Origin of the sequence: Streptomyces sp. SD31 (assembly GCF_052068475.1) — a bacterium.
Lineage (GTDB): Bacteria > Actinomycetota > Actinomycetes > Streptomycetales > Streptomycetaceae > Streptomyces.
In genome coordinates, this window is the sequence record NZ_JBQHCX010000005.1 from 1 (window position 1) to 114,084 (window position 114,084).

101 protein-coding genes and 5 pseudogenes (1 of these 106 only partly in view) are annotated in these 114,084 nt (G+C 72.0%); 49 read left to right on the forward strand and 57 right to left on the reverse strand.

Annotated elements, in window-relative coordinates:
• The first annotated feature begins 244 nt into the window (after positions 1-244).
• On the forward strand, positions 245-868 hold the full coding sequence (locus tag ACTMVF_RS12055; protein ID WP_441270967.1) for a TetR/AcrR family transcriptional regulator: 624 nt from the start codon (positions 245-247) through the stop codon (positions 866-868).
• 228 nt (positions 869-1,096) lie between these two features.
• Positions 1,097-1,411 carry a hypothetical protein gene (locus ACTMVF_RS12060; RefSeq protein ID WP_441270968.1) on the forward strand — a complete coding sequence of 105 codons (315 nt, stop codon included), beginning with the start codon at positions 1,097-1,099 and terminating at the stop codon, positions 1,409-1,411.
• A gap of 15 nt (positions 1,412-1,426) precedes the next feature.
• Here the strand turns inward: ACTMVF_RS12060 and ACTMVF_RS12065 are convergent.
• The 6 genes and pseudogenes from ACTMVF_RS12065 to ACTMVF_RS12090 form a co-directional block, all read right to left on the reverse strand.
• Positions 1,427-2,359 (reverse strand): annotated as a pseudogene (locus ACTMVF_RS12065) (IS5 family transposase).
• Positions 2,360-2,412: 53 nt separating this feature from the next.
• Complete coding sequence (locus ACTMVF_RS12070; protein WP_441270969.1) at positions 2,413-3,693, reverse strand: HRDC domain-containing protein; 1,281 nt, start codon at positions 3,691-3,693, stop codon at positions 2,413-2,415.
• 267 nt (positions 3,694-3,960) lie between these two features.
• The gene (locus tag ACTMVF_RS12075) at positions 3,961-4,482 is read right to left on the reverse strand and encodes a hypothetical protein (RefSeq protein WP_441270970.1); all 522 of its coding nucleotides are present in this window, start codon (positions 4,480-4,482) and stop codon (positions 3,961-3,963) included.
• A 97-nt stretch (positions 4,483-4,579) separates the two neighbouring features.
• Positions 4,580-5,779 carry a putative T7SS-secreted protein gene (locus tag ACTMVF_RS12080; RefSeq protein WP_441270971.1) on the reverse strand — a complete coding sequence of 400 codons (1,200 nt, stop codon included), beginning with the start codon at positions 5,777-5,779 and terminating at the stop codon, positions 4,580-4,582.
• Between the two features lie 10 nt (positions 5,780-5,789).
• A complete protein-coding gene (locus tag ACTMVF_RS12085) occupies positions 5,790-6,101 on the reverse strand; it encodes a WXG100 family type VII secretion target (protein WP_441270972.1) in 312 nt (103 codons plus the stop codon).
• 178 nt (positions 6,102-6,279) lie between these two features.
• On the reverse strand, positions 6,280-6,987 hold the full coding sequence (locus ACTMVF_RS12090) for a hypothetical protein (RefSeq protein ID WP_441270973.1): 708 nt from the start codon (positions 6,985-6,987) through the stop codon (positions 6,280-6,282).
• Positions 6,988-7,187: 200 nt separating this feature from the next.
• Between ACTMVF_RS12090 and ACTMVF_RS12095 the strand changes: the two genes are divergently transcribed.
• Positions 7,188-7,373, forward strand: coding sequence for a hypothetical protein (locus ACTMVF_RS12095; RefSeq protein ID WP_441270974.1), 186 nt, complete (start codon positions 7,188-7,190; stop codon positions 7,371-7,373).
• Between the two features lie 242 nt (positions 7,374-7,615).
• On the opposite strand, the gene ACTMVF_RS12100 is transcribed toward ACTMVF_RS12095, so the two are convergent.
• Together ACTMVF_RS12100 and ACTMVF_RS12105 are read right to left on the reverse strand one after the other, a co-directional pair.
• Entirely contained in the window at positions 7,616-8,278 is a 663-nt protein-coding gene (locus tag ACTMVF_RS12100; protein WP_003997051.1) for a response regulator transcription factor, read from the reverse strand.
• 244 nt (positions 8,279-8,522) lie between these two features.
• Positions 8,523-9,197, reverse strand: coding sequence for a DUF3000 domain-containing protein (locus ACTMVF_RS12105; RefSeq protein WP_441270975.1), 675 nt, complete (start codon positions 9,195-9,197; stop codon positions 8,523-8,525).
• A 104-nt stretch (positions 9,198-9,301) separates the two neighbouring features.
• Here ACTMVF_RS12105 and hemE point away from each other — a divergent pair, with 104 nt between their 5' ends.
• Entirely contained in the window at positions 9,302-10,369 is a 1,068-nt protein-coding gene (gene hemE / locus ACTMVF_RS12110) for a uroporphyrinogen decarboxylase (protein ID WP_441270976.1), read from the forward strand.
• Positions 10,370-10,375: 6 nt separating this feature from the next.
• Here the strand turns inward: hemE and ACTMVF_RS12115 are convergent, their stop codons facing one another.
• On the reverse strand, positions 10,376-11,197 hold the full coding sequence (locus tag ACTMVF_RS12115) for a rhomboid family intramembrane serine protease (protein ID WP_441270977.1): 822 nt from the start codon (positions 11,195-11,197) through the stop codon (positions 10,376-10,378).
• A gap of 125 nt (positions 11,198-11,322) precedes the next feature.
• Between ACTMVF_RS12115 and ACTMVF_RS12120 the strand changes: the two genes are divergently transcribed.
• Entirely contained in the window at positions 11,323-11,652 is a 330-nt protein-coding gene (locus ACTMVF_RS12120) for a hypothetical protein (protein WP_441270978.1), read from the forward strand.
• 95 nt (positions 11,653-11,747) lie between these two features.
• Here the strand turns inward: ACTMVF_RS12120 and ACTMVF_RS12125 are convergent, their stop codons facing one another.
• Both ACTMVF_RS12125 and ACTMVF_RS12130 read right to left on the reverse strand, forming a co-directional pair.
• On the reverse strand, positions 11,748-13,157 hold the full coding sequence (locus ACTMVF_RS12125; RefSeq protein ID WP_441270979.1) for an FAD-dependent oxidoreductase: 1,410 nt from the start codon (positions 13,155-13,157) through the stop codon (positions 11,748-11,750).
• A gap of 27 nt (positions 13,158-13,184) precedes the next feature.
• Positions 13,185-14,204 carry a DUF4349 domain-containing protein gene (locus ACTMVF_RS12130; protein ID WP_441270980.1) on the reverse strand — a complete coding sequence of 340 codons (1,020 nt, stop codon included), beginning with the start codon at positions 14,202-14,204 and terminating at the stop codon, positions 13,185-13,187.
• Between the two features lie 161 nt (positions 14,205-14,365).
• Between ACTMVF_RS12130 and hemG the strand changes: the two genes are divergently transcribed.
• Together hemG and hemQ are read left to right on the forward strand one after the other, a co-directional pair.
• Positions 14,366-15,826: a protoporphyrinogen oxidase gene (gene hemG, locus ACTMVF_RS12135; RefSeq protein ID WP_441270981.1), complete on the forward strand. Its 1,461-nt coding sequence runs from the start codon at positions 14,366-14,368 to the stop codon at positions 15,824-15,826.
• Between the two features lie 5 nt (positions 15,827-15,831).
• Positions 15,832-16,563 (forward strand): hydrogen peroxide-dependent heme synthase, encoded by a 732-nt coding sequence (gene hemQ, locus ACTMVF_RS12140; protein ID WP_094222354.1) that lies wholly within the window; start codon positions 15,832-15,834, stop codon positions 16,561-16,563.
• 127 nt (positions 16,564-16,690) lie between these two features.
• Here the strand turns inward: hemQ and ACTMVF_RS12145 are convergent, their stop codons facing one another.
• The 6 genes and pseudogenes from ACTMVF_RS12145 to ACTMVF_RS12170 all read right to left on the reverse strand — a co-directional run bounded on the left by ACTMVF_RS12145 (position 16,691) and on the right by ACTMVF_RS12170 (position 24,201).
• Positions 16,691-18,364: an alpha/beta hydrolase gene (locus ACTMVF_RS12145; RefSeq protein WP_441270982.1), complete on the reverse strand. Its 1,674-nt coding sequence runs from the start codon at positions 18,362-18,364 to the stop codon at positions 16,691-16,693.
• A 124-nt stretch (positions 18,365-18,488) separates the two neighbouring features.
• Positions 18,489-19,286, reverse strand: coding sequence for a TIGR04222 domain-containing membrane protein (locus ACTMVF_RS12150; protein WP_441270983.1), 798 nt, complete (start codon positions 19,284-19,286; stop codon positions 18,489-18,491).
• An 88-nt stretch (positions 19,287-19,374) separates the two neighbouring features.
• On the reverse strand, positions 19,375-20,160 hold the full coding sequence (locus tag ACTMVF_RS12155; protein ID WP_441270984.1) for a DUF4142 domain-containing protein: 786 nt from the start codon (positions 20,158-20,160) through the stop codon (positions 19,375-19,377).
• Between the two features lie 1,059 nt (positions 20,161-21,219).
• Positions 21,220-21,642 (reverse strand): annotated as a pseudogene (locus tag ACTMVF_RS12160) (endonuclease); the annotation flags it as partial.
• 771 nt (positions 21,643-22,413) lie between these two features.
• Positions 22,414-23,271: pseudogene (locus ACTMVF_RS12165) on the reverse strand (DUF692 domain-containing protein); the annotation flags it as partial.
• 213 nt (positions 23,272-23,484) lie between these two features.
• Positions 23,485-24,201: a peptidyl-tRNA hydrolase gene (locus ACTMVF_RS12170; protein ID WP_441270985.1), complete on the reverse strand. Its 717-nt coding sequence runs from the start codon at positions 24,199-24,201 to the stop codon at positions 23,485-23,487.
• A 55-nt stretch (positions 24,202-24,256) separates the two neighbouring features.
• Between ACTMVF_RS12170 and ACTMVF_RS12175 the strand changes: the two genes are divergently transcribed.
• Positions 24,257-25,135, forward strand: coding sequence for an ABC transporter ATP-binding protein (locus tag ACTMVF_RS12175; RefSeq protein ID WP_441270986.1), 879 nt, complete (start codon positions 24,257-24,259; stop codon positions 25,133-25,135).
• Between the two features lie 5 nt (positions 25,136-25,140).
• Complete coding sequence (locus ACTMVF_RS12180; protein ID WP_441270987.1) at positions 25,141-25,812, forward strand: ABC transporter; 672 nt, start codon at positions 25,141-25,143, stop codon at positions 25,810-25,812.
• A gap of 24 nt (positions 25,813-25,836) precedes the next feature.
• On the opposite strand, the gene ACTMVF_RS12185 is transcribed toward ACTMVF_RS12180, so the two are convergent.
• From ACTMVF_RS12185 to zapE, 8 genes are all read right to left on the reverse strand, one after another.
• On the reverse strand, positions 25,837-26,028 hold the full coding sequence (locus tag ACTMVF_RS12185) for a hypothetical protein (protein WP_301996062.1): 192 nt from the start codon (positions 26,026-26,028) through the stop codon (positions 25,837-25,839).
• Between the two features lie 18 nt (positions 26,029-26,046).
• Positions 26,047-26,901, reverse strand: a complete 855-nt coding sequence (locus tag ACTMVF_RS12190) for a polysaccharide deacetylase family protein (RefSeq protein ID WP_441270988.1) — start codon at positions 26,899-26,901, stop codon at positions 26,047-26,049.
• 86 nt (positions 26,902-26,987) lie between these two features.
• Positions 26,988-28,496 (reverse strand): serine/threonine-protein kinase, encoded by a 1,509-nt coding sequence (locus ACTMVF_RS12195; RefSeq protein WP_441270989.1) that lies wholly within the window; start codon positions 28,494-28,496, stop codon positions 26,988-26,990.
• Between the two features lie 64 nt (positions 28,497-28,560).
• Positions 28,561-29,949, reverse strand: a complete 1,389-nt coding sequence (locus tag ACTMVF_RS12200; protein WP_441270990.1) for a PhoX family protein — start codon at positions 29,947-29,949, stop codon at positions 28,561-28,563.
• 90 nt (positions 29,950-30,039) lie between these two features.
• On the reverse strand, positions 30,040-31,023 hold the full coding sequence (locus ACTMVF_RS12205; RefSeq protein ID WP_441270991.1) for an SPFH domain-containing protein: 984 nt from the start codon (positions 31,021-31,023) through the stop codon (positions 30,040-30,042).
• 121 nt (positions 31,024-31,144) lie between these two features.
• Positions 31,145-32,602 (reverse strand): SulP family inorganic anion transporter, encoded by a 1,458-nt coding sequence (locus tag ACTMVF_RS12210; protein ID WP_441271346.1) that lies wholly within the window; start codon positions 32,600-32,602, stop codon positions 31,145-31,147.
• Positions 32,603-32,607: 5 nt separating this feature from the next.
• Positions 32,608-33,186 carry a carbonic anhydrase gene (locus ACTMVF_RS12215; protein WP_441270992.1) on the reverse strand — a complete coding sequence of 193 codons (579 nt, stop codon included), beginning with the start codon at positions 33,184-33,186 and terminating at the stop codon, positions 32,608-32,610.
• A 678-nt stretch (positions 33,187-33,864) separates the two neighbouring features.
• The gene (gene zapE, locus ACTMVF_RS12220; RefSeq protein ID WP_441270993.1) at positions 33,865-34,974 is read right to left on the reverse strand and encodes a cell division protein ZapE; all 1,110 of its coding nucleotides are present in this window, start codon (positions 34,972-34,974) and stop codon (positions 33,865-33,867) included.
• A gap of 37 nt (positions 34,975-35,011) precedes the next feature.
• On the opposite strand from zapE, the gene ACTMVF_RS12225 reads away from it, so the two are divergent.
• The 5 genes from ACTMVF_RS12225 (at position 35,012) to ACTMVF_RS12245 (ending at position 39,476) form a co-directional block, all read left to right on the forward strand.
• Complete coding sequence (locus ACTMVF_RS12225) at positions 35,012-35,971, forward strand: pyrimidine reductase family protein (RefSeq protein ID WP_441270994.1); 960 nt, start codon at positions 35,012-35,014, stop codon at positions 35,969-35,971.
• 173 nt (positions 35,972-36,144) lie between these two features.
• Entirely contained in the window at positions 36,145-36,600 is a 456-nt protein-coding gene (locus tag ACTMVF_RS12230; RefSeq protein ID WP_441270995.1) for an indole-3-glycerol phosphate synthase, read from the forward strand.
• A gap of 184 nt (positions 36,601-36,784) precedes the next feature.
• A complete protein-coding gene (gene murC / locus ACTMVF_RS12235; protein ID WP_441270996.1) occupies positions 36,785-38,176 on the forward strand; it encodes a UDP-N-acetylmuramate--L-alanine ligase in 1,392 nt (463 codons plus the stop codon).
• A 13-nt stretch (positions 38,177-38,189) separates the two neighbouring features.
• The gene (gene msrB / locus ACTMVF_RS12240; RefSeq protein WP_301996050.1) at positions 38,190-38,597 is read left to right on the forward strand and encodes a peptide-methionine (R)-S-oxide reductase MsrB; all 408 of its coding nucleotides are present in this window, start codon (positions 38,190-38,192) and stop codon (positions 38,595-38,597) included.
• A gap of 132 nt (positions 38,598-38,729) precedes the next feature.
• Positions 38,730-39,476, forward strand: coding sequence for a PP2C family protein-serine/threonine phosphatase (locus ACTMVF_RS12245; RefSeq protein WP_441270997.1), 747 nt, complete (start codon positions 38,730-38,732; stop codon positions 39,474-39,476).
• 337 nt (positions 39,477-39,813) lie between these two features.
• Here the strand turns inward: ACTMVF_RS12245 and ACTMVF_RS12250 are convergent, their stop codons facing one another.
• From ACTMVF_RS12250 to ACTMVF_RS12265, 4 genes are all read right to left on the reverse strand, one after another.
• Positions 39,814-40,545 carry a siderophore-interacting protein gene (locus tag ACTMVF_RS12250; RefSeq protein ID WP_441270998.1) on the reverse strand — a complete coding sequence of 244 codons (732 nt, stop codon included), beginning with the start codon at positions 40,543-40,545 and terminating at the stop codon, positions 39,814-39,816.
• A gap of 14 nt (positions 40,546-40,559) precedes the next feature.
• On the reverse strand, positions 40,560-41,297 hold the full coding sequence (locus ACTMVF_RS12255) for a TetR/AcrR family transcriptional regulator (RefSeq protein WP_441270999.1): 738 nt from the start codon (positions 41,295-41,297) through the stop codon (positions 40,560-40,562).
• A gap of 84 nt (positions 41,298-41,381) precedes the next feature.
• The gene (locus ACTMVF_RS12260; RefSeq protein WP_441271000.1) at positions 41,382-41,861 is read right to left on the reverse strand and encodes a MaoC family dehydratase; all 480 of its coding nucleotides are present in this window, start codon (positions 41,859-41,861) and stop codon (positions 41,382-41,384) included.
• 32 nt (positions 41,862-41,893) lie between these two features.
• Positions 41,894-43,369 carry a class II 3-deoxy-7-phosphoheptulonate synthase gene (locus ACTMVF_RS12265; RefSeq protein WP_441271347.1) on the reverse strand — a complete coding sequence of 492 codons (1,476 nt, stop codon included), beginning with the start codon at positions 43,367-43,369 and terminating at the stop codon, positions 41,894-41,896.
• A 224-nt stretch (positions 43,370-43,593) separates the two neighbouring features.
• Between ACTMVF_RS12265 and ACTMVF_RS12270 the strand changes: the two genes are divergently transcribed.
• The 8 genes and pseudogenes from ACTMVF_RS12270 (at position 43,594) to ACTMVF_RS12305 (ending at position 51,306) form a co-directional block, all read left to right on the forward strand.
• Positions 43,594-45,165 carry a 4-hydroxyphenylacetate 3-hydroxylase family protein gene (locus tag ACTMVF_RS12270; RefSeq protein ID WP_441271001.1) on the forward strand — a complete coding sequence of 524 codons (1,572 nt, stop codon included), beginning with the start codon at positions 43,594-43,596 and terminating at the stop codon, positions 45,163-45,165.
• Positions 45,162-45,677: a flavin reductase family protein gene (locus ACTMVF_RS12275; protein ID WP_441271002.1), complete on the forward strand. Its 516-nt coding sequence runs from the start codon at positions 45,162-45,164 to the stop codon at positions 45,675-45,677. The genes ACTMVF_RS12270 and ACTMVF_RS12275 overlap by 4 nt, the downstream gene beginning before the upstream one ends.
• Positions 45,678-45,713: 36 nt before the next feature.
• Positions 45,714-46,916: an FAD-dependent monooxygenase gene (locus ACTMVF_RS12280; RefSeq protein WP_441271003.1), complete on the forward strand. Its 1,203-nt coding sequence runs from the start codon at positions 45,714-45,716 to the stop codon at positions 46,914-46,916.
• 73 nt (positions 46,917-46,989) lie between these two features.
• A complete protein-coding gene (locus ACTMVF_RS12285) occupies positions 46,990-47,601 on the forward strand; it encodes an acyltransferase (protein WP_441271004.1) in 612 nt (203 codons plus the stop codon).
• 3 nt (positions 47,602-47,604) lie between these two features.
• Positions 47,605-48,187: pseudogene (locus tag ACTMVF_RS12290) on the forward strand (chorismate synthase); the annotation flags it as partial.
• A 494-nt stretch (positions 48,188-48,681) separates the two neighbouring features.
• Positions 48,682-49,443, forward strand: a complete 762-nt coding sequence (locus tag ACTMVF_RS12295; protein WP_441271005.1) for an AfsA-related hotdog domain-containing protein — start codon at positions 48,682-48,684, stop codon at positions 49,441-49,443.
• Between the two features lie 40 nt (positions 49,444-49,483).
• On the forward strand, positions 49,484-50,704 hold the full coding sequence (locus tag ACTMVF_RS12300) for a chorismate mutase (RefSeq protein ID WP_441271006.1): 1,221 nt from the start codon (positions 49,484-49,486) through the stop codon (positions 50,702-50,704).
• The gene (locus ACTMVF_RS12305; RefSeq protein ID WP_441271007.1) at positions 50,701-51,306 is read left to right on the forward strand and encodes a TetR family transcriptional regulator; all 606 of its coding nucleotides are present in this window, start codon (positions 50,701-50,703) and stop codon (positions 51,304-51,306) included. The genes ACTMVF_RS12300 and ACTMVF_RS12305 overlap by 4 nt, the downstream gene beginning before the upstream one ends.
• Here the strand turns inward: ACTMVF_RS12305 and ACTMVF_RS12310 are convergent.
• The 4 genes from ACTMVF_RS12310 to ACTMVF_RS12325 all read right to left on the reverse strand — a co-directional run bounded on the left by ACTMVF_RS12310 (position 51,247) and on the right by ACTMVF_RS12325 (position 55,255).
• Complete coding sequence (locus ACTMVF_RS12310) at positions 51,247-52,299, reverse strand: LysR family transcriptional regulator (protein ID WP_441271008.1); 1,053 nt, start codon at positions 52,297-52,299, stop codon at positions 51,247-51,249. The two genes, ACTMVF_RS12305 and ACTMVF_RS12310, sit on opposite strands and share 60 nt — an antisense overlap.
• On the reverse strand, positions 52,296-53,858 hold the full coding sequence (locus ACTMVF_RS12315; protein ID WP_441271009.1) for an MFS transporter: 1,563 nt from the start codon (positions 53,856-53,858) through the stop codon (positions 52,296-52,298). Before ACTMVF_RS12315 ends, ACTMVF_RS12310 begins: the two co-directional genes overlap by 4 nt.
• Positions 53,855-54,544, reverse strand: a complete 690-nt coding sequence (locus tag ACTMVF_RS12320) for an O-methyltransferase (RefSeq protein ID WP_441271010.1) — start codon at positions 54,542-54,544, stop codon at positions 53,855-53,857. The genes ACTMVF_RS12315 and ACTMVF_RS12320 overlap by 4 nt, the downstream gene beginning before the upstream one ends.
• 66 nt (positions 54,545-54,610) lie before the next feature.
• On the reverse strand, positions 54,611-55,255 hold the full coding sequence (locus ACTMVF_RS12325) for a YczE/YyaS/YitT family protein (protein WP_441271011.1): 645 nt from the start codon (positions 55,253-55,255) through the stop codon (positions 54,611-54,613).
• 316 nt (positions 55,256-55,571) lie between these two features.
• Here ACTMVF_RS12325 and ACTMVF_RS12330 point away from each other — a divergent pair, with 316 nt between their 5' ends.
• Positions 55,572-55,769 carry a response regulator transcription factor gene (locus ACTMVF_RS12330; protein WP_441271012.1) on the forward strand — a complete coding sequence of 66 codons (198 nt, stop codon included), beginning with the start codon at positions 55,572-55,574 and terminating at the stop codon, positions 55,767-55,769.
• A gap of 62 nt (positions 55,770-55,831) precedes the next feature.
• Here ACTMVF_RS12330 and ACTMVF_RS12335 read toward each other — a convergent pair whose 3' ends face one another.
• The 3 genes from ACTMVF_RS12335 to ACTMVF_RS12345 form a co-directional block, all read right to left on the reverse strand.
• Entirely contained in the window at positions 55,832-56,389 is a 558-nt protein-coding gene (locus tag ACTMVF_RS12335) for a TetR/AcrR family transcriptional regulator (RefSeq protein WP_441271013.1), read from the reverse strand.
• Between the two features lie 175 nt (positions 56,390-56,564).
• Positions 56,565-57,767, reverse strand: coding sequence for an MFS transporter (locus tag ACTMVF_RS12340; RefSeq protein WP_441271014.1), 1,203 nt, complete (start codon positions 57,765-57,767; stop codon positions 56,565-56,567).
• Between the two features lie 190 nt (positions 57,768-57,957).
• Positions 57,958-59,058, reverse strand: coding sequence for a lysylphosphatidylglycerol synthase transmembrane domain-containing protein (locus tag ACTMVF_RS12345; RefSeq protein WP_441271015.1), 1,101 nt, complete (start codon positions 59,056-59,058; stop codon positions 57,958-57,960).
• A 738-nt stretch (positions 59,059-59,796) separates the two neighbouring features.
• Here ACTMVF_RS12345 and ACTMVF_RS12350 point away from each other — a divergent pair.
• Entirely contained in the window at positions 59,797-61,290 is a 1,494-nt protein-coding gene (locus tag ACTMVF_RS12350; RefSeq protein ID WP_441271016.1) for a glycoside hydrolase family 3 N-terminal domain-containing protein, read from the forward strand.
• A gap of 51 nt (positions 61,291-61,341) precedes the next feature.
• On the opposite strand, the gene ACTMVF_RS12355 is transcribed toward ACTMVF_RS12350, so the two are convergent.
• Positions 61,342-62,649, reverse strand: a complete 1,308-nt coding sequence (locus ACTMVF_RS12355; protein WP_441271017.1) for a glycoside hydrolase 5 family protein — start codon at positions 62,647-62,649, stop codon at positions 61,342-61,344.
• An 8-nt stretch (positions 62,650-62,657) separates the two neighbouring features.
• On the opposite strand from ACTMVF_RS12355, the gene ACTMVF_RS12360 reads away from it, so the two are divergent.
• Positions 62,658-63,695 (forward strand): N-acetylglucosamine kinase, encoded by a 1,038-nt coding sequence (locus tag ACTMVF_RS12360; RefSeq protein WP_441271018.1) that lies wholly within the window; start codon positions 62,658-62,660, stop codon positions 63,693-63,695.
• Positions 63,692-65,968, forward strand: a complete 2,277-nt coding sequence (locus ACTMVF_RS12365) for a glycoside hydrolase family 3 N-terminal domain-containing protein (protein WP_441271019.1) — start codon at positions 63,692-63,694, stop codon at positions 65,966-65,968. The genes ACTMVF_RS12360 and ACTMVF_RS12365 overlap by 4 nt, the downstream gene beginning before the upstream one ends.
• Here ACTMVF_RS12365 and ACTMVF_RS12370 read toward each other — a convergent pair.
• The 6 genes from ACTMVF_RS12370 to ACTMVF_RS12395 form a co-directional block, all read right to left on the reverse strand.
• Entirely contained in the window at positions 65,932-66,816 is an 885-nt protein-coding gene (locus tag ACTMVF_RS12370; protein ID WP_441271020.1) for a carbohydrate ABC transporter permease, read from the reverse strand. The genes ACTMVF_RS12365 and ACTMVF_RS12370 overlap by 37 nt on opposite strands.
• Positions 66,813-67,853 carry a carbohydrate ABC transporter permease gene (locus ACTMVF_RS12375; RefSeq protein WP_441271021.1) on the reverse strand — a complete coding sequence of 347 codons (1,041 nt, stop codon included), beginning with the start codon at positions 67,851-67,853 and terminating at the stop codon, positions 66,813-66,815. The genes ACTMVF_RS12370 and ACTMVF_RS12375 overlap by 4 nt, the downstream gene beginning before the upstream one ends.
• A gap of 1 nt (position 67,854) precedes the next feature.
• Positions 67,855-69,225, reverse strand: a complete 1,371-nt coding sequence (locus tag ACTMVF_RS12380; RefSeq protein ID WP_441271022.1) for an extracellular solute-binding protein — start codon at positions 69,223-69,225, stop codon at positions 67,855-67,857.
• A 138-nt stretch (positions 69,226-69,363) separates the two neighbouring features.
• On the reverse strand, positions 69,364-70,080 hold the full coding sequence (locus ACTMVF_RS12385) for a peptidyl-prolyl cis-trans isomerase (RefSeq protein ID WP_441271023.1): 717 nt from the start codon (positions 70,078-70,080) through the stop codon (positions 69,364-69,366).
• Entirely contained in the window at positions 70,077-74,318 is a 4,242-nt protein-coding gene (locus ACTMVF_RS12390) for an NEW3 domain-containing protein (RefSeq protein ID WP_441271024.1), read from the reverse strand. Before ACTMVF_RS12390 ends, ACTMVF_RS12385 begins: the two co-directional genes overlap by 4 nt.
• Positions 74,319-74,430: 112 nt before the next feature.
• Positions 74,431-75,315: a MurR/RpiR family transcriptional regulator gene (locus ACTMVF_RS12395; RefSeq protein WP_441271025.1), complete on the reverse strand. Its 885-nt coding sequence runs from the start codon at positions 75,313-75,315 to the stop codon at positions 74,431-74,433.
• A gap of 178 nt (positions 75,316-75,493) precedes the next feature.
• On the opposite strand from ACTMVF_RS12395, the gene ACTMVF_RS12400 reads away from it, so the two are divergent.
• Both ACTMVF_RS12400 and ACTMVF_RS12405 read left to right on the forward strand, forming a co-directional pair.
• A complete protein-coding gene (locus ACTMVF_RS12400; protein WP_441271026.1) occupies positions 75,494-76,258 on the forward strand; it encodes a sugar isomerase domain-containing protein in 765 nt (254 codons plus the stop codon).
• Between the two features lie 113 nt (positions 76,259-76,371).
• A complete protein-coding gene (locus tag ACTMVF_RS12405; RefSeq protein WP_441271027.1) occupies positions 76,372-76,953 on the forward strand; it encodes an Rv1733c family protein in 582 nt (193 codons plus the stop codon).
• Positions 76,954-77,037: 84 nt separating this feature from the next.
• Here ACTMVF_RS12405 and ACTMVF_RS12410 read toward each other — a convergent pair whose 3' ends face one another.
• Complete coding sequence (locus ACTMVF_RS12410) at positions 77,038-77,787, reverse strand: DUF4142 domain-containing protein (RefSeq protein ID WP_441271028.1); 750 nt, start codon at positions 77,785-77,787, stop codon at positions 77,038-77,040.
• A gap of 295 nt (positions 77,788-78,082) precedes the next feature.
• Here ACTMVF_RS12410 and ACTMVF_RS12415 point away from each other — a divergent pair, with 295 nt between their 5' ends.
• Positions 78,083-81,070, forward strand: a complete 2,988-nt coding sequence (locus ACTMVF_RS12415) for a SpoIIE family protein phosphatase (protein ID WP_441271029.1) — start codon at positions 78,083-78,085, stop codon at positions 81,068-81,070.
• Here the strand turns inward: ACTMVF_RS12415 and ACTMVF_RS12420 are convergent.
• On the reverse strand, positions 81,042-82,547 hold the full coding sequence (locus tag ACTMVF_RS12420; protein ID WP_441271030.1) for an alpha/beta hydrolase: 1,506 nt from the start codon (positions 82,545-82,547) through the stop codon (positions 81,042-81,044). The genes ACTMVF_RS12415 and ACTMVF_RS12420 overlap by 29 nt on opposite strands.
• 146 nt (positions 82,548-82,693) lie before the next feature.
• On the opposite strand from ACTMVF_RS12420, the gene ACTMVF_RS12425 reads away from it, so the two are divergent.
• From ACTMVF_RS12425 to ACTMVF_RS12470, 10 genes are read left to right on the forward strand one after another with little or no spacing between them, the layout of a single operon-like run.
• Entirely contained in the window at positions 82,694-83,950 is a 1,257-nt protein-coding gene (locus ACTMVF_RS12425; protein ID WP_441271031.1) for an ATP-grasp domain-containing protein, read from the forward strand.
• On the forward strand, positions 83,947-84,792 hold the full coding sequence (locus tag ACTMVF_RS12430) for a Rossmann-like domain-containing protein (protein ID WP_441271032.1): 846 nt from the start codon (positions 83,947-83,949) through the stop codon (positions 84,790-84,792). The genes ACTMVF_RS12425 and ACTMVF_RS12430 overlap by 4 nt, the downstream gene beginning before the upstream one ends.
• On the forward strand, positions 84,789-85,865 hold the full coding sequence (locus ACTMVF_RS12435; protein ID WP_441271033.1) for a PLP-dependent cysteine synthase family protein: 1,077 nt from the start codon (positions 84,789-84,791) through the stop codon (positions 85,863-85,865). The genes ACTMVF_RS12430 and ACTMVF_RS12435 overlap by 4 nt, the downstream gene beginning before the upstream one ends.
• Positions 85,862-86,899 carry a dipeptide epimerase gene (locus ACTMVF_RS12440; protein WP_441271034.1) on the forward strand — a complete coding sequence of 346 codons (1,038 nt, stop codon included), beginning with the start codon at positions 85,862-85,864 and terminating at the stop codon, positions 86,897-86,899. The genes ACTMVF_RS12435 and ACTMVF_RS12440 overlap by 4 nt, the downstream gene beginning before the upstream one ends.
• The gene (locus ACTMVF_RS12445; RefSeq protein WP_441271035.1) at positions 86,883-88,148 is read left to right on the forward strand and encodes an MFS transporter; all 1,266 of its coding nucleotides are present in this window, start codon (positions 86,883-86,885) and stop codon (positions 88,146-88,148) included. Before ACTMVF_RS12440 ends, ACTMVF_RS12445 begins: the two co-directional genes overlap by 17 nt.
• On the forward strand, positions 88,145-88,999 hold the full coding sequence (locus ACTMVF_RS12450; protein WP_441271036.1) for a class I SAM-dependent DNA methyltransferase: 855 nt from the start codon (positions 88,145-88,147) through the stop codon (positions 88,997-88,999). Before ACTMVF_RS12445 ends, ACTMVF_RS12450 begins: the two co-directional genes overlap by 4 nt.
• Positions 89,000-89,024: 25 nt before the next feature.
• Positions 89,025-90,587 (forward strand): ABC transporter substrate-binding protein, encoded by a 1,563-nt coding sequence (locus ACTMVF_RS12455; protein WP_441271037.1) that lies wholly within the window; start codon positions 89,025-89,027, stop codon positions 90,585-90,587.
• Positions 90,588-90,589: 2 nt separating this feature from the next.
• On the forward strand, positions 90,590-91,543 hold the full coding sequence (locus tag ACTMVF_RS12460; protein WP_441271348.1) for an ABC transporter permease: 954 nt from the start codon (positions 90,590-90,592) through the stop codon (positions 91,541-91,543).
• Positions 91,540-92,331 (forward strand): ABC transporter permease, encoded by a 792-nt coding sequence (locus ACTMVF_RS12465; RefSeq protein ID WP_441271038.1) that lies wholly within the window; start codon positions 91,540-91,542, stop codon positions 92,329-92,331. The genes ACTMVF_RS12460 and ACTMVF_RS12465 overlap by 4 nt, the downstream gene beginning before the upstream one ends.
• Complete coding sequence (locus ACTMVF_RS12470) at positions 92,328-93,887, forward strand: ABC transporter ATP-binding protein (RefSeq protein ID WP_441271039.1); 1,560 nt, start codon at positions 92,328-92,330, stop codon at positions 93,885-93,887. The genes ACTMVF_RS12465 and ACTMVF_RS12470 overlap by 4 nt, the downstream gene beginning before the upstream one ends.
• 86 nt (positions 93,888-93,973) lie before the next feature.
• On the opposite strand, the gene ACTMVF_RS12475 is transcribed toward ACTMVF_RS12470, so the two are convergent.
• Both ACTMVF_RS12475 and ACTMVF_RS12480 read right to left on the reverse strand, forming a co-directional pair.
• Positions 93,974-94,681, reverse strand: coding sequence for a DUF2470 domain-containing protein (locus tag ACTMVF_RS12475; RefSeq protein WP_441271040.1), 708 nt, complete (start codon positions 94,679-94,681; stop codon positions 93,974-93,976).
• 69 nt (positions 94,682-94,750) lie between these two features.
• On the reverse strand, positions 94,751-96,067 hold the full coding sequence (locus ACTMVF_RS12480) for a hypothetical protein (protein ID WP_441271041.1): 1,317 nt from the start codon (positions 96,065-96,067) through the stop codon (positions 94,751-94,753).
• A 113-nt stretch (positions 96,068-96,180) separates the two neighbouring features.
• Here ACTMVF_RS12480 and ACTMVF_RS12485 point away from each other — a divergent pair, with 113 nt between their 5' ends.
• Positions 96,181-97,425 (forward strand): molybdopterin-dependent oxidoreductase, encoded by a 1,245-nt coding sequence (locus ACTMVF_RS12485; protein WP_441271042.1) that lies wholly within the window; start codon positions 96,181-96,183, stop codon positions 97,423-97,425.
• A gap of 316 nt (positions 97,426-97,741) precedes the next feature.
• Here the strand turns inward: ACTMVF_RS12485 and ACTMVF_RS12490 are convergent, their stop codons facing one another.
• Genes ACTMVF_RS12490 through ACTMVF_RS12500 form a run of 3 tightly spaced genes read right to left on the reverse strand, consistent with a single transcriptional unit; the run spans position 97,742 to position 99,893 of the window.
• Positions 97,742-98,563, reverse strand: a complete 822-nt coding sequence (locus ACTMVF_RS12490; RefSeq protein ID WP_441271043.1) for a methyltransferase domain-containing protein — start codon at positions 98,561-98,563, stop codon at positions 97,742-97,744.
• Positions 98,560-99,171 carry a TIGR04282 family arsenosugar biosynthesis glycosyltransferase gene (locus ACTMVF_RS12495; RefSeq protein ID WP_441271044.1) on the reverse strand — a complete coding sequence of 204 codons (612 nt, stop codon included), beginning with the start codon at positions 99,169-99,171 and terminating at the stop codon, positions 98,560-98,562. The genes ACTMVF_RS12490 and ACTMVF_RS12495 overlap by 4 nt, the downstream gene beginning before the upstream one ends.
• Positions 99,168-99,893 (reverse strand): glycosyltransferase family 2 protein, encoded by a 726-nt coding sequence (locus ACTMVF_RS12500; protein ID WP_441271045.1) that lies wholly within the window; start codon positions 99,891-99,893, stop codon positions 99,168-99,170. The genes ACTMVF_RS12495 and ACTMVF_RS12500 overlap by 4 nt, the downstream gene beginning before the upstream one ends.
• Positions 99,894-100,051: 158 nt before the next feature.
• On the opposite strand from ACTMVF_RS12500, the gene ACTMVF_RS12505 reads away from it, so the two are divergent.
• On the forward strand, positions 100,052-100,789 hold the full coding sequence (locus ACTMVF_RS12505; RefSeq protein WP_441271046.1) for a response regulator transcription factor: 738 nt from the start codon (positions 100,052-100,054) through the stop codon (positions 100,787-100,789).
• A gap of 2 nt (positions 100,790-100,791) precedes the next feature.
• Positions 100,792-101,904 (forward strand): sensor histidine kinase, encoded by a 1,113-nt coding sequence (locus ACTMVF_RS12510; protein ID WP_441271047.1) that lies wholly within the window; start codon positions 100,792-100,794, stop codon positions 101,902-101,904.
• Positions 101,905-101,934: 30 nt separating this feature from the next.
• On the opposite strand, the gene ACTMVF_RS12515 is transcribed toward ACTMVF_RS12510, so the two are convergent.
• The 3 genes from ACTMVF_RS12515 to ACTMVF_RS12525 are packed head-to-tail and all read right to left on the reverse strand — an operon-like array spanning position 101,935 to position 105,135.
• Positions 101,935-102,942 carry an NAD-dependent epimerase/dehydratase family protein gene (locus ACTMVF_RS12515; RefSeq protein ID WP_441271048.1) on the reverse strand — a complete coding sequence of 336 codons (1,008 nt, stop codon included), beginning with the start codon at positions 102,940-102,942 and terminating at the stop codon, positions 101,935-101,937.
• A 52-nt stretch (positions 102,943-102,994) separates the two neighbouring features.
• Positions 102,995-104,449, reverse strand: a complete 1,455-nt coding sequence (locus ACTMVF_RS12520; RefSeq protein WP_441271049.1) for a sensor histidine kinase — start codon at positions 104,447-104,449, stop codon at positions 102,995-102,997.
• On the reverse strand, positions 104,446-105,135 hold the full coding sequence (locus tag ACTMVF_RS12525) for a response regulator transcription factor (protein ID WP_441271050.1): 690 nt from the start codon (positions 105,133-105,135) through the stop codon (positions 104,446-104,448). Before ACTMVF_RS12525 ends, ACTMVF_RS12520 begins: the two co-directional genes overlap by 4 nt.
• 151 nt (positions 105,136-105,286) lie before the next feature.
• On the opposite strand from ACTMVF_RS12525, the gene ACTMVF_RS12530 reads away from it, so the two are divergent.
• The 7 genes from ACTMVF_RS12530 to ACTMVF_RS12560 all read left to right on the forward strand — a co-directional run bounded on the left by ACTMVF_RS12530 (position 105,287) and on the right by ACTMVF_RS12560 (position 111,792).
• Positions 105,287-106,624, forward strand: a complete 1,338-nt coding sequence (locus ACTMVF_RS12530) for a ferredoxin reductase family protein (protein ID WP_441271051.1) — start codon at positions 105,287-105,289, stop codon at positions 106,622-106,624.
• 18 nt (positions 106,625-106,642) lie between these two features.
• Positions 106,643-107,344 carry an FMN-binding protein gene (locus ACTMVF_RS12535; protein WP_441271052.1) on the forward strand — a complete coding sequence of 234 codons (702 nt, stop codon included), beginning with the start codon at positions 106,643-106,645 and terminating at the stop codon, positions 107,342-107,344.
• 2 nt (positions 107,345-107,346) lie between these two features.
• Positions 107,347-108,087, forward strand: coding sequence for an FAD:protein FMN transferase (locus ACTMVF_RS12540; RefSeq protein WP_441271053.1), 741 nt, complete (start codon positions 107,347-107,349; stop codon positions 108,085-108,087).
• Between the two features lie 123 nt (positions 108,088-108,210).
• Positions 108,211-109,158: a hypothetical protein gene (locus ACTMVF_RS12545; protein WP_441271054.1), complete on the forward strand. Its 948-nt coding sequence runs from the start codon at positions 108,211-108,213 to the stop codon at positions 109,156-109,158.
• Positions 109,159-109,268: 110 nt separating this feature from the next.
• Positions 109,269-110,444 carry an ABC transporter ATP-binding protein gene (locus ACTMVF_RS12550; RefSeq protein ID WP_441271055.1) on the forward strand — a complete coding sequence of 392 codons (1,176 nt, stop codon included), beginning with the start codon at positions 109,269-109,271 and terminating at the stop codon, positions 110,442-110,444.
• A complete protein-coding gene (locus ACTMVF_RS12555; protein WP_441271056.1) occupies positions 110,441-111,127 on the forward strand; it encodes an ABC transporter permease in 687 nt (228 codons plus the stop codon). The genes ACTMVF_RS12550 and ACTMVF_RS12555 overlap by 4 nt, the downstream gene beginning before the upstream one ends.
• Positions 111,124-111,792 (forward strand): ABC transporter permease, encoded by a 669-nt coding sequence (locus tag ACTMVF_RS12560; protein ID WP_441271057.1) that lies wholly within the window; start codon positions 111,124-111,126, stop codon positions 111,790-111,792. Before ACTMVF_RS12555 ends, ACTMVF_RS12560 begins: the two co-directional genes overlap by 4 nt.
• Positions 111,793-111,822: 30 nt before the next feature.
• Here the strand turns inward: ACTMVF_RS12560 and ACTMVF_RS12565 are convergent, their stop codons facing one another.
• The 4 genes and pseudogenes from ACTMVF_RS12565 to ACTMVF_RS12580 all read right to left on the reverse strand — a co-directional run.
• The gene (locus ACTMVF_RS12565; protein ID WP_441271058.1) at positions 111,823-112,452 is read right to left on the reverse strand and encodes a GTP-binding protein; all 630 of its coding nucleotides are present in this window, start codon (positions 112,450-112,452) and stop codon (positions 111,823-111,825) included.
• Positions 112,439-112,910: pseudogene (locus tag ACTMVF_RS12570) on the reverse strand (DUF742 domain-containing protein). The gene ACTMVF_RS12565 and the pseudogene ACTMVF_RS12570 overlap by 14 nt, the downstream one beginning before the upstream one ends.
• Before the next feature lie 60 nt (positions 112,911-112,970).
• Positions 112,971-113,447 carry a roadblock/LC7 domain-containing protein gene (locus tag ACTMVF_RS12575; protein ID WP_403335297.1) on the reverse strand — a complete coding sequence of 159 codons (477 nt, stop codon included), beginning with the start codon at positions 113,445-113,447 and terminating at the stop codon, positions 112,971-112,973.
• On the reverse strand, positions 113,444-114,084 hold the 3' end of the coding sequence (locus tag ACTMVF_RS12580; RefSeq protein ID WP_441271059.1) for an ATP-binding protein. 2,143 nt of this gene lie beyond the right edge of the window; 641 of the gene's 2,784 nt are visible here — the last part of the coding sequence; the start codon falls outside the window, past its right edge; the stop codon is at positions 113,444-113,446. The genes ACTMVF_RS12575 and ACTMVF_RS12580 overlap by 4 nt, the downstream gene beginning before the upstream one ends.

Genomic DNA, 114,084 nt, shown 5'->3' on the forward strand with positions numbered 1-114,084 from the left:
CACCCGGACGAGCACGTCGTGCTCCCCCACGGTGGGTTCGGGGACGTCCGCCTCCTGCAGCGGCTCCTTGTACTTGGCGACTACGAACGCTCGCATGGGGCGCCACTCCTTGTCTTCGTCCTATTTATCCAGGCATGAGGCCAGATCGGCCAATTCGGCGTGACACCTAGGGCCTCGCCTCACTCCAACAACCCGAGTACACTCAACTATGAGTCTACTCAGAATTATTGTCAAGGGAGGTCCCATGGGACGCGGCCACATGCCGATCGGGCGCCGCGAGCGGGCCAAACAGGCCAAGCGCGAGCGCATCATGACCGCAGCCCGCGAACTGTTCGCCGAACACGGCGTCAGCGGGGTCACGACACAGCAGATCGCCCACCGGGCCGACGTCGCGATCGGCACTCTTTACCTGTACGCGTCCACGAAGGCCGAGTTGCTGATCATGGTGCAGAACGAGAAGTTCGCCGCCGCCATCGATTCCGGCCTCGCCGCCGCGAACGCCGCCGTCGGTCAGGGCGTACTGGAGCCGGTCGTCGCTCTCCTCCGTCCCGTGGTGGAGTGCCTGAGGGAGCACACCGAGAACGGCCGCACATACCTGCACGAACTCGTCTTCGGCGACCCGGCCGAGCCCTACCGGCAAGCGGGTCTAGCCCTTGCCGGCCGCCTCGAGGACGGCATCACCGGCCTGCTCACCCGCGACGAGTACATCGATGCCGCCGACGCGGCGACGCTGGCGCGGGTGATCACCGCGATCATCCACATCAGCACCACCGCCACCCTGTACCTGCACCGGAGTGACGAAGCCGTCCTCGCCGACATCCGCGACCAGATCGACGCCACCCTGGCGCCCCACCACCGCGCGGCATGACCACTCGCTCCACGAGCCAACCATCGAACACCCTGGCCAGCCGCCGGGCGAGGGGTGGGACGCGACCAGCCAAAGATCACCCGCAGTCCCCGTACGAGAGACCCCTCCTACGGCGACTAGGACTTGTCCGGCCGATCACCGGGTTTGCGTAGTTATAGACGTGCGATGCAGCGGGTGTCATGATCACGCTGTCGTCGGGCGTGGGGCCCGGTACCCAGGGGAGAAACCGTGAAGCTGTACCTCGCCGTGCCCCTTGTCCTGTTGGTGCTGCTCATCGCCGCCTCCGGTGTTGCGGCGGTGACCAGCGGCTGGGTGCTTCCCATGAACCGGCGCCATGTTCGCGCACCGCGGATCTATGGCTGGGGTCAGCTGGTGGTGGCCTTTGCGCTGTGCTGGCAGCTGGTTTTCGGGTTGATGATCAGCGATTCCGGTGCTCGGCCGTCGGGAACGCTGATCGGCGCCGCGATTCTCCTTGCCGGCCTCATCATCATGATGGTGGGTCAGCTCGCCGGTGGTAACCGCAAGGGCGGCGGCACACCGTGAACCCTGTCCGAGCGGTCATGTTCGGAGCCAGATGACAAGGGCAGCTGCTGTGGCGGTGCCAAGGAAGACGTAGCCGCGCTTGTCATAGCGCGTGGCTACGGCCCGGGACTGCTTCAACCTGTTGATCGCTCGTTCGACGGTGTTGCGCTTCTTGTACCGCTCTTCGTCGAAGCCTGGTGGCCGTCCGCCGCGCGAGCCTTTGCGCAGGCGGGCGGCCTGGCTGTCGGACTTCTCCGGGATCGTGTGCTGGATGCCCCGGCACCGCAGGTACTCGCGGCACGGGCCGTTGCTGTATCCCTCATCGGCCGCCACGCTGTCGGGCTTCGTGCGAGGCCGGCCCGGACCGACCCGCGGAACGCGGGCCTTTGCCGGCACCGTCTGGAACTGGGTGCAGTCCGCCCGCTGTCCGCCAGTGACGACCAGGGACAGCGGGCGGCAACGGCCGTCCGCGCTCAGGTGGAGTTTGCTGGTGAACCCGCCCCGCGAGCGGCCCAGGCCCTCACCTCCTGCACCACCTCCACCAGCCGGACGAGCAGGCATTGCCACGGTGTTTCGCCCTGGTGTTCTGCCGCTTCGGCCCCCTTTGACGCGGGCACCGGCGGCGGATCCGTCCTGGCACCGGCCGCGTGCTGATGGGCCCGCACGATGGTGGAGTCCGCCGAGATGGCCCAGTCGACCTCGCCCGCGACGTCGGCAGTGGCTTGGACCTGCTGCAGCAGACGCTCCCACGTCCCGTCGGCCGACCGCAGTCGGTGGCGTTCATAGACGGTCTTCCAGGGGGCCGAACCGCTCGGGGAGATCCCGTCACTGCACTCCGGTTCGCACCCGATGCAAGATCCCATCGATCACCTGTCGGTGATCCCGCCATCGGCCACAACGTCCATTGCTCACCGGCAGGAACGGCCGCAACCGTTCCCACTCGACATCAGTCAGATCGCCCCGCCCCATGCCCACAGGAACGACCCAGGCACGGGGCGGTCACATGATCCCTCGGACAGCGCCTAGGCGGACAAGGCAGCAACCAGAACCGGCGTGACCTGCTCAACCTGCCAAGGCCGGGCCCCATGACCAGCCAGCACCTCCGCAACAGCCTCCGCGTCGACAACCTTCGGCGGCTCCCAACAAACCCGCCGCACCGTATCCGGCGCAATCAAGTTCTCCTGAGGCATGTTGAGCTGCTCGGCCAGCGCAGAAACCGCGGCCCGAGCCGCAGAGAGCCGAGCCGCCGCAGCGGGGTCCTTGTCGGCCCAGGCCCGCGGCGGCGGAGGTCCCGTCACCGGCTGCCCAGGGGCGGGCAACTGCGCGTCGGTCAACGCCTTCGCGCGATCCACCGCAGTCTGCCACTGCTCCAGCTGCCGCCGCCCCATCCGATGCCCGAACCCATTGAGCCCGGCCAGGGCATGCACATTCGCCGGCAAGGAGAGCGCGGCCTCCACAATGGCCGCGTCACTCAGCACCTTGCCCGGCGACACATCCCGCTTCTGAGCGATCCGGTCCCGCGTCTGCCACAGCTCCCGAACGACAGCGAGCTGCCGACGCCTGCGCACCTTGTGCATCCCGGACGTACGCCGCCACGGATCCTTACGCGGCTCGGCAGGCGGCGCAGCCGCAATCGCGTCGAACTCCTGGCGCGCCCATTCCAGCTTCCCCTGCCGGTCCAGCTCCTTCTCCAGCGCGTCGCGCAGATCGACGAGGAGCTCGACGTCGAGCGTCGCGTACCGCAGCCACGGCTCGGGCAGCGGGCGGGTCGACCAGTCGACGGCCGAGTGCCCCTTCTCCAGGACGAACCCGAGCACGCTCTCGACCATCGCGCCGAGGCCGACCCGGGGGAACCCGGCGAGCCGCCCGGCCAGCTCGGTGTCGAAGAGCCGGGTCGGCACCATGCCTATCTCGCGCAGACAGGGCAGGTCCTGGGTGGCCGCGTGCAGCACCCACTCCACGCCGGAGAGCGCCTCGCCGAGCCCGGACAAATCGGGGCATGCCACGGGGTCGATCAGTGCGGAGCCCGCGCCCTCGCGGCGCAGCTGCACGAGATAGGCGCGCTGGCCGTATCGGTAGCCGGACGCGCGTTCGGCGTCGACGGCGACAGGGCCGGAGCCCGCGGTGAAGGCGGCGATCACCTCGACGAGCGCGGCCTCGTCGGCGATCACGGGCGGGATGCCCTCGCGGGGCTCCAGCAAAGGGATCGGCGCCTCCGTAACAGAAGATCCGCCGTCGTCCGGAGGGGCGCCTCCGGTGGTTCGCAGTGAACTGTCTGCTGCGGTCTCTTGGGCGTCGGTCACATGTCAAGGGTATCCGTAACGATGAGCGTCTGACCTGCGGGTTCTGGACACGTTGGCGCTGACCTGCGGAAACACGTCTCGTCGTTTCTCGCGGCTTACCGGTGCTTCTCGGCCACGCGTGCCCTCGATGTGCCCCGCAGATGGCCGTAATCCGCCGAAAGCGGCCCATCTCCACCACCGGGTAGCCGTGGCTCAGGTTCCCGTGACGCTGCGTCCGCGATGCCTCCCCGCCCGCCCTCCGGGCGGACGGGATTGGTCGGACGGCCCCTACCCTTCCGGGTTGGCGGTGGCCGGGCGGAGGGTGGAGAGGAAGGCCTGGAAGTCCTCGAGGACTTCTTGGAGCTGGCTCGTCCTCGCCGTCAGCGCGATCTCGATCTCGGCGCGTTCACTGCGCCGCTGCGCGTTCTCCAGCACCAGGATGAACTGGCTCTGCGCGAGCTCCATCGGCTGCCCGTTGACGGTGGCCTGGATGCGCAGGTTCTGCACGATCCCCGGGGCGTCGATGAGGCCCGGCGCCGGCGAGGTGCCCACCTCGGTGCGCTTGACGATGTCGACGGCGCCGACGTTCTCGCGCAGCCGCCGCACCGACTCCTCGGCGAGGCCGTGCAGGCTCGACGGGCCCTCGAGGGTGTGGCCGGTGACCGTGATGTTCGGCATGAAGCCCTGGCCCCGGGAGGCCATGTGCAGGGCGACGAAGGCGGCGTGCGGGGCGCCGACCTCGTCCGGGGGTGCCGACTGCCAGCCCTGCGGGAGCTCGATGGTGAGCGGGACCGGAAGTGTGCCCGGCATGGTGGATCAACTCCTTGCGGTACGGGTTCTGACGGTACGGGAAGCGGTGGGGGAGAGACGACGGCGGGGAGCCCCGGGCGGGGCTCCCCGGGGCGGGTCAGTCGAACCAGTCCCCGACCGCGTCGACCGCGTCGCCGGCCGCGTCGGTGATCTTGCCCGGGTCGATCTCGATCTGGCCGCCGAGCTTGCCGCCGACGCCGACGGCGACGCCCAGGTCGCCGCCGATGACGAACTTGCCGTCCTTCATGCCGGCGTCGAAGTGGGCCTCGGCACCGGCGCCGGCCCACGCCTCCGCCGTGCCACCGACGCCGACACCGGCGACGGAGGCGTGCGCCTCACTGGCGGCCTTGGCACCGACGAAGGCCTCGCCGCCGACGTGGACGCCGTCCGTGCCGATGGAGCCCTTGACGCCGGCCTCGGCGCCCACGTACGCCTCGCCCTTGCCGGAGGCCTCGAACAGACCGGCCGAGTACTTGCCTTCGGCCGCGGCCTGGGCGAGATAGGCCTTGCCGGATGCCTGTGCGGTGGCGTTCCCGTCCACGAGGCCCACCCCGGCGGAGGCATCGACGCCGAGGAGGTTGACGCCGGCCTTGCCGGAGACCTCGCCGCCCGCGAAATCACCGCGGCCCTTGGCCTCGGCGCCCCAGACCTTGGCGTCGGCGGTGACGGAAGGGCCGGCCACGGTGACGCCCGGTCCCTTGCCCTCGCGCAGCGCTTCCCGCTGCTGCTGCGTCATGTTCTTGTGGTCGCCCCAGGCCCCGATGGTCCGTGGGTCGCGTGCCCGTTCCAGCTCGAAGACCTGCTTGGACGTCGCGCCTGTGTTGTCCTGCGCCGCTTCGGAGGCCCAGAAGAGCCAGTCGGGCGCGTTGTCACCCTCGCCACCCTGCGCCTTGAACTTGTTGGCCGCCGTGTCGCCCTCCGCCTGGACGTGGGCGCGCGCTGCCTCCAGCAGTTGCTCACCGCCGCTCTCGTCGCCCCCTTCGTACAGCCGGATGGCGTCTTCCGCCTGCCCCTGGGCCCACGTGAGGGCCCTGGCGTAGGCCCGCAGTGCCCCGGCGGCCGCGCTGAGGGAATCCGAGCCGCGGTACCACTTCTGCTTCTGGCCCGAGAAGTCCTCCCAGAAGGCGTCGCTGGCCTGTCCATGCCAGCTGGAAATGCGAACGGAGCCGAGCTCGTCCCCGATGCTGTCGAGGGTCTTCGCATGGCCGTCGAGCTTGTCCGCGTCGTCTGTGAGCTTCGACGGGTTTCCCGGGATCAGTTCGCGCGGGTCCTGGGTGGAGCCGAGTTGTGCCGCCATTGCTTCCCCGTCAGTAGCTCTGGCCGGCGACCGCGGGCCCGGCGAAGTGGTTCTGGGACTCCCGCTCGGAGCGCTCGTAGGACGCGGCGTTCTCGTCCAGCTTCTCCGCCGAGTTCTCCCCGTCCTCCTTCATCGGGCTCTTGATGGCCTCCATCCAGGTGGCCATCAGCAGGCCGAACTCCTTGGCCGCGTCGCCGTGGCCGAAGTCGCCGCTGGAGTCCCCGAGTTCGTCGAGCTTCACCTTGTCGCTCTTGCCCACGGAGTCCTTGATCTTCTTGGCAGCCGACCGCAGCTCGGATGGCTCGACATCGAACTGGCCCATCCGCTCCCCCCTCTACGTCCGAGAGGGTGCGAACGCACGTCCGCACCCTGATTGTTGAGAACGTCGACAGGGTCTCTCACCAGCAAGGACGCAGCGTCACCGCCCCTGGCCATCACCATGATCCCTACCGGGAAGCTTCATAGTGCGATCGAATCGTGTGCCTCAGGAGGGGCGGGTGCTACGGCGCCTGCGGAGGCCGGACGGGCGACATGATTCCCAAGTGGCCGACGGCATCGGCGAGATACTCAAGGGGCTCTTCGAACGTCTCACTCCGCAGCGCGGTCCCCTCGCGCCAGGTGATCAGCTGACCGTCGTGGAGGCGGAGCGGCAGCTCCAAGGCGCGAGGGTCGGACGTGAGGAACTCCGCCAGGCCGCCGAGCACAATGGGCCGGGCGCGCTCCTCGTCGCGGGAGACGATGTGGAAGTCCTCGTCGAGCTGCGGGATTCCCACCTTCATGGCCCGTCCCCGCTGGATGGTGTCGAGCCAGCCGTCTCGGTAGACGCGCAGGTCCGGAACCTCCACGCCCAGGTTCAGGGCCCAGACGGAGTGGACGACGACGTTCGTCGTGTTCGTGTCGATGTCGCTGTTGTAGTAGCGGTACTCGAAGGCGCGGAAGCCGAATCCGCGGTGCGTGCCACTGACGACGTTGTCCCCCGGGATGCCGCTGGCCTTGAGCGGGAGCGGCTCGGACCCCTGGTACGCGTCGACGAGGCTCGGTGCCAACTCCTCGAATGTCCACCCGCGGCTCTCGGCGAACGACTGCAGCTGCACGTACGCCTCTTGTTCCTCGCGCTTCTTGCGGGCCTTGCGCCGTTGCAGCCACACGACGAGCGTCGTGAGGGCGCCGCACCACAGGAGGAACAGGACTGCTTCCAATCCACTCATGGTGCCAGCATCCCCCGAGGCCTCTCTCCGGGCTCACCCCCCTGGCGCTCCATCACAATCCGCACCTCGTGATCACACACTTCCCACGCGTCCGCCCAGGTGGCAGCCCCGTGGCGTCCCTAGGCTGAACCGAGCCGGAGCCCCCGGCCCGCAGGTGGCTGTGCGGGTGAGGGGCGCCATATCACCGGAGAGGGGACGTTTTGGCAGAGAAGTGGACGGGCGGGCGCAGCATCGCCGAACACGGGCTGAGTGACAAGAAGTTCACGCTGGTCGTCGGCGACAAGGAATATCCGCGTCGGGTCGCGCTGCCTGTCATGGGCGGGGTGCTGCTGGTAATGGGCGGGTTCTTCGCCGGCGTGCTCTGGCTCGTGTACGGGGGGAAGTAGGAGCCCCCGCTAGTGATCTTCACTTGGAACGGCACCGCATGGACAGCGCCCGCCGACGGAACGTTCCGTCGGCGGGCGCCTGAGGGTCGTAAACCAGTCGGTCGGCTGAAAGGTCCGGTCCACGACAGATGGGGGACGCGGGCGGGATCAGCGGCCGATCCCGTTCACGTCAGGGAATGATCAAGTGTTCGAATGGGGTGCGGCGAGGCTCAGTCGGTGGCGGTGGATGTCGTGGGCGGATGTCAGTGGATGATGCCGGTTCGCAGGGCCACGGCGACCATGCCGGCGCGGTCACCGGTGCCCAGCTTGCGGGCGATCCGGGCGAGGTGGCTCTTGACGGTCAGGGCGGACAGGCCCATCGAGACGCCGATCGCCTTGTTCGACTGGCCCTCCGCCACCAGCCGCAGCACCTCGACCTCGCGACCGGACAGCTCGCGGTAGCCGCCCGGGTGGCTCGGGGCACCCGGGTGGCGACGGTGCATACGGGCGGCGGCGGCGCCGATGGGGGCGGCACCAGGCCGGGTGGGGAGCCCGACGTTGGTGCGGGTGCCGGTGACGACGTAACCCTTCACACCGCCGGCGAGGGCGTTGCGGACGGCTCCGATGTCGTCGGCGGCGGACAGGGCGAGGCCGTTGGGCCAGCCCGCGGCGCGGGTCTCCGACAGGAGGGTGAGGCCGGAGCCGTCGGGCAGGTGGACGTCGGCGACACAGATGTCGCGGGGGTTGCCGATGCGGGGACGAGCCTCCGCGATGGACGAGGCCTCGATGACATCGCGCACACCGAGCGCCCAGAGGTGGCGGGTGACGGTGGAGCGGACGCGTGGATCGGCCACGACCACCATGGCGGTCGGCTTGTTCGGGCGGTAGGCGACCAGGCTTGCGGGCTGCTCGAGGAGAACGGACACCAGGCCTCCTGGGTGCGGGGACGGCTTTCAAGGTCACAGTCGTCTTCGGCACCAAACCCATGGCCCTTTAGGGAAAGATCACGATTTAGTGAGTAACAATCGGGGCAATTCAGACACATGGTCGATCGTTCGGCGATTGAATCGGTTCGATCAAGGTCGATTCCTGACCGAAAGTGGCCGTATCGACAAAGTGATGGTCAAGTGTGTGGCGGTTCGGCCGCCGCACGGTTCGAGCAGGTGGCGGTCAGCGGGACTGCGGATCGCGACGCTGCGGCAGCGTCACCACCGACGCGTCGCCCGGGCCCGCCGGGGGCAGACCCGCGACCTGGGCCAGCAGGTCGCACCAGGACGCCAGGTGGGCCGCGGTGTCCGGAACCCCGCCCAGGCCCTCGCGGGGCGTCCAGGAGGCACGGATCTCGATCTGTGAGGCCGCCGGGCGCTCGGCCAGGCCACCGAAGTAGTGGGAACTCGCGCGCGTGACGGTGCCGCTCGGTTCGCCGTACGACAGCCCGCGCGCCTGGAGCGCACCGGTCAGCCAGGACCAGCACACGTCGGGCAGCAGCGGGTCGGCGGCCATCTCCGGCTCCAGCTCCGCCCGCACCAGGGTCACCAGCCGGAAGGCACCCCGCCAGGCGTCGTGCCCCGCGGGATCGTGCAGCAGCACCAGGCGGCCGTCGGCCAGGTCCTGGTCACCGTCGACGACGGCGGCCTCCAGCGCGTACGCGTACGGAGCCAGGCGCTGGGGCGCCTTCGTCTGCTCGACCTCGATCTGCGGCCGCAGCCGCGCGGCCCTGAGCGCGTCGACGGCGGCCCGGAAGGGCGTCGGAGCCGTACTGCTCCCGTCCAAGTCGCCCTCCTTGGCGTCCTTTGCGTCCATTCCGCCAGCGCCGTCCGACAGTCGTTCCTGAGCCGCAGCCATGCCGGGAAGATTAAGGGGAACGGGGGCTTCGTGCAGGGAGAGACACCCGGACAACACGGCAACCCCGACGCCGGGCCCTGCGCGGCCGTGCGAGACTTGCCCCCGTGAGTGCCAACCAGACGCCGCCGCCAGCCACGCCCGACGCAGTCAAGGATTCAGCCTTCCTCAAGGCGTGCAGGCGTGAACCCGTGCCGCACACGCCCGTGTGGTTCATGCGGCAGGCCGGGCGCTCCCTGCCGGAGTACCGCAAGGTGCGCGAGGGCATCCCGATGCTCGAGTCGTGCATGCGGCCCGAGCTGGTCACCGAGATCACCCTGCAGCCCGTGCGCCGGCACGGCGTGGACGCGGCGATCTACTTCAGCGACATCGTCGTCCCGCTCAAGGCCATCGGTATCGACCTCGACATCAAGCCCGGCGTCGGCCCGGTCGTCGAGAAGCCGATCCGCACCCGCGCCGACCTCGCCCAGCTGCGCGATCTCACCCCCGAGGACGTCTCGTACGTCACCGAGGCCATCGGCCTGCTGACGCGCGAGCTGGGCTCGACCCCCCTCATCGGTTTCGCGGGGGCACCTTTCACCCTTGCGAGCTACCTCGTAGAGGGCGGCCCGTCCCGCACGTACGAGAACGCCAAGGCGATGATGTACGGCGACCCCGAGCTCTGGGCCGACCTGCTCGACCGCCTCGCCGACATCACGGCCGCCTTCCTCAAGGTCCAGATCGAGGCCGGCGCCTCCGCGGTCCAGCTCTTCGACTCCTGGGTCGGCTCCCTCGCCCCCGCCGACTACCGGCGCTCGGTGATGCCCCACTCGGCCAAGGTCTTCCAGGCGGTAGCCGGGTACGGCGTCCCGCGCATCCACTTCGGCGTCGGCACCGGTGAGTTGCTGAAGCTCATGGGCGAGGCCGGCGCGGACGTCGTCGGCGTCGACTGGCGCGTCCCGCTGGACGAGGCCGCCCGCCGGGTCGGCCCCGGCAAGGCGCTCCAGGGCAACCTCGACCCGACCGTCCTGTTCACCACCCCCGAGGCGGTCGAAGCCAAGACCCGCGAGGTCCTCGACGCCGCGGCGGGCCTGGAAGGCCATGTCTTCAACCTCGGCCACGGCGTCATGCCGTCCACCGACCCGGACGCGCTGACCCGGCTCGTCGAGTACGTCCACACGCAGACGGCCCGGTAGCAGCGCTCACCACGTGTGGGGCCGCGCCCTCCTGCCGAACAGCAGACCGCGCGGCTCCGGTGGCGGCGGCGTCCCCGGCTTGAGCGGATAGGCGAGCGCCATGCCGGCCAGGAAGCCCACGATGTGCGCCGCGTACGCCACCGTGCCCGCGTCGGAGACGCCCTCGCCGTTCGAGTACACCGCCTGCAGCACGAACCAGAAGCCCAGCACCAGCCAGGCCGGCAGCCGCAGCGGCAGGAAGATCAGGAACGGGACGAGGACCCACACCCTGGCCTTCGGATACAGCACCAGATAGGCGCCCAGTACGCCCGCGATGGCCCCGGACGCGCCGATCAGCGGGTCGGCGGAGTCGTCGTTGAGGAGCGCGAAGCCGTACGACGCCGCGTAGCCGCAGGCGACGTAGAAGAGCAGGTACCGCACATGGCCCATGCGGTCCTCGATGTTGTTGCCGAAGATCAGCAGGAAGAGCATGTTGCCCAGCAGATGCAGCCAGCTGCCGTGCAGGAACATCGCGGTGAAGACGGACAGCACCGGGGACTTGTCGTACTCCGGCGCGCCGATCACACAGCCGGGGCCCTGGGCGCCCACGGCGACCTCGCCCGTGGGAACCATTCTCGGCAGCTGGTCGTGGATCAATTCCCTCGGCACCGCCGCGTAGTGGTCCAGGAACGCGTGCAGATGGCACAGCTGCGCCAGGCTGCTCTCACCGGCCACGGAGCCGGCGATGCCGGGCGTGGACAGAAACACGTAGACATTGGCGGCGATCAGCGCGTATGTCACCCAGGGCGTGCGGCGCACCGGGTTCACGTCATGGACGGGTATGACCACGAGGGTTTTCTGCCCGGGATACGTCCGGCGAATCGGTGAACGCCGTCGCTCGGGCGCGCGTATCTGTTCTCAACCGCCCGCGGCACGGGGAAGGCGGGTCGCGGGGACTACGTGAGGAACAGGCGATGAACGACCGAGTTACTCCTCCGATGCACGCGTTGCCCGACGGGGAGGCCGAGATCTCCGTGGTGGTGCGGCTGCCTTGGGAAGACGTGGCCCGGCTGGGTCAGGAGGCCGGGCGGCTTGCTTCGCAGATGCAGCGGCCGGTGACCCTCGATGAGGCGGTGAGTCATCGGTTGCGCTCCGTGCGGGGGGCTGCGCATGCGAAGCCGGCGGGGGAGCAGCCCGCTGCCGCGATGCCGCCGAGTGTGAGTGCGTCCGTGTCGTCGTTGCCCTCTCGGCCGCCGACTGAGCAGGCTCGGCAGGCCATTGAGAGGATCAACGGATCCGCCTGAACGCCGTAGGGGTGCGGGTACTTCGGCGACTCCAGGCCGTCTGTGGCTGGTCGCGCGGTTCCCCGCGCCCCTGAGGGCGTTGGCCGCGCCCCTCGTCATGAGTGTCCGGCGTTTACCGCCTTTGTCGCCTTCCTGGCCGCCACCAGCACCGGGTCCCACACCGGCGAGAACGGGGGCGCGTATCCCAGGTCCAGGGACACCATCTGCTCCACCGTCATCCCCGCCGTCAACGCCACCGCCGCGATGTCCACCCTCTTGCCCGCGCCCTCCCTCCCGACGATCTGTACGCCGAGCAGGCGGCCCGTTCGGCGTTCGGCGAGCATCTTGACCGTCATCGCCGACGCGCTCGGGTAGTAGCCGGCGCGGCTCGTGGACTCGATCGTCGCCGTCACGAACTGCAGGCCCGCCCTGCGCGCGTCCTTCTCGCGCAGGCCCGTGCGGGCGATCTCCAGGTCGCAGACCTTGCTGACGGCCGTGCCGACCACGCCGGGGAACGTGGCGTAGCCGCCGGCGGCGTTCGTGCCGATGACCTGGCCGTGTTTGTTGGCGTGGGTGCCGAGGGCGATGTGGCGCTCCTGGCCGGAGACCAGGTCGAGGACCTCCACGCAGTCGCCGCCCGCCCAGATGTTCTCGTGACCGCGCACGCGCATCGCCAGGTCGGTGAGCAGGCCGTCGTGGTTGCCGAGGGGGAGGCCGGCCGCTCGCGCGAGCGTCGTCTCCGGGCGTACGCCGATGCCCAGGACGACCACGTCCGCCGGGTATTCGGCCTCCTCCGTGGCCACTGCGCGGACGCGGCCGTCCTCGCCCGTGAGGATCTTGGTGACCTCGGCGTCGTTGACCATGGTGATGCCCAGGCCCTCCATGGCCTCGTGCACCAGGCGGCCCATGTCCGGGTCGAGCGTGGACATGGGCTCGCTGCCGCGGTTGACGACGGTCACCTCGTAGCCGCGGTTGATGAGGGCCTCGGCCATCTCGACGCCGATGTAGCCGGCGCCGACCACGACCGCGCGTCGGCCACGCGTGCGTGCCAGCGTGTCGATGAGGGCCTGGCCGTCGTCGAGGGTCTGCACACCGTGCACGCCGGGGGCGTCGACGCCCGGCATGTCCGGGCGGATCGGGCGGGCGCCGGTCGCGATGACGAGTTTGTCGTACGACGTCCAGGACTCGGCGCCGGAATCGACGTCACGCGCGCGTACCCGGCCGCCGGCCACGTCGATCTCTACGACCTCCGTCCGCATGCGCAGGTCGATGTCCCGCGCGCGGTGCTCCTCGGGTGCACGGGCGATCAGCTGGTCGCGGTCGGGGACGTCGCCGCCCACCCAGTACGGGATGCCGCAGGCCGAGTAGGAGGTGAAGTGGCCGCGTTCGAACGCCACGATCTCCAGCTCCTCGGCGCTCCTCAGGCGCCGCGCCTGCGATGCCGCGGACATCCCCGCGGCATCGCCTCCGATCACGACCAGTCGCTCTCGTGTACCCCGCACACCCCTCGCAGCGCTCATGTTCATGCGAACACGCTACGAGGGCCGGGCATTTCAGTCCTGCTCGCCGCCCTGTTCGCCGCGCTCGTCCCCCGCGCGCGTGGGCCCGGGTGCCGGGTAGGCCGTCGGCAGCGGGCCCAGGGCCGTCGTCGCGGGCGCCGTGGCCGGGCGGCGCGGCAGCCGGGGCCGCAGGACCTTCAGCCACAGCAGGACGATCAGCGCCGCCACCGCGGCGAAGGGCAGCACGGCGCCGACCGCCACCGCGAGCCAGCGCAGCATCGTCACGAACGCGTTCCAGCCGCCCGCGAGCGCGTCCAGGAAGCCGGGATCGTCGTCCTTCGCGACCTTCTTCACCGGCGTCTCGGACAGCGACAGGGTGATGGTGGCCAGGCTGGTGCGGTCCTTCAGGGACGCCTGCTGGGCGAGCAGCGCCTCCAGGTCGGCCTGGCGGGTGCTCAGCTCGCCCTCCAGCGTCACCACGTCGCTGAGCTTCGTCGCCTGGTCCATCAGCTCACGGATCCGGGCCACGCTGGCGCGCTGCGACTTGATGCGGCTCTCCACGTCGACGACTTGGTCGGTGACGTCCTGCGCCTTGGCGCTGCGCTCGATCAGCTTGCCCGCGCCCTCCAGTTCCGCGAGGACCTCGGCGTACCGGTCGACGGGCACGCGCAGGACGACGCGGGTGTGCTCGTGGCCCTCCTCGTCCCGGGTGGTGGTCTCGTTGCCGACGTAGCCGCCCGCGTTCTCGGTGGTGGTGCGGGCCTCGTCCAGGGCCTTCGGTACGTCCTTGACCTGCACGGTCAGCGAGGCGGTACGGATGATGTGGCTCGCGGTGACCTTGGGCGGCGCGGTGGCCTTGTCGGCGTCGGAGCCGTAGCCGCCCGGGGCGCCCTCCTTGGCGCCCGACTTCGCGTCCCCCTGGGACTCCGCCTGCGCGGCCTCGTCCCCGGCGGCGGTGCTGCCGCCCGAGTCGTCCGAGGCGCTGCAGCCGGTGAGCGCCAGGGCCGTCGCCAGCAAGAGGCCGGCGAGGGCCTGAACGGGTCGTACCGATCGTGTGGATCGTCGTGCGCGCATGTGGGCGTACCCCCGAGGGTCGTCGTGACGACTGACGCTTCTTCGACGCCCGGAGGGGGCGGGACGTTGGCGGGGAACGGTCCCGATGCGGTCACGGTCGGGACTCGTGAAGGACACCGGGGCCGGGACGGACTGTCAGTGGGGTCTGAGAGGCTGTGGACATGCGCGAAGTGGAGACTCGTACGGGTACGGGCCGGGTCGTCGTCATCGGAGGCGGAATCGCCGGGCTCGCCGCAGCCCACCGGCTGCTGGACGCCGGCCGGCAGGTGACCGTCCTGGAGGCGTCGGACCGGGTCGGCGGCAAGCTCCTGCCCGGCGAGATCGCGGGCGTGCGCGTGGACCTCGGTGCCGAGTCGATGCTGGCCCGCCGCCCCGAGGCCGTCGCCCTCGCCCGCGAGGTGGGCCTCGCCGACCGCCTCCAGCCGCCCGCCACCTCAACGGCCTCGATCTGGACCCGCGGCGCCCTGCGCCCCATGCCCAAGGGGCATGTGATGGGCGTCCCCGGCACCGCGTCCGCCCTCTCCGGGGTCCTGTCCGACGAGGGCCTGGCCCGCATCGAGCGCGACGCCGACCTACCGCGCACCGAGGTCGGGGACGACGTGGCGGTCGGTGAGTACGTGGCGGCACGCCTCGGCCGCGAGGTCGTCGACCGCCTGGTCGAACCCCTGCTGGGCGGCGTCTACGCGGGCGACGCGTACCGCATCTCGATGCGCTCGGCGGTCCCGCAGCTCTACCAGGCCGCGCGGACGCACGACTCCCTGACCGAGGCGGTCCGCGAGATCCAGGCCAAGGCCGCGGCCAACCAGCAGACCGGGCCGGTGTTCATGGGCATCGAGGGCGGCGTGGGCCAACTCCCGCTCGCCGTCGCGGAGTCGGTGCGCGCCCGGGGCGGCGAGATCGTGACCGGGGCGCCGGTGACGGAGCTGAGTCGCGAGGCGGCCGCCGGGTGGCGTGTCGTCGCCGGTGACCGGGTGCTGCACGCCGACGCGGTCGTGGTCGCCGTACCCGCTCCGGCCGCCGCCGCCCTCCTGCGCGCCGAGGCCCCCGAGGCCGCCGCCGAGCTGGCCGGCATCGAGTACGCCTCCATGGCCCTGGTCACCCTCGCCTACCGCCGCGCCGACACCGACCTCCCCGCCGGCAGCGGCTTCCTCGTGCCGCCGGTCGACGGGCGCACCATCAAGGCCTCCACGTTCGCCTCCCAGAAGTGGGGCTGGATCGCCGACGAGAACCCGGACGTGGTCGTCCTGCGCACCTCCGTCGGGCGGTACGGCGAGACGGAGATCCTCGAGCGCGACGACGACCGTCTCGTCGACGTCTCGCTCCGCGACCTCGAGGCGGCGACGGGCCTCGCCGCCACCCCCCTCGAAACCCGCGTCACCCGCTGGACCGACGGTCTGCCCCAGTACCCGGTCGGGCACCACGCGCGCGTGGCCCGCATCCGGGAGCACGTCGCCAAGGTGCCGGGCCTCGCCGTGTGCGGCGCGCAGTACGACGGCGTGGGCATCCCGGCGTGCATCGCGAGCGCGTATGCCGCGGTGGACCAGATCCATGGTGACCTGAGCGGTGTGGAGGAGCTCACCGCGAACCCGGTGCAGAGTCTGCACGGCGGAGCGGGAGAATAGGGGACATGAGTGACGACGCCCCCACCACCGAGTCCGGCAGGATCCCGAACAAGGGCAAGCTGGCCAAGGACCTCAACGAGGTCATCCGCTACACCCTCTGGTCCGTCTTCAAGCTGAAGGACGTGCTCCCCGAGGACCGCGCGGGCTACGCCGACGAGGTCCAGGAGCTGTTCGACCAGCTCGCCGCCAAGGACGTGACGATCCGCGGCACCTACGACGTGTCCGGTCTGCGCGCCGACGCCGATCTCATGATCTGGTGGCACGCCGAGACCAGCGACCAGCTGCAGGAGGCGTACAACCTCTTCCGCCGCACCAAGCTGGGCCGCGCCCTGGAGCCGGTCTGGTCGAACATGGCGCTGCACCGTCCCGCCGAGTTCAACCGCTCGCACATCCCGGCGTTCCTCGCCGACGAGACGCCGCGCAACTACGTCAGCGTGTACCCCTTCGTGCGCTCCTACGACTGGTACCTGCTGCCCGACGAGGACCGCCGCCGCATGCTCGCCGACCACGGCAAGATGGCCCGCGGCTACCCGGACGTGCGCGCCAACACGGTCGCCTCGTTCTCGCTGGGCGACTACGAGTGGCTCCTGGCCTTCGAGGCCGACGAGCTCTACCGCATCGTCGACCTCATGCGCCACCTGCGGGCTTCCGAGGCCCGGATGCACGTCCGCGAAGAGGTGCCGTTCTTCACCGGGCGCAGGAAGTCGGTGGCGGAGTTGGTGGCGGGGCTCGCCTGACCTGGTGCGGTGAGGCGGGGGCGGCCGGGGTCCGGCCCGCCGCGCAGCGGCAATCAGACGCCCCCCCCGGAAGATGCAGCACCGGCGCCGGAGGTCGGTGGCGGAGCCGGTGGCCGGACTCGCCTGATCAGTGCGGTAGCCGGGCGGCCGCGGCATGCTGGGGCCGGCCGCCCGGGTTCGTGTCGGTCTGCCGGCGCAGCTTCTTGGCCTCGGGGTCGCCCGGGCGCTCCGGCTTCGGCTCGGGGTGCCCCTCGCACGCCGCCCGTCGAGCCGGGAGGCGGCCCTCCAGCAGGTAGGCGTCGAGGTGGCCGTTGACGCAGGCGTTCGGGCCGTACGCGATGCCGTGCGTGCCGGCGTCCCGTTCGGTCACCAGGACCGAGCCCGCCAGGCGCCGGTGCATCTCCACCGCCCCCTCGTACGGCGTGGCCGCGTCCCGCTCGGCGGCCAGGATCAGAATCGGCGGCACCTCACCCGGCCCGGTCCGCACATCGAGGGGCTCCTGCCGGGGCGCCTGCCAGTAGGCGCACGGCAGGTTCATCCACACGTTGTCCCAGGTCTCGAACGGTGCCACGCGCGCGAGCCGCGTGTTGTCCCGGTCCCAGACCGCCCAGTCCGTCGGCCAAGGCGCGTCGTTGCACTCCACGGCCGTGTACACCGCGCTCGAGTTCTCGTCCTCTGCCGCCGCCTCCGTCACCGGTGCGGCCAGCTCGACCAGCGGCTTCGGGTCGCCCTTCAGATACGCCGACAGCGCCTGCGCCCGCGCGGGCCAGTAGTCGTCGTAGTACCCGGCCTGCAGGAACGCCTCCTGCAACTGTCCCGTCCCGATCTTCCCGCCCGCCGGCTCCACGGCCAGCCGCGCCCGCACCTTGTCGTAATTGCGCATCACCTCCTCGGCGGTGTCACCGAGCCCGTAGACGTCGTGGTGCTTGGCGACCCACTCCCGGAAGTCCTCCCACCGCCCTTCGAACGCGGCCGACTGGGCGAGGTTGTTGCGGTACCAGACCTGCGCGGGGTCGGGGTTCACAGCCGAGTCGAACACCATCCGCCGTACGTGCGACGGGAACAGGGTCGCGTACACCGCGCCGAAGTAGGTGCCGTACGACGCGCCCATGAACGTCAGCTTCTCCTGGCCCAGCGCGGCGCGCAGGACGTCCAGGTCACGGGCGTTGTTGAGGGAGTTGTAGTGCCTGAGTGCGCTGCCCGTGCGCTGGGCGCAGCCGCGGGCGTAGGCCTTCGCGCGGGCGATGCGCTCCTTCTTGTACGCCTCCGAGGGGTACGTCGGCGCCTGCGTGGGCCCCTTGAGGGAGTGCTTGGGGTCCTGGCAGGACAGCGGTGCGGAAGGTCCCACTCCGCGCGGGGCGTAGCCGACGAGGTCGTACGCGCCCGCCAGTCGCTTCCACGCGGGCAGGACGCCGATCAGCGGGAAGTGCAGGCTGGAGGCGCCCGGTCCGCCTGGGTTGTAGACCAGGGCACCCTGGCTCGGCACGCGGCGCTTGCTGTTGTGCGGGTCCTTGTGGGTGGCCCGCACCCGGCTGACGGTGAGCTTGATCTGCTTGCCATCGGGATGCGCGTAGTCGAGCGGGACGGACACCGTGCCGCACTTCACGTGGCCCGGCAGCTCCTGCTTCTTCGGGCAGCTTCCGAAGGTGAGGCCTGCCGCCTTGGCGCGCGCCACGGCCACCGCCGTGCCGCGCCGCTCGTCCGCGCCCGGGACGGCGGCCCCGGTGCTGCCGGCCGGGGCGGCGGAGAGGGCCGTCAGGAGCATGGCCCCGGCGGCCGAGTAGAGGGCGGCAGCTCTCATCGCGTATCCCTTCGCAGCACGGCAGCAACAAAAGGGATATTTCGTTTGTCTGTTGGTGAAGGCAAGCACCACCCTGCCGGTGTCGGCGTCAATGCCCCCTATGCGTCACCGAGGCCGCGAACTGTCAGTCGCTCCAGCGCGATGCCTCATGGTGCGGCTCGCGGTGCGTGAAGGCCGCACGCAGGTCCGGCTCGCCGATCGCACGCACGCCCCGTACGGCGACGGAGGTGAGGAACGTACGGTCGCCCCCGCCCCGGGAGCGCCGGACCAGGCCGCTCAGCAGGCGCTGCCCCGCCGGGGAGGCCCATTGCGCGTAGGGGTGGATCTCGATGCGGGCGATGGCGAGGCAGCTCAGGGTGAGCACGAAGGGGAGCGCGAACCAGAGGGCGACCAGATGCGCCGGCATGTCCGACTGGGCCGGCGCCAGCAGGGCGACCGCCCCCAGCGCCGGCACGACCACCGCGGCGAGCTGCACCTGCCGGATCGCGGCGGCGATCCCGTTGCGCGTCCCGTCCGGCACGGCGAGGCCCGCGCTGACCAGCCGGTCGGCGAGGCTGCCGACCGCGTCGGCGGCGGCCGCGGCGTCCCGCACCGGCTCGATCCGGGACTGGCCCTGAGGCCCGATGGCCCCTATCACCGAGCGTTCCATCTCGTCCCGGCCCCGCGGATCGACGACCGTCGCCCAGCCGGTGCGCGCGAGCAGCAGCCGCCGTTGCCGCGCCATGGAGACGAGGGTCAGATCGGCGACCCGCCGGGGGCCCCCGGACAGGAACGCGGCCTCGTACAGCGTCAGATCGTGTCCCCGACCTGCGGTCGCCTCTTTCGTTTCCGCGGCCGCGGCGTGTACGGCGGCCAGACACAGCCGCGTGCACGCCGTGCCGGCGACGGCCCAGGCCAGCAGCAGGAGAAGGACCCAGAACATGCCGCGTTTCTATGCCAAAGGCTCTGTGGAACGCCATGCCTTGTTCAGAATGCGGACGGAGAGTTGCCGGGATGTGACGTTCCGGATTTCAGGAGCCGGGCGCTCGTGGGCTGGTGGCGGCCGGCGGCAGGGTGTACGTCGGCGACGGGGGCGGGGTCATCGGGACGGCCGGAGCGGGGTCGGCGGTGGGGCCGGGCGGGCCGGGGGAGGGGGTCAGGGGAGGCGTGCTGTCGGCGACCATGTCCCGGACCAGGGCGTCGAAGTCGACGTAACCGGTGGCCTCCAGGACCGTGATGTGGTCCAGCACCGTGGAGTTGGCGTCGTCGGCGAGCTCGCGGACGAGGGAGTTGCGCGTACTGGCCCGCACTTGGGCGACGACGGAGAACACCTTGCCGTGCGCCAGCCGCAGGATGTTGGCGAACTGCCGGTCGTACTCGACGCCTTGGGCCGAGTCCAGGGCAGCCAGCCACTCCCGTTGCTGCTCGGTGGGCTCGTTGGGCAACTGCAGGCTGAGCTTGGCGGCGACGTCACGCACCCGCTCGTCCAGGAACGCGTGCCCCTCGATCAGGTGCTGCCCCGCGGTCCGTACGGCCGGTGTGACGCCCTTCTGCTGGGCCTGCCGGCCGGCCGGCAGCTCCCACAGTCCGGCCAGCCGGACCTTCGTGATGAAGTCGCGGTCGAGGGCGGACAGCGGCCCGTATCCGGTCGAGACGGTCTCGGCGTTGAATACGTCCAGTCCGGTCCCGGACCGGTCCTCGTACGACCAGATCGGGAAGATCATCGCCAGCAGTGTCGCCGTCAGGCCCGTGATGATGAGTCCGGTGCCGCTGAAGATGCCTCGGCCGTTGATGGGGGGTCGCGGTCGCGGTCGCATGGTGCCTCCTGTTGCGGCACCGCACGTTAGTGCGCTTCGGGGATGGGATTGGCATATTACTTCGGGGTACGTCGGGGTCTACGCCAACTGCCGTACCGGAGCGAATGGTTGCAACGGGGGTGGTTACGGGCGAATGGGGGAGGAGAGGGGGGAGGCGTACGGTGGTAAAGCCGGATGAAACGGGTGTGCCGGCCATCTCGCGGGCTGAGGTGTTAACCCCGGCACACTGGGAGGGACGGGGGCGTCCAGCGGGGGAGCGGGAGTTGGCGTAGGCGGGGTCGCCAGGTTGTGGGTGCGGGGCGGATCGCGTGGGGGCCGCTCAGCAACGGGATCCGCTGCGCCGCGCACAGCTCACGCGCCGTGCCGGGCGACCCACTGCGCGCCGTGCCGGGCTCCCTCTGCGCGCCGCTTCGACTCCAACTGCACGCCTTCCGCCGCCCGCTGCGCGCCGCTACGGCGACACCTCCGCGCCGCCGGGTCGCCAGGCTGCCTAAATTTCCCGGCTGCCTCGTCTCCCCCGTCTCGTCGGGCCCCCGCTCGGTGGGTCCCCCAGCCCCGTTTCCCGGCCACCGGGCCGCCTCAATCTCCTGGCTCGTCGGTGGCCCGGCCGCCTCAGTAGCCCGGTCCTGTCGGGCCTCCGCCCCGTCGGGCCCCGGCTCGGTGGTTCCCTCGCCCCGTCGGGCCCCCGGCTCGGTGGTTCCCCGACTCGGTGCGTCCCCAGCCCAGTTTCTCGGCCGCCTCAATTTCCCGGCTGCCCCGAGCTCCTGGCCTCGTCGGTGGCCCGGCCGCCTCAGTTCCCCGATCCCGTCGGGCTCCCGTCGAGCCCCCAGCTCCGTGGATCGCCAGCCCGGCCCTCGGCCCCCGGCCCGGCCCCCGGGCCCCGGCCCCGGTCACGTCCGTCCCGCGCCGGCCGTAGCCCGCTCACCGCCGCAGCAGCACTCGCCGCGTGGCCCGGGCCAGCCGCACCCCCGGCCCTCGGCCCGGCCCCCGCCCTCGGCCCCCGCCCCCGGCCCTCGGCCCCCGGCCCCGGTCACGTCCGTCGCGCCGGCCGTAGCCCGCTCACCGCCGCAACAGCACTCGCCGCGTGGCCCGGGCCAGCCGCACCCCCGGCCGCCGTGACCGTGGCCTCGGTCCCGACCGCTCCAGCCACCACTCCCGTACCTCCGCCCGTACCCGCGGGTCCCCGAGTCGACCCTCGGCCAGCAGATACCCGGCGAAGTCCAGCGCGTCACGCCGATAACCGTCGGTCATCGGGTGCCCGTGGCTGTACGCGAGGAACGCCCGCCGATACCCGGCCCCGAGGATCACCGGCAACTCCGGCGCGACCTTCGCCACGACGTCCGCCCGCTTCCCGGCGAGCGCCCGCGCCTGCACGCCGAGCCGCACCCGGTCGAACCCCTCCGGCACGGGCGTACCGGCGACGAGCGCGGACAGCAGCGCGGCCTGCGCGAGGGCGAGGCGCTGCCGGGCGGGGTCGACGGATGCCCCGGCCGCGGCCCCCGCCGGCTCGCGCACGGCGTCCGCCTTACGTGCCGACTCCTGCTCGCGCGCGGCTTCCTCTGAGGCACCCTCCGTGGGCGCCGAGCCTTCGGCCGTCTTCGTCGCCGACGCCCCGCCCGCGAATTCCCTCTTCCTGGGCGCTCCTTCCGAGCGAGCCGTCTCCTGCTGCCGCGCTGCCTCGGGCGGGGCGCCCTCCGCGGGCGCCGAGCCCTCGGCCGTTTCCGTCGCCGACGCCCCGCCCATGAGTGCCTTCTCCCTGGGCGCTCCTTCCGAGCGAGCCTGCTTCTGCTCCCGCGCCGCCTCCCGCGAGGCCCCCTCTGCAGGCGCCGACCCCCCAAAGGCCTCCGCCGACGACCCCCCGCCCGCGAACGCCCCCTCCCCGGAAGCCTCTCCCGAGCGAACCACCTCCGCGGCTGACCTCCCCCCGGACGGCCCGCCCGCGGTCCGCCCTCCCGCAGTCGACGCTCCGGCTGTCGGCTCACCTGCGGTCGGCCCACCCGCAGTCGACGCTCCCGCAGTCGGCTCACCCGCGGTCGGCTCGCCCGCGGTCGGCTCGCCTGCGGTCGGCTCACCCGCGGTCGGCTCACCCGCGGTCGGTTCGCCCGCAGTCGACGCTCCCGCGGTCGGCTCACCCGCGGTCGACGCTCCCACAGTCGGCTCACCCGCGGTCAGCCCTCCCGCAGTCGGCCCACCCGCAGTCGGCCCACCCCCAATCGCCCCCTCCGCAGACGCCCCGCTCTCGGCGCCCACCCCCGCAGACACCCCCCTCTCAGCGTCCCCCTTCTCCATAGCCCCCCGAATCGCCCCCAACTCCCGCTCCAGCTCGGCCGGTTCGGGGAAGTTCTCGTCGCGTTCCAGCAGGACCCCCGGTGGGGATACGCGGGAGGCGAGGTCGGTCAGGATGTCGAGGACCGGCTGGGGGACCGGGTGGGCGTGGCTGTCGTGCCAGACGCCGTCGCGTTCGAAGCCGCCGGCGACATGGACGTACGCGATGGCTTCCAGTGGCAACTCGGCGAGCGCCTTGGCCGGATCCTCGCCCCGGTTGACGTGGTTGGTGTGCAGGTTGGCCACGTCGATGAGGAGCCGTACCCCGGTGCGGTCGGCGAGCTCGTACAGGAACTGCCCCTCGGTCATCTCCTCGCCCGGCCACGAGATCAGCGCGGCGATGTTCTCCACGGCGAGCGGCACGGGCAGGGCGTCCTGTGCGATACGGACGTTCTCGCACAGTACGTCGAGGGCGTCCCGGGTGCGGGGGACCGGCAGGAGATGCCCCGCCTCCAGGCGCGGGGACGCCGTCAGCGGACCGCCCGCCCGTACGAACGCGATGTGCTCGGTGACCAGCGGCGATCCCAGCGCCTCCACCCGCTCGGCGAGCGCGGCGAGCCGCTCGGCGTCGGGTCGGTCCGCGCCGCCGAGGCCCAGTGAGACGCCGTGCGGGATCACGGTCACCCCGCGCTTCCGCAGCCGTACCAGGGACTCCGGGAGGTGTCCGGGGCAGACGTTCTCGGCGACCGTCTCGACCCAGTCGATGCCCGGCATGCGCTCCACGGCGTCCGCGATCTCCGGACGCCATCCGATTCCCGTGCCCAGTCGCTTGCCCAGTCGCTCCATCGTCCCCTCCTCGGCCGCTTCCGTACCCCGCTGTCCTGTCTCCTCGGACGTGCCGGACGTGCCGGGGGTATGGCCCCGCAGGTCCCGCCCGAACCCCGCGGGCGGCACCTTCAGAGCAACATTTGAGGTTGGGACTCACGCCCCGCGCCCCGCGTACGGTCACTACGAGGTCGTACGCGCGGGCCGCCGGGGATGTTCAAACAAGCCGGAGGCCTACCGCAGCGCCGGATGATCGGCGACGACCGTGCACGACCCGGGCGCGATCTCCGTGAACCCCGCGTCACGCACCAACGGCAGCCCACTGGCCGTCAGTCCGGCCCAGCGCTCCGTCCGCGCGGGCCGTACGGCGAGCGGGAACCCCGCGTCGCGCCAGGCGTCCCGCTCCTCGTCCGACAGCTCCCACCAGGCGAGCTGCGCCGCGTGCCCCGCCTGCGCCATCGCCTTGCCGGCCGACATGTCGAGGTCGGGGTTCAGCCAGAGCACGGGCGCCGACGGGTCGGCGTCCACGGGCGGCTCCGGATCGTCGAGGTCGGTCCCGGACACCTGGAGCTTCGCCAGCTCCTTGGGCCACCCGTCCAACGGCACGGGCGGGAACACCCGCACCTCGGCCGACTTGCCGGTGACCGTGATGCCCGGCAGCCCTTCCGCGCGCCGCCACTCGGCGCCGCGAGCCCGCCGCACCACCTTGCGGATACGGGCGTCCTGCCAGTCCCGCATGGCCTCGGCCCACTCGCCTTCGCCGAGGGACCGCTCGTCGCTCAGCATGACCAGCACCGCGCGGGCGGCGGTCTCCAGGGCGTCCGTGCGCGGCGGGGGAGCGGCCCGCTCGATGCGGACGACGAGGGGCAGGACGAACTGAGGTGCCTCGTCGCGCGTCGAGGGCTCGGTGCGAAAGGGGCTGTCGCCGGGAACGGATGGATCACTGGTCACGTCCTCCAGTCTGCCAGGCGGAAGATCCGTTCTGCGGCGCGAGAGGATGGGCCCCATGCAACGCGATCTTCGTCTGGACAACGTAGGCCGCCGCTACGGCATACGCGGCCCATGGGTCTTACGCGGCGTCCATCTCACGGTGCCCCCCGGCACGCTCATCCGCATCGACGGACCCAACGGCACCGGCAAGTCCACCCTCCTGCGCCTCCTGGCCCGTATGGACGCCCCCTCCGAAGGCCGTGTCACCGGACGCCCGCGCACCGCATACGTCCCCGAACGCTTCCCCACAGCCCTCCCCTTCACCGCCCTCGGCTACCTGACCCACCTCGGCACGGTCCACGGCCTGTCCCGGCCGGCGGCCACCCGTGCCGCCCTGGAGTGGCTCGACCGCTTCGGCGCCGCCGCGTACGCCCGTACGCCGATGGCCCAGCTGTCGAAGGGCAGCAGCCAGAAGGTCGCCGTCGTACAGGCCCTCCTCGCCGAACCGGAGCTGCTCGTCCTGGACGAGGCGTGGACGGGCCTGGACGCCGACGCCCGCGCGGAGCTGGAGCGCGCCGTCGCCGAACGCACGGCGGGCGGCACCGCCGTGGTCTTCGTGGACCACGACCCGCGCCGCCTGGCGGGGGTGCCCGACGCGACCTACACCGTGCGGGACGCGGGCCTGGAGCGCCGTACGGAACAGGTGCCGTCGGAGGGAACCGGCCCGCACGTGATCGTCGTCGTCCAGGGCCCGCGCGGCGGACAACTCCCCACCGACGTGCCCCGCGTCGTCACATCGGTCGAGGAACCCACGCCCGGCACCCACCGCCTCACCGTCCCCGCGTCCCACTCGGACGTCCTCCTGCGCACCCTGCTCACCGCCCGGCCGCCATGGCATGTGGTGAGCGTGAGCCAGGAGAGACCCGCCCACCCCGAGACCGAGAGCCGCCGATGACGTCGATGAACGCCCTCCTCCGCTACCAGGCCGCCCTGCTGGCCCGCTCGCAGCGCTGGCTGCCGCCGTTCATCCTGTACGCCGTGTTCCTCGGCGTCGGTGTGCAGAGCGGGCAGCCCGTGCTCGACTCGCTCGGCTACGCGGCCGCGGCCCTGCTGCCCGTCGCCGCCTGGCTGGTGCGGATCTGCGTCACCAACGAGCCGCCGGCCGCCCGCAGTTGTGTCTCCGCGGCCGTCGGCCCGGGGCGGGCGCACCTCGCCGCGCTGCTGGTGGCGCTGGCCGCGGCGGCGGCCCTCGGTACGGTGGCGACCGTCGTCATCACCCTGATCAGCAACCCGGTCAGCTCCGACCTCCAGACCCGTGTGCCACGGCTGCCCGCCGGCACCGCCGGGCTGCTCGCCGCGCTGGCCTGCGCCCTCCTCGGCACCGCCGTCGGCGCCCTCACCAGTTGGCCCCTGCTGCGCTCGACCGGCCGCGCGGTGCCCACGATGCTGCTCGCGGCCCTGCTGTCGGTGGTGGTGACCGGCTCCCCGGCCCAGGCGGCGGTCAGTGGCCTGGTCACCGGCTCCCGCTCGGGCACGGTCCCGCTGCCCCTGCTGCCGTTGGCCGCGGCGGCCCTGCTCACGGCGGCGGCGACCGCCGTGGCTTGCGCGCTCACCTCCCGCAGATCACCCTGAACGGCAGGTCATCTGCACAACAGGTCATCCCGAACAGGCCGTGCGCTGCGCCTCCTGCCACTCGCACACCGGGCAGAGCGTGATCCCCTTGTACGACTCCGGGTACTCCGTCGGCTCCCGGCACAGCACGCACTCCGCGTAGGGCGGCCCGTCCGCCTTGGGCGGCCTGGTCGCGTCGATCAGGCAGTAGTCGGTCGTGGGCTGGTCCTTGCTCATACGTCCAGCGTACGAGCATCAGCCCCGCCCGCCGGCAGCCCCGATCAGCTCGGACACCTTCACGAACCGGAACCCCTTCCCGCGCAGCTCCGGCACCACGCTGCGGACCACCCGCTCGGTCGTCGGAGCGGCACTGAGCGTGCAGTGCAGGACGACCACGGAGCCGGGCCGCACCCCGTCCAGCACCTCCTGGGCGACCGCGCGGGCGTCCGTCGCGAACGCGTCCCCGCTCACCACGTCCCACTGCACGGCGGTGACACCGACCGGGATCAGCGCCTTCAGAGCACGCCGGTCGTAACAGCCGCCGGGAAACCGGAAGTACGGCATCGGGTCACGGATCCCCACCCTCCGGAACGCGGCGTACGCCCGCTCCACGTCCGCGCGCATCCGCTCCTCGTCGACCCTCGGCAGCCCGTAGCAGTCGTCGGTGAAGGCGTGGTGGCTGTACGAGTGGTTGGCGACTTCGAAGAGCGGGTCCCGCCCGATGGCCCGGGCCTGCCCCGGATACTCCTCGGCCCACCGGCCCGTCATGAACACGGTCGCAGGCACCTTCAGTTCCCGCAGGGCCGCGACAAGCCCCGGATTGTCGAACCGCTCCCCGCTCGCCGCCCGCGGCCCCTGATCGGAGGTCATGTCCGCATCGAAGGTGAGCGCGACGGTCTTGTCCCGGGTGCGGGGGCCGTGCTCGAAGACGGGGGTCAGGCCGGCGGGACCCGGCGCGAGGGTCGGAGGCTTGGCGGCGGGGGAGGAGGCGGCGGTGGCGCTGGGTGCCGGGAGGGGAGCGCGGGTTGCCTCGGGGGCACAGGAGGCGAGCGCGCTGAGCGCCGCGCTCAGGGCGCAGAGGGCGGTGACGCGCCGTACAAGAGTGATCACCGCATGACGATATGAGGATCAAATAGCCATATCGGTACGTCGACAGGTGTGCCGGGACGGTGTCACCCGCCCGGCGGGGCCGGTCTTCAGTCGGTGCGTGTGCAGGTTCCCGTCGGTGCGGTGGCCGGAGGGCGGCACTGGAGGGTGGAGTCGGTCGGGTCTGTGCTCAGGTAGCGGCCGAGGCAGGTGTTCACCGCGGTTCGGCCGTGCTCGGCGCAGAAGGTCAGGGCGGCGCGGCCGTCGGTGAAGGGGCCGGGGGCGTAGATCACCCAGTAGCCGGGGCGCAGGGAGGCGTAGTCGTCGCTGCGCAGGACGGCCGCATCCGGCACGGATAGGCGGACGGTGGCGAGTCGCCGGTCGCGGGCGGCGGTGCCCGAGGCGATGGGTTCGGAGTGGAGTTGGGCGATCCAGCGGCCCTCCGACGCCCCGATGGGGGTGCCGGTGGGAGCGGGGGGCGTCGAGCTGGGAGTCGGTGAGGGGGACCGCTGCTGGGGTGCAGGGCCGGCGGTGGATCTCGTGACCGCCGGGGTCGTGGTGCCACCGGCCTTGTCGTCGGCCTTGGCGCCGCCGTCGGTGCCGTCGGGGCGCAGCGCGAAGACAAGAGCCGTCGCCGCGGCGATCACCAGTGCCGCGCTCGCCGCCACCACGATCGGGGTACGGCGTCGCGGGCCCCCTGACCGCTGCGGTGCCGTCGGGCGTGGGGTGTCCAGCTGGGTGGGGATCGGTGGCGGGGCCGGCGTCGGGTGGTGCGGTGCGCCGGCGGTCAGGGTCGGCCCATCCCAGTGCGGTGTCGCCCCCGCCTCCACCTGCGCCAGCATCGCGTCCAGCCGGGCGGCGTCCGGGCGGGCCGCCGGGTCGCGCACCAGCAGGGCGTCGAGCACCGGCGTCAGCGGGCCCGAGCGGGTCGGTGCCGGGAGCGGGGCGTCGAGTACGGCGGCCAGGGTGGCGAGGGTGGTGGGGCGGCGCAGCGGGCTGACGCCCTCCACGCACACGTACAGGACCACGCCCAGTGACCAGAGGTCGGCAGCGGGGTCGCCGTCGTGGCCCCGGATCCGCTCCGGCGCCATGTACTCGGGCGAACCGACGAGCTCGCCGGTCGCGGTGAGCGATGTCGTGCCCTGCAGGGCGGCGATGCCGAAGTCGGTGAGAACGGCGTCCCCGTCGGGGCGCAGGAGGATGTTGGCGGGTTTGACGTCCCGGTGCTGGATGCCCGCCGCGTGCGCGGCCCGCAGCGCGGCGAGCACCTGACGGCCGAGGCGGGCCGCCTCCAGCGGGGTCAACGGGCCGTCGCCCAGGCGCCGTTGGAGCGAGACGCCCGGCACGAGTTCCATCACGATCCACGGATGCGGGTCGGCGTCGATGATCTGATGGACCGTCACCACATATGGATGGCTGAGCCGGGCCAGCGCCCGCGCCTCCCGCAGCACCCTCTCGCGCACCACGCCGACCGTGTCCGGGTCGGACCGGACCGCCTTGAGCGCGACCTCGCGGTGCAGCACCGTGTCACGAGCCCGCCACACGGTGCCCATACCCCCGCTGCCGAGCCGCTCCACCAGCTCGAACCGGCCATCGACGACATCCCCCGGAACGTTCATGCCGCACAGGCTAGAGGACGTCCCGCAGAGGGGAGCCCTCCCCTCCGGGGGCGTGACGGGGCGGTTACCCGCGCCAGGGCCCCGTCACCGCGAACGTCGTACCCGGCGTGTAGCAGTTGACGTACATCGTCCCGCCGTCGGGCGAGAAGGTCACGCCGGCGAACTCGCCCCACTCCGGCTCTTCGGGAGTCCCGATGTTCTGGGCGTTGCGCGCCATCGCGTACACCTCCCCGCGTCGTGTCACGCCGTAGACGTGCTGGGCGCCGTTGCCGTCCTCGCACACCATGAGGCCGCCGCTGGGAGCGAGGCAGATGTTGTCCGGGGACTCGCCGGGAAGCTGCAGGTTCGTGTCGGGGCCGAAGACGATCACGAGGGTCAGGCGGCGCGCGGAGGGGTCGTAGCGCCAGATCTGGCCGTAGTGGTCCGCCGCCGAGCCCTCCGCTCTGCGGGCGAAGGAGGAGACGAAGTACACACTGCGGCCACCCCAGTAGCAGCCCTCCAGCTTCTGCGCGTGCGTGATGCCCTTCGGGCCGAAGTCCTGGAAGCGGATGGGAGTTCGGGCGGCCAGGGGGTCCGGTACGTCGACCCACTCGATGTTCTCGAAGCTCGCGCCCGTCTCCTGGATCGAGGAGAGGTCGGGTACGCCCGGCACGCGCATCGCCTGGAGGCGGCCGCCTGCGCGCAGGGTGCCCAGGCTGCCGTGCGGCTGGTGGGGCAGGAAGCGGTAGAAGAGGCCGAAGGGTTTCTCAAAGGCGTCCTCGGTCTCGTAGACGATGCCGCGCCGTGGGTCCACCGCGATCGCCTCGTGCTGGAAGCGGCCCATCGCGGTCAGCGGGACCGCGCCGGAGCGGTAAGGGTTCGCCGGGTCGACCTCGAAGATGAAGCCGTGGTCCTTGGTGTAGCCGTTGGTGCCCGCCCTGTCCTCGGTCTCCTCGCAGGTCAGCCAGGTGCCCCAAGGCGTGGGCCCACCCGCGCAGTTGACGGCCGTGCCGGCGATGGCGACCCGCTCGGACAGCACCCGGTTGCGGGAGTCCAGCGTCAGGGCCGTACAGCCGCCCTTGCCGGCGGGGTCGTAGGTGAGGCCCTCGACCGTCGGGACGGGAACCCTGCCGTCGGCGCGGTTCTCGTGGTTGCGGACCAGGTGGACGCGGCCGTGTCGGCCGGGCAGGGCCGTCATGCCGTCGTGGTTGGAGGGGACCGGGCCCTCGCCGGAGCGGAGCTTGTCGCCCTCGCGGGAGAGGACGCGGTAGGAGAAACCTTCCGGCAGATCGAGCAGGCCCTTGGGGTCGGGGACCAGCGGGCCGTATCCGGTGTGGCCGAGGTTCTGCGCGGCGGCGGTGCCCGCGAAGAGTTCGGTGAGGTTTCCGGCGAAGGCGATCGAGACGCCCAACGCGCCGGTACCGGCGAGGAGTTGACGGCGTGACGTACGGTCGGTGGTCGTGTTCTCGGACATGGGGAAACCTTCCTGCTGGCGGACAGGAACTGTGACCCCGCCGTGTCTATCACCTGGTGCGGGTCGCGGGAACCACGCGCGTAGCGTGTGTCACTTCTGAAGGGGCTGACCGGGGGTGCCCGGTGTGGGTTCCTCGATGGGCTCCGGGGCGGAGCCTTGCACGGGATCCGGAACGGACGCCTGGGCGAATTCCGGGATGGCTTGCGGAGCGGACTCCGGGATGGATTCCGGGGCGGGCTCCGCGATGGCTTCCTCGGCGGACTTTGCCACGGCGGCGTGCTCGGAGGCGTGCTCGACCGCGTGGTCCGGCGGTGGTTGCGCGCCCCGCTCCAGGAACCGCAGCAACTCCACCGGGATCGGCAGCACCAGCGTGGAGTTCTTCTCCGCCGCCACCGCCATCACCGTCTGCAGCAGCCGCAGTTGGAGGGCGGAGGGCGCGTCGGCCATCTGGTGCGCGGCCTCGGCCAGCTTCTTGGAGGCCTGGAGTTCGGCGTCGGCGTTGATGACCCGGGCCCGCCGCTCACGGTCGGCCTCGGCCTGCCGGGCCATGGAGCGCTTCATCGACTCCGGCAGGGACACGTCCTTGATCTCGACGCGATCGATCTGGACGCCCCAGCCGATCGCCGGACTGTCGATCATCAGCTCCAGTCCCTGGTTGAGCTTCTCGCGGTTGGACAGCAGATCGTCCAGATCGCTCTTGCCGATGATCGAGCGCAGCGACGTCTGCGCCATCTGGGAGACGGCGAAGCGGTAGTCCTCGACGTTGATGATCGCGGATGCCGCGTCCACGACCTTGAAGTACACGACCGCGTCGACCCGCACGGTCACGTTGTCACGGGTGATGCCCTCCTGGGCGGGCACGGGCATCGTCACGATCTGCATGTTGACCTTGTGGAGCCGGTCAACGGCGGGGACGATCAGCGTGAATCCCGGCTGGCGTACGGTGCCCCGCAGGCGTCCGAGCCGCAGGATCACCCCGCGTTCGTACTGCTTGACGACCCGCGCGGCTGCCGCGAGATACACGATTCCCGCCACGCCGACGCCCACAGCCGCGCCCAGCAGCTCCTCGACCATGACGACCTCCTCGCCGAGAGGCCTGTTCCGTGTGCTCCTGTAACGATATGCCCGGTGTCTGGTCCGGGGCCATGGACGGCCCCGGACCAGGGGTCATATCGCGCCAGGGGTCATACGCCGGTCAGGGCGAGGTGACCCGCACCGGTTCCGTGCCCACCGCGCTGTGTCGCTCGGCCCAGGACTCCAGGGCCGTACGGCAGGCGTGGTCGAGATGGTGCAGTCCGGACAGGTCCAGCTCCACCGGACGGTCCTGCGGCAGGGCCTCCAGGCTGTCGAGTATCTTCGGCAGCCTGAGGAAGGTCGCGTTGCCCGACAGGTACGCCTGGATCGGTCCGGCGCCCTTGTCTATGACCTCCATCTTCAGATGCGAGGCCTCCCAGGCGGTCTTGGCGACGGACAGGGCCAGACCGATCAGCACGCCCTCGAACATGTTGACCGCGACGATCGACACGGCGGTGACGACGAGGATCAGCGCCTCTCCCTTGTGGCCCCGCCACAGCGCCGCGACCTGGCGGAACGGGATCAGCTTCCAGCCGGCATGGACCAGGATGCCGGCCAGGGCGGGAATCGGGATGAGCGCCAGGGCGGACGGCAGCGCGGCGGCGAACAGCAGGAGCCACACGCCGTGCAGCACACGCGAGGCCTTGGTCTTCGCACCCGCCTGGACGTTCGCGGAGCTGCGCACGATCACCGCGGTCATCGGCAGCGCGCCGAGCAGACCGCACACCGTGTTGCCCGCGCCCTGGGCGATCATTTCCTTGTTGTACTCGGTGCGCGGACCGTCGTGCAGCCGGTCCACGGCCGCCGCGCTGAACAGCGACTCGGCCGACGCGATCAGCGCGAAGGCGACGATCGTGCCCCAGATGGCCGGGTTGGCCAGCTCACCGAAGGCCCCGGAGCCGGGCGGCTGGATGGCGCCGAGCAGACCCTTCACCTCGACCGTGGCGACCGGCAGGCTGAAGGCGAGGGTGGCGACCGTGGCCAGCATCACCGCCGCGAGGGCGCCGGGCACGGCCTGCGCCGCCTTGGGCAGCTTCTTCCACAGCACGATGACGGCGATGGTGCCCGCGCCGATCAGGAGCGAGGTCAGGGCCTCGGTGTCGCTGACGGCATCGACGAACGCCCCGGGCAGTCCCGCGATCTTGCCGATCCCGGTCTCGGGGGCCTTCAGGCCCGCCGCCGCGTAGATCTGGCCGGCGATGATCACCAGCCCGATGCCGCAGAGCATGCCCTCGACGACGGAGACGGATATGGCCCTGAACCAGCGGCCGATCTTGAGGAAGCCCATGGCGAGCTGGAGCAGTCCGGCCATCAGCACGATCACGCCGAGCGTGGCCACACCGAACTCGCTGACGGCCTCGAAGACCAGCACGGTCAGGCCGGCGGCGGGCCCGGACACCTGCAGGCTACTGCCGCGCATGAGCCCGGTGACGAGGCCGCCCACGATGCCGGTGACAAGGCCCAGTTCCGCGGGAACGCCGGAGGCGACCGCCACACCGACGCACAGCGGCACGGCGACGAGGAAGACGACGATGGATGCGGCGAAGTCCTGCCGCAGATGGGGGAACTTGGTCAGCATGGTCATCACAGCGCCTCGAACGCGTCGGTCTCGGCGTTGTGGGCGCGCACGGCGCCCTTGTGTACCTCGTAGTACCAGCCGTGCAGGGTCAGTTGACGCTCCTTCAGCTTCTTCTCGATGAACGGGTACGAGCGCAGCCGCAGCAGCTGCGTCAGCACATGGGACTGGACGCCCTCGGCGACCTCCGGGTCCTCGACGGCACCGGACGGGCGCGGGGTAGCGTGCGTGAGCCAGTCGCGCACGGCCGGTACGGCGTCCAGGTCGTCGCCGCGCACCAGCGCGCCGACGGCACCGCAGTGGGAGTGGCCGCAGACCACGATGTCGCTGACGCCGAGGACCTCCACGGCGTACTCGATGGTGGCCGCCTCGCTGGTGGGGTGCTCGGAGACGTACGGCGGGACGATGTTGCCCGCGGTGCGCAGCTCGAAGAGCTCGCCGGGGCGGGCGCCCGTGATGAGGGCGGGTACGACGCGGGAGTCGGAGCAGGTGATGAAGAGGACCTGCGGGGACTGCCCTTCGGCCAGCTTGGCGAACTCCTCAGGGCGCTGTCCGAACGTACGGGCGTTGTCGATGAGGGGCTGCATATGTGGTGACTCCTCCTGGCGCGCTGCACTAGCGCGTCGGTGTGGTTTACATGACAGAGGTGGGGGGACTGCTCTGCTTCTCAGCAGCGGAAGACCTGAAGTCCCGCCGGAGTGTGGGATGTCGAGGATCTCGACGTGCGCTGGTGCGCGGCGCCGGCTCTGGCCGGCTGGTGCGCGGACGCGGGGTCCCGGGTGAGCAACGGTCGGTCGGGCGCCTGGGACCCGGATTCGGCGAAGCGCAGATGGTCACGAGTGCGCAGCGGGCCGGTCGGGTCCCCATCACCCGACGGCAAGCAGTGGCGGGACGTGAGGGTTTCGTCGCGCAGCGCCTTCCCGGAGAGCTTGATTCCGGGCTGGGCTTTGGCCTTTGCTTGACTGACTGTGTGCGCGTGTGCGAAGGATGCCGCGGGTGCGAAGAACTGGAGGGCGAGCAGGATGGCGGCGAGGAGCGAAATCGCGGTCCGAGCCGTCGTACCTCGAAACATGAGCCCCCCTCTACTCTCTCCACACCTCTTGACCGCGCCAACACTTGGTCAACCGTTGGTCAAGAAACACATTAGCCCGGCAAAGTTGTTTGCAGGGTTAACTTAACGTTTCGAGCTGAAGAGAGCCTGAAATGCGAGGGTGGCATGGCTGAAACTCCCCCTTGACGTGGGGGAGTTGGCCGGTTAGAAGGCGTCAGGCGGTGACGAGGCCCTGCGCGTCGCGCGCCAGGGCGGTGAGGCGCGAGATGGCGCGGAAGTACTTCTTGCGGTAGCCGCCCTTGAGCATGTCCTCGCTGAACAGCTGGTCGAACGGCAGCCCGGAGGCCAGGACCGGGACCTCACGGTCGTAGAGCCGGTCCGCGAGCACGACGAGCCGCAGCGCGGTGGACTGGTCCGGGATCGGCTGGACGTCGGTGAGACACACGGCCTTCAGGCCATCGGTCAACGCGCCGTAACGGCTGGGGTGGACGCGGGCGAGGTGCTCCAGTAGATGCGGGAAGTCGTCGAGCGAGGCGCCCTCGGTGGCGTACGCCGCCTTCGTCACCTGCTCCTCGGAATACGGCGCCGGCGCCTCGGGCAGACCGCGGTGACGGTAGTCCTCGCCGTCGATGCGCAGCGCGCGGAAGTGGGCCGACAGACCCTGGATCTCCCGCAGGAAGTCGGCCGCCGCGAAGCGGCCCTCGCCGAGCTTGCCGGGAAGGGTGTTGGAGGTGGCGGCGAGGGCGACACCCGCGTCGACGAGCTTGCCGAGCAGGGTGGAGACGAGGACGGTGTCGCCGGGGTCGTCGAGCTCGAACTCGTCGATGCACAGCAGGCGGTGGCCGGAGAGGGTCTGGACCGTCTGCTGGAAGCCGAGGGCGCCGACGAGGTTCGTCAGCTCCACGAAGGTGCCGAAGGCCTTGAGGGACGGCTCGGCCGGGGTGGCGTGCCAGAGGGAGGCGAGCAGGTGGGTCTTGCCGACGCCGTAGCCGCCGTCGAGGTAGACGCCGCGTGGGCCTGCTGGGGCCTTGGGTGCCTTGGGCCTGCCGAACCCGAGGAAGCCGCGCCTGGCCTTGCCGGCGCCGCTGGCGTGCGCACCGCCGAGCCCGGCCGCGAAGTTCTCCAGGATGCCGACCGCCTCGGTCTGGCTGGGCTGGTTCGGGTCCGGTATGTACGTGCTGAACCGGACCGAGTCGAAGCGCGGCGGCGGCACCATCTCGGCGACCAGCCGGTCCGCGGGGACGTGCGGCTCACGGGCGCACAGGGACAGCGGGCTCGCTTCGGCTATCGGGCGCGGACCGGAGGCGGCGGAGGAGGACGACACGGTTCACCATGCTAGTCGCCGTGCCACACTCCTTGACATGCGACGCCTGTTCCCTGTGACCGATGAAACAGCAGCGAGGGCCTCCGGCGGTCCGGCCGGGGAGGAGGGGGCTGGTGCCGTCGGCGAGGCCGGTGATGAACGTGCGGGTGGTGAGGGGAGCGCGGGCGGGCGCCCTGCCGGCGGTGGTGCCCATGAGGTCGGTGGTGCGGAACGTGGCGCTCGGCGTGGGGGTGGTGCCGGGGGTGGCCTTCCCGGGGACTTGATCGAGCGCGAGTGGAGTCTCGCCGAGATCGCCGCCGCCTATGCCTATCCCGAGCCGGGGCCCGGCGAGGCACAGCCCTGGTTGCGGGCCAACATGGTGTCCACGTTGGACGGGGCAGCCCAGCACGACGGGCGCTCGCAGCCCATCTCCACCGCCACCGACATGCGGATCTTCGGCACGCTGCGGGCGCTGGCGGACGTCGTGATCGTCGGCGCCGAAACGGTACGTCTGGAGGGGTACCGTCCGGCACGCGCGCGTGCGGAGTTCGCGGCGGTGCGCGAGGCGGCCGGGCAAGGGCCCGCGCCGGCCATCGCGGTGGTGAGCGCGAGCCTCGACCTCGACTACGACCTGCCGCTCTTCACCTCGCCCCTGGTGCCGACCCTCGTCCTCACCGGTGCCGCCGCGGCCCCGGACCGGATCGCGGCCGCGGAGAAGGCCGGCGCCCAGGTGGTGATCGCCGGTGACGGCGTCGGCGTCGACCCCGTACGTGCCGTCCAGGCCCTCGCCGAGCTCGGCCACACCCGGCTGCTGACCGAGGGCGGCCCACGGCTGCTCGGGCAACTGGTGGCCGCCGGGGTGCTCGACGAGCTCTGTCTGACGATCTCCCCGATGCTCACCGCCGGTGACGCGCAGCGCATCGCCGGAGGGCCCTCGGTGGCGGTGCCCAAACGGTTCGAGCTGGTGTCGCTGCTGGAGGAGGAGGGTTTCCTGTTCAGCCGGTACCGGCGGACGTGAGGACGGTTTGAGTGGCTCGGAAAAGGGTTCTATCGGTGTCGTGGTCCTGAAAACGGCGGAATCTACCGTTCCGTTTAGCTTCCGCCGGGCACACTGAAAGTCGCAGTCCCCGTGCGAGCGCGGGGCAGGATGGTTTCCGCAGAATGGGGCGCCCGGTGTTCACAAGCGTTTTGATGATCGAGAAGGCCCTGACGTCCGCCGACGTGGAGTTCGTCACCACCTTGCACGGAGACGAGCAGGTCGCCTTCCACGTTCTGCTCCAGCCGCGTGGTGAGCAGGCCGACAGATTGTTGCGCGCCATCGACGACATCGCGCTCGGCGAGCTGGACGAGGCGGTCCGGGAGGGGAAGACCCCGGAGGGCCAGGAGGCGCTGAGCACGGGGGAGCGGGCGCTGGAGGTGTCGCTCACGGCGCTGCGCGGTACCGGGGCGGAGGCCGAGGGGCGGCTTTTGGAGGACCATCCGCTCGACGCGCTCAAGGCGGTGGTGGACGAGGTCGGCGCGGACGAGGTGATCGTGTTGACCGATCCCCACTACGTGGAGGAGTTCTTCCATCGGGACTGGGCTTCTCGGGCTCGGCACAAGGTGGGGGTGCCGGTGCTGAAGCTGTTCTCGCACAGCAAGGTTTAGGGGTCTGACGGGGAGCGCCCGGGGGGTTGCGGGAGGTCTCCGGCCGCGGGTCCTGGGTGGCTTGTCGCGCAGTTCCCCGCGCCCCTTGGGCAGGCACAGCTCCCGGCGTCCCAGGCGCGAGGTCTGCCTCCTCACCCAATAGGCTGGGGCGTCACCGTCGTATCGCAAGCTTGGGAGAACACGCATGGCACCCGGTATTCCCACCGCCATGGACCGACCGCACTTCATCGGTATCGGTGGGGCCGGAATGTCGGGGATCGCGAAGATTCTCGCGCAGCGTGGGGCCAAGGTGGCGGGCAGTGATGCCAAGGAGTCCGGAACCGCCGAGGCGCTGCGGGCCCTCGGGGCGACCGTGCACATCGGGCATGCGGCGGAGCATCTCGCCGACGACGCCAGCTGTGTCGTCGTGTCGTCGGCGATCCGGCAGGACAACCCCGAACTGGCCCGCGCCGCCGAGCTGGGCATTCCCGTGGTGCACCGCTCCGACGCGCTCGCGTCGCTGATGGACGGGCTGCGGCCGATCGCCGTCGCCGGTACGCACGGCAAGACGACCACGACGTCGATGCTGGCCGTCTCGCTGAGCGAGCTGGGCCTGAAGCCGTCGTACGCCATCGGCGGCGACCTGGACGCCCCCGGCTCGAACGCCCTGCACGGCGACGGCGACATCTTCGTCGCCGAGGCGGATGAATCGGACCGCAGCTTCCACAAGTACGCGCCCGACGTCGCGATCGTCCTGAACGTCGAGCTCGACCACCACGCCAACTACGCGTCGATGGACGAGATCTACGAGTCCTTCGAGACGTTCGCGGACCGCATCACCGACGGCGGCACGCTGGTGATCTCGGCGGACCAGGACGGGGCGCGGGAGCTGACCCGGCGGGTCGCGGCGCGCGAGGTGCGGGTGGTGACGTACGGCGAGGCGCAGGACGCCGACGTACGGGTCCTGTCGGTGGTGGCGCAGGGGCTGAAGAGCCAGGTCACTGTCCTCCTCGACGGCCAGGAGCTCACCTTCACGGTGTCGGTCCCCGGCCGCCACTACGCGCTCAACGCGGTGGCCGCCCTCGCGGCGGGCGCGGCTCTCGGTGTCCCGGCCGCCGAGCTGGCTCCGGCGCTGGCGGCCTACACGGGCGTGAAGCGGCGTCTTCAGCTGAAGGGCGAGGCCGCCGGCGTCCAGGTCATCGACTCCTACGCCCATCACCCGACCGAGATGACGGCCGACCTGGAGGCCATGCGTTCGGCCGCCGGTGACGCCCGGATCCTGGTCGTCTACCAGCCCCACCTCTTCTCTCGCACGCAGGAGCTCGGCAAGGAGATGGGCGATGCCCTCGCCCTCGCCGACTCCTCGCTGGTCCTGGACATCTATCCGGCCCGCGAGGACCCCATCCCCGGCGTCACCAGCGACCTGATCATCGAGGCGGCCCGGGCGGCGGGCGCCGAGGTGACCGCGGTGCACGACAAGGGCGAGGTGCCCGCGCTGATCGCGGGAATGGCGAAGCCCGGCGATCTCGTTCTCACCATGGGCGCGGGCGATGTCACAGACCTCGGCCCGCTCATCCTGGATCGCCTGTCGAAGTGAGGGGCACGGACTCATGTCGTACGACGTCGAAAAGCCGGACGAGCAGTGGCGCGCGGAGCTGACGCCGGCCGAGTACGCCGTCCTCCGCCAGGCCGGCACGGAGCCCGCCTTCACGGGTGAGTACACCAACACCAAGACGACGGGCGTCTACTCCTGCCGCGCCTGCGGCGCCGAACTGTTCACCTCGACCACGAAGTTCGAGTCGCACTGCGGCTGGCCGTCCTTCTACGACCCGAAGGACACCGACGCGGTGGAGCTCATCGAGGACCGTTCGCACGGGATGGTGCGGACCGAGGTCCGGTGCGCCCGGTGCGGGTCGCATCTCGGGCATGTCTTCGAGGGCGAGGGGTATCCGACCCCGACCGACCAGCGGTACTGCATCAACAGCATCTCGCTGCGGCTGACGCCGGACGAGGGCTGACGCGGGAGCCGATGCGGGAGGGGTGCCGCTTCCGGCTGCGCTGGCACGCCGGAAGCCGGTGTTCCTAGACTCGTAAGGGACGTCGACATCCGGCCCGGTGACCAGTCCGGTGCGGGAAGGCGGTGGCGCTGCATGCCGTACATCGCTGTGAGTGCGATCAGCCACCCCGGACTGCTGCGCGAGCGGAACGAGGACAGCCTGGTCGTCGGGCCGTGGACGCTGTGCGCGACGGTGACCGAGAATCCGCAGACCCTGGTCTTCCCACTCGGGACGCCCCTGGTCGTGGCCGTCGCCGACGGGCTCGGCGGGCATCCCGGCGGCGATGTGGCCAGCGCCCTGGTCGTCCGCCGGATCGCCTCTCTCGGTCCCGCCCTGAGCAGCGAGGTCGCCGTCCGTGACGCCCTGAACGCCTGCAACCGCGCCGTGTACCAGGCAGCCGGGGGCGACGCGGGAGGCGCGCTGGCCGCCATGGGGACGACGGTCGCCGGAGTGGTCGTACAGCCCGGCTCGCTGCTGGCGTTCAACGTGGGCGACAGCCGGGTCTTCGCGTTCTCCCGCGACGGGCTGCGCCAGGTGAGCGTCGACGACAGCCCACCGCACCCGGCCGGGAGCACCACCTCCCTCGTCACCCAGTGCCTGGGCGGCTCGCCCACGTACCGTGCCGTCCAGCCCCATGTCATGGCCGAGTCCCTCGAGCCCGGCGTTCGCTACCTCGTCTGCTCGGACGGGCTGACGGACCCGGTGAAGGAGGACGTACTGGACGAGGTCCTGCGGGAGCACGGCGACGGCCGGGCGGCCTTCGAGCTGTGGAAGGCCGCGATCGAGGCGGGCGGGCCCGACAACATCACGGTGGCGGTGGTACGCGTCATCGACGAGTGACCCGTTGCCCCTCAAGCGGCCTGTCTCCCATGGGAGTTCGTCTTCTTCCTACGGAGATCCATGACGTCCGTGCAGCCGCACGCCCGGGCCGACCGGCCGCACCAGGCGGCCGGACCGGCGTACCTGCGTGACCAGTGGGGCGGGCACCTTCGGGGAACGCGGCGGACACGACGACCGCGTCGCCCGGCGCCCGTCCGGCACGCCGCGGTGGGTGTCGGCGATCCGAGCGGCCGGTGCGAACCGTGCCTCGGCGTTGTCCGTACGGCTCCGAGCAGCTGCTCGTCCGGATCCCGGTGGCCTTGAAACGGCCCCGTCCGTGCGGACGGGCGGTGTGGGGTCAGTCCGAGGCCAGTGGGTCGCGGTGGTCCGCCTCGTCCAGCTTCCAGTAACCCTTCGCATAGGCGTGCTGACGGTCCAGGCCGAGACGATCCGCGAGGTGGCGGCGGATGTCCCTCACCGAGCCGGACTCGCCGGCCACCCACGCGGCGACGTCCTGCGGGGGAACGGTGGCCTTCAGCACGGCGTCCCGCAGTGCCTCACCCTTGGGCCGGCCGGCGGTCCGGTGGACCCAGACGACGTCCAGATCCGGTCGCCGGTCCACGGCGACCTCGGCCTCGGGGCCCGCGACCTCCAGGTAGACGGTGCCGCACACTCCGGACGGCAGGCTCTCGGCGATGGTGAGGACCGCGGGCTGGGCGCTCTCGTCGCCCGCCAGGAGGTAGAAGCCGGCGTCCGGGACGGGGCGGAAGGACCCCTTGGGGCCGCCGAAGGAGACCTCCTGGCCGGGGCGCGCGGACTCGGCCCAGCGTGCGGCCGGGCCCTTCCCGTGCAGAACGACGTCGACGTCGATGCTGGGCTTCGACGGTGAGTGGCGGCGGACCGTGTAGGCGCGGCCGACCGTCCGGCCGTCGAGCGGGTCGGTCACGAACAGCTTCACCCACTGCGTGGGTTCGTCGCACCGGAAGGCCGACATGCCGGGCCCTCCCAGGGTGATGCGCGCCATCCGCGGGGCGATCAGGGAGACCGCCTCCACCGTGGCGGTGTAACGGGGTCGGCGTGCGCGGAACATGCGGGAACAGCCTTTCAGGGGGTGGGGTCGGCGGTCGGTGCCGGGTCGGGCGGGGTGCCCTGCCGGCAGGTCAGGACGGTGGAGACCAGGCGCCTGGCGAACCGTGGATCCGTCGGCCGTCCCGTCATGAAGGCCCGGTAGAACACCGGGCCCGCCAGCAGGTCGAGGAGCTGGTCGGCCTCCTGCCGGGGCAGGGCGCCGAGCGAGTCGGAGGCCAGGGCGTCGCGCAGCCGTGCGCGGTCCTGGCCGCGCTGCGGGTCCAGCACGTGCTTTCGGAGTGCGGCCGCGGTCATGGCGTCCTGCAGGGCGTGGCCGATGAGCACGAACAGGACACGGCCCGTGGAGGACCGGGTGAAGACCCCGCTCAGCCGGGTCACATGCTCCTCCAGGGCGGCCGGTGCGGACTCCGTCCGGGCCGGCCAGGACGCCGTGTCCCGCAGGTCCTCCTCCAGGACGTCGAGCAGGATGTCGATCTTCGATCTCCACCAGCGGTAGATCGTCTGTTTGGAGACACCCGCCCGGTCGGCGATCGAACCGACCGTCAGGGCCTGGAACCCGGTGTCGACCAGCAGGTCGTCGGCGGCTCGCAGAACGGCGACGCGTGCGGCCTCGCTGCGCCTCGGTCCGTTTCTGATGCGTCGCCCTTGTGTCGCGCCGGCCGGCTGCGGGGTGTCGTGCGGTGCGTCTATGGCGGCCCTCCTCGATCGTCGATCGATGCCAGCTAGACTAGACGCAACGGTGCGTGTAGTCAAAGGGTCGGCAGGGAACGGGAACCCGTTCCTCCTCGGGCAGGGGGAGGCCCGAGGAGGAACGGGGAGTCTGCCGACGGGTGGACCTCAGCGCCGTACGGCCGCGGCCTCGTGACCGGTGCCGGCCGGCTGTGCGCAGGCGAACAGCAGCCGGGTGCGCATCCGGTACACCGTCGTGCCCTCCTGGTTGACTGCCTCGACGACGAAGCGGACCGTGCCCGTACCCGGCCGCCGGGGATGCGGTGAGGCCTCCTCCACGATGGCCCGGCCGCGCAGTTCGTCGCCGGGGCGCACCGGACTGAGGAACCGGACCTCGTCCATGCCGTAGGAGCCCTGGCAGGCGGAGTCCGCGAGCAGGGTGCGCACGAACTGCCCCATCACCACGGCACCGGTGTGCCAGCCGCTGGCCACCAGACCCCCGAAAGGAGAGCGGCGGGCCGCCTCGGGATCCAGGTGGAAGGGCATGGGGTCCCAGGCGCGCGCGTAGCCGATGATGTCCTCGCTGGTCAGCCGCGTGACCCCCAGCTCGTAGGTGCTGCCGGCGGGGAAGTGCTCGAAGTGCCGCACAGTGACTGTCCTCCGTGGTCGCGGATCCGGGCTCAGCCGAGGGATGCCGCGTAGTCGGCGTGCAGGGACATGCCCGACGGGCGGGCGGGGACGGGCTCCGGGCGGGGGCGGCCGAGGCGGCGCTTCTCGGCGCAGTACCACTCGGCGATCCGGAAGGCGAGATCCATCGACTGCGCACGGTTCAGCCGCGGATCGCACGCCGTCTCGTACCGCAGATGCAGGTCGTCGGAGAGGACCGCGCTGCTGCCTCCCAGGCACTCGGTGACGTCCTCGCCCGTCAACTCCACATGGACACCGCCGGGATGCGTGCCCAGCGCCCGGTGGACCTCGAAGAAACCGGTGACCTCGTCCAGGACGTCGTCGAAGCGACGCGTCTTGTGGCCGCTCGGCGCGGTGTAGGTGTTGCCGTGCATGGGGTCGCACGCCCAGACCACCCGGGCGCCCTCCGCGCGTACCGCCTCGACCAGCGCGGGCAGCCGGTCGCGCACCAGAGCCCGCCCCATCCGGGCGACGAACGTCAGCCGGCCGGGCGTGCGGTGCGGATCCAGCCGGTCCAGCAGCCGCAGTACGTCGTCGGCGCCGGCGTCCGGACCCAGCTTGACGCCGAGGGGGTTGCCGACGCCGGCGGCGAACGCCACGTGCGCGCCGTCGAGTTGGCGGGTGCGCTCCCCGATCCACAGCATGTGCCCCGAAAGGGCGTAGCGCCGCCCCGTGTCGGGGTCCGTGCGCACGAGGGCGGACTCGTAGTCGAGGAGCAGCGCCTCGTGGCTGGCGAACACTTCCGTGGTGCGCAGCGTCGAGGTGCTCATGCCGCACGCCCGGATGAAGGCGAGTGCCCCGTCGATCTCGTCCGCCAGCCGCTCGTAACGGCGTCCCGCGGCGGACAGGGCCACGAAGTCACGGTTCCACTCGTGCACCCGGTCGAGATCCGCGTGCCCACCGGCGGTCAGGGCGCGCAAGAGATTCAGCGTCGCGGCAGACGCGTCGTACACGCGCCGCAGCCGGGCCGGATCGGGGGTGCGGGCCTCGGCGGTGAACGCCGGCCCGTTGACGGCATCGCCCCGGTACGAGGGCAGCGTCACGCCGTCCCGGGTCTCGGTCGGCTGCGAACGCGGCTTGGCGTACTGGCCGGCGATGCGACCGACCTTCACCACGGGCACACCGGCCGCGTACGTCAGCACGGCGGCCATCTGGAGCAGGACCTCCAGCTTGCCCCGCACGGACTCCGCGCTCACCGAGTCAAGGGTCTCCGCGCAGTCACCGCCCTGCAGCAGAAAGGCCCTGCCGCGGGCCACCTCGCCGAGACGGTCGAGCAGGGCGTCGCATTCTCGCGCGAACACCAGGGGCGGCGCGGCGGAAAGGGACGACACGGTGGCGTGCAGCACGGCGGGATCGGGCCAGTCGGGCTGCTGGGCGGCGGGGAGGGCACGCCACGCTTCGGAGGCGGGCTCGGGATGTGAATTCTCTGCGTCGGCTGAATTCTGTACGCGATTCTCTATGGCTTCCACGGATTTCACGGCGACAACCTCAACGCCTTCTGCTGACGACGGCATGGTGGGGCAGGTGGTGGGCGCAGCCTGTCACGCGCCCACCGGGGATGTGCAGTGCGTCGTTGTGGCTAGAAGGGCGGATCTACTACGCGAGTACTAGCCCCAGTGGCCGACTGTCGGGGCCAGTCGCACTCCTGGAGCATTTCGGCAGGCGCAAAAGTCCGCTCGAAAGGTGATCCCGCATGAGCAACACCGTCAACCCGTCCGGATCCGTCTCCCGCCCGCAGACCGGGGACGAATACCTCGAGAGCCTCCGTGACGGCCGCGAGGTGCGGATCTACGGCGAGCGGGTGGAGGACGTCACCAGCCACCCGGCCTTCCGCAACAACTCCCGCATGGTGGCCCGGCTGTACGACGCGCTGCACGACCCCGAGCGCAACAGCAAACTGGTCGTCCCCACCGACACCGGCAACGGCGGTTTCACCCACCCCTACTTCAAGGCCCCGTACACCACCGGCGACCTGCGCGCGGCGGCGCGGGCCATGGAGGAGTGGGCCCGCATGACCTACGGCTGGCTGGGCCGCACCCCGGACTTCAAGGCCGCCTTCCTGTCCACCCTGGGGTCGAACCGGGAGCACTACGCGCCGTTCGAGGACAACGCCGCCGCGTGGTACCGCAAGGCCCAGGAGAACGTGCTGTTCATCGGCCACGGCATCGTCAACCCGCCGATCGACCGCAACCGGGGGCTCACCGAGCTCAAGGACGTGATGCTGACGGTGGACAAGGAGACCGACGCCGGCCTGGTCGTCTCCGGCGCCAAGGTGGTCGGCACCGGCGCCGCGCTCACCCAGCACATCTTCATCGGCAACTACGGCGTCATCCCGAAGGGCGCAAAGGAATTCTCGACGTTTTTCGTCATGCCCACCAACAGCCCGGGCCTGAAGATAATCTCGCGGCCGTCGTACGAATTCTCCGCGGCGACCGTCTCCAGCCCGTTCGACCAGCCGCTGAGCAGCCGGCTGGACGAGAACGACGGAATCCTCGTCTTCGACAAGGTGCTCATTCCGTGGGAGAACGTCTTCTGCTACGACGTCGACAAGGCGAACAACTTCTTCTACGGCTCCGGCTTCTTCTACCGGGCCATGTTCCACGCCTGCGTCCGCTTCGCGGTGAAGATGGACTTCCTGACCGGGCTCCTCGCCAAGTGCCTGGAGACCACGGGCACTTCGGAGTTCCGTGGGGTGCAGAGCCGCCTCGGTGAGGTCCTCGCCTACCGCAACATGTTCTGGGCCCTGGTCGACTCCATGGTGGAGAACCCGGTCAAGTGGCCCGACGGCACGGTCACGCCCAACGGCGAGTCCGCCATGGCCTTCCGCGTCCTGTCCTCCTCGATCTTCCCCAAGGTCCGCGAGATCTTCCTGCGCGACCTGGGCAGCGCCCTGATCTACAACAACTCCCACGCCGCCGACTGGTCCAACCCCGAGGTCCGGCCCTACCTGGACAAGTACGTCCGCGGCCTGGGCGTGGAGGCCGTCGACCGGGTGAAGCTCATGAAGCTGGCCTGGGACGCCGTGGGCACCGAGTTCGGCGCCCGCTGGGAGCTGTACGAGATGAACTACGCGGGCAACCACGAGCAGATCCGCTACGAGGTGCTGCACAACCAGCAGGCCTCCGGGAAGTTCGACGACTACAAGCAGTTCGTCGAGCAGTGCCTGTCGGAGTACGACGAGAACGGCTGGAAGGCCCCCGACCTCGTCAACCCCAAGGACACGACCGTCATCGGCGGCGGAGCCCTCACCGAGGCCGCGCGGTGAACAGCCGCGCCCTGCCGGACGAGGATCAACTCCGCGGCGTCCTCGGGCGGTTCGTGACCGGCGTATGCGCGGTGTCGACCCGGTTCGACACCCCGTCCGGGGTCCGGCACGACGCCATCGCGGTGAACTCGTTCACCTCGGTCTCCCTCGACCCCCCGCTGGTGTCCATGTACCTGCGCGCCGACTCCACCTTCCTCCAGCGCGTGCGCACCTCCGGGCAGTGGGCCGTGTCGTTCCTCGGCAACCGGGCGCGCTCCCTGGTCGGTGTCCTCACCACGCCCGCCGAGCAGCGCCCCGCCGTGGAGGACGCCGCGGACTGGGCCGTCGGGCCGCACACCGGCTGTCTGGTCCTGCCGGACGGTCCCGGAACGCTCGAATGCGCCCTGCACCTCACCCAGCCCCTCGGCGACCACGTGCTCGTCGTCGGGCGGGTGCTGGGCGCCGTCGGCCGCGACCACGAGCCCCTGGTCTTCCACCGGGGCGCCTTCACCGGGCTCTCGCCGGCGCGCTGACCGCACGGGCCCCACACAGAACAGGAGGAGACAGCCATGGCGCGCAAACGCCCGTACGTGGCCGTCGTCGGCGGCGGTATCGGCGGCCTCGCCGTCGCCATCGGACTACGACGGCAGGGCGTCGAGGTCGTCGTTCACGAACAGGCCCGCGAACTGGCCCACCAGGGCGCCGGCATCGCCGTCGGCGCCAACGGCCACCGCGCCCTGCGAGACCTCGGTGTCGCAGGGCGCCTGACGGGAACGGCCGTCGAGCCCGTGCGCGCCGACTTCCGGCACTGGCGCACCGGCCGGTCGATGGTGACGCACACCCTGACCGGCATGTACCAGGAGAGGTTCAAGGCCCCCTTCTGGACCGTGGAGCGGGCGGCCGTGCAGCAGGCCCTGCTCGCCGAGCTGGGGACCGGCCGGGTCCGGCTCGGCGCGCGCTGCACGGAGGTGGAGCAGACCGGCTCCGGCGCCGTGCTCCGCTTCGCCGACGGCACCGAGACGGAGGCCGACGCGGTCATCGGGGCCGACGGCATCCACTCCGCCGTACGCCACAGCGTCTTCGGCCCGGACGAGGCCGTGTTCTCCGGTACCAGCGGCTACCGCGCCCTGGTCCCCATGGGCCGGCTCGGGCACCTCCCCGAACTCGCCGAGCAGGTGCTGTGGCTGTGGCTGGGCCCCGGCCGGCACTTCATCGCCTACCCGGTGGCCGGCGGCGGCGCGCTGAACTTCCTCGCCGTCGTCCCCGATGCCGAGTGGACGATCGAGTCCTGGTCCACCGAGGGCGACGGCGCCGAACTGCTCGCCGCCTTCGACGGCTGGCACCCGTTCGTCACCGAGATCCTCGCCGCGTGCGAACGGCCCGGCCGCTGGGCGCTGTACGACCGCGAACCGCAGCGGACCTGGAGCGCGGGCCGGGTCACGCTGCTCGGCGACGCGGCCCACGCGATGCTGCCGCACCACGGGCAGGGCGCGAACCAGTCGCTGGAGGACGCGGTGGTGCTGGCCCACCTCCTCGCCGGCGCCGGCGCCGACGAGGTCGCGGCGGCCCTGCGCGCCTACGAGCAGCTGCGCCGGCCGCGCACCCGACTGCTCCAGGCGGGCTCCCGCAAGAACGCCGCCTGCTTCCAACTGCCGGACGGCCCGGAGGCGGAGGCCCGCAACGTGCGGCTGGCCGGCCTGCCCGACGACCTCGCCTGGATCCACGGACATGACGCCCTCGGCCCGCTGCGTTCGGCGACGGCGCCGGTGTGACCCCGCCGACCGTGCCACCCGACCCGGCTCGACCCGACCCGGCCCTCGACATCGACGAACGGTGAGAGAAACCATGGCAAGGATCTACTCCTTCGAAGGCAGTGTGCCCGTTGTGCACCCCACGGCGTTCGTGCACCCCGACGCCGTACTGATCGGCTCGGTCGACGTCGGACCCGGGTGCTACGTCGGCCCCCTCGCCAGCCTGCGCGGCGACTTCGGGCACATAGAACTGCGCGCGGGCTCCAATGTGCAGGACGGCTGCGTCCTGCACTGCTTCCCCGGAGCCGACACGGTCGTCGAGGAGGACGGCCACGTCGGCCACGGCAGTGTGCTGCACGGCTGCCGGGTCGGCCGCGACAGCCTCATCGGCATGAAGTCCGTCCTGATGGACGGCGTGGTCGTGGGGCGGCAGGCGTTCGTCGGCGCCGGCAGCTTCGTCAAGTCCCGCTTCCACGTGCCGGAACGGCACCTGGTGGCAGGCAGCCCGGCGAAGGTCGTGCGTGAGCTGACGGCCGACGAGATCGCCTGGAAGGGCAACGGGACCCTGCAGTACCAGAAGCTGGCCCAGCGCTGCCTCACCGCCCTCCACCCGGCCGAGCCCGCCACCGAGCGGGCCCACGGCACGGCCCCCGCGCACTCCGACGAACCCGAGCACGTCACCCTGCACGAGTTCCGGGCCCGCTGAAGGCTCTCGATGGGGGCTCCGATCACCACGGAGATGGCGGCGGGCCATCTGGGCAGGCGGCGGCTCGGCCATGGGCGTGGTGCCCGGGTGAAGTTCGAGCGCGACGAGGTGGCCTTCGTCGGCGGGGTCCGACACGGGCCGACCCCGCCGAAGTGGGTGCGGGCCATGGCGGCCGACCCGTCGACCCGGAGGTGCCGCCGGGCCTGGCGCGCGACGCGCGGCTGACCCGGTCGCGTCCCGGCCATGCTGACCTGGCCGGCCTGCGGAAGTACGGTTTCGACGAGGCCCCCGCCCGATCCTGGAGCGGGCCTCGGCCCGTGAGACCCGTGAGACCGCCGCCCCTGTCGCTCTGGGGGCGGTGGCCCGGTCGTACCTGAAGGAGACGGCCGGGATCGAGACCGTCAGCCCTGTCGTCGAACTGGCGTCGCCGAAGACACCGGGCCCGGCCGGCGGCCGCGCTGATGGGCGGCCAGGCCATCAAGGGCGTCGAGGTCGGTACGGCTTCGCGCGGGGGCAGGGCTCGAAGGCGCACGACGCGATCGTCGACACGCCCGAGGGCATCAGCCGATCGCCATGCCGTCCCGGCCGGGGGGGGGCGTCGCGGCGGCGACTCAGTGGCCGAGACCCGCCGCAACGTGACCTCGTGCCTGTGCGACCTCATCATCCGCTGAGGCCGGTGGCGGATCCGGCGACTCGAGCCGCCGGGTGGGCCCCGGACGAGACGACCCTCTCCTGATCCGGCGCGCCGCCCGGTGCCCCGTCGATCAGGACACCGCGACCAGGACCCCGGAATGCGATGCGCCTTGTGGGCGAGGGCCGGGGACCGGGCCTGTCACCAGGATTCGTGACGGGGCGAGGGAACGGCAGTCGGCCGATACGGCTAGTACCTCCGCTCTAACCCTCGCGTCCGGCGGCTCCCGGCGCCGGGCGCGAACGCGGGATCCGACCGGGCTAACACCCTGGAACTAGACGCCCGGGCCTACGCCCAACAGGCGACTACCGGCGGCTTTTCGGGGACTTCACGCTGAATGCACTCCCGCGGCTCACCGATCGCGGTTTCCCCAGCCAGGAGGCATGCCCATGAGCAGCACCCCCACTTCCCGTCTCGTCGTCGGCGACCGCTTCCGCGACTTCGCCGAGGCCGTCGGAGCCGAGACGCTCTCGGCCCTGGCCCGCTCTCTCGACGCCGGTGACCTGGACACCGTGGAGGGGCCGGTGCATGTGGTCACCGGCCAGGGGATCGGCGAGTTCGAGATCTCCTACCTCAAGGACGCGATCACCCGTCGGCAGCTGGACGACCGGATCGTCCTGGTGCACTCCGCCGAGCGGCCGGCCCGCCGCCAGGAACTGCACAAGGCCCGCGAGGACAACGTGCTGGTCGCCGGCCTCACTCAGGTCGACGACAGCACGTACGAGGCCGGGCTGCGGCTGCACGACCACAACGAGCTCCTCGTCGATGTGCAGGACCGGGTCCACGTACAGGGCATGGTGGCGATCGAGGCGGCCCGCCAGATGTTCCTCTCGGTGGTCGAGCACTACTTCACTTCGCGCTGGCCGCAGCAGCGCTACTACATCGTCCTCAACTCCATGAACACCACGTTCTCCAACTTCCTCTTCCCGGTGGGCGCCACGCTGCGTCTGACGGTGGACGAGTCCGACCTGTCGGAGCCCAGCAGGCTCATGCTCCGTACGACGGTGGAGGTGGAGCAGGCCGGACGGGTCGCCGCCGGTGTGACCATCGACGCCGCCGCCTTCGCTCCGGGGCTGCTGGAGGAGAAGGAGCTGCGGCGCGCCAAGAGCGCGGTGGCGAGCACGATGGACGCGGCTCTGGCGGCCGTGTGACATGAAGCCGCCGGTACAGGACACACGAGCGCGTCGCGCCGTGGACCGACTCCTGCGCCCGGGGCGGCGGTTCGCCTATCTGGGACCGGAGGGAACCTTCACCGAGCGGGCGCTGCGCTCGGTCCCCGAGGCCGCGGGCTCCCTGCTGACGCCGGCCGCAACGGCGCGGGAGGCCCTGGCGCTGGTGTGCCGCGCAGACGTCGACGCCGCCATGCTCCCCGTGCACAACACGGTGGCCGGGACGGTCCCGGACACGCTGCGCGCGATCGCGGAGTCACCCGCGCTGACCGTGCTGCGGGAAGTCGTGCTCGGCATCGAGTTCGCCCTGCTGGTGCGCCCCGGCACGCGACTCGCCCGCATCCGTACCGTGAGCGGGCATCCGCATGCGCGGCGGCAGGTCGGCGGCTGGCTCGACCGCCATGTGCCACAGGCGCGTTGGGCGTCCGCGTCTTCCAACGCCGAGGCCGCGCGCCGGGTTCGGGACGGGGAGTGCGACGCCGCCGTGGCCGGTGAGTTCACCGCCGCCCACTACGGCCTGCAGCCCGCCGCCACGGGGATACAGGACACCGCGGGCGCCACCACCCGGTTCCTGCTGTGCGCCCGCTCCGGCAGGCAGAGCGGGCCCGCCCCCGGCCCCGCCGACCGCACTTCGCTGATCGGGCGGCTCGACGCGCGGCCGGAGGACATCGACGAACTGCTGGACGGCCTGCGGCGGCACCCCATTCTGCGGGCCGTGTCCCCGCACGTCGTGCCCGACGGCAGGAGCGGCTCGCTCCTCCTCGCCGACTGCCCGGGCCGCCTGGACCAGCCGCCCACGGCACGCGCCGTCGGCCTGCTGCGACTGCGCGTACCGGGGCTGAGATCCCTGGGGTCGTACCCCTCGGCGGCCGACCCCTACGACCGGTACGCCCCGCCCGACCCGTTCAGCCCGTACGACTTGTGCCACTTGTACGAACGGAGCAAGACGATGGACACCATGGCCACCACCGGGGCGACCGGCCCCGCGGAACCCGCGCCCGAGGACATCGCGCGGCTGCGAGAGCAGATCGACGACCTGGACCGCTCCCTCATCGGCACCCTGAAGCAACGGTTGCGGACGTCACGGGAGATTCAGCGCCTGCGAACGGGCCGCGGTGGCTCGCACGTGGACTCCGGGCGGGAGCACACCATACGCGGCCGGTACGCCGAGGAGTTGGGGGAGGGCGGAGCCGGGCTCGCCGAGGCCCTGCTCGAGTTGTGCCGGGGGCAGTCGTCGCGGTGAGCGCGCCTGCGAGGACGGCACCGCCCTCGTCCCGTCCGCGTCGCGGTCGTGAGCTCGTCCTCACGGCCGCGACAGCTCTGTTCCACGAGCGCGGCTACGACGCTACGAGCATGAGCGACATCGCCGACCGCCTCGGCGTCACCAAGGCCGCGCTGTACCGCCATGTGACGAGCAAGGCGGAGTTGCTGCACGCGGTGACGGCACCGGTACGCACGACCGTGCTGGCGCTGCTCCCGGCGAGCGTGACGACGGACGGCCGGCACGTCGACACCCTCGCCGCACTGCTGCGCGGGCTGGCCGGCGCGGCGGCAGAAGACCCGCCCCGACACGCCCTCTTCTGGGGAGCGCACGGCATGCGGAGCCAGGACGGTCCGGACGCCGTCTGCCGTGAGGCGGTGGTGCGGCGACTGGTGGAACTGCTGGAGCGCGCGATCGCCCAGGGCGACGTCCGGGCCGACGTCGAACCCCGGCTCGCGGCCCGGCTGCTCCTCGGCGCCGTCGTCGCCGGCGGCCTCCCGGACGGACCGAGGGTGCCGCCGGACTCAGTCGTCGGCCTGCTGCTCGACGGGCCGGTCCGGGGCCGGCTCGCCGGGCTCTCCTGAGGGGCGCCGGACGGGGTCGCCCTGGGGCGGCCGCCGGGTGAGCGCGGACCGTACGGCGTGCCGCAGCCACACATGCACCGGCTCGGTGTCATGCCGCGGATGCCACGCCTGGCAGATGCTGATGGGGGCCGTCTCGACCGGGAGGTCGAACACCTCGATGTCCACGGCCCGGCACGCGCTGTCGGCGAGCGAGCCGGGCATCGCGGTCACGAAGTCGCCGGCGGGGATCATCAGCAGCGCCTCGCCGTAGTTCGGCACGGAGGCGATGACGTCCCGGCGCAGACCGCGGGTGTGCAGTGCCACATCGATCGGACCCGTCATACGGCCCTTGCGGGAGACGCTGATGTGCCGTTCCGAGGCGAACGCCTCCGCGGTGACCTCGGTGCCGAGGAGCGGATGACCGGCTCGCGCCACTCCCACGAACCGGTCCTCGAAGAGCGGCTCGATCCGCAGCTCGGGGCTGGGTTCGTCGATGATGCCGACCTCGATGTCCACGGCGCCCTCCCGCAGCGGCGCGCTGCCGTGGGAGTTCTCCACGGTGAAGGTGAACCGGGCGAGCGGCACCTCCTTGCTTGCCCGGTTCAGCAGCACCGGCGCCAGGACTGCCGCGTAGGCCTCGTCCGCGACGATGGTCAGCGTCCGGTCGACCTGGGTGAGATCCTCCTGCCTGCTCGGCGTGAGGAGGGACTCCGCCTCCCGCATCAAGGCCCGTACCTTCGGCTGGAGTTCCAGCGCCCTCGGAGTGGGCACCAGACCGCGTCCGGCGCGGACCAGGACGGGGTCGCCGAGGGCGCGGCGGATCTTGGACAGGGCGCGGCTCATGGCGGGCGGAGACAGCGCCAGACGCTCCGCGGCTCCGGTGACGCTCCCCTCCTGCAGCAGGGCGTCCAGGGCCGGCAGCAGACGCATGTCCACGTGCGGCACACAGGGGCCTGACAGCCCGTCGGTCCAGTCGTGGTGGTGACCGGGGTCTTCGACATCAGTTCCGCTCAAGGCGTCTCCCGAGAAGTGTTCCGCTCCGCGTCGTGCGGGCGAAGCCACGTGATGACCAGGAGTGCCGCCATGAGCACGGCGATACCGATCACCCGCAACGACTCGGCCATACCGGTGGTGAACGCCTCCCGCACCTGCGCGGCGAGCCGTACGGCCGTGTCGGAGCCGAGGTCCTGCGCACCGCGCAGGGCGGTCCCCAGGGCCTGCCCGCCTGCCGAACCGTCCTTCAGATGCCGCGACTCGGCCGGAAGGGCGTCGGTGAACCGGGCGTTGAGCAGCGTGCCGAACACGGCGAAACCGAGCGCCCCGCCGATCTCACGACTGAAGCTGTTGACGCCCGAGCCGACCCCCGCCCGGTGCGCGGGTACGGAGGTCACCAGGGCGTTGGACAGCGGCGGGTTGGACAGCCCCGACCCGATGCCGACCACGACGATGCACCCGGCGTAGAGAAGGTAGGCGGTCCCGGGCCCGCACAGGGAGAACAGCCCCAGACCGGCGACCACCAGCAGCAGTCCGCAGGCGACGACGGGGCGGGAGCCGTAGCGGTCGGCGAGCCGGGCGGCACGCGGCGAGACGAGGAAGATCACCACGGCCAGGGGTGCCGTCCCCAGTCCGGCCAGCACGGCCGGGTAGTCCTTGACGTTCATCAGGTACTGGCCGTTGAGGTAGAACACCGAGTACATCGCGACGAACGAGACGACGATGCCGAGGGCGCCGGCGCGCATACCGGGACGGAGGAACAGCCGGGGGTCCAACAGTGGCTCCTCCCGGCGTAGTTCGTAGCGGCAGAAGGCCGCCAGGAACAGCGCGCCGGTGGCGAAGGCCAGCAGTACGGCGGGCGAGGTCCAGCCGAGCTCGGATCCCTCGATGATGCCGAACAGCACACAGAACACCAGGGCGACCAGGAGCAGGACTCCGCCCGTGTCGACGGTGTGGTGATGGCGCTCGACGCGGGGCAGGGACCTCGCGGCCGCCACGAGACCGAGCGCGGCCAGGGGAGCGGCGACCGCGAACAGGGCCTGCCAGTCGAAGAACTGCAGAACGGCACCGCCCACGACGTTGCCCGCCACGCCGCCGCCTCCGCTCAGCGCGGTCCACTGCGCGACGGCATGGCCACGCTTGTCGGCCGGATAGCAACTGATCATCAACGGAAGGCTGTTGGGCAGGATCAGGGCGGCGCCGGCACCGGTCACCGCCCGTGCCGCGAGCAGGAGGGGCACGGTGGGGGAGACGGCGGATCCGAGGGACCCCACGATCATCAGGGCCAGGCCGACGAGCAGGGCTCCCTTGCGGCCGTAGCGGTCTCCCAGGGCGCCACTGGGGATCAGCAGACAGCCGAAGACGATGAGATAGCTGTCGACGATCCACAGGACCTGGGTCGGGGTCGGATGGAGCGTGCTGGTGGCCAGTCGGCCGACCGCCAGGTTCACACCGGCGCCCAAGCCGAACACCAGCATGACGCACATCCCGAGCGCGGCGGTGGCGGTGCGCGAGCCGGAACGGGCACCGCCCCGCGCGGCTGTGCGCCGCGCGGGGCCGGCCGACGGGGTGGCGGTCACGACACGACCCGTTCGGACCGTCCGGTGTACGTGGAGAGTTCGAGGCCCTGCCCGTCGGTGATGCCGAGGGAGACATAGCCGTTGGCGGGATCGCGGACGTAGTCGAGATAGGGGCGGGCACCGGCCGCGAACTTCTCGGTGTCGTCCGCGTGCACGAACGCACCCGAGCGAAGCCGGGGTTCGGCGGCCCGGAGGACGTCGAGATAGAAATCCACCCAGCCGTCCAGATAGAGGAAATCGATCGGCGGGGAGAACGAGGACACCACGTCCACCGCCTCACCGGTGACGACTTCGGCGTATTCGTCGAGTCCGGCCGATTTCAGATTGTCCCGGGCTGCGGCGCATTTTCCGCCGTGCAGGTCCACCGTGCAGAGCTTTCCGGAGCCGTTGTCTCGCAGGGCCGCCGCGATATGGATGGCGGTGAATCCGTACGAGGTGCCGAACTCGAAGACCGTGCGCGGGCGTATGGCGCGGACACACATGTACAGCATCCGGCCGATGGCCGCCGGAGCCGCGTAGTAGCCGCCGGCGCACGCCGAAACGAGTTCCTCCGGGGTCCACGGATCCTTGCGCTGCCTGATCTTCTCGAGCAGTTTCGGCTGCTCTTTCTCGTCCACTCGCCGTTGCTCGGACGCGATGTGGTCCAGTACGTCACGTACCTTGGGGGAGAAAAGCGAGGAGGTCATTTCCGTACTTCCTTGGGTGGCTTTTTGGTGGCTTCCGGGTGCCTCATGGTGGGCTGCTTCGGATGTTCAGCGGGCAGGGTGGACGGAGCGTTCGGGGAGCCCGAGATTCGGAATCCGAAAAACCCTGGAATTCGCCCTGATAAGCGGCTGGATCAGCAGGTCGACGCCCACGAGAAAACAGATCGTGCCGATTCCGAGTGGTCCGCCCATAAGGAATCCGAAGGTCATGAGAGAGGCCTCGATGATTCCTTTGGACGCCCAGAACGGCCAACGCCATTTGCTGGTCATCGTGAGGGCGAGCAGATCGATGGCCCTGATGCCGAAGCCGCTCATGATGATGAGGGCCGAACCGTACGCGCACATCAGGACCGCGCACACGAGGATTCCGGGGGAGGGAATCGGAAGGCCGCGGGCCGGGTCGGACCAGCGGAGAAGGTCGATCAGGCTGCCGCAGAAGAAGAAGGTGAAAAAGGGTGACAGCAGGGGCCTTGTCCGGGTCCAGGCGGCCACCACGGCCAGGCAGATCGCGGCCACCGTGGCCTGGGATACGCCCACGGTGACGGGCACGTGTTCCAGCAGGCCGAGCGCGAACACGTCGAGAGGGTCGGTTCCCAGATCCGAGTGAATGAAGAGATAGGCGCCACCGGAGAAGACGAGGCAGCCCGCCAGATAGAGTAAGAGATTGTTGCGCCGTTCGTGGTCAATGAGCATCGGCTCACCTCCGAGCTTCACTCTATTGACCCTCGGTTAATTAATCCAGTGCGTTGTGTGCAACCTACACTTTCCCTGAAAGGAATTGCCGCGGACTGGGAACCTTCACAGATGACGCACAGTGGAATCGTAAGAATTTTAAGCTGCAACTTAAACTTGTGAGGTAACCCACGTTTAATGGCGGGATTGAATCTTGGCCATATAATTATTGCGCAGCGCGTAATCGTTGCGAGTGGTGACCATTGCATGACAGGGGGAACACATGTCTCGCGTATCCCGTCCGGCACCAGAGGAGTTAGCGCCGAGGTCGGCTTCGATGCTCACGCCACGCGAGTGCCAGGTCCTCAACGGCATCAAGGAGGGATACTCCAACAGGATGGTAGGGAGGGCGCTGGGAATTTCCGAGCGTACCGTGAAGGTGCATCTGCACTCGATCTTCATCAAGCTGGGTGCCGCTTCGCGTACCGAGGCAGTCATCGAGGGAATCAGGAGCGGTTGCATCAGCCTGCACTGACCGTTGGTATGTGAGTGGCCCCCGGCAAGAGCGTCGGGGGCCACTCATATGCCAACGGTCCGTCAGGAGGCCCGGGGCGACGACTCGCGGGCGAGCGTGAGCACCAGCCGGGTCGTGGACTCCACGAGCTCCTCGTCGATGGGCGCACCGAACACGAGCACCCGGTAGTACAGCGGGCCGAGCAGGAGATCCACGAGGTGGTCGAGGGTCCGCTCGTCCACGGTGATCTCGGCGTCGCGGCCGAGGAGTTCGCGCAGGCCGGCCATGTCGCGTTCGCGCTGTTCCCGCAGGAACCCCTCGCGCAGGGATGCGGCCGTGTCGCTCTCCAGCTGGGCGTGGCCGAGCAGTGCCTGCAGCACCTGGCCGGCCGGCTCCGCGAAGAAGTCGGCCACCCGCCGCAGATGGGACGCGAGGTTCTCCTCAGCACCCGCGGCCTCGTCCGTCCGCCACTCCAGGGCCTCACGCGCGTCGTCGATGAGGGTGTCCAGGAGGATGTCGACCTTCGACTTCCACCAGCGGTAGATCGTCTGCTTGGCCACACCCGCGCGCTGGGCGATGCCCTCGATGGTCAGGCCGGTGAACCCCCGCTCGACGAGGAGATCGTCCGCGGCGTGCAGCACCGCCAGCCGGACACTCTCGCTGCGGCGTGGGCCGGTTCGGCTGATGACCGTGCTCTGTTCGCAGTCCGGTCGTGGCTTCCGCGTGGCGCTGATGGTCCCGTCAACCTTTCACATCGTGCGTTTCTGAGATTCTGGCACAGGGGATCGCCGCGAACCGATGTGCGGCGGACCGGAATCAGGCGGACTTCCTGCCGGTTCGCACCAGGCTGAGCAATACGCCGAGGGAGAGCGCGGCGACCACCGCACTGAACGTCTCGCCGGCGGGGCGCAGGCTGGTCTCGCGGATCAGGACGCCCACGCCGATCGCGGGCACCGCGAGCATCGAGTAGAGGATCGCGAAGAAGGTGGACACCGAAGCGCCGCGGTGCTGGGGAGCGCTGCGCGTGGTGATGCTGCCGATGCCGTGCCCCACGGCGATGCCGGTCGCCAGGCCGTTGACGGCGGCGCCGATGAGCAGCGGTGCCAGGGTGCTCGTGGCCATCGATGTGGCGATCAGGCCGGCGGCGACGATCAGCCCCACGCAGGCCGCGGGCAGGGCGGTGGCGGGCTTGAGGGTGCGGACCAGGAGCTGGCCGAAGGCGGTGCAGGCGAAGGCGATGAAGACCACGAGGCCGGTCAGCGCATGGCTGGACTCGTTCAGCACCGTGCCCAGGAACAGACCGGTCACGGCGGTCAGCACGCCGAGCACCGCGAAGCCCGAACCCGCCGCCATGGCGGAGCGCAGGAAGTCCGACCGGATCTCGCTCGGCACGTGCAGCGGTTGGAACTGCAGCGAGAAGCCGGACCGGTGCGCGGAGCTCTCCCCGTTCACCATGACGCCGAGCGCGCCGATGGCGGCCAGGGCGAGCATGACGACCCAGGGTGTGCGCAGCGGGGAGGGGGCGACGTCGGCCAGGATGCCGGCCAGCAGCGTGCCGCACGCCAGGCCGCCCATGTTCGCGAACAGCGCGACGGTGGCGGGCTTCACGCGGGCGTTCGGTCCGAGTCGTTCGGCGAGGGAGGCGGTGGCCGCGCCGGTCACCAGAGCCGCCGAGAAGCCGGAGATGACGCGGGCGACGAGCATGGCCCCGACGTTCTGGGCGAACAGGAAGACGACCGCGGCGCCCACGGACAGCAGCGTGGCCGCGATCAGTACCGGGCGGCGGCCCACTTGGTCCGAGAGCCGGCCGAAGGCCAGCAGCCCGAGGACGACGCCGAGCGCGTAGACGGCGAAGACCACGGTCACGGTGAAGGGTGTGAAGCCGAACTCCTCGCCGTAGAGCGGATAGAGCGGCGTCGGCGCCGTGGTGCCCGCCATGGTGATCCATAAGGCGAAGGCGACGCTGAACACGGCGAGCCCGCCGCTCTTCACCTTCTCTGGTGCGCTGGTCCGGTCCATGGCGCGGACGGTCGGGTTCCCCACGGGTGTGGCCTCTCATGAGCGGTTGCGGACACAGGACGCACGATCAGATCGAGACTTACCGTTGCGTCTAATCAAGAGACTAGACTAGTCGTCGCGTCTATTCAATGCGGTGTGTGTGCGGTCAGCCGTGAAGCGTGACCGGGGAGAGGCGGGGGCCGCCGTCGGGTCAGAGGACCTTCCGCTGGACGAGGATCGACAGCACGAGCGCGCCCGGCAGCAGGGGGAGCCAGACCGTCAGGACGCGATAGCCGATGACGGTGGCCGCGGCGAGGCCCATGGGTGCGCCGAAGGTGACCATCGTGAACACCAGTGCCGCGTCCACGGGGCCGATGCCGCCCGGCGCGGGCACCGCCCCTGCCGCCGTGCTGGCGAGGAGGAGGGCGAGGGTCACCTGGGTCCAGGACAGCGGCAGACCGAGCGCGAAGCCGACCGAGGCGATCACGCTCGCCTGGAGCAGCGGAGTGGCGGCGGCCCCGCCCCAGAGGGCGAGGACGCGGGCGGGCATGGCGTGCAGCCGGCGTACGTCGGTCAGGGCGGTGCGTACGAAGCCGACGAGGGGCCGGCGCACGGGCCGTACGGCTGCCGCGAGGATGCCCGCCGCGGCGAGGGCGGTCGCCGCCCCTCCGGCCATGAGAAGCAACGTCCGCCCGTCCGGGGCCAGTTCGCGCAGGTGCAGCAGCTCGGGAAAGGCCACGAGGAAGCCGAGGAGGACCGCCGTCTTCGCGATCGGTTTGACCAGCGAGTACAGGGCGAGTGAGGCCGTGGCCCGGGCCAGGGGGATGCCGCGGCCCTGCAGGAAGCGAAGGGTGACGGCATGGGCACCGAGACTCGCCGGCAGTACCTGGTTCGCGGCGCCGGCCGCGAACTGCGACGCGAGCAACAGGCCCGGCGGAAGCCGCTCCGGTACGGCCCCTTGGCGGACGCAGGCGGCGGCCACCCAGCCCATGCAGGTGAAGAAGAGACCGGCCAGCAGCCACCAGGGGTCGGCGGCGGTGAGCCGCGTGACTCCGTCCCGGAAGGCACGCCAGTCGGCCGCCGCCCACACTCCGACCAGCACGAGCGGGAGCAGGGTCAGCGCATGACGGGCCAGGCTTGCGGGGGAGAAGGGGGAGAAGGGGGAGCGGTCGGGGGTGGGGGGAGGCGCGATCGCAGGGGTGGCGGCGGACGGAGCCGGGGAGGGCTCCGAGGTCGTCGCGGACGGAACGGGGAAAGGTGCGGGAGCGGCGGGGAGCGGTCCGGGGAGACCGCCGAGCGGGAGCAGGGACACGGCGGGGGTCGTCCTTCCACGTCACGCCCGCGCGGCACGGGGCGGACGGACACAGGGCGAGGCAGGAGGGGACGACGAAAACGTGCCCGCCCGGCGTGACGTCCCGGTGTCCGGCACCCGAAGGATCGTCGGCGAGCGGGCGACGCGACCGGCGTGCCGCCGTGGTGGGACGGGCCGAAGGGGCGGACGGGGAGGTTGCGCGCGCTGACGGGGCGGTGCCTTGCGGGGCGAACCTTCGGGCGCTGATCGGGCGCGGGCGGAGGTGTGGCCGGGTGCCGAGGGGCAGCCGTGGGGCGAGCTGTGCTTCGCGGCCCCGGCCGGGCGACAGCGGAGAGGGCGCCGCCGGGGTGGGCGTGGATCGAGGTCCGCTCGGTGGGCGTCGGGGCGAGGCGGCCCGCCGTCCGGCGGGGCGCCCCGGCTGCGCCTGCGACTGGCACGGGCGCCTGCGAGGGGCCCGCCCACGTCGGTGGCGGTGCCGGCTACGTCGGTGGCGGTGACCCCCGCGAATGCCCCGGCTACGGCGTTGCCGCCCCGCTCACCCCATCGCCCGCGCCGCCTCCGGGTCCCCCCGCATCCATCCCGGTGCTCTGCTACTGAGCTGCACGCCGAGGGAGGTCGACGTCAGGCGCCGGGATGAGCGCCGTACAACCGCGTTTTCCGGGGGACCCTGCCGTGCTGTTGAATCAGCCAGCCACCGGCAGGTTGACTTTCGGCTGATCGAGCCAGAGCATTGCCGGGGTGAGCCACTTCGAGCACATATCGTCCAGGTCGAGCGCGCTCCCCGCCGATCTGGACGAAGCCGCCCACCGCTGTCTCGTCGCCGGGTTCGACGGGGCCACGAGCGTGCCGGGCACGCTCAAGGAGCTCATCGACCGGGGCCTCGGCGGGGTCATCCTCTTCACCCGCAACATCCGCGACGCGCAGCAGGTGCGCCGCCTCACGGACGAGCTGCGGGCCATCCGCCCCGACCTCCTCGTCGCCATCGACAACGAGGGCGGCGGCATCGGCCACCTGGTGAGCGCCGGCGCCCCCGACGTCCCCGGCTCCTACGCCCTCGGCGTCGCCGACGACCCGAACCTCACCGCCCGCTGCGCCGACGCGCTGGCCGGACACCTGGCCACCCTCGGCATCACCGCCTCCTATGCCCCCGTCGCCGACCTCCAGCACCGGCCGGACAACCCGATCGTGCGCACCCGCTCCTTCGGCGCCGACCCCGAGCTCGCCGCCCGCCACCTGCGCGCCTGGATCACCGCCACCGAGGCGCGCGGCATAGCCTCCTGCGCCAAGCACTTCCCCGGCCACGGCGGCACCGTCACCGACAGCCACCACGGCATGGCGGTGGACCCGCGGCCGTACGACGAACTCCGCGCCGACCTCGAACCGTTCCGCGCGGCCGTCGCCGCGGGCGTGCCGATGCTGATGAGTGCCCATGTCGTCTTCCCGGCGCTGGACCCCAACCGCCCCGCCACGCTCAGCCGCCGCATCCTGGGCGATCTGCTCCGCCACGACCTCGGCTTCGACGGCGTCCTCGTCAGCGACGCCCTGGAGATGAAGGCGATCGCCGACGCGTACGGCGAGGCGGCCGGCGCGCGCATCGCGCTCGCGGCGGGTGCGGACCAGGTCATCGTCGCCGTGGGCGACCTGGATGTCACCCTGGCCTGCCGGGACGCCGTGCTCGACGCGCTGCGCACCGGTGTGCTGGCCCAGGAGCGCGTCGAGGAGGCCGCGGGGCGGGTACGGCGCCTCGCCGCGCGCTATGCGACCCCGCCCCTGGAGGTCGCCCGCTGGGACGCGGAGGCCGGTCTCGTGGCCGCACGCCGGGCCGTACGCGGCCGGGGCGTACCGCCCGCCGTGTGCGGGGCCCATGTCGTCGACCTCTTCCCGCCGCCGCACCCCGCCCTCAACTGGGGCGGCGAGGACCTGCTGACCGAGATGCTCGCCGCCGACCCCACGGCGACGGGCACCTCCGTCACCGGCGAACCGGCGGATCCGGCCGAGCTCGTCGACGGGATGCTGCGCTGCTGCGGGGGCGCGCCCCTCGTCGTCGCCACGTGCGACGCCCGGCTGCATCCCTGGCAACTGCACTTGCGGGACGCCCTGTTGGCCCGGCGGCCGGATGCGGTACGGGTGGACACGGGGCTGCCGGAGGGCGGCGCGCTGTGCTCGTACGGGCGCGGGCGGGCGAATCTGAGGGCGGTCGCGGAGGTGCTGGCGGGCGTCGCCGACGACTAGGGCCCTTCTGATCGGAAGGGCCCTGAGGCGCGCCCGCCGGTCATACGCCGCTCAGGACGGCCGTACGACCTCCTTGATCCCCCGCGCCGCCAGGTAGTCGGCGTCCTGCGCCCGCGCGGCCAGGACCACCGCCGGGCGAACGCCTTCCGTCCGCATCCGCATCCACGCCTCGAAGTACGCGCCGCCCGGCCCGGACACCGACCGCGTGCCCGGCGTGCAGTCCAGGACGAGGGCGGTGGCACGTGGCTGTGCGGGGTGGGGGTCCTCGCGCAGTGCGGTGATGGTCTCGGCGAGTGCCTCGGCGATCGGCTTGGGGCGGCCGGAGGAGTCGAACAGGCCCAGGGTGTACTCCAGTTCCGGGAAGTCGGCCAGTGAGCGGTCGACGTCGTGGGAGCACCACCAGGTCACCCCCCACAGCCCCGCGCACCCGGCCGCGTTCCGTACGGTCGCCCGCGCGAACTCCGGGGCGTCGGCGGCCGGGATGTGCGGTTCGGGCGCGCCCGTCTCCTGCACCCAGACGGGGCGCGCGGGGTCGGTGGCGTACGCCTTGGCCAGTTCGGTGCCGTACTCGGCGAGGTGCCGGACCTGTGGGGAGCGGGGGCCGTAGCGGCGGGCGCAGTCGCCGGAGAACACCCAGGGGTGGACGGTGGTCAGGTCGCCCTTGCGGGCGGAGGCCTCCGGGGTGAAGGGGTGGTCGTCGCCGTACCAGGCGGCGTCGTACGCGGAGTGCGTGACCAGGCCGCCGCTCGCGCCGAGCCCGTCCCGGGCGGCGGCCAGCAGGGTGTCGAGGTAGTGGTCGACCTCGTCCGCCGTCACCGGGTTGTGCTCGACCAGGTTGTTGAGCTCGTTGCCGAGCTGGAGGCCGATGAGGTGCGGGCGGCCGGCGAGCGCGCGGCCGAGGGTGCGCAGGAGGGTGGCCTGGGCGTCGATGGCCTCCGGGTCCGTGAACACGTTGCGGTGGTGCCAGCTGCGCGTCCACTCCGGGTAGAAGTCGAAGCTCGACAGATGGCCCTGGACGCCGTCCACCATGACGTCGAGACCGGCCTCGCCGGCCAGGTCGACGAGGTGCGCGAGCTGGTCCACGGCGGCGGTGCGGACGAGGGTGCGGTTGGGCTGGAGCAGCGGCCAGAGGTGGAAGACGCGGACGTGGTCGAGGCCGAGACCGGCGATCCGGTCCAGGTCGTCACGCGCGCGTGCCGGGTCGAAGTCGTGCCAGGAGTGGAACCAGCCGTGGCGGGGCGTGTAGTTGACGCCGAAGCGGAGCGTGTGGATGGGATCCTCCTCGGGTCCGGGCCCGGTCTGAGCCTGCCTCTTGCCCGAGGCTCGGCTCTTGCTCGTGGCGAATGTATCAACCACCATGGTCGGCAATGAATAGTGATTTGAACCAAACCTCGGCCGGTTCGGCACCCACGGCGTACGTCGTCGGCCTGGACGCCGGAGGCACCCGTACCCGTGCCGTCCTGGCACCCCTGCGTGCCGGCGCCCCCGAGGGCGAGGGCGTCGGCGGGCCGGGCAACGCCCTGACCGTCCCCGGTGCGCAGCTCACCGAGCATCTCGCCGAGGCCCTCGCGCACGCCGTGCCGGAGGGGCTGCGCGGCCGTGTCGTGGCCGTGGCGGGCGGGTTCGCGGGCGCCTCGCGCACCGCCCCGGACGAGCCGGGCCGGGTCAAGGCGCACGCCGCTCTCACCGTCGCGCTGAGCCGGCTGGGCTTCGGTGACGCCTCGGTCGAGGTCCACAGCGACATCGAGGCCGCGTTCGCCTCCGCGCCCGGCAACCCCGCCGACGGCCTCGCCCTGGTGGCCGGCACCGGCGCGGTCGCGGCGCGCATCACCTCACGCGCGTGCACGACCACCGCCGGGGGCGACGGCTGGCTGCTCGGCGACGACGGCGGCGGCTTCTGGATCGGACGCGAGGCGGTACGGGTGGCGCTGCGCATGGCGGACGGGAGAGGCGGGCCGACTGCGCTGGCCGCGTCGGTCGGGCGGGCGCTGGGGGTGCCGGAGGACGTGCTGCCGGGTGAGACTCCGGGTCCGTACGACGCCGGAGCCTGGACTCGGGCCCGGCGCGAGGCGTACCGCATGCACCTGCTGCCCGCCGTGATGGACCGGCCGCCGGTCCGGCTGGCCCGGCTCGCCCCGCTCGTCACGGAGGCCGCCGCCCGGCACAAGGACGTCGTTGCCACCGGAATCCTCGAAACGGCCGCCGAGCACCTCACCGGCACCGTCCGCGCCCTCGAACCCCGGCCGGGCGAGCGGATCGTCGCGACCGGCGGTCTGCTCGGTCCGGACGGACCGCTGACCGCGCCCCTCACCGCACGGCTGCACCCCCTCGGCCTCACCCTCGACTGGGTGGCCGACGGCTCTCAGGGCGCCGTCGCCCTCGCCCGACTGGGGTACGCCGGATGAGCGGCCTCACCGCCCGGCGGCACCCCGCAGACCTCCCGCCCACCCCGCTCTACCGCGACCCCAGCGCCCCCGTGGACGCCCGGGTCGGCGACCTTCTCGCCCGTATGACCCTGCGCGAGAAGGTGGGCCAGCTCAACCAGCGGATGTACGGCTGGAACGCCTACCGCCGCGCCCCCGACGGCGGCTTCGAACTCACCGAGGCCCTGTACGCCGAGACCGACCGCTTCGAGGGACTCGGCGCCCTGTACGGACTCCAGCGCGCCGACGCCTGGTCCGGCGTCGACCACACCGACGGGCCCGGCGCCGAGGACGGCGCGGCCCTCGCCGAGCTGGTGCAGCGGCATGTCGTCGAGCGCAGCCGGCTCGGCATACCGGCGCTGTTCGTCGAGGAGGTGCCGCACGGCCACATGGCGCTGGACGGCACGGTCCTGCCGGTCAATCTGGCGGTCGGTGCCACCTGGGACCCCGAGCTGTACGAACGCGCCGCCGCCCACGCCGCCGCCGAACTGCGGGCCCGCGGCGGTCATGTCGCCCTCGTCTCCGCCCTCGACATCGCCCGCGACCCACGCTGGGGCCGCACCGAGGAGTGCTTCGGAGAGGACCCGTACCTCGCCGCCCGCTTTACGGAGGCCGTCGTACGCGGCATGCAGGGCGAGCCCGCCGAGTACTTCGCCGCCGACAAGGCCCCCGTCGTCCTCAAGCACTTCGCCGGCCAGGGCACCACCGTCGGCGGCCGCAACTCCGCCGAGTCCGAGCTCGGGCTCCGCGAACTGCACGAGATCCATCTGCCCGCCGCCCGGGCCGGCGTCCGGGCCGGCGCCGCCGCCGTCATGGCCGCCTACAACGAGGTCGACGGGACGCCCTGCTCCGGCAACAGGGCCCTGCTCACCGAGCTGCTCAGGGGCCGCTGGGGCTTCGAGGGCCTCGTCATGGCCGACGGCCTCGCCGTGGACCGGCTGGCCCGTATCACCGGCGACAAGGTGACCGCGGGCGCTCTCGCGCTCGACGCCGGCGTCGATCTGAGCCTGTGGGACGAGGGCTTCACCCACCTGGAGGAGGCGGTCGAGCGGGGGCTGGTGGCCGAGGAGGCTCTCGACACCGCCGTGGCCCGGGTCCTGCGGCTGAAGTTCCGGCTGGGGCTGTTCGACCGGCAGGGCGCGCCGCCGCCGCCCTTCCCGGCCGGGGGCAGGAAGCTGAGCAGCCGCGTCGCCCGGGGGGCGGTCACCCTGCTCCACAACGACGGCGGTGTCCTGCCCGTACAGGCGGCCGTCTCCCGTGTCGCCGTCCTCGGGCCCCAGTCCGCCACCACCGCCCACCAGTTGGGCGACTACACGGCCCCGCAGCGCCCCGGCATGGGGACGAGCGTGCTCGACGGGCTACGGCGCCTCGCCCCGCCCGGTGTCGACATCCGGCACGCTCGCGGCTGCGCGCTCACCGGCGAGGACCTCTCCGGCATCCCCGAGGCGGTCGCCGTGGCCGCCGCGTCCGACCTGGCGGTGCTCGTGCTGGGCGGATCCAGCGCCCGTACGCACGACACGGAGTTCGACGCCAACGGGGCCGCGCGGACCGCCGTTTCGCACATGACCTGCGGCGAGGGCGCCGACCTGGCCGGACTGCGGCTCGGCAGGGCCCAGTACGCCCTGCTGGACGCCGTCACCGCGACCGGCACGCCCACGGCGGTCGTCCTGATCCAGGGCCGCCCGCACGCCGTCCCCGAGGCCGCGGACCGCGCGGGCGCGCTGCTCACCGCCTGGTACCCGGGGCCCTGGGGCGGCGAGGCCATCGCCGAGGTCCTCCTCGGGCACACCGAGCCGACCGGCCGCCTCCCCGTCTCCATCCCCCGCTCGGCGGACCGACTCCCGGTGTACTACAACCACAAGGAGACCGAGTACGGCGGCTATGTCGACGGCAGCGCCGAGCCGCTGTACGGATTCGGGCACGGGCTGTCGTACACGAGCTTCACGTACGGACCGCCGCGGCTGGACGGGGACACCGTCCGCGTCGACGTCACCAACACCGGGCAGCGGTACGGCCGGACCGTCGCGCAGCTGTACATCCGGCGGTTGCGGACCCCCGTCTGGCCCCGCGCCCTGGAACTGAGGGGGTTCCGGGCCGTCGAGCTCGCGCCGGGCGAGACCCGCACGGTCGTCTTCCCCCGGCCCGCCACCGACGCCGGGACCACGGTGGAGGCCCGCGTCGCCGAGTCGGCGCGGGCCGCACTGACCGCCGTACCGACTCAGAGCTTCACGGCACCGGACGAGACGCCCTTGTAGAACCACCGCTGCGTGATCACGAACAGCACCAGCACCGGAATCACCGAGATCACCGACCCCGCCATCACCAGCCGCTGGTCGTACCCGAACGACGACGTCTGCAGCCGGGCCAGACCCAGCGTCAGCGTGAAGTGCTCCTCGGAGCGCAGCACGATCAGCGGCCACAGGAAGTCGTCCCAGGCGCTGATGAAGGTGTTGATGGTGACGACCAGGATCGCGCCGTACGCGGAGGGCAGATACAGGTGGCGGAACCGCTTCCACTCGCCCGCCCCGTCCAGCATCGCCGCGTCCTCGATCTCGCGCGGGACGGCGAGGAACGCGGCCCGCATGATGAGGACGTTGATCGCGGCGACGAAGCCGGGCAGCCAGACGCCGACGAGGTGGTCGACCAGGCCCATGTCCCGGATGCTGAGGAACAGCGACACCATGATCGATTCGAAGGGGAACATCATGGACGCCATCAGCAGCACCCAGACCAGCCCCCGGCCCTTCCAGCCGGGCTTGGAGAGCATGTATCCGGCCATGGTGGAGAAGACGAGCTGGCTGGCGATCGAGATGACCGCGACGAACAGGCTGTTCCTGATGTACGTCCACACCGGGACCTGGTCGAAGACCTGCTCGTAGGCGCGCAGCGTCGGGTGGTGCGGGATCAGGGAGGCGCCCGCGCCGAAGACGTCCTCGCCCGTGCCCTTGAGCGACGACAGCACCTGCCAGACCAGGGGGCCGACGGTGATGAAGAGGACGAAGACCAACAGCAGGTAGCGCAGGGCCAGTTCGCGGGGGCGGCCGTAGTCGCGCCAGCGGGGCAGCAGGCGTCGGCGCTTGGCGTCGAGCGGCGCGGTCGTCATGCCTCGTCCTCCTTCGTCAGGCGCTGGGCGAGCAGCGTGAGGCCCAGGGTGAGTGCGAACAGGGCCACGCTGACCGCCGCGCCGTAACCGGCGTTGCCGGTGAGCGGGTCGAGTCCGACGTCCCGGATGTAGAAGGGGAGCGTGCGGTCGGCGCCGCCGGGGCCGCCGGTGGAGCCGCCCAGCATGTAGATCTCCGTGAAGACGCGGAGCGAGCCGATGCCCGTCAGGGTGCCGACCAGCATCATCGACGTGCGGACGCCGGGCACGGTGACGTGCCAGAAGCGGCGGACCGCACCGGCGCCGTCCACGGCTGCCGCCTCGTGCAGTTCCCTGGGCACGTTCCCGAGCGCGGCCAGGTAGAAGATCATGTACCAGCCGAGGCCCTTCCACAGCGTCAGGCCCATCGCCGACAGCAGGATCAGCCAGGAGTCGGACAGGAACGGGATGGCCTCGCGGATGAGATGCGCCTTCTGCAGCCAGGTGTTGACCAGGCCCTGGTCGCTCAGCAGCCACTGCCAGCTCAGGCCCACGACCACGCTGGAGGCGAGGACGGGGGTGTAGAAGGCGGAGCGGAAGAAGCCGATGCCGGGGAGGTTCTTCTCCACCAGGATGGCGAGCAGCAGGGGCAGCAGCACCATCAGCGGGACCACGATCAGCGCGTACAGCAGGCTGTTGCGGGTGGCCAGCCAGAAGTCGGAGTCGGACAGCATCCGCCGGTAGTTGTCCAGGCCGACCAGGTTGTACGCGCCGCCCAGCGGCTTGGCGTCGGTGAAGGACACCAGGATCGTGTTGAGGAACGGGAACACCCCGAACACGGTCGTGCCGACGATCGCCGGGAGCATCCACAGCCACGGCAGCCACCAGCGGCGGTAGAGCGCCGCGCCCCCGGCGTCCGCCGTCGGGCCGGGCCTGAGGGAGCGCAGGAGGCGGCGCGGCAGCCCCGGCGCAGCGGGCGCGGGGGAGGCGCCGGGGCGCTGGGCGCCCGCCCCCGGGGGAGCGGGGACGGGCGCCTTGTCCAGTGCGGTGCGGCGAGTCACGTCAGCCGGCCTGCTCGATCAGCGCGTTGGCCTTGGACTGGGCCTCGTCGAGGGCATCCTGCGCGCTCTTCTTGCCCTGCATGGCCAGCTGGATCTGGGCCGAGATGGCGTTCAGCTCGCCCGGTGTGAGGGCGATCTCGTCGGCCGTGGCGGTCTGCCGGTCACTCGCGACGATCTTGCGGGCCTCGGCGAACGGGTCGGTGCCCTCGACCTTCTGGAAGAACGGGTCCTTCAGCGACTCGGTCGTGGAGGGGAAGATGACGACGTTCGGGTCCTTCGCCCACTGGAGCTGGTTCTTCGCGTTGGTCAGGAACCGCGCGAAGGCCAGCGCGGTCACCGCGTTCTTGCTGGTGGACGCCACACCGATGTACTGCGGGGCACCGACGGTGTGACCGAGGTCGTCCAGCGGGTAGCGGGCGACGCCGGTCTTCTTGTAGACGCTCGGGTTGTTCTGCTGGATGAAGCGCAGGAAGTTGGGGTTGGTCGGGCCGTAGGCCAGTTTGCCCTGCCCGTAGACGTTGGACGGATCCTGGGTGGAGGAGAGGGAGTCCTTCGGCATCGCCCCCGCCTTGTAGAGCTTGGTCATGCCCTCGACCCACTGCACGGTCCTCGGGTCGTCGGCGAAGGTGAACTTCTTGCCGTCCGCCGAGAGCACCTCGATGCCCATCTGCTGCCAGTCGGCGGGGATGCGCAGCTGCGGGTTGGCGAGGAAGGCGAAGTACTTGCCGTCGGAGGCCTTGGCTATCTTCTCGGCGTCGGCGAACAGACCGAGGATGGACGTCGGAGGTTTGGCCGGGTCCAGGCCCGCCTTCTTCAGCAGGTCGTCGTTGAAGGTCTGCACGATGCCGCCGGAGTACCAGGGCAGCACGCTGTGCACCTCGGTGCCGTCGGCCGCGGCGTAGGTGCTCGACTTCCACATCGACTCGGTGAACGGCTCGCCGGCGTCCGGCGCCTTCTCGTCGAGGTTGAGCAGGTAGCCGTTCTTGGTCAGCGCCACCGCCGTGTTGACGTTGATGTTCACCACGTCCGGCAGGGTGCAGCCCTGTGCGTCGGCGACCAGGCGCTGGGTGAAGGTGGCGTCGCCGGGGTCGTCGATCCACTTGACCTTCGTGCCCGGGTGCTCCTTCTCGAAGGCGGAGATGACGCCGTTGAAGTAGTCGCCGAAGTCTTTCTTCAGGTTGGTCGTCTGGAAGGTGATGTCGCCCTTGACGTCCCCGGAGAGCGCCCCGGATCCGACGTTCGCCTTGTCGACCTTGCAGCCGCCGGCCGTGGCCTCACCGTCGTCGGAGCCGCCGGAGAGGCCGCAGCCTGCGGCCGCGAGTGCCAGGGCGAGGAAACATGCCAGGGATCCGGGAAGTCTGCTTGCGCGCATGGGTGCCCTCCTGCGGCCGACCGAGACGGCTGGGTTTCGCTGGTTCAAATCACCAACTTGGACGCTGATTGATGAAAAGGTGGACCAGAATTCATCGGAGGTCAATGGGTTGCCGGGTTGCTTTTACGTTCCGGTCGCTCAGTGGCGGTGCTCGTGGTCCGGGTGGGAGGGGTCGCCCGGGTGCTCGTGGCCCGGGGCGTACTCCACGCCGGTGCGCGCCTGGTCCAGCCAGTCGAAGAAGGCTCGCCGCCCGGCCGCCCGCCGCAGTTCGTGTGCGATGCCCTCGCGGGCGTGCTCGTACGGCAGGAAGTCCGCGGGGGTGGTGGTGCCGAAGGGGTCCACGCCGCGCCTGAGCGCGGCTGGGGTGAGGAAGCGGTCGGGGTTGCGGTCGTAGTAGTCGCGTACGGCTGCTTCCGGGACGTGTTGCTCGCTCTCCAGCTCGGCGAGCAGGGTGCGTGCGGCGGGGGAGTGGGCCAGCGCTGCCGCGACGATGCTGCCGAGGTTCGCGACGTCGGCTTCGGCCACGGTGAGCATGGCGGCCGGTGACACTTCCGCCGAGGCCGGCAGGCCGCGCTCCACGCAGGTTCGTCGGGCCAGTTCGTCTATCAGGACTACTTGGGTGGCCCAGCGGCGCCGTTGGCGTTCGGCCCTGGCGGCGCGCTCCGAGGGCAGTGGCGGGATGTGTCGTCGTTCGTCCGCGGGTCCGTTGTGGTTGGTCGCGCCCCGCGGCGGAGCCGCATATCGATGCAGCCCCGCGCCCCTGAGGGGCGCGGTCGAACCGGCGTTCAGGAAGGCGTCCACGCGTTCCGTGCGGACCGCTTCACCATGCACGTGAGCCGCGTATTCCCGCGTCATGGCGTCACCTCCAGCTCCACGGCCTCCGTATAGGCGACGCAGCCGTGCCGGCCCACCTTCGCCATCAGCCAGTACGACCCCGGCGGCATCGCCCCTCCGTCCACCTCGATCGCGCACTCCAGTTGCTCCCCGCCCGCCACCGTGAAGCCCTGGCAACCGGGGGTCACGGCCGCCCAGGTTCCCCACGAGGAGACGGCCCACAGGGTGCCGCTGATCGGCCCCCGGGTTCTGTTGCGCAGGGTCACGGGGACCCGGACCCGTTCACCCCGGCGCACGCTGACCCGGTCGACTCCCAGGCCCGTCACCAGCGTTGGCCCCATGTGCCCGTCCGGCACATCCAGCGCCACGACGTCCTCGTACGTCTGCCCGCCGTACGACAGCCGGGCGGCGAGCCAGTGCCGCCCCGGCTCGGCGGTGGGCGGTGGTGTCACCGTGACCTCGGCGATCGTGAACCCGCCGGGGCCCAGGGCGTACGGCAGCTCGGCCGGCTCGACGGACCAGCCGGGCGGGGCGTGCAGGCTCGCCGTGCCCGACACCGGCGCGTCGGTCAGCTCCGAGCTCACCCGGACCGTCGCCGTGACCGGACCGTCGGCGACGGTGAGGGTGGTCGGGGAGACGTACACCGCGACCGGCATGTTGCCGCGTGGGGCGGGGCCGGAGTTGTGCAGCCAGTACCGGGTGGGGACGGGCTGGGCCGGTTCGTGGGCGGCGATGCCGGGGCCGGAGGAACTCTCCGCGTCGGCGGTGGCGAGAACCGTGGCCACCTCGAAGCCGGTCAGGCCGACCGCGAGCGCCCCCTGACCGTCGGGCGTCAGCGGCTCCCCCCGCCTCTCCAGCACGTCCGCCCGCGCACCGTCCGTCCACTCCCGCGGCCCGCGCACCCGCGCCCGCACCGGCCGCCCGTTCACCTCATGCACCCGCACGACGACCCCGCGCCCCGGATCGGCCGGCGCCGCGCTGCCCCGCGCGAGCGGCGACCCGGCCGCCTTGAGCGCGTCGAGCAGCACCTCCCCGGCCGGTTCGAGCCCCAGCAGCACAGCCTTCCTGGGGAGTGCCGCATCCTCGGCGGCCGTCCGCCGTACCCGTCCCGTCAGCGGATGGTTGAACGCATGCCCGGCCTGCGGCAGCCGCAGCTCCCGCCAGTCGCCCGCGCCGGCGACGACGGCGTACTCGAACGTGTGGGACCAGCGCTGGAGTTGGAAGGCCGAGCCGTCGGGCGCCGTGCGCCGGGGCGGGTCCACCCAGATGCCGGAGGGCCAGCCCGTGCAGGAGCGCATCAGCGACATGTAGAGGTCGCCCGACGAGGTCACCACACAGCCCGGCGTGCCGCGGTTCAGGACCGCGAAGCTGCGGCCGTCCCACGCGTCCCCCGGTGGCAGGGCCTCCCCGCCGCCCGCCGCCGTGGCCCGCAGGACCGCGTCCTCCAGGTCGGCGATCAGCGCGTCGACGGCCTTGGCGTCGTCCTCGGGGCGGACGCCCGCCACCACGAGCAGCGGCAGCCGCTCCAGGTCGCGCAGGTCGGCGCCGGGCACCCACTCCTCCCGCAGCGAGGCGCGCGGCGCGACCCAGATGGCCGCCACCCCTCGTTCGGCGAGCTGTCGGCGCAGTTCGCGGCCGGCCGCCGGGTCCCAGCCGAGGGCCTCGGCGACCACGGAGTTGCGCTCGGGGGTGCCGACCGCGATCCGGATGTCGGGCAGGTTGGAGTCGACCTCCAGGTCGCCGTAGCGCGGGCCCCCGGCGATCGTCGAGGTCGCCGTCACGCCCACCCGCACCAAGGCCGCCGCGAGCGTGGTGCCCAGTTCACCGGCGTCGTCCCAGGAGGGGTACACCAACTCGGCGACTCCGATGGACCGTTCGCCGAGGGGACGTCCGGAGTCGTCGGCCACCGCGATCCGCGCGGTGGACCCCAGCCCGAACCACGTGTTGGCCGGATTGTCCAGCGTCCACGGGAACCGCTCGCTGTCCACCTCCACGAACCCGAACCCGCGCCCGATCACCGCGTCGGCCACCTCGTGCACCGGCAGCCCGCCCCGCACGTCGGACGGCCAGCGGACCCGGATGAGGCGGTCGGCACCGTCGTAGCCGTCGAGGGTGGTGGTGAGGTCGAGGCGGTCGACGCCCTTCCAGAGCGTGAGCCGCTGCGTGTAGCGGAAGAGGCCGAGGTCGGCGCGGACGGTGATGCGTGATCCGGCGGGGGAGTGCTCGACATCGATGTCGGCCGTGACGTCCCGGCTGCGGGCGGCCGTGGTGCCGGTCGGGGTGAGGTGCCAGGGGCCCTCGCCGAAGCGCGGGTGTCTGGAGTACTCCTCCTGTACGACCAGCTCGTTGCCGATGTCGCCGGGGCGCAGCAGTTCCCGGCCGGCCTCCGTCAGCGCCCGCAGGCTGCTGACGGCGCCGCCGCGCGCGGGATCGACCGTCACTTCGTAGAACTCGTTGCGGATGGTGGTGCCGTCGCCGGGCGTCCACTCGGGGACGGTGCCCTCGGCGAGCGCGAGCGCCTTGAGGCCCATGCCCGGCACCTCCGGTACGACGACGCGGAGTGCGCCGTCCTCCCGTACGGCGGGCAGGGGCAGGCCGGTGTCGTCCAGCGGGACGAGTCCGGGGTCCTCGACCTCCAGTACGTCCCGTCGCTCCCAGGTCGCCGCGTTGAAGACGACCAAGTCCGGGGTGCCGCCCGGTAGTCGGGCGACCCTTCTCGCCAGGGCGTCGGTCGCGTCGGCGTGGACGGTCTCGGCCAGGTCGTACAGCTCCCGCCAGCCGGTGAGCAGGTCGATGTAGACCTGGTCGGACTCGGAACCGGTGATGGCGTCGTGGTGGGCGCCGTAGATCAGCTGCCGCCAGGCCTTGTCGAGGGCCGCGTCCGGATAGGGGTGCCCGGTCACCAGCGAGGCGAGCGTCGCCCAGGCCTCCGCGTCGGCGAGCAGCGTCTCGCCGTACCGCTGGGCCTGCTTGGTGTCGATGTAGGAGACGTCCTTGCCGGTGTAGATCGGGTTCATGTCCCGCGTCTGCGGGGAGGCCTTGCGGCCCTGCGACTCCAGCTCCGCGCGGACGGCCGCGAAGAAGTCCCGCGGGATGCCGCTGACGAAACGCGGCCAGACGTAGCGGGCGTTCCAGTCCCGGTGGATGTCCATCACCCAGCGGCACGGCGGCGCGTAGTCACCGCCGACCGGGAGCAGCACGTTGCGGGTGAGCGCGACCTTCTTCAGCCCCTTGAACAGCTTGAGCGCGGCCGCCTCCGCCTCCGGCAGGGTGGGCGCGTTGTCGATCGCCCAGCCGGCGCCGTAGTGGTTGACCATGTACGCGGTGAGGATGCCGCGCCCCGAGGGGGCGATCCAGTCGAACTCCGCCGGGAACTGCATCCGCTGCGGATCCCGCGGCTCCTCGCCGAAGACGGACAGGGTGGGGCCCCACTGGTGGAAGGGGCCGCGCGCCCACGAACTCGACGTGACGCCCGCGTCCGCCATCAGCCCGGGGAACTGCGGGTCGTGCCCGAACGCGTCCAGCTGCCAGGCCGTCTCCGGCGAGGCCCCGATGATCCCGCGCTGGAAGCCATCGCCGTACAGGGCGTTGCGTACGGTCGCCTCGGCGCCGGTGAGGTTGGTGTTCGGCTCGTTGTAGGTGCCGCCCATGATCTCGACGCGGCCGGTGCGGATCAGCTGGCGCAGGAAGGCGCGCTCCTCCGGGAAGGCGTCCCAGTAGGGCTTGAGGTAGTCGACCTCGGCGAGCACGAAGGTGTAGGCCGGGTCGCGGCGCGCCAGATCGCAGTGGGCGCGGACGAGGCTCATGCCGGACTGGCCGCGCGAGTCGAAGGTGCGGGCGGGCAGGCCGGTGGTGGCGGGGTCGTCGGCGACGTCCCAGGTCTCGGTGTAGGCGCCCTGGGTGTTCCACCAGACGGGGTCGTAGTGGAAGTGGCTGACCATGAACATGGTCCAGCCGGGCTCGGTGGCCGTGAACGCGGCGGAGTGCTCCGCGCTGCGGGCCGGGTCGTCGGCGTCCTCGGCCGTGACCCTGATGTGCGTACGGTCGCCGGGGGCCAGGTCGGTCGTCACCGGTATCTCGGCCCGTACGGTGCCGTCGTCCCCCGCGGTCGCCTCGGCGGTGCCGTGGACACCCGGCCCCTCGACGGTGAGGCGGACCCTCCGGCCGGGGAGGTGCCCGATCTCGACGGCCAGTACCTGCTGCGGGTGGTCCTCGGTGCCGACGAAGAGCTCGGTCGACTCGACAGAGATGACGCGCATGGGGCTCCTACGAGTGCTCGTGGGGAGCCACATCCTGGCACCGAGGGGTTGGTTCAAACAACCATGCGGATGCCTTTTCGGTGGTTCATCCATGCAGTCCTGGACGCGAGGGTCAGCGTGCCCGGCGTGACTTCACCGCGTGCTGCGGGGTGATGTGGTCGGTCAGCGCCAGTGAGGCGCTCGCGCGCTGGTAGGTGAGCTGGGCGACCCGGACGTACAGGCAGTCGACGAGCATCAGGACGGAGTGGCGGCTGCTGATGCTCTCGGCGCGGAAGCTGGTCTCCGAGGACGACGAGATGAGCCGGATGTCGGCGGCCCGGGACAGCGGTGAGCGCGGGTCGGTGGTGAGGGCGACGGTGGTGGCGCCGCGCTCCTTGGCCATCTCGAACGGTTCGAGGGTCTCGCGGGTCGCCCCGGAGTGCGAGATGCCGATGGCCACGTCGGCCGGGGTGAGCAGGGCCGCGGAGGTGGCCGCCGCGTGCACCTCCGTCCAGCCGCGGACCGAGCAGCCGATGCGGAACAGGCGCGTCTCCGTCTCCTGCGTCACGGCGCCGCTGCCGCCGACGCCGTACACGTCGATGCGCCGGGCGCGGGCCAGGGCCTGGGCGGCGCGCTCGATCGCGTCGAGGTCGATCCGGTCGATGGTCTGCTGGATGGCCCGCAGATCCGCGGTCCCGACGACCTGCACGACCCGTTCGAGGCTGTCGTCGGGGGAGATGTCGGGCCCGATCTCGGCGGTGCCCCAGTCGGAGACCTCGCCGCGGCCGCGCTCCTGGGCCAGCTCGATCAGCAGATGCTGGTAGGAGTCGAGGCCGATGGCCCGGCAGAAGCGGGTCACCGTCGCCTGGGAGGTGCCGGTGCGGCGGCCCAGCTCGGCGGCCGAGCAGTGGGTGACGGCGGCCGGATCCTCCAGGATCAGCTCGCCGACCTTCCGCAGGGAACCGGCCAGCCGCGGCAGCTCGGTGCGGATCAGTGTGGTGACGTCCGTCGGGGGCATGGGGAGAAGGTACCAGCCACCGTTTGCTCCGCAGGTTGAATACCAGGACCGAGACAGGGGCGTGCGGCTCGTCGGCTCCTGCCCCGTGCGCTCATTGCTCCTGCCATCCAGTGTGTGATTTATTGATTCACCAATGGAGTCGTATGGGGTGGTTCAATCCACCGGTGGGGAGTGACGCGTGTCCGACGAGTCCCTGAGCGCCCGGCGCTTCGCGCGCGAGAGCATGGCCGTCCTCGACCGCATCGCCGATTCCGCCCGCGACGACGTGGTGCGCGCCGCCCGGCTGATCGCCGACTGCGTCCGCGCGGACGGCGTGATCCAGGCCTTCGGCACCGGCCACTCCCAGGCCATCGTCCTGGAACTCGCCGGACGCGCGGGCGGGTTGGTGCCGACGAACCGGCTGAGCATCGCCGACCTCGTCCTGTACGGCGGCGACTCGCCGAGCGTCCTCGACGACCCGCTCCTGGAGCGTCAGGCCGGGGTGGCGGGCCGGATCTACGACCTCGCCGCACCGCACCCCCAGGACCTCTTCGTCGTGATCTCCAACTCCGGCGTCAACAACGTCATCGTGGAGATGGCCCTGCGGGCCAAGGAGCGCGGCCATCGCGTCCTCGCCCTCACCTCCCTCACCCACACCCGCGCCGTCCCCGCCGGCCACCCCAGCGGCAAGAAGCTCGCCGACCTCGCCGATGTGGTCCTGGACAACGCGGCCCCGCGCGGCGACGCGCTGCTGGACCTCCCGGGCGGCGGCGCGGTGTGCGCCCTGTCCACGCTGACCGGCGTGATGCTCGTCCAGATGGCCGTGGCCGAGGCCTCCGCCCAGCTCCTGGCCGCCGGGGAGCGCCCGCCGGTGTACGTCTCGGCCAATGTGCCGGGCGGCTTCGAGGGCAACCTGGAGCTGGAGAGGCGTTATGCCGGACGGATCCGGCGCACCGCGAGCTGAGCCGACGGGGACGGGGGCGTGGGCCGAGCCAGGGACATTGACACGAAACGTACGGGCCGCCGCGGATGGGCGCACACTGGAAGAGTGCTGTCGGTGCTCAAGGGGGTGTCGGCATGGCTGCGTCGGAGTGCACGAGGGTGCGGCTGTGGCGGTGGCGGCGCAGTCCGCTGCGGCGGCGCAGTGACGTCATCGAGGCCTGGGTCGTGCTGTGCGGATGGGTGCTCGCGCTGGTCGGGGCCCTGTTCGTGGGCCTGGCGGCGGCGGACGCGGTCGTGCAGTCGGCGCAGACGCAACGGGCCGAGAGTCGCAAGGTGACGGCCGTACTCGTGAAGGACGCCGCGGATCCGGGGCCCTCGCGGGTCACCACCGACCATCTGGTGTGGGCCACCGTCCGCTGGACCGAACCGGACGGCTCGACCCGCACGGACGAGGCGCGGGTACCGCCGAAGGCGCAGGCGGGCAGCAAGGTCGAGGTGTGGACCGACCGCAACGGCGCCATCGCCCACGAGCCGCTGTCCGAGAGCGAGCTGGTCCTGCACTCGATCGCCGGCGGCGTCCTGGCCGGAGCGGGCACCGCCGGCATCGTGCTGGGGTCCACCTGGGTGGTACGGCTGGCGCTGGAGCGGCGGCGGCTGGAGGAGTGGGCCGCGGAGTGGGAGCGGATGGACACGCCGTGGGGGTGGAAGACGGGCTGACACGGCGTGGGGTGGAAGACCGGCTGACACGGCGTGGCACGACGAGTCGCAGCGCCCCGGAGGGCATCCGGGGCGCTGCTGCTGTCACTTGACGTCCGCGCTCGGCAGCGCCGACGGCGACGCGGTGTTCAGGTCCTCGAGCCCCTTGGGGATGGCGAGCGTGAGGACCGGGGCGCCCGGCTGGGGCGCGGGCGGGGTGAGCTGGTCCTTGGGGAGCTTCGGCGGGGTGGTCTGCTGGAAGTTGTTCGCGTCGAAGTTCACCATGCCGGTCTTCTCCAGGACCGTCATGTGGTCGAGCACGGTGTCGTTGGCCAGGTCGGCCAGCTGACGGACCATGCTGTTCTGCGTGGTGCCCCGGATCTTCGCGATGACCGGGAAGATCTGCCCGTGTGTCACCCGCATGATGGCGACACCGGTGGCGTCGAACTCCTTGCCCGTCTTGGAGTCCACGGTCGCCACGAACTGCTGCTGCTGCGGGCTGGCCTGGTTGGGCAGCGTGATGTTCAGTTCGGACGCGATCTTGCGGCAGGCGAGGTCGAGCCGGGCGTGTCCGACGACCAGGTGCTCGCCGGCCTCCTTCATCTCCGGGGTCGTGCCCCGCTCCATCGCCATCAGGCCCAGCGGGTGCTCCCACAGTCCGGCCGCGCGGACCTTGACCACGAAGTCCCGGTCCGCCTCGGTCAGCGGCCCGTACTGCGTGTTGGCGATGATCCGGTCCTGCGAGGCGGAGGTGGTCTCCACGCCCAGCATGGCGGGGTACGCGAGGGCGGAGAGGGTCAGGACGAGGGCGCCTCCCACGAAGACGGTTCCTACCATGCGGCGCGAGATGGGCATCGTGCCTAGCCTCCTGAGGTGAGCTGCTCGGTCCCCAGGAAGTACGTAGGGCGATCGAGAAACAATCACCGCCGCAGGCAAAAAATTTGGGCCGCTTGTGCGTCGTACGTCACATCGAGGGTCTCGGCGCAGGTGGCGCCGCGTGCTCCGCCGACTGCCCCTTCAGGGCGCGCTCCACCCAAGGGCTCCGTTGTGATGCACGTCACAAAAGGACTAGGGTGATTATCGCCTGGAGAAGCCGACTGGGCCGCGGGTCGAGCGGCGGCGCGTGACCGGGCGGCTTCAGGTGAGGGAAGTGATCCCTTTGACCGTCGCCTGGGACGACATCGGCGGACTCGTCGATGCCCACGAACGTTTCCTCGCCGGCTCACTGGTCGAGTCGGATGTCCGGGACTCGGTGCTCGATTCGTGGAAGCGGTGCCGCTCCGTCGGGCTCGAGCCGCACCGGCTGCTGGTCCGCTACACCGAGGACGTGGCGCTGGACGACCGGTTGCTGCGCGCTGCCGACCCGGTTCTGAAGGGCCTGGCCGCCTCGCTCGTCGACGTGGGGATGACCATCGCCGTGTGCGACGGGCAGGGCCGGATGGTCCAGCGGCTCGGCGGTGGCCGGCAGTTGTGCGAGCGTCTCGACGAGGTGCAGTTCGCGCCCGGGTTCGACGCCTCGGAGGCGGCCGTGGGCACCAACGGCGTCGGCACCGCCCTCGCCGAGCGCGGCCCGGTCTATGTCGCCGGCCGGGAGCACTTCGCCGACTGCCTGCAGCCCTTCGCCTGTGCGGGCGCGCCCGTCCGGGACCCGCTCAGCGGGCGCATCGAGGCCGTCCTGGACCTCACCTGCCTGCGCGACCAGGGCGACCCCGCGATGGTGCGGCTGGTGCGCGATGCCGCCCGGGACATCGAGGGCCGGCTGCTGGAACAGGCCTCCCAGCGCGAACGCGCCCTCCTCGCCGCGTACCGGCGCGCCGACGGTCACGCGCGCGGCTGGCCGAGGCAGCCCGAGGAACTGCGGTACGGCCACGCCGCCGATGCTCTCGGCCGGATCGACCTGGCGATGCTGCGCGAGAGGGCCGAGGAACTCATCGCCTCACCGCACCGCACCTTCGCCGAGGTCACCCTGCCCAGCGGCCGGACCGCCACCCTGTTGCGCCGACAGGTCCGGGGAGCGGCGGGGGAGACCGGTGTCGCCGTCGAGGCCCGCGTCCTCGGCGGCCCACGGCTGCGTCACCTCCGCCCGGCACCGTCGGCCGCGCAGGCTCTGGCCGCATCGGCCGTGCAGACCACGCTCGGGCCGGCCGCCCGGGCCGTCCAGGCGTTCCACGCAGTGCCGGTCGCGCCGGTCGCGCCGCCCACCTCCGACGGGCCCGCCCCGCCCCGCCGCCGGCACGGGCCGGAGTCCACCAAGGCACCGCCCGTGCCGGAGCCGGCCATCGCACCGCCCGCCACGACGCGCACCGTCCTCCCCACCCCCGCCGGACAGTCTCCGCGCGCCCCCACCGTCGTCCCCACGCCGCCACCGCCCACCCGGTCCGCGCCGGACGGCGAGAGTGACGGCGGCGGCGCCGAAGGGTGGCTGCTTCTCGTCGGGGAGCCCGGGGTCGGCCGGCTGGCCGTGCTGGCGCGGCGGCGGCTGGAGCTGCTGCACGACGCGAGCGTCCGGATCGGCACCACCCTGGATGTCAGTCGCACCGCGGAGGAACTCGCCGAGGTGACCGTCCCCCGGTTCGCCGACTTCGTCGCCGTGGACCTCCCCGACTCCGTGCTGCGCGGCGAGGAACCGGAAGCCCTCGGCGGCGCCACCGCGCTGCGCCGGGTGGCCATCCGCGCCGTACGCAAGGATCCCCACAACCTGTACGACGTCGGCGACCTGGTCGAGTACGTCCCGTCCACGCCGCAGGCCCGCTGCCTGGAGACCAGGCAGTCCGTGCTCGAACCCGTCCTGGCGGACGCGGGCGGCTGGATCGCGCAGGACCCGGCACGGCTGGCACGGGTGCTGGCGGCCGGCATCCACTCGCTGATCACCGTGCCTTTGCGGGCGCGGGGCACGACCCTCGGCGTGGTCAGCTTCTACCGCTCCGTGCAGCCCGCCCCCTTCGAGGACGACGACCTGTCCCTGGCCCAGGAGCTCTCCGGGCGCGCGGCGATCTGCATCGACAACGCCCGCCGCTACACCCGCGAGCACAACACCGCCCTCACCCTGCAGCGCAGCCTGCTGCCCCGCGGGCGTTCCGAGCAGAGCGCCGTCGAGGTGGCCTACCGCTACCTGCCCGCGCAGGCCGGCGTGGGCGGCGACTGGTTCGACGTCATCCCGCTGTCCGGCGCCCGCGTAGCCCTGGTCGTCGGCGACGTCGTCGGCCACGGTCTGCACGCCGCCGCCACGATGGGCCGCCTGCGCACGGCGGTGCACAACTTCTGCGCCCTCGACATGCCGCCCGACGACCTCCTCACCCACCTCGACGACCTGGTCGGCCGGCTCGACCGCGGCGAGGGCTGGGCGGCGGAGAACACGCCCGACTCCGGCATCGTCGGCGCCACCTGTCTGTACGCCGTCTACGACCCGGTGTCCCGGCGCTGCACCCTCACCCGCGCCGGGCACCCCCTGCCCGCGGTCGTCTCCCCGGACGGCACGGTCGAGTTCGTCGACCTGCCCTCCTGCCCGCCCCTGGGCCTCGGTGGCATGCCCTTCGAGACGGTCGAACTGGAGCTGGCCGAGGGCAGTCAACTCGTGCTCTACACCGACGGTCTCGTCGAGGACCGGCATCGCGACATCGACGCCGGCCTGGCCAAGCTGCGTACCGTCCTGGCCGACGTGGGCCGCCCGCCGGAGGAGACCTGCGAGGCCGTTCTCGACGCCCTGCTCCCGGCCCGCCCCGGCGACGACGTCGCCCTGCTCATCGCCCGCACCCACACGCTGGGCGCCGACCGGGTGGCCCAGTGGGAGCTGCCCAGTGACCCGGCGGTCGTCTCCCGCGCGCGTGTCGCGGTCACCGACCGGCTCGCCGCCTGGGGCCTGGACGACCTGGCCTTCACCACCGAACTGATCGCCAGCGAACTGGTCACCAACGCCATCCGCCACGCCCACGGCTCCGTCCAGCTCCGCCTGCTCCGCGACCGCGCCCTGATCTGCGAGGTCTCCGACGGCAGCAGCACCTCGCCGCGGCTGCGCCGGGCCCGCAGTACGGACGAGGGCGGGCGCGGCCTGTTCCTCGTCGCCCAGCTCACCGAGCGCTGGGGGACGCGGTACACCCCCAACGGCAAGATCATTTGGACGGAGCAGCCGTTGCCGTGACCGGTAGTCCGGGACCTGAGCAGCGCACATCTTCCGCGGGTACCGTCCCGTCGACGAGATAGGCGGCGACCGTCCCGTCCACGCACGCGTTGCCGCGGCTGGCGAACACGCCGTGCGAGTAGTCGTCGTCGAGGGTGACCAGGCGGGAGCCGGGCAGCACCTCCCGCAGCCTGCGGGCGCCTTCGATCGGGGTCACCGGGTCGTGCGCGGACGCGACCAACACCACCGGCGGAGCGGCCGGACTGCCGAGCGGCGTGCGGTGGTGCGGGCGGTGCTGCCAGTACGCGCAGGCCGACGCCTCCAGTCCGGTCAGGACCGGCTGCGGGTCGAGCCGGCGTATGCGCCGGATGTCCGCCACGACCTCCCGGGGCGTCGGTCCCGGGCCGTCCGCGCACTTCACGATCCGGTTGGCCGCCTCGTAGTTGCGCGATTCCGGGCTGTCGAAGGCGGACGCGGGGCGCAGGCCGTCCGGGCTGCCGTCGGTCAGATAGGCGCGCAGCCCGTCGGCCAGGCCCGCCCAGCGCTCGGTGCGGCCGAGGGCGCGGTAGACGGCGCGGTCGAACTCCGCCGGGCCGAAGCCGTTCACCGGGTGGGCGGCGAGTCCGTGGCGTACACGCAGATACGACCGCCGTACGGCATCCGCGCCGGAGCCCAGCCCGAAGCGCACCGGGTGTTCGGCGGTCCAGGCGAAGAAGGTGTCACGGGCGCGCAGCATCGCCCGGCCCTGGATCACGTCGAAGTCGTGCCAGTCCCAGGGCCCGACCACGCTGTCCAGGACCATGCGGCCGACCCGGTGCGGAAAGCGCGCGGCGTAGGCGGCGCCCAGGTAACTGCCGTACGAGACACCGAGAAAGCTCGTGCGCGGCTCGCCCAGCGCGGCGCGGATCGCGTCCATGTCGTGCGCCGTCTGCTCGGTGGACAGATACGGCATCACCTCCTTGCCCGCGCCCGCCGCGCAGTCGTCGGCCAGGTGCCGCTGTGACGCGAGGTACGTCCGCTCGGCGCGCGGAGTCGTGGGCACCGGGTCCGCTCCCGGCGCGGCGAACAGGCCGCCCATCGCACCGCAGTACACCGGCGTGCTGCGGCCGACGCCCCGCGGGTCGAAGCCGATGACGTCGTGCGAACGCCGTACGTCCGCGGGGAGTTTGGCGCGCTTGGTCACCGCGTAGGGGAGCCCGGAGCCACCCGGCCCGCCCGGGTTCACCAGCAGGATGCCGCGCCGCTCGGCCGGGGTGCCGGAGGCGGGGACGCGGGAGACGGCGATCTCGATGTGCCGGCCGGACGGGTGCTTCCAGTCGAGCGGGACGGTCAGGCGCCCGCATTCCACCCGCTCGGGTGCGGGCGGGGCCGGTACGGAGTCCGGGCAGGCGCCGAAGGTGAGGGAGGCCGACGCCCGGGCGGGGGCGGCGGTGGGGAGCAGGGCGGTCGCGGCCACGAGGGCGCACAGCAGGGCGGCGGGGCGGGGTGGGACGGACAAGGTCTCTCCCGAGAAGCGGAGTAAGGACGGGGTAGTAATTGAAAATGATTATCGCTAACGTGTGGGCGTCAAGTCCGTCACCCCTCCGACCGAGGGGTGCACGGGGCTGCCTTGACGTCTGAACTCACGGCACGAAAAGGGGAGTTGTGGCTCATCTGCTGGTGGTAGAGAGCTGGGTCGGGTCGATGAGCAGGCTGCTGCCACGGGCGATCCGGGAGGGCGGACACGAGTTCACCTTCCTCACCCGGGACCTGCATCACTACCTGCGCTCGGCGCCCGAGGGGACGGCACACCCGCTGCTCGGCGCCCGCAATGTGATCACGACAGAGACCAATGACCTCGACGCGCTGCTGCCCGAGGTGGAGCGGCTGCACTCCGTGCTGGGCTTCGACGGGGTGGTCACCTCCTGCGACTACTACCTGCCGACGGTGGCCCGGATCGCCGGGCACCTCGGCCTGCCCGGCCCCGGCCCCGAGGCGGTGGAGAACGCCTGCCGCAAGGACACCACCCGCCGCGTCCTCGCCGACGCGGGCCTGCCCGGACCGCGCTTCGCCGTCCACGAGGAGTGGGCCGACCTCGCGCGGGCCGCGAAGGAGATCGGCTACCCGCTGGTCGTCAAGCCGGTCGACCTGTGCGCGGGCATGTATGTGCGACGCGTCGATGACGAGTCCCAACTCGCCGATGCCTTCAGGGCCCTGGCCGACTTCCCGGTCAACGCCCGTGGCCAGCGGCGCACCTCCGCCGTGCTCCTGGAGGAGCTTCTCGACGGCCCTGAAGTGAGCGTCGAGACCGTGTCGTACGGGGGTGCGGTGCACCTGATCGGCGTCACCGACAAGAGCATCGGCGGAGCGCCCGCCTTCATCGAGACCGGCCACATGTTCCCCGCCGCCCTGCCGCTCGCCGACATCGACGCCGCCGAGCAGACCACGCTCGGCGCGCTCAAGGCGCTCGGGCTGACGGACGGCGTCGTGGCGCACACCGAGATCAAGCTGACCTCCGCCGGGCCGCGCGTCGTCGAGGTCAATCCCCGGCCCGCCGGCAACCGCATCACCGAACTCGTCCGCCATGTCACCGGCATCGACCTCGCCGCCGCCTGCGTGGACGTCGCCCTCGGCCGCGAGCCCGACCTCCGGCGCACGGACACGGGGCTGCGCAGCGCCGCCATCGGCTTCCTCGTGCCGGACCGCGCCGGGACGCTCGAAGCACTCGACGGCCGCCAACTGGCCGACCATCCCGACGTGTTGGAGGTGCAACTCGCCGAGCCCGGCAAGGCCGTGAAGGCGGCGGGCAGCAACAACGAGTACCTGGGCCACGTCATGGCGGGCGACGCGGAAGGCCTCGGCGCCCGTGACCGCGTGGCGGACCTGCTGGCCGGACTGCGCGCGGGGCTGGTGATCCGATGACCGCCGTCAGCGCGACGCCGACGGCGCCCTGTCGGACGTACGACGACCTGGTCGCCCGCGTCCGCGCCGGCGCCCTCGGCCCCGACCCGAGCACCCAGCGCATCGCCGTCGCCTTCACCACCCGGCAGGCCGTACGGCACGACGGTCGCGGCACCGGCTACCGCAACGAGGTCCTCAGCCTGCGCCTCGCCGAGGCCGTCGGGTCCTGCGCGGTCGAGCCCGGCGAACTGCCCGACAGCGCGCTCGACGACTGCGTGGGCGCCGACGTGGCACGGCTGCTGGAGCATCCGCTGCCGGCGGTGCGGGTGGCCGCCCTCGACGCCTACCTGATGCACGTCACCCCGCACACGCCGGACCACGGGGCACTGCCCGTCGACCTGCCCGCCGGGTCGTCGCTGGAGAAGTCCAAGACCAGGGCGAGGGCGGTCGTCGAGCTGCTGGACCTTCCGGCCGGGGGCACGGTGCTGGTCGTCGGCGTCGTCAACTCCCTGCTGGAAGCGCTGCGTTCGCGCGGGATCGGCTACGTGCCGTGCGACCTCAAGGGTGGCGTGACCGAGTGGGACGAGCCGGTTGTCACCGACGCGCTCACCGCCGCCCGGCGCTGTGACGCCCTGCTGGTGTCCGGGATGACCCTGGGCAACGGCACCTTCGAGCCGCTGCGCGAGCACGCGCTGCGGCACGGCAAGCAGCTGGTGATGTTCGCGCAGACCGGCAGCGCGGTCCTGCCCCGTTTCCTCGGGCACGGAGTGAGCGCGGTGTGCGCGGAGCCCTACCCCTTCTTCTGGCTCGACGGCGGGCCCGGCGTCGTCCACCGATACCGCTGTCCCGGGGATGTGCGATGACCACGACCGCCGTACTTCCCACCGCGCGCCCGGAGTTGCTCGCCCTGCTCGGCCGTACCCCCGTCGTCCGTATCACCACCGACCTGCCCCACGCCCACCCCGGTTTCTGGGCCAAACTCGAAGGCCTCGCGGCGGGCGGGATGAAGGCGCGGGCCGCCGTGTCGATGCTGCTCGGTGCGCGCGAGCGCGGTGAACTGCAACCCGGCGCCCCGGTGGTGGAATCCACCTCCGGCACGCTCGGCATCGGGCTCGCCTTCGCCGGGCAGGCGCTCGGCCACCCCGTCGTGCTGGTCGGCGACAGCGAACTGGAGCCGTCCATGCGCCAGTTGCTGCGCGCGCACGGCGTCCGACTGGAGCTAGTCGACCGCCCGGCACCCCAGGGCGGCTGGCAGGCGGCCCGCCTGGGCCGACTGCGTGAGCTGCTCGCCGAACTGCCCGGCGCCTACTGGCCCGACCAGTACAACAACCCCGACAACACGGCCGGCTATGCCTCCCTGGCCGCCGAACTCGGCGCCCAGCTCGACCACTTGGACATCCTGGTGTGCAGCGTCGGCACCGGCGGTCACAGCGCCGGCGTCATCGCCCCGCTGCGCCGGCACTGGCCCGCGCTCCGGCTCATCGGCGTCGACGCCACCGGCTCCACGATCTTCGGCCAGCCCGCCCGCCCCCGCCTGATGCGCGGCCTCGGCAGCAGCATCCACCCGCGCAACGTCGCCTACGACGCCTTCGACGAGGTCCACTGGATCGGCCCCGCCGAGGCCGTGGACAGCTGCCGACGACTCGCCCGGGGCAGCTTCGTCAGCGGCGGCTGGAGCACGGGCGCGGTCGGGCGGGTCGCCGCCTGGGCGGCCTGCGTGCACCCGGGGGCGGTCGTCGCCACCGTGTTCCCCGACGGGCCGCACCGCTACCTCGGCACCGTCTACGACGACGACTTCCTCGCCGCCCACGGCCTCGACCTCGCCGGCGCCGCCACCCGGCCCGTGGAGATACCGCATCCGTATGCCGCCGAGGCGAGCGGGTGGGCGCGGTGCGCCCGGGTCGCCGATCCGCTCTCTTCCGGAAGGACGCGATGAAGGCCCGCCTGCGCACCGTACGTCTCGAACTCGCCGAGCCGCTGCGCATCTCCCGCTCCACCATGACCGCCCGCGACGCCGTGTGGCTGGCCGTCGAGCATGACGGAGCGACCGGATACGGCGAGGCCGTCAGCAGCGTGTACTACGGGCTGGACGCCGACACGCTCGTACGGCTGATCTCGTCGGTCGGTCTGGAACGGTTCGCCGATCCCGAGAGCGCCCTGGAGGCCCTGCCCTCGGATGCCGTTCCGCCCGCCGTCATCGCCGCCGTCGAGTCCGCGCTGCTGGACCTCGTCGGCAAGCGGGACGGTGTGCCCGTCCACCGGCTCCTGGGAACCGATACACCGCTCGGCGTCGCCACCGCACGCACCATCGGCATCACCTCGCTCGCGCACGCGGCCGCCGAGGCCCGGCGCCTGGCTGCCAACGGCTTCCAGGTCATCAAGGTGAAGGCGGGCACCCCCGACCCCGAGGACGACATCGAGCGCACCCGGGTCATCCGTGACGCGGCCCCTCGGGTGCGGCTGCTGCTGGACCCGAACGGCGCCTGGAGCGTGGCGGAGGCCGAGCGGCTGCTGCCGCGGTTCGCCGCGCTCGGGGTCGAGGCCGTCGAACAGCCGCTGCCGCCCGGCGACCCGGACGCGCTGGGCGCCCTCGCCGAGAAGTCACCGCTGCCTGTCATCGCCGACGAGGACGCGGTGAGCGTCGAGGACGTACGGCGGCTGGCCGGGCGCGTCCACGGCGTCAACGTCAAGCTCGCCAAGTGCGGGGGAGTCCGAGCGGCCCTGAGGATCGCGGAGTTGATCGAGGGCAGCGGGACCGAGCTGATGCTCGGCTGCCTCACCGCCAGCACCCTCGGCCTGGCACCCGCCGTCCACCTGGCCGACCGTGCCCGCTGGGCCGATCTGGACGGGCATCTGCTGCTCGCGCACGACCCGTGGACGGGGATCGGCGGCGCGGACGGCACCGTACGCACAAGTGGCCTGCCGGGACTGGGAGTCGAGGAGGTGACGGCGCATGAAGACGTGGCGTGAGATGCGCGGATTCCCGCTCGCCGTCCAACTGCTCCTCGTCAACCAGCTCGGCGTCAACACCGGCTTCTACCTCCTCATCCCGTACCTCGCCACCCACCTCGGCGAGAACCTGGGCATGTCGGCGGCGGTCGTCGGGATCGTCCTCGGCGTGCGGAATCTGAGCCAGCAGGGCCTGTTCATCATCGGCGGCTCGGCGTCCGACCGACTCGGGGCGCGCGGCGTCATCATCGCCGGGTGCGCGCTGCGGACCGTCGGCTTCGGGTTGTTCGCACTCGGCGACGGGCTGCCGGTGCTGCTCGCCGCGTCCGTGCTCAGCGGACTCGCCGGGGCGTTGTTCAACCCGGCCGTGCGGGCGTACCTCGCGCAGGAGTCGGGGGAGCGCAAGGCGGAGGCGTTCGCGCTGTTCAACGTGTTCGCCACGACCGGCGCGCTGATCGGGCCGCTGCTGGGCAGCGCGCTGCTCCTCGTCGACTTCCGTACCTCCGCGCTGACCGCCGCCGGGATCTTCGCGGTGCTCACCGTGGCGCAGGCCCTCGTCCTGCCCGCGCGGAAGGTCGAGCCCAGCGGCAACAGCGGTGTCCTCGGGGACTGGCGGGAGGTGCTCGGCAACCGGGCCTTCCTGGCCTTCGCGCTCGCCATGGTCGGCATGTTCACCCTGGAGAACCAGCTGTACCTGCTGCTGCCCGCCGGGGCCCGCGAGGCCACCGGCTGGGACGGGGCGGCGGGGATCGTCTTCCTCGTCGGTACGGTGGCCAACCTGGCGCTTCAGCTGAGAATCACGAGGAGTCTCAAGGCCCGTGGTGACAGGGCGCGGTGGATCGCCGTCGGCCTGGCGGTGATGGGGCTGGCCTTCCTGCCGCCGGCCCTGGTGGCGGGGGCGGGGTCTCCCGGGTGGCTCGACGCCGGGCCCGTGCTGCTCGGCGCGCTGCTGCTCTACCTCGGCGTCATGGCCGCCTCGCCGTTCGTGATGGAGCTGATCCCGCGCTTCGGGCGACCCGAGCTGACCGGCACCTACTTCGGGATCTTCTACGTCGTCTCCGGAGTCGCCGCGGCCGTGGGCAACACCGTCGTCGGGTGGGCCATGGACGCGGGCGAGAGCGGAGGCCATGCGTGGCTGCCGTGGGTGTGCTGCGCCGTGTTCGGGCTGGCGTCGGCGGGCGGAGTGGCCTGGCTGCACCGGCAAGGGGCGCTGCCCGCGGATCCGGTCCCGGCAGCGGCACAGGCCTCTCAGCAGAGGAGCAACGCATGACCGGTACCCGGGTGGATGCGAGCCCTGACACCGATGAGCACCGCAAAGCCGATGAGCGGCGCAATCTCCTCACCGACAACCCCGCCCTCTACGAGGCCCGGTTCCCCGACCCGGACCGGCTCGCCGGACGCTGGGCCGAAGACTGCCTGCGCCGTCACGACGCCGGCCCGCGGGTCCTCGACATGGGCTGCGGCACCGGCCGCGACGCCGCCCACCTGCACTCCGTCGGCCGTACGGTGACCGGCGCCGACCTCTCCGAGGCGATGCTGGCGCACGCCCGCGTCCATCACCCGGGACCGGCGTACGTCCGGGCCGACCTGCACGGCTTCGACCTGCGGGACCGGGGCGGGGCCGCCTTCGACGCGGTCGTCTGCCTGGACAGCTCCCTGCTGTACTGCCACACCAACGACCAGCTCGACGGCTTCCTCGCCTCCTGCCGGCACGCCCTCTCACCGGGCGGCCTGCTGGTCGCGGAGATGCGCAACGGGGCGTACTTCCTGGGCCGTACGGACCTCCTCGACACCCCGTCCGCCAACGCGTTCACCTGGCAGGGCACCGCCTATCGGTCCACCACCACGCTGACCGTCGACCGCACCGCCCAACTCCTGCGCCGTACCCGCGTATGGACGGCCGACGACGGCTCGGCGCCCGTCGAACAGCGCTCCGCCTGGCGGCTGCTGTTCCCGCAGGAGCTACGGCACTTCCTCGCCGCCCACGGCTTCGAGGTGCTCGAACTGCACGACGGCCCCGGCCCGCGCACCGAGCCCGTCTGGTCCGAGGGCGACCTCCCGGGCCGTACGACCGACGCGGACCGGCTGCACGTCGTCGCCCGCCGCACCTCTTCCCACTGACACACCAAGATCTCAAGGGACAGTCATGAACGAACGCTTCCCCGGCCTGCGCCGCCGCGGCTTCCTCGCCGCCACCTCGGGCGCCGCCGCCCTCGCCCTCGTCGGCTGCGGCAGCGGCACGGACGACAAGGCGGACAGCGCGTCCGGCACCCCCAAGCGCGGCGGCCGGCTGCGCGCCGCCTTCGCCGGCGGCGGCGCGAGCGAGACCCTCGATCCGCATCTGGCGAACCTCTTCGCCGACGTCGCCCGCGCCAAGGCGCTCTTCGACAAGCTCGCCGACTACGGAGCCGACCTCTCCGCCCAGCCCCGCCTCGCCGAGAAGTGGGAGTCCAACAAGGCGCTGGACCGCTGGCAGGTGACGCTGCGTCAGGCCACCTTCCACGACGGGAAGCCGGTCACCGCCAAGGACGTCCTCTACAGCTACCGCCGTATCGCCGACCCCAAGCAGGCGTTCCGGGCCAAGGCGTCCCTGGAACCCCTCGACCTCGACGCCAGCCGCGCCACCGGCGAGCGGAGCATCGAGTTCGTGCTGAAGCGGCCGACCGCCGAATTCCCCAACATCCTGGCCGCGTTCGGCGCGTACATCGTCCCCGAGAACGCCACCGAGTTCGACAAGAAGCCCATCGGCTCCGGCCCCTTCCGCTTCGTGTCGTTCGCCCCCGGCCGCTCCGCCGTCTTCCGCCGCTACGACGACCACTGGGACGGCGCCCCGCTCCTCGACGAGATCGAGTTCGTCGTCGCCAACGAGGAGTCCGCCCGCGTCAACGCCCTCCTCGGCGGCCAGGTCGAGTACGCGCACGAGCTCAACCCGACCACGGCACGGGCCCACGAGAGCGGGGGCCAGATCGAGATCGTGCGGCTGCGCAACAGCGCCATGCAGGCCTTCTGCATGAAGACCGACCGGGCCCCCTTCGACGACAAGCGGGTCCGCGAGGCCTTCTTCCTCATCGCCGATCGGCAGGAACTCGTCGACGGCGCCCTCTCCGGCGCGGGCGAGGTCGGCAACGATCTGTTCGGCAAGGGCTACGAGTACTACGCCGCCGACCTGCCCCAGCGCGAGCAGGACCTCGACAAGGCGCGTGCCCTGCTGAAGCAGGCCGGTGCCGAGAAGCTCAAGGTCACCCTGGACACGTCGGCCGTCGCCGCCGGGTTCACCGAGGCGGCCGGCATCTTCCGCGACCAGGCCGCCAAGGCGGGCGTCACGATCGACGTCAAGATGGGCAGCAAGGACTCCTACTGGAGCGACATCCTCGACGGCGGCACCCTGTGCTGCTACCGCTCCGGCGCCATGCCGATCGAGGCCCACATCTCCCAGCGCCTGCTCACCGACTCCACCACCAACGCCACCAAGTGGCAGCACAAGGACTTCGACGCCCTCTACCAGCAGGCCCAGTCCACCCGCGACAAGACCGAACGGGCCGCCGTCTACGAGCGCATGCAGCGCCGCCTGTACGCCGAGGGCGGCTTCCTCATCTGGGGCTTCGCCGACTGGATCATCGGAACGGCCCGCACGGTGAAGGGGGTTGAGACCAAGGCACCCGCCAACACCCTCGACTGGGCCCGCTTCGACAAGGTCTGGCTCGCGTGAGAGTGAGCCCCATGCGCTCGTTCACGGCCCGGCGGCTGTGCCTCGGTGTCGCGCAGACCATGGCCGTCGTGCTGCTGGTCTTCGCGCTCACCGAGGCGCTGCCCGGCGACGCCGCCGTGGCCCTCGCGGGCGACCAGCCGGACCCCGCGCGCATCGCCGCGATCCGCGAGGCGATGGACCTGGACCGGCCGGCGTACGAGCGGCTGGCCGACTGGGCGGTGGGCCTGCTGCACGGTGACTTCGGCACCTCCCTGGCCTCCGGCCGCCCGGTCACCCAGTACATCGCCGACGGTTTCGGACCGACCCTGCTGCTGGCCACGCTCACGCTGGCGCTCCTCGTCCCCCTCGGCTTCGGCCTCGGCGTGCTCGCCGCCCGTCACGAGGGAGGCCTCGCCGACCGGCTGGTCAGCTCGGTGACGCTGGCCGTGTACGCCGTCCCCGAGTTCGCCCTCGGGGTGCTGCTGGTGACGGTCCTCGCCCTGAAGCTGGCCTGGCTGCCGCCGACCGCGGTCGGCTACGGCACCGATCTGCTCTCCCATCCGGCGGCGCTGGTCCTGCCGGTGCTGGTCCTGCTGTCCCGCCCGGTCTGCTCCCTGTCCCGCCTGGTGCGGGCCGGCATGGTCGACGCCCTCGCCTCCCCCTACGCGGCCCACGCCCGCCGCTACGGCGTCCCCGGCGCCCGGGTCCGCTACACCCACGCCCTGCCGAACGCCCTCGCCCCGGCCGCGCAGCAACTCGCCCGTACCGTCGACTGGTTGCTGTGCGGGGTGATCGTGGTCGAGGCCCTCTTCGTGATCCCGGGCCTGGGCACGGTCCTCCTCAACGCCGTGGCCGAACGTGACGTACCCGTGGTGCAGGGGCTGGCCGTGGTGTTCGGCGTGCTGACGGTCGTACTCAACCTCGGGGCCGATCTGGTCGCCCACCGGCTCACTCCCCGAGCGGGGGTGGCCGCATGACGCGTCGCCGTTTCGCGCTCGGCGCCGCCGTCGTCGCCGTGCCTCTCGCCCTCGCCCTCCTCGGACCGCTGTTCACCGGTGACCCCGGACCCCGGGCGACGTCCTTCACCCTCGGCGGCGACCACTGGCTCGGCACCGACTTCGTGGGCCGCGACGTCTGGCAGCAAGTCCTCCTGGGCGGCCGTACGGTCGTCCTCACCGCCCTGGCCGCGACCGCGCTCGCCTACCTCGTCGCCGTCCCGGTCGCGCTCATCAGCGCGCTGACCCGCCTGCGGTGGCTGGAGGAGCTGCTGATGCGGCCGTTGGATGTGCTGCTCGCCGTACCGTCGCTGCTGCTGATCCTGCTCGTGGCCTCCGTGCTGTCGCCGGGCGCCGCCGGGCTCGCGCTGCTGGTGGCGCTGGTGAACGTGCCCGACGCGGCCCGGATCGTGCGGGCGGCGGCGGGGGAGGCCGCCGCCCGCCCCGCCGTCGAGGCGCTGCGCATGCAGGGCGAGAGCTGGTGGCGGATCGCCGTCGGCTACGTCGGACGGTCGGCGCTGCGCACCCTCGCCGCCGACGCCGGTATCCGGCTGACCGGCGTGCTGTACCTGGTGTCGACGGCCGCGTTCCTGGGCGTCGGTGTCGCGCCGGACGCCGCCGACTGGGCGGTCATGGTGGACCGCAACCGCACCGGCCTGTTCGTGCAGCCCTGGGCCGTGGTGGTGCCCGCGCTGTTGATCGTGGCGCTGACGATGGGCACCAACCTGCTCTTCGACGCCGCGCTGGAGAAGAAGGGACGACGTTCGTGAGCGGGGCAACGGACGAGGCCGTCGCCGAGATCCGCGGCCTGCGCGTGGAGATCGACGGTCGTGCGATCGTGGACGGAGTGGACCTGCGGGTGCTGCCGGGCAAGGTGACCGCGCTGGTGGGTGCGTCCGGCAGCGGAAAGACCACCACCGGCCTGGCGCTGCTGGGGGAGTACCCGCCGGGCGCCCGGGTCACGGGCGAGGTGAGCCCGCCCGCCGACCGTCTGGTGGGCTATGTGCCCCAGCATCCGGCGGCCGTCCTCAACCCGGCTCGCCGCGTCAGTGCCCTCCTCGACGACATCGCCCGCCCCCAGGTCCGCCACCTGCCCCGCGCCGAACGCCGTACGGCGGCCCGCGAGCTGGTCCTGCGCGCGCTGTCCGACGCCCAACTCCCGGACGGCGAGGTCCTGTTGCGTCGCCATCCCCACCAGCTCTCCGGCGGTCAGCAGCAACGCGTCGTCCTCGCCCAGGCCCTGCTGCTCGGGGCCCGCGTCATCGTCGCCGACGAACCGACCACCGGCCAGGACGCGTTGACCAAGAGCCGTATCGTCGAGCAGTTGGCGGCCGTGGCGGCACGCGGCATCGCGGTCGTGCTGCTCAGTCACGACCTGGACGTGGTACGCGCCCTCGCCGACGAGGTCCTCGTCATGCGCGCGGGCCGGGTCGTCGAGTCGGGCCCGGTGGAGCGGCTGTGGTCGGCGCCCCGGCACGAGTGGACGCGCCGACTCCTCGACGAACAGCGCGCGGTACCGCAGGGCACGGAGAGTGCGAGCTCGGGCCAACCGGTCCTCGAAGTACGGGACCTGACCGCCGTACACGATCGCCGGACCACCGTCCTGCGCGTTGCGCGTCTCGCTCTCCGCCCCGGCGAGTGCCTGGCCGTGGTCGGCCGCTCCGGTAGCGGGAAGACCACGCTCGCCCGCTGCCTCGCGGGCCTGCACCGTGACCACGACGGTGAGATCCTGCTCGACGGCACACCGCTCCCGCGCAGCCTGCGCCACCGTAACCGCGACCGACTGGCCGCCGTGCAGTACGTCTTCCAGGACGCCCGCGCCGCCTTCGACGAGCACCGGCCCGTGCTGCAGCAGGTGGCCCGTACGGCGGTACGTCTGCGCGGCACCGGTGAACGGGCGGCCACGGACGAGGCGTCGGCCACTCTCGATCGCCTGGGCCTGGCAGCGGACCTGACCCGCCGCCCCGGCGAACTCTCCGGCGGCGAACTCCAGCGCGCCGCCCTCGCCCGGGCCCTGCTCGCCCGCCCCCGGGTGCTGATCTGCGACGAGGTCACCTCCGGTCTGGACACGGTCACCCGGCGCGGCATCCTCGACGTCCTCGCGGGGCTGGTGGGCGAGGGCGACGACCTGTCCCTCGTGCTCATCACCCACGACCTGGACACGGCACGTCTGGCCCACCGCATCGCCGTACTGGAAGCGGGCGAACTGGTCGAACAGGGGGCGGCGCGGCGGATCCTGACGCAACCCCGGCATCCGTTCACGATCTCGCTCATGGAGACGACGCAGCGCCTGGAGACGGGGACCGGGGCGGGGATCAGCGGATGAGCCGACCTCCGGGCGCCTTCGCGGAGGAGACGGGAAGGCCTCCGCGAGTGGCCCGGAGGCCGGCGGCTCGTGGTCGTGCGCCTCGCCTACGGCGTGGTCGGCAGGCGCCGGCGGCGCGGACGGGCGGTGGCCTCGGCGAGCAGGGCGTGGATCCCCCGCACCGCGGCTCCCGGGTGGGTGGCCGGGGCGGCGAAGGGCAGGCGGGTGTCGTGGTGGGAGTCCGCTGTCTCCACGCGCAGCACCAGGCCGTGGCGGTCGAGGCGCAGCGGCCGTACGGCGGTTGCGCCGAGTTGCTCCCGGGTCGACAGCAGGCGGGCGAGCGGGGTGACGGTTTCGGCGTGGGCCGCGTCCAGCCGGGCCAGCATCTCCGCCTCGTGGGTGGCCAACGGGTCGGGGGAGGCGAGGCTCAGCTCGTCGAGGCCGACGACGGTCGTCCCGTCGTCCTCGGTGAGCACGGCCCGGGTCGGGTGGAACACCAGGGTCTTCGGGCCGAGGGCGCTGAGCCGGCCGCCCAGCGTCAGCCGGGCGCGCACCCGCTCGCGTACGGCGACGGGGGCGATGTCGGTGAACTCCACGAGGGCGGTCAGCTCGCCGTGCGGTGCCACGGTCAACTCGGCGGCCAGGTGGCCGTCCGGCGGGTTGTGCAGGAGCAGCCGTGCGGCGGCGTCGACGGTGTGCAGGCCGATCAGTTCGATGCGATGGCCGTGCGTGGTGACGGTCAGCGAGCCGGCCGCCGCCAGCACCGAGCGTGCGCGCTCGGCGGGCGTCGGCTCGGGGCGGGTGGCAGCAGACATGGGAACCTTTCGATCCTGCGAGGTCGACTTAGGTAAGCCTAACCTACGTTGACGTGTTCTGTGGTCACGTCACCAACCCGTCCACAGCAGGTGATTGACGAGCAGCGCGAGCACCGCCTGCGCCACGAGCCAGCCCCGCGCCCCCGTCAGCAAGGCGCACGCGGGCAGCAGCCACAGCGCGAACGGCAGCCAGATCCGCTCCGTCTCCGCCTTGCTCATCCCGGACAGGTCGGCGACCAGCACCGCGACCAGCGCGCCGCACACGAGGAGTGCCAGCCGGACCTGGGTTCCTTCCGTACGCCGGATCAGCGCCGCGCCTGCCCGCCGCAGCCCCGCCGCCGTCGCCGGACCCACGACGACCACCGTGCACGCCAAGTTGGCCCACACCCAGTAGCCGTACGGCCGCAGACCACCGACGCCCTGGTAGTAGCGGGTGACCAGCAGGCGGTACGCCTCCCACCAGTGGAAGCCCGCGATCGTGAAGGCGACGGGGGCGACCAGGAATCCGGCCAGCAGGAAGGGCAGGGGGCGGACGCGGCGTGTGCCCAACAGCAGGACGACGGCCGCGATCGCGGCGAAGAGGGTCAGGCCGTAGGAGAGGTAGGCCGTCCAGCCGAAGAGGAGGCCCGAGGCCAGACCCGTCCACCCCGGCCGGTGACCCGTCACCGCCAGCGCCAGGAACGCGACCGCCCACGCGGCGACCGCCGCGAAGTACCCGTCGGCCGAGGTGCCCACCCAGACCGCGGCCGGGACGAGGACGAGGAAGGGTGCGGCGCGGCGGGCGAGCCGTTCGTCGGCCAGAGCGCGTACGGCGACGAGGACCGCGACCGCCGCCGTCGTCCCCACGGTGATGCACCAGGCTCCCGCCCAGCCGCCACCGCCCAGGCCGATCCGGTCGAGGAGGACGAAGGTGAGGGTGGCGCCCGGGGGATGCCCGGCGACATGGGCGGGCCAGTGGTCCGGCGACTGGAGCAGGATGTGGTCGGAGAAGCCCCGCAGGGTGGCGGGGATGTCCTGGAAGCGGTCGACGGCCCGGAGGTACTCGTGCGCGGTCGTCAGCTGCTCCGCGACGCCCCGGTGCCAGCCGTCGACCAGGGCGAGCGACCAGGTCCAGGCCATGCCGGTGACCCAGGTGGCCAGGAGCAGGACCTGCCAGCGCAGTCGGGCCGCCACCGCGGGGCCGTACGCAACGACCGCCGCCGCGACGGCGAGCGCGGCCGGGGTGCCGGGACCGGCATGGGGACCCCAGTCGGCCAACAGCGGCGGCCAGTTGACCCGGAGTGTGCCGTCCCGGTGCTGGATCACGGTGCCGACGACGGCGGCGGTCACGACGAGGAGCGCGGCGGCCGCTGCGGCGGACAGGTCAGGGCGGAGGTCGCGGTTCACGCCAGAACGCTAGGACGGACACCTTCCTCCGGACGGCTGACAGGCGCGGACGTCAGAGATTCGTCATGGTTCGCGCACGCTTTCCCGGGGTGGACCGGACGTACCGTCGGGGCATGGCACGGACTCCCTCCTCCCCTCTGTCTCCTTTCTCTCCCGCCTTCTGGCGCAGTCCGCTGCGCGGCCCCTGGCTGACCTCGGTGCTCGGTGTCGTACTGCTCGGCGGCATCACGGTGCTGTTCGTGACGGGACTGGTGTCCTACGCCGCCTACAACCCGAACCTGGCGCCGGTGAACGACAAGACCCCGGACAAGGGGATCCTGGGCTTCTACCTCTTCTCCTGGCCGACCGACCCGCACTGGCTGTACCGGCTCAACCAGGGCGTCCACGTCACGCTCGGCATCACGCTGATCCCCGTGCTCCTGGCCAAGCTGTGGTCGGTCGTACCGAAGCTCTTCACGCTGCCGCCGGCGCGGTCGCTCGCGCACGCCCTGGAGCGGATCTCGCTGCTGCTCCTGGTCGGGGGCGCCCTGTTCGAGTTCGTGACGGGCGTGCTCAACGTCCAGCTGGACTACGTCTTCCCCGGCTCCTTCTACACCCTGCACTTCTACGGGGCGTGGGTCTTCTTCGCCGCGTTCGTCGTGCACGCGGTGCTGAAGACACCCATGGCGCTGCGGAACCTGCGTCGACTGAACGAAGAAGACAGCGAGTTGACCTCTCCGGCTCCCGCCGAGCCGACCGTCTCCCGGCGCGGTGCGCTGTGGTTCGTCGGTGGCGGCTCGCTGCTGCTCTTCGGCACGACCGTCGGGCAGAACTTCGACGGGGTCCTGCGCCGGACCGCCCTCCTCGCCCCGCACGGCGGCGCCGAACCGGGCAGCGGGCCGGGCGGTTTCCAGATCAACAAGACGGCCGCGTACGCGGGGATCCGCGCCGCCGACACGAACGAGGAGGCCTGGCGGCTCGTCGTCGAGGGGCGCAACGGCCGGACCGTCCGCCTCGGCCGGGCCGACCTGCTCGACCTTCCGTTGCACAGCGCGGCGTTGCCCATCGCCTGCGTGGAGGGCTGGTCGACCTCCGACCAGTGGTGGCGCGGGGTGCGGCTGCGGGACCTCGCGGCGCTCGCCGGCCACGACGGCGACCCACCCGACGTCCTCGTGGAGTCGCTCCAACGGCGCGGCGCCTTCCGGCGGGCCGCCCTGCGCGCCAACCAGGTCGCCGATCCCCGTTCCCTGCTCGCCCTGTTCGTCAACGGCGAGGACCTGACCCCCGACCACGGCTACCCGGCGCGGATCATCGTGCCCGCCGCGCCCGGTGTGCTGAACACCAAGTGGGTGGCGCGGATGACGTTCGGAGACCTGTGATGCGACGACTGCGGCCCGCTCTGGGCAGCCCTCTCCAACTCCTCCTGCTCGTCAGCTCGTTCGCGCTCACCGGATATGCGGGGGTGCGGCTGCTGGAGCGGGACTGGTTCGAGGTCGCGCTGTGGTTCGTGGCGGCGGCGGTCCTCCACGACCTCGTGTTGCTGCCGCTGTACGGGGCGGCGGACCAGGTGCTGCTACGAGGGTTCCAGGCGGCCGGACACCGACGGTGGGCGGCGTACGTCCGCGTCCCCGCCGCGCTGTCCCTGCTGCTCCTGCTGGTCTGGTTCCCGCTGATCAGCGGCCGGGTCGCGGACCGCTACGCCTCCGGCACCGGCCTGTCCGCCGACGGCTTCCCGGCCCGTTGGCTGCTGATCACCGCCGTGCTCTTCGGCGGCTCCGCGGTGCTGCTCGTGCTGCGGCGGCGACGGCTGCGCAGGGCGGCGAAGGAACGCCCGCCGGCCGTCCACTGATCGACGGCACGCCAGCCGGCGCGCTCCGCATGCCGCAGCAGGGCGGGCGTGCCGAGCCGGGCCCACGGGAAGGCGGTGCCGGTGGCGCCCCGGGCGTCGGTGACGCGGACCCGGACCCGTTCGTCGAGGTCCATCTCCGGCACGGTCTCGGCGACCAACAGGCCGCCCGGGGCGAGGAGTTGTGCCATCCGGTCGAGCAGGGCGGCCGGGTCTCCGCCGATGCCGACGTTGCCGTCGACGAGGAGGGCGGTGCCCCAGCGGCCCTCGCCCGGGAGCGGGTCGAAGACGGAGCGGCGCAACGCCGGGCCCCCGAGCCGTACGGTGCGGGAGACGGCGGCCTCGCTGACGTCGATGCCGAGCACGCGGCGCCCCTGCCGGGCCAACGCCGCCACCAGCCTCCCCGGCCCGCACCCCACGTCCAGCACCGCACCCTCACAGCGCCGCAGCACCTCCAGATCCGCCGCGTCGGCGTCCGCGCACCACCGCTCCACTTCGAGCGGCAGCAGCCAGCCGTCGGGGCGGCGCAGGAAGAGGGGGCCCCGGCCGGTGCGGAGGGCGTGCGAGTACGGGTCGGCGGACCAGGGAGCGTTGTCCACCGGACTGCCGAGCGCGCCGGGGCTCGCCTGGCGTGTGATGCGCCCCGCGGTCATGTCCCGTGCGCCGCTCATCGGTCCGCCGCCGGGGCGAGGCGCGCCAGCGTCGTCGCGAACCGGCTGCCCGGCGCCGCCTCGGCGACCAGATCGGCGTCGTACGCCGTGTCGACGTCCCGTATGCACGGCAGGTCGCGCACCCGCAGGTCCGCGAGGCGGGCGCGCTGTACGGCGCCGGTCCGCGGCGTCGACATCGGTACGCCCCGCAGCCGCGCCGGGTCCGGTGCGGCCAGGCCCAGTGCCCAGAAGCCGCCGTCCTCGGCGGGGCCGAAGTACGCCTCGCAGTCGGCCCAGTCCACCGTCAGCAGCTCCGGCGTCACCTGTGGGGTGTCCATGCCGATGAGCAGCGTCGGGCCGTCGCAGCCCGCGAAGGCGGCGGCCAGCCGTTCGTCGAGACCGCCCGCGCACTGCCGTACGACCTCGAAGCCGGGCGGCAGCCAGGGGCCCGGCGCCCCGTCCAGGACCAGCACCCGGCGCCGGGCGGGCGTGCGCGCCACGGCGTCCAGCGTGTCCGCCAGGGCCGCCTCGGCGAGCACGGCCGCCTCCTCGGGCGTGAAGGGCGGCGTCAGCCTGGTCTTCACCCGGCCCGGCCGGGGCTCCTTGGCGATGACGAGGAGCGTGGTCACGGGCGGGTTCCCTTCTGTACGGGGGCGGGCTCTGCGTGCGCGGCCGGCTCGGCGCCGGCCCCGGCACGCCCTCCGTCGTCCTCCGCCAGCACCCGGCTCATGTCCCGCACCGCCTGCCATGTCCCCCGCCAGGTCCCCGTCACCTTCGACGCACCCGTACGCGGCAGGTACGGCACGTCGTACTCGGTGATCCGCCAGCCCGCGTCGGCGGCGCGGACGACCATCTGGAGCGGGTAGCCGCTGCGCCGGTCCGTCAGTTCGAGGGAGAGCAACCGCTCGCGGCGGGCGGCGCGCAGGGGTCCCAGGTCGTGCAGGCGCAGGCCGGTGCGGCGGCGGAGCAGGCGGGTGAGCGCGAGGTTGCCGACGCGGGCGTGCGGCGGCCAGGCCCCGCGGGCCCGGGGGCGGCGCCGCCCCAGGACGAGGTCGGCCTCGCCCGCCGCGATCCGCCGTACGAGGGGCACCAGGTCGCCCGGGTCGAGGGAGGCGTCGCAGTCGCAGAAGCAGACGATGTCGGCCGTGGCGGCGGTCAGCCCGGCGTGGCAGGCGGCGCCGAAACCGCGGCGCTCCTCGTGCACGACGGTCGCGCCGAGCTCGCGGGCGACGCGGGCCGAGCCGTCGGTGGAGCCGTTGTCCACGACCAGGGCCCGCCAGCCGGGCGGGATGCGCTCCAGGACCCAGGGCAGCGCCTCGGCCTCGTCGAGACAGGGGAGCACGACGTCCACGGACGCCGGATGAGGGCCACTCGCTCGTGGTGATGAAGTCGTCACGGCTTTCACCCTACGAGCGCAAAAGGTGCATATCGGACTACTGCTCCTTACGAAACACGGACGTCGGAGCCGGCCCGGCTCCGCCCGCGCGCATCGGGTGCGACGCTGGCGGCATGGAGCAGCAACAACCGAACGCGCAGGCCGGGGCCAGGGTTCTCGTGGTCGACGACGACCCCACCGTCGCCGAGATCGTCTCCGGATACCTCGACCGCGCCGGCTACGTCGTGGACCGCGCCGGCGACGGCCCCGACGCCCTCGCCCGGGCCGCCGCGCACTGGCCCGACCTCGTCGTCCTCGACCTGATGCTGCCGGGCATGGACGGCCTGGAGGTGTGCCGCCGGATGCGCGGCCAGGGGCCCGTGCCGGTCATCATGCTCACCGCACGCGGCGACGAGGACGACCGCATCCTCGGCCTGGAGGTCGGCGCCGACGACTACGTCACCAAGCCCTTCAGCCCCCGCGAACTCGTCCTGCGCGTCGAGTCCGTGCTCCGCCGCACCCGGCCCGCCGAGGCGTCCGTGGCCTTGCGCGCCGCGGGCCTCTCGGTCGACCCGGCGGCCCGCCGCGCCGTCAAGGACGGCAGCGAACTCGCCCTCACCATCCGCGAGTTCGACCTCCTCGCCTTCTTCCTGCGCCACCCCGGCCGGGTCTACAGCCGTGAGGACCTGATGCGCGAGGTGTGGGGCTGGGACTTCGGAGACCTGTCGACCGTCACCGTCCACGTCCGCCGCCTGCGCGGCAAGGTGGAGGACGATCCGGCCAGGCCCCGGCTCATCCAGACCGTGTGGGGCGTCGGCTACCGCTTCGACGCGACCGGCACCACCGAATCCTCTCCCGACGGGGAGGCGTGACCGTGCGCGACACCCTGCTCATCGCCCTCTTCGCCTTCCTCGGCGCCGCCGCGGCCGGCCTGCTCGGCGCCTGCGTACTCCTGCTGATCCGGCGCCGCTCGCTCATCGCCCACCTCGCCGTGGTCGCCGGCGTCGGTATCACCGCCATGCTGGCCGGCACGCTCGCCGTCGCGCAGGCGATGTTCCTGTCCCCGCACGACCTGAGCGTCGTCACGACCGTCGTCGCCATGGCCGCCGTGGTCTCCCTGGCCACCGCCCTGCTGCTCGGCCGCTGGGTCGCCGCCCGCAGCCACGCCCTCACGCTCGCCGCCCGCTCCTTCGGCGACGGCGGCGACTTCACCTCGCCCGACGGCCCCGCCACCGCCGAACTCGCCGCGCTGAGCCGCGAGCTGGAGGCGACCAGCGCGAAACTCGCCGAGTCCCGCGAGCGCGAGCGGGCCCTGGAGTCCTCCCGGCGCGAACTCGTCGCCTGGATCTCCCACGACCTGCGCACCCCGCTGGCCGGCCTGCGCGCGATGGCGGAGGCCCTGGAGGACGGGGTGGCCGCCGACCCCGACCGCTACCTCAAGCAGATCCGTATGGAGGTCGAGCGCCTCAACGGCATGGTGGGCGACCTCTTCGAGCTGTCCCGTATCCACGCCGGCGCCCTGACGCTCTCGCTCGCCCGGATGTCCCTGTACGACCTCGTCGGCGACGCCCTCTCGGGCGCGGACGCGCTGGCCCGCGAACACGGGGTCCGGCTCGTCGGCAAGCGGGTCGAACCGGTGCCGGTGCGGGTGGACGGCAAGGAGATGAGCCGCGTCCTGGGCAACCTGCTGGTCAACGCCATCCGGCGCACCCCGGCCGACGGCACGGTCGCCGTCGCCGCCGAGCGCGTCCCCGAGGGCGTGGTGCTGTCCGTCACCGACAGCTGCGGCGGGATCCCCGAGGAGGACCTGCCCCGCGTCTTCGACACCGGCTGGCGCGGCACCCACGCCCGCACACCCCCGGCCGGCGCGGGGCTCGGCCTCGCCATCGTGCGGGGCATCGTGGAGGCGCACGACGGTCGGGCCACGGTACGCAACGTCCCCGGCGGCTGCCGCTTCGAGGTGGTGCTGCCCGCTGCCGCTTCCTGAAGGCGGGCAGCACCACCGGTCCGAGTGAGGCTACGCCCCCCGCATCCCGGCTGCCGCGAACTCCCGCATCCCCTGCGCGAACCCCACCTCGGCCTGCCAGCCCAGCTCCGCCCGCAGCCGCGAGGAGTCCGCCGTGATGTGCCGGACATCGCCCAGCCGGTACTCCCCGGTCACCACCGGTTCGGGCCCGCCGTACGCCGCCGCGAGCGCCCGGGCCATCTCGCCGACGGTGTGCGGGTCGCCGCTGCCGGTGTTGTACGCCGTGAGCGCGCCCTGCGGAAGCACCGAACTCGCCTCCAGCGCGGCCACGTTGGCGGCGGTCACGTCCCGTACATGGACGAAGTCCCGGCGCTGGCGGCCGTCCTCGAACACCCGCGGCGCCTCACCCCGTGCGAGCGCCGAGCGGAAGAAGGAGGCGACCCCGGCGTAGGGGGTGTCGCGGGGCATGCCCGGGCCGTAGACGTTGTGGTAGCGCAGCGACACCGCCGTACCGCCCGTCGCGCGCGCCCACGCCGCCGCCAGGTGTTCCTGGGCGAGCTTCGTCGTCGCGTACACGTTGCGCGGATCGACCGGGGCGTCCTCCGCGACCAGGCCGGGCGCGAGGTCGGCGCCGCACACCGGGCAGGGCGGCTCGAAGCGCCCCGCGTCCAGGTCGGCGACGGCACGCGGGCCCGGGCGTACGACCCCGTGCCGTGCGCACGCGTACCGCCCCTCCCCGTACACCACCATCGACCCCGCCAGCACCAGCCGCCGCACATCCGCGTCGGCCATGGCGGTGAGCAGTACGGCCGTGCCGAGGTCGTTGCGGGAGACGTACTCCGCGGCATCCGAGAACCCGGCGCCGAGGCCGACCATCGCGGCCTGGTGGCACACCGCGTCGACGCCGGTCAGGGCGGCGCGGACGGTGTACGGGTTCCGTACGTCCGCTTCCGGGTCGGCGCGGACGTCGTACACCACGGGCTCGTGCCCGTGCTCGGTGAGCGCCTCGACGACATGGGACCCGATGAACCCGGCACCGCCGGTGACCAGTACACGCATGCGCTCACGCTAGGGGCGCGACGGGCGTCTCGGCCGGTCGGCGCCGGTCATGTCACGGGTCCGTAAGACGTCCGGGCGTAAGCGGGATCGTCACCGTGAACACCGTCGCCCCCGGCTCGCTGGTCAGGTCGATCCGGCCGCCGTGCGCGCGCACCAGTGACTGCGCGACCGCCAGACCCAGCCCGCTGCCTCCCCGGTCACGGCTGCGGGCCTTGTCGACCCGGTAGAAGCGGTCGAAGACGCGTTCCCGGTCGGCGGGCGGGATGCCGGGGCCGGCGTCGGCGATCCGGACCTGCGCCGAGCCGTTCGCCATCGACACCGCCACGGAGACCTGCGTGCCGGGCGGGGTGTGCATCGCCGCGTTGGTGAGCAGGTTGTCCAGGACCTGGCGGACGCGCTGGGGGTCCAGGCGGAGCTTCAGGGAACCGGGGCCGGGCGCCACCGCCAGCGGGTGGTCGGCGTGGGTGACCCGGAACGCGTCCGCCGCATGCTCGACCAGCTCCACCAGGTCCGCCTCCTGCGGGCGCAGTGGCGTCTCGACCTCAGCGGCGTCCAGGCGGGCGAGCAGCAGCAGGTCGTCGAGGAGGAAGCCCATGCGGGCGGCCTCCGCGCGCAGCCGGGCCAGGTGCCTGTCCCGTTCCTCGGGGGCGTTGGCGGCCGCGTACTGGAAGAGGTCGGCATAGCCCCGCACCGACATCAGCGGCGTGCGCAGCTCGTGCGAGGCGTCCGCCACGAAGCGCCGCAGGCGCTGCTCCGCCTCCGCCCGCACCGCGAGGGAGTCGTCGATGTGCTCCAGCATCGTGTTGAACGCGGTGCGCAGTTCCTCGACCTCGGGCCCGCCACTGCGCCCGTCGTGCCGCACCGGCAGCCGTGCCGAGTCCGTCAGGTCGTGCGAGGTGATGCCGCGGGCGGTGTGCGCCATGTCGCTCAGCGGCTTCAGGCCCCGCCGCAGCATCCCCCGCCCCAGGACGACCAGGGCCAGCAGCGCCAGCCCGAAGGTGACCACCTGGATGGTGATCAGCTGGCCCACGGTGTCCTCGATGTCCTCCATGGGCGCGGCGCTGACCAGCACCACCCCGGGCTCGACCTCACAGGCGCGCAGCCGGTACTCGCCCTCGCCCCGCAGGTGCTCGGTGCGCAGCAGCTCCGTGTGAGCGGCGGTCTGCGCCCGGGCGAGGGAGGTGAAGTCGTCGACATCCTTCGGCACGTCGGCGGGATCCTCGGGCTTGCGCAGCTCCGGAGTGCCGTCCGCCACGTCGTACACGGCGTAGAACCAGCTGTAGTACTTCTTGCCCGACAGCGTGCCGTAGTCCGCGATGCTCTTGGACTGGGCGATCTGCCCCTGCGCCAGCTGCGTGTCCAACTGGGCCGACAGGTAGTCCCGCATGTACGTCGTCAGGGCCGTGCCGACGACGCCGAACACCACCAGGGACAGCACGCCGAGGCCCAGTGCCAGCCGGGTCCCGAGCCGCATCCTGCGGTACGCCCGCCGCAGCCGCCCGATCACTCGGCTGCCTGCCGGATCACGTACCCGAAGCCCCGCACGGTGTGGATCAGCGGCGTGCCGGTGTCGTCGAGCTTGCGGCGCAGCCGGCTGACGACCAGCTCGACGACGTTCGAGCGGCCGCCGAAGCCGTACTCCCACACATGATCGAGGATCTGCGCCTTGGTCAGCACGGTCGGTGACTTGCGCATCAGATAGCGCAGCACCTCGTACTCGGTCGGCGTGAGCGTGAGCAGCTTGTCGCCGCGGCGCACCTCGCGGGTGTCCTCGTCCATCATCAGGTCCGCCACCCGAAGGACGGAACGCTGGAAGCCGGGTCCCGCGCTGCGCCGCAGCACGGTCCGCAGCCGGGCCATCAGCTCCTCCACCGCGAACGGTTTGACCAGGTAGTCGTCGCCGCCCCGGGTCAGCCCGGCCACCCGGTCGGCGACCCCGTCGCGGGCGGTGAGGAACACCACGGGCACCATCGTCCCGGCGCCGCGCAGCCGGTCCAGGACGCCGAAGCCGTCCAGGTCGGGCAGCATCAGGTCCAGCACCACGATGTCCGGGTGGAACTCGGCGGCCAGCCGCAGCGCCTCCTCACCGGAGTTCGCGGTGACCGCCTGCCAGCCCTCGTAGCGGGCGACCGTCGCGACGAGGTCGGCGATGGGCGGGTCGTCGTCCACGACCAGAAGGCGTACTTTTTCCACCCGTTCATAGTGCGGCACCCGGCGGCGATTCCCGGGGGCGGGGTGGGACCGCGACCACATCGATAACCAGTTGAAAGAAGTACGACAGCTTTTGGACAGCACCCGCCGGACAAGCTCGATATCCACAGACGAGATCAAGGAGCTGTCGCCCGTGACGACCGTCCAATCGCCCCCTGCGCCCCCCACGGCGATACGCCCCAGGGTGGTCGCCCGCACGGGCCTGTACGCCCTGCTGGCCGCGAACGTGGCCGTGGTGCTCTACTTCTTCTTCGCCGCAGGGTTCGCCTCGAACACGCTCATCGTGCTCGGCCGGCTGACCGGTCTGCTCGGCGCCCTGCTCATGGCGTTCCAGTTGCTGCTGGTGGCCCGGCTGCCCTGGCTCGACCGCCGGATCGGCATGGACCGGCTGACGTCCTGGCACCGCTGGAACGGCTTCAGCGTGCTGTGGGCCCTCCTCGCGCACGCCGTGTTCATCACCTTCGGCTACGCCGAGTCGTCCTCCCTGGACCCGGTGAACCAGCTGATCGACCTCGCCGAGACGGTCGAGGGCGTGCTGCGCGCCGTCGTCGCGCTGGGCATCATCATCGTGATCGGCGTGGTGTCGGCCCGGTTCGCGCGCCGCAGGCTGGCGTACGAGACGTGGCACTTCATCCACCTGTACACCTACGTCGCCGTCGTCCTGGCGTTCACGCACCAGGTCGCGGTCGGTACGTCCTTCACCTCGTCCTCCGCCGCCACGACGTACTGGTACGCGGTGTGGGGCGTCGCCCTCGCCTCGGTGTTCGTGGGCCGGCTGGTCCTGCCGCTGTGGCGGAACTGGCGCCACCAACTGCGCGTCTCCGCGGTCGTCGCCGAGTCCGACAACGTGGTCTCCGTCTACGTCACCGGTCGCGACCTGGACAAGCTCCCGGCCCGCGCCGGCCAGTTCTTCCTGTGGCGCTTCCTGACCAAGGACCGCTGGTGGCAGGCCAACCCGTTCTCCCTGTCCGCCGCCCCCGACGGCCGCACGCTGCGCCTGACCGCCAAGGCGGCCGGCGACGGCTCGGCGGGCCTCAGGCACCTCAAGGTCGGCACGCGTGTCTTCGCCGAGGGCCCCTACGGCGCCTTCACCACGATGCACCGCACCCGGCCGGAGGCCGTCCTCATCGCGGGCGGCGTCGGCGTCACCCCCATCCGGGCGCTGCTGGAGGAGCTGCACGGCCACGCGGTCGTGATCTACCGGGTCGCCACGGACCGGGACGCGGTCCTGTACGGCGAGCTGGTCGAGCTCGCCCACGCCAAGGGCGCCGAGCTGCACTTGGTGACCGGCCCGCCCGTCCCCGACAAGCTGGCCCCCGCCGAGCTGACGCGACTGGTTCCGGACATCACCGACCGGGACGTCTTCCTGTGCGGCCCGCCGCCCATGATGAACGCGGTGATCGGCAGCCTGCGCGAGCTGGGCGTGCCCAAGCAGCAGGTCCACTTCGAGCGTTTCAGCCTGGCCGGCTGAGAAGGACGGGAAAGACACGTGAAGCGAGCAATACCTGTCCTGGTCCTGAGCGTCGCGGGCCTGGTCCCGGTCTGGCTCTACGAGCCGTCCCTCGGCACCGCCTCCACGGAAGCCTCGACGCCCTCGGTGTCGTCCTCCGCCGCGTCGGGTTCGGGCTCCGGCGGCACGGTCGTCAAGGGCTCGACCCTGCAGACCGAAAAGGGCCCCGTGCAGGTCCAGGTGACCTTCCAGGGCACCAGGATCACGGCCGTGAGGATGCTCCAGCAGCCGAACCATCCGCAGACCACGGCGGCGGTGCCGAAGCTGATCGCGGAGACGTTGGAGGCGCAGAGCGCGGACATCGACACGGTGTCCGGCGCCACGATCACCAGCGGCGGCTACAAGGAGTCGCTGCAGGCCGCCATCGACGCGAACGCGGAGTCGGCGTCCTCGTCCTCCGCCTCGCCCTCGGCGGCCGCCGCCTCGCAGACGGTCGACGGCCCGACCCTGCAGACCGTCAAGGGCCCCGTGCAGGTCCAGGTGACCTTCGAGGGCGAGAAGATCACGGCTGTGAAGATGCTCCAGCAGCCGAATCACCCGCAGACGACGGCGGCGGTGCCGAAGCTGATCGCGGAGACGTTGGAGGCGCAGAGCGCGGACATCGACACGGTGTCCGGCGCCACGATCACCAGCGGCGGCTACATGGAGTCCCTCCAGGCCGCGATCGACGCGAAGGGCTGATCATGCACCGAGTCGAACACGTCATGGGGTTCCCGGTCTCGCTGCGGGTCGACGACGAGCACGTCGCCGAGGAGGCGGCCGACGCCGTGTTCGCCTGGCTGCGCGAGGTCGACGCCCGGTTCAGCCCGTTCAAGACCGACAGTGAGGTGTGCCGCCTGGACCGGGACGAGATCGCGCGGAGTGACGTCAGCGCGGACCTCGACGAGGTGCTGGCGCTGTGCGAGGAGTACCGGCTCGCCACCGGCGGCGCCTTCGACGTACGGCTGCCGGGGCGCGGTCTCGACCCGTGCGCGGTGGTGAAGGGCTGGTCCGTGCAGCGGGCCGCCGAGCTGCTGAAGGCGGCGGGAGCGCGGCGCTTCGTCCTCAACGCCGGTGGTGACGTGGTCGCCTCCGGCGGGCCCTGGCGGGTGGGGGTACGCCACCCCGAGCAGGCCGACAAGGTGTGCACGGTGGCCGAACTCACCGACGGGGCGATCGCGACGTCCGCCCGCTACGAGCGCGGCGACCACATCATCGACGGCCGCACCGGACGTCCGGCGACGGGGCTGCTGTCCCTCACCGTCGCCGCGTCCTCCCTGACCGTGGCGGACACGGTGGCCACGGCGGCCTTCGCCATGGGCGCGGACGGCGTCGAGTGGGCCGCCTCGCGGGAGGGCTGCGAGGTGTTCGCGGTGGACGCCGAGCGGCGGGTCTTCCGCACCGAGGGCTTTCCGGTGGCTCGGGCGGAGGCACGGGCGGCGTAAAACGGCGTAAAAGGGGCCGGTTCACCGGCTGACGAGGCTCGAGCGGCGACGGCATCATGTCCAAGGGACATGCGAGTGCCGTCGCCGGCCTCATGTGGGGCCGCGCAGCTGGGGGAGCGGTACATGAAGTGGTTCGGGCGGGGGCGGCGCGTACCCGAGTGGTACGCGGAGTTGGGCAGCATGACCAGCGAGGAGTTCCAACTCGGCGTCCGCTGTCTGGAACGGGTGCTGCGGGAGTACGGCCGCGGCGAGTACGCCCTCTGGCACCGCAGCGGCCGCATCCCGGTGACCGGGACCTTCACCCGGCCTCGGATCGACATCCACATCGGCCCCTTGCTGCGTGACACCTGCACCTGGGAGTACAAGACCTGGGTCAAGGGCATCAGGCGGGAATTCGAGTTCCAGGCCCGGCGCGCGCCCGAGGTCCTGCGCGCCAGGACGGAGGAGGAGCGGCTGCGCCCGCTCCTGATGCCGCTCCTCATACCCGTCGAGGAGGACAGGGACCTCAGCAACGGCCTCGTGCGGAGGTGGTCGGACGGGGTGGTCGCCGTTCTCTGCGTACGGGCACCGGAAGGCACGCGAGCGGTCGCGGCCGGCGAGGCGAGTGCGGTCGGCGCGGATCCCGACGTGTGGTGGGAGGCCGCCCTGCGTAACGTGCGTGAAGAACCCATCCACCTCACCACCAGCGCGGCGGCGGACGGCGTACCGGAACTCACCCATGCCGGCGGGGAGGACCGCTTCGGGCTGGGCCACCTGCTGCGGATCGACGAACTGACCCGGTGGTCGCTCCACCGGCTCGCCGAGCGGGCCGGAGGGCCGGCCCAGCACGGGGTGCTGGTGGGGATCCTCGGAGACCCCGGCCTGTTCATGTATCACCGGATCGTTCGGCGCGTAGGGGCCCAGGCCGTGGTGGCGGGGATGCGGAAGATGTGCGCGGACAACGAGAACGACACCTCCTTCACCACCATCACCGGCGTGCACTGGTGGAAGGACGGGGAGGCGGTGCAGGTGGCGACGAGCACCGAGGTCTCCCCGCGGCTGGCGGAACTCCTGGACGCGGTACCCGAATGACGCCCCCCGGCGTCGAGCATGCCGGGGGCGTCATGTAGCCCGCGAAGGCCCGGAACACAAGAGGTCTAGACTCTGCCGGACGGTCCCAGACCCGAAGGGTGTTCGGCGTTTTGATACGGATGGATTCAGTCACCAAGCGATACCCGGACGGCACGGTGGCGGTCGACCGGCTCTCTCTGGACATACCCGACCGCTCGATCACCGTCCTGGTCGGACCCTCCGGGTGCGGCAAGACCACCACCCTGCGCATGATCAACCGGATGGTCGAACCCAGTGAGGGCACCATCCTCCTCGACGGCAAGGACATCCAGCAGCAGCCGGTCAACACGCTGCGCCGGTCCATGGGTTACGTCATCCAGAACGCCGGTCTCTTCCAGCACCGCACGATCCTCGACAACATCGCCACCGTGCCCCGCATGCTCGGCTGGGGCAAGGAGAAGTCCCGGGCACGGGCGCGGGAGCTGATGGAGCGGGTGGGGCTCGACGGGGCGCTCGCCAAGCGGTACCCGTACCAGCTCTCCGGCGGCCAGCAGCAGCGCGTCGGCGTGGCGCGGGCGCTCGCGGCGGATCCGCCGGTGCTGCTGATGGACGAGCCGTTCTCGGCCGTCGACCCCGTGGTGCGCAAGGGCCTGCAGGACGAACTCCTCCGTATTCAGGACGAGTTGGGTAAGACCATCGTCTTCGTCACCCATGACATCGACGAGGCCGTCAAGCTCGGCACGATGGTCGCCGTGATGCGCACCGGCGGCCATCTCGCCCAGTTCGCCCCGCCCGCCGAGCTGCTGTCCCACCCCGCCGACGCGTTCGTGGAGGACTTCCTCGGCGCCGACCGCGGCATCCGGCGGCTGTCCTTCTTCCCCTCGGCGGGCCTGGAGTTGCTGACCGAGCCGATCGTCGCGGTCGACGCCACCGCCGAGCAGATCGCCGCGGCCGGCGCGGCCGAAACCCCCTATCTCCTCGTCACCGACCCGGACGGCAGGCCCCTCGGCTGGGGCGAGCCGCAGGAGCTCACCGCCGGGGAGATCAAGGCCGACCGACTCCTGTCGTACGGCCGCCCGTTCGTGGCCGGCACCGACTCGTTGCGGGCCGCCCTCGACTGCGCGGTGCTTTCGCCGACCGGCTGGGCCGTCGCCGTGGCCGCCGACGGCCGGGCCGCCGGGGTCGTCTCGCAGCAGAGCATCGGCGAGGCCATCAGGGGTGCGCACGCGGAGCGCGGTGCGGACGCCAGGCCTGGTGCGGACGCGGAGCGCGGTGGGGACGGCAAGGTCCAGAAGGTCGCGCCATGAGCGAACTTTTCGACCTGCCCAGCGACCTCCAGAACAGCTACTTCGGACTGGTCGCCCTGCACCTGCGCGAGGCGCTGATCCCGGTGCTGGCCGGGCTGCTCGTGGCCCTGCCCGTCGCCCAGCTGTGCGTGCGGGTGCGCTGGCTGTACGCGCCCGTGCTGTGGGTGACGACCGTGCTGTACGCGATCCCCTCGCTCGCCTTCTTCGTCATCCTCATCGACTACACCGGCCTGAGCGAGCTCACGGTGATGATCCCGCTGGCCGTCTACAGCCTGGTGGTGCTGGTCCCGGCGATCGTGGACGGGGTGCGGTCGGTGCCGCAGGAGACGCTGGCCGCCGCCACCGCCATGGGCTTCGGGCCCGTACGACGCTATCTGCAGGTGCAGTTGCCCATCGCCGCGCCGGCGATCCTCGCCGGACTGCGGGTGGCGTCGGTGTCGAGCATCTCCCTCGTCAGCGTCGGCATGCTGATCGGCAACGAGGGTGCCCTCGGCAACCTGCTCAACAGCGGCCTGATCTACAACCAGCCTCGCCTGATCTGGCTCTCCGTGGTGGGCACGGCCGTTCTCGCCCTGCTCGTCGACGCCGCGCTGATCGGCCTGCGTGTGCTGCTGACGCCCTGGATGCCGCGCGCCACCCGCAAGAGCGCCCGCACGCTCGCCGTGAAGGAGACCGCCCGGTGAACGTACTGAACTTCATCAACTCCTTCTTCAGCGACAGCGCCCACTGGCAGGGCTACGACGGCATCCCGGCGCGGCTCGCCGAGCACGTCCAGTACACGCTGCTGGCGCTCGGCATCGCCGCCGCGGTCGGCCTGCCGGTCGGCCTGCTCACGGGCCACACCGGGCGCGGCGGCAACGCGCTCGCCCTCATCGCCACTTCCGCCCGTGCGCTGCCCAGCTTCGGCCTGATGGTGCTGATGTTCATCCTGCTGGGCCTGGGCATGGCCCCCGTCATGATCCCGCTGGTGGTGCTCGCCATCCCGCCCATCCTCGTCACCACCTACGAGGCGATGCGCTCCGTCGATCCCGCGCCGGTCGACGCCGCTCGCGGCATGGGCATGGCGGAGGCCGCGGTCCTGTTCCGGGTCGAACTCCCCGTCGCCCTCCCGCTGATCCTCAGCGGCCTGCGCTCGGCGGCCATCCAGATCGTCTCGACGGCCACCATCGCCGCCTACGTCAGCTTCGGCGGCCTCGGCCGCTACATCATCGACGGCCTCTACCAGCGGAACTACGAGAAGGTGGTGGGCGGCGCCACGCTCGTCGCCGCCATGGCGCTGACGACGCTCGCGGTGTTCTGGGCGCTGGGCCGGCTCGCGGTGTCGCCGGGGGTGCGCAGGCGGGTGTGAGGCAGGCCGGGGCGAAGTATGCCGGGCGCGTCATCCCTGCGTGCGGGCCAGCGCCAGTTCCAGTACGACGAGCAACGCGTCCCTGACCGAGCCGCGTTCGCGGGCGTCGAAGACGACCACCGGGACGCCGTCGGTGACGTCGAGTGCCCAGCGGACCTCCTCCAGGGTGTGCTCGACCTTGCCGTCGAAGGCGTTGACGGCGACCGCGAAGGGGATGGCCTTGTGCTCGAAGTAGTCGACGGCCGCGTAGCAGTCGTCGAGGCGGCGGGTGTCGACGATGACCAGCCCGCCGACCGCGCCCTCGACGATGTCGTCCCACATGAAGCCGAACCGCTCCTGGCCCGGCGTGCCGAACAGGTACAGCTTCAGGGTGGGGTCGATGGTGATGCAGCCGAAGTCCATGGCCACGGTGGTCGTGGTCTTGCCCGGGGTGTGGCTGAGGTCGTCCACGCCCGCCGCGACCTCCGTGATGGCGGCCTCGGTGGTCAGCGGCTCGATCTCGGATATCGAGCCCACGGTGGTGGTCTTGCCCACGCCGAAGCCGCCCGCGATCACCATCTTGACCGGCAGCGGCGGTCGTACGGTGGCCGCCTGCGGGGCTGGCGCGCCTGGGGCTCCCCCCGGCCGGAGGCTGGGGGAGGCCGGTTCAGTCGTCGTCACGGAGTGACCCCTCGTGAGTCGGGGATGGCGCGCAGGCCGTCGATGACCCTGCGCAGTACGGATGCGTCGTGGACGATGCCGGAGTCGGGCACGTGCACCGTCAACTGCCCCGCGGCGCGCAGGTCCTCGGCGAGGACGCGCACCACGTTGAGGTGCAGCCGCAGCCGGGCCGCGATCTCCGCGATGGACTGCGGCAGCCGGCACACGGCGACGATGTCGTGCTGCTCGAAGGCGAGCCGGTCGAGCGCGTCGAGCCCCTCGGTGGTGGCGACCACCTGGGTCTCGACGGGCATCGACCGGCCGTCGGCGTCGGCCGCCACCCGGCCGGCGGTGACCAGGAATGGCCGTACGGCGGGGGCGGGGCCGACCGGGGCCGGTCCGTCGGGGTCCGGTCCGTCGGGGTCCGGTCCGTCGAGGTCCGGTCCGTCGAGGTCCGGCGGTGGGGTGCCGTCCGCCATGGGCTTGTCCGTCCTCCTCGACCGGGTGCCTTGTCCTTCCCGGCTCTCTTCCCGGCCCGGTCAGCGGGCCGACGCGGCGCCGACGCTGTTCTTCAGCTCCAGCACGAGCTGCGGGCTGAGGGCGGACCCGGCGCGGTTGGCGAACACGGTCATCTCGTAGGCGATGTTGCCCAGCTTGGCCTCCTTGTCGGTTACCACACCGAGCACGGCGCCGCTGCCGATCGCGGAGACCAGGACGTGGCCGCCCTCCAGGTCGATGATGACCTTGTTGAGCCCGCCGAGGCCGTAGTTGCCGGAGGCGCCGGCCGCCAGGCTGGTGATGCCGGAGACGATCGCGGCGAGCCGCTCGGAGTCGGCGTGCTCACGCAGTTCGGAGACGGCGATGAGCAGCCCGTCGGACGAGACGGCGATGGCGTCCACGACGCCGGCCGTCTCCTTCGCGAAGCGATTCAGCAGCCAGGTGAAGTCGGCTGCGGCGGCCTGCAGTTCGGCCGGTGTGGTGCCTCCCGCCGGGGTGCCACCTGTCGACGTGCTCACTGCTCCGCTCCTTCCGGGGGGTCGTTCTGGTCCTGCGTATGGGGGGTCGGGTGGGTGGCCGGTGCGGAGCGTGCTCCGCTGCCGGTGCGTCGGCTGTCGCGGTGCGCGCGCTCCACAGCGGCCTCGAACTCGTCGAGCGCGGCCCGCACGGCCTCGGGGTCCACGGTACGCACGGTCTGCCGCGGCACCGCCTGCGGGGCGGAGGCGGCCGTCGTCGGCAGGGTCGCGCCGCGGACACGGCGACGGAGAGGGCGGGAGGCGGCGGCTTCGCCGGCGGCCGGGGCAGCCGCGGGCGTCGTGCCGGGCCGGGCCGCGGCGGCGGACGGGTCCGCCTGGTCGGCCCGGGTGTGGTCCGTGGGTGCCTGCGCACCGTCCCCGGTCCGGGGCCGGCCCCCTCCGGGGGGTTCCTCGATGCGGGGCTCCGGGACGGACGGGGTCTCGCCCGGCTGCGACCCGGAGGGCGTGTTCTGGTCTGCCCGCCGGGCCGCCGACTGCGCCGTACCGCCCGGGGCGGCACCCCGCTGGGACACCCGGCGGGGGAGAGGCCGCAGCCCGTCGCCGTCCGCGCCCTCGCCCGCCGGTACGGCGTCTGCCCGCGCGGCGGCCGACGGCCGGGGCCCGGAGGCAGGGGCCGACA

Coding starts and splice junctions, on each gene's coding strand:
- ACTMVF_RS12515 (WP_441271048.1), bottom strand. CDS start 102,942: ATGCGTGTACTGGTCACCGGCGGTGCCGGGTTCATCGGGTCCCATGTC.
- ACTMVF_RS12540 (WP_441271053.1), top strand. CDS start 107,347: ATGCACCGAGTCGAACACGTCATGGGGTTCCCGGTCTCGCTGCGGGTC.
- ACTMVF_RS12150 (WP_441270983.1), bottom strand. CDS start 19,286: ATGTTCTGGGTCCTTCTCCTGCTGCTGGCCTGGGCCGTCGCCGGCACG.
- ACTMVF_RS12250 (WP_441270998.1), bottom strand. CDS start 40,545: ATGTTCCGCGCACGCCGACCCCGTTACACCGCCACGGTGGAGGCGGTC.
- ACTMVF_RS12055 (WP_441270967.1), top strand. CDS start 245: ATGGGACGCGGCCACATGCCGATCGGGCGCCGCGAGCGGGCCAAACAG.
- ACTMVF_RS12195 (WP_441270989.1), bottom strand. CDS start 28,496: ATGAACGTTCCGGGGGATGTCGTCGATGGCCGGTTCGAGCTGGTGGAG.
- ACTMVF_RS12545 (WP_441271054.1), top strand. CDS start 108,211: ATGAAGTGGTTCGGGCGGGGGCGGCGCGTACCCGAGTGGTACGCGGAG.
- ACTMVF_RS12215 (WP_441270992.1), bottom strand. CDS start 33,186: ATGCAGCCCCTCATCGACAACGCCCGTACGTTCGGACAGCGCCCTGAG.
- ACTMVF_RS12270 (WP_441271001.1), top strand. CDS start 43,594: ATGAGCAACACCGTCAACCCGTCCGGATCCGTCTCCCGCCCGCAGACC.
- ACTMVF_RS12225 (WP_441270994.1), top strand. CDS start 35,012: ATGCGACGCCTGTTCCCTGTGACCGATGAAACAGCAGCGAGGGCCTCC.
- ACTMVF_RS12435 (WP_441271033.1), top strand. CDS start 84,789: ATGACCACGACCGCCGTACTTCCCACCGCGCGCCCGGAGTTGCTCGCC.
- ACTMVF_RS12230 (WP_441270995.1), top strand. CDS start 36,145: ATGATCGAGAAGGCCCTGACGTCCGCCGACGTGGAGTTCGTCACCACC.
- ACTMVF_RS12465 (WP_441271038.1), top strand. CDS start 91,540: ATGACGCGTCGCCGTTTCGCGCTCGGCGCCGCCGTCGTCGCCGTGCCT.
- ACTMVF_RS12080 (WP_441270971.1), bottom strand. CDS start 5,779: ATGGCGGCACAACTCGGCTCCACCCAGGACCCGCGCGAACTGATCCCG.
- ACTMVF_RS12555 (WP_441271056.1), top strand. CDS start 110,441: ATGAGCGAACTTTTCGACCTGCCCAGCGACCTCCAGAACAGCTACTTC.
- ACTMVF_RS12390 (WP_441271024.1), bottom strand. CDS start 74,318: ATGCGCGTCATCTCTGTCGAGTCGACCGAGCTCTTCGTCGGCACCGAG.
- msrB (WP_301996050.1), top strand. CDS start 38,190: ATGTCGTACGACGTCGAAAAGCCGGACGAGCAGTGGCGCGCGGAGCTG.
- ACTMVF_RS12405 (WP_441271027.1), top strand. CDS start 76,372: ATGGCTGCGTCGGAGTGCACGAGGGTGCGGCTGTGGCGGTGGCGGCGC.
- ACTMVF_RS12485 (WP_441271042.1), top strand. CDS start 96,181: ATGGCACGGACTCCCTCCTCCCCTCTGTCTCCTTTCTCTCCCGCCTTC.
- ACTMVF_RS12325 (WP_441271011.1), bottom strand. CDS start 55,255: ATGCTCATTGACCACGAACGGCGCAACAATCTCTTACTCTATCTGGCG.
- ACTMVF_RS12120 (WP_441270978.1), top strand. CDS start 11,323: ATGAACGACCGAGTTACTCCTCCGATGCACGCGTTGCCCGACGGGGAG.
- ACTMVF_RS12295 (WP_441271005.1), top strand. CDS start 48,682: ATGAGCAGCACCCCCACTTCCCGTCTCGTCGTCGGCGACCGCTTCCGC.
- ACTMVF_RS12360 (WP_441271018.1), top strand. CDS start 62,658: ATGAATAGTGATTTGAACCAAACCTCGGCCGGTTCGGCACCCACGGCG.
- ACTMVF_RS12105 (WP_441270975.1), bottom strand. CDS start 9,197: ATGGCTGCGGCTCAGGAACGACTGTCGGACGGCGCTGGCGGAATGGAC.
- ACTMVF_RS12180 (WP_441270987.1), top strand. CDS start 25,141: ATGAACGCCCTCCTCCGCTACCAGGCCGCCCTGCTGGCCCGCTCGCAG.
- ACTMVF_RS12365 (WP_441271019.1), top strand. CDS start 63,692: ATGAGCGGCCTCACCGCCCGGCGGCACCCCGCAGACCTCCCGCCCACC.
- ACTMVF_RS12330 (WP_441271012.1), top strand. CDS start 55,572: ATGCTCACGCCACGCGAGTGCCAGGTCCTCAACGGCATCAAGGAGGGA.
- ACTMVF_RS12185 (WP_301996062.1), bottom strand. CDS start 26,028: ATGAGCAAGGACCAGCCCACGACCGACTACTGCCTGATCGACGCGACC.
- ACTMVF_RS12125 (WP_441270979.1), bottom strand. CDS start 13,157: ATGAACATGAGCGCTGCGAGGGGTGTGCGGGGTACACGAGAGCGACTG.
- ACTMVF_RS12210 (WP_441271346.1), bottom strand. CDS start 32,602: ATGCTGACCAAGTTCCCCCATCTGCGGCAGGACTTCGCCGCATCCATC.
- ACTMVF_RS12200 (WP_441270990.1), bottom strand. CDS start 29,949: ATGTCCGAGAACACGACCACCGACCGTACGTCACGCCGTCAACTCCTC.
- ACTMVF_RS12155 (WP_441270984.1), bottom strand. CDS start 20,160: ATGCGACCGCGACCGCGACCCCCCATCAACGGCCGAGGCATCTTCAGC.
- ACTMVF_RS12440 (WP_441271034.1), top strand. CDS start 85,862: ATGAAGGCCCGCCTGCGCACCGTACGTCTCGAACTCGCCGAGCCGCTG.
- ACTMVF_RS12285 (WP_441271004.1), top strand. CDS start 46,990: ATGGCAAGGATCTACTCCTTCGAAGGCAGTGTGCCCGTTGTGCACCCC.
- ACTMVF_RS12340 (WP_441271014.1), bottom strand. CDS start 57,767: ATGGACCGGACCAGCGCACCAGAGAAGGTGAAGAGCGGCGGGCTCGCC.
- ACTMVF_RS12490 (WP_441271043.1), bottom strand. CDS start 98,563: ATGAGCGGCGCACGGGACATGACCGCGGGGCGCATCACACGCCAGGCG.
- ACTMVF_RS12370 (WP_441271020.1), bottom strand. CDS start 66,816: ATGACGACCGCGCCGCTCGACGCCAAGCGCCGACGCCTGCTGCCCCGC.
- ACTMVF_RS12145 (WP_441270982.1), bottom strand. CDS start 18,364: ATGAGAGCTGCCGCCCTCTACTCGGCCGCCGGGGCCATGCTCCTGACG.
- hemG (WP_441270981.1), top strand. CDS start 14,366: ATGCGCGAAGTGGAGACTCGTACGGGTACGGGCCGGGTCGTCGTCATC.
- ACTMVF_RS12430 (WP_441271032.1), top strand. CDS start 83,947: ATGACCGCCGTCAGCGCGACGCCGACGGCGCCCTGTCGGACGTACGAC.
- ACTMVF_RS12445 (WP_441271035.1), top strand. CDS start 86,883: ATGAAGACGTGGCGTGAGATGCGCGGATTCCCGCTCGCCGTCCAACTG.
- ACTMVF_RS12130 (WP_441270980.1), bottom strand. CDS start 14,204: ATGCGCGCACGACGATCCACACGATCGGTACGACCCGTTCAGGCCCTC.
- ACTMVF_RS12175 (WP_441270986.1), top strand. CDS start 24,257: ATGCAACGCGATCTTCGTCTGGACAACGTAGGCCGCCGCTACGGCATA.
- ACTMVF_RS12320 (WP_441271010.1), bottom strand. CDS start 54,544: ATGACCTCCTCGCTTTTCTCCCCCAAGGTACGTGACGTACTGGACCAC.
- ACTMVF_RS12075 (WP_441270970.1), bottom strand. CDS start 4,482: ATGCCGGGCACACTTCCGGTCCCGCTCACCATCGAGCTCCCGCAGGGC.
- ACTMVF_RS12450 (WP_441271036.1), top strand. CDS start 88,145: ATGACCGGTACCCGGGTGGATGCGAGCCCTGACACCGATGAGCACCGC.
- ACTMVF_RS12245 (WP_441270997.1), top strand. CDS start 38,730: ATGCCGTACATCGCTGTGAGTGCGATCAGCCACCCCGGACTGCTGCGC.
- murC (WP_441270996.1), top strand. CDS start 36,785: ATGGCACCCGGTATTCCCACCGCCATGGACCGACCGCACTTCATCGGT.
- ACTMVF_RS12205 (WP_441270991.1), bottom strand. CDS start 31,023: ATGGTCGAGGAGCTGCTGGGCGCGGCTGTGGGCGTCGGCGTGGCGGGA.
- ACTMVF_RS12475 (WP_441271040.1), bottom strand. CDS start 94,681: ATGTCTGCTGCCACCCGCCCCGAGCCGACGCCCGCCGAGCGCGCACGC.
- hemQ (WP_094222354.1), top strand. CDS start 15,832: ATGAGTGACGACGCCCCCACCACCGAGTCCGGCAGGATCCCGAACAAG.
- ACTMVF_RS12355 (WP_441271017.1), bottom strand. CDS start 62,649: ATGGTGGTTGATACATTCGCCACGAGCAAGAGCCGAGCCTCGGGCAAG.
- ACTMVF_RS12455 (WP_441271037.1), top strand. CDS start 89,025: ATGAACGAACGCTTCCCCGGCCTGCGCCGCCGCGGCTTCCTCGCCGCC.
- ACTMVF_RS12395 (WP_441271025.1), bottom strand. CDS start 75,315: ATGCCCCCGACGGACGTCACCACACTGATCCGCACCGAGCTGCCGCGG.
- ACTMVF_RS12505 (WP_441271046.1), top strand. CDS start 100,052: ATGGAGCAGCAACAACCGAACGCGCAGGCCGGGGCCAGGGTTCTCGTG.
- ACTMVF_RS12090 (WP_441270973.1), bottom strand. CDS start 6,987: ATGAGTGGATTGGAAGCAGTCCTGTTCCTCCTGTGGTGCGGCGCCCTC.
- ACTMVF_RS12085 (WP_441270972.1), bottom strand. CDS start 6,101: ATGGGCCAGTTCGATGTCGAGCCATCCGAGCTGCGGTCGGCTGCCAAG.
- ACTMVF_RS12280 (WP_441271003.1), top strand. CDS start 45,714: ATGGCGCGCAAACGCCCGTACGTGGCCGTCGTCGGCGGCGGTATCGGC.
- ACTMVF_RS12385 (WP_441271023.1), bottom strand. CDS start 70,080: ATGACGCGGGAATACGCGGCTCACGTGCATGGTGAAGCGGTCCGCACG.
- ACTMVF_RS12410 (WP_441271028.1), bottom strand. CDS start 77,787: ATGCCCATCTCGCGCCGCATGGTAGGAACCGTCTTCGTGGGAGGCGCC.
- ACTMVF_RS12380 (WP_441271022.1), bottom strand. CDS start 69,225: ATGCGCGCAAGCAGACTTCCCGGATCCCTGGCATGTTTCCTCGCCCTG.